100 protein-coding genes (2 of these 100 cut by a window edge) are annotated in these 115,343 nt (G+C 36.0%); 43 read left to right on the forward strand and 57 right to left on the reverse strand.

Annotated elements, in window-relative coordinates:
• The 4 genes from trmB to EHC72_RS09680 form a co-directional block, all read left to right on the forward strand.
• Window positions 1-131 carry the end of a tRNA (guanosine(46)-N7)-methyltransferase TrmB gene (trmB, locus tag EHC72_RS09665; RefSeq protein ID WP_131537481.1) on the forward strand. Its footprint begins 520 nt before the window's first position, so the window shows 131 of its 651 coding nt (coding positions 521-651); its start codon lies beyond the left edge, outside the window; the stop codon is at window positions 129-131.
• A 3-nt stretch (window positions 132-134) separates the two neighbouring features.
• On the forward strand, window positions 135-470 hold the full coding sequence (locus tag EHC72_RS09670; protein WP_131537482.1) for an MGMT family protein: 336 nt from the start codon (window positions 135-137) through the stop codon (window positions 468-470).
• Between the two features lie 60 nt (window positions 471-530).
• Complete coding sequence (locus tag EHC72_RS09675; RefSeq protein WP_131537483.1) at window positions 531-872, forward strand: carboxymuconolactone decarboxylase family protein; 342 nt, start codon at window positions 531-533, stop codon at window positions 870-872.
• A gap of 169 nt (window positions 873-1,041) precedes the next feature.
• A complete protein-coding gene (locus EHC72_RS09680) occupies window positions 1,042-1,611 on the forward strand; it encodes a DNA-3-methyladenine glycosylase I (RefSeq protein ID WP_131537484.1) in 570 nt (189 codons plus the stop codon).
• Here the strand turns inward: EHC72_RS09680 and EHC72_RS09685 are convergent.
• On the reverse strand, window positions 1,608-2,300 hold the full coding sequence (locus tag EHC72_RS09685; protein WP_131537485.1) for a hypothetical protein: 693 nt from the start codon (window positions 2,298-2,300) through the stop codon (window positions 1,608-1,610). The genes EHC72_RS09680 and EHC72_RS09685 overlap by 4 nt on opposite strands.
• 293 nt (window positions 2,301-2,593) lie before the next feature.
• On the opposite strand from EHC72_RS09685, the gene polA reads away from it, so the two are divergent.
• The 3 genes from polA (at window position 2,594) to EHC72_RS09700 (ending at window position 6,706) form a co-directional block, all read left to right on the forward strand.
• The gene (polA, locus tag EHC72_RS09690; RefSeq protein ID WP_131537486.1) at window positions 2,594-5,398 is read left to right on the forward strand and encodes a DNA polymerase I; all 2,805 of its coding nucleotides are present in this window, start codon (window positions 2,594-2,596) and stop codon (window positions 5,396-5,398) included.
• Window positions 5,398-6,273, forward strand: a complete 876-nt coding sequence (locus EHC72_RS09695) for an energy transducer TonB (RefSeq protein ID WP_131537487.1) — start codon at window positions 5,398-5,400, stop codon at window positions 6,271-6,273. The genes polA and EHC72_RS09695 overlap by 1 nt, the downstream gene beginning before the upstream one ends.
• Window positions 6,274-6,361: 88 nt before the next feature.
• The gene (locus EHC72_RS09700) at window positions 6,362-6,706 is read left to right on the forward strand and encodes a hypothetical protein (RefSeq protein WP_131537488.1); all 345 of its coding nucleotides are present in this window, start codon (window positions 6,362-6,364) and stop codon (window positions 6,704-6,706) included.
• Window positions 6,707-6,758: 52 nt separating this feature from the next.
• Here the strand turns inward: EHC72_RS09700 and EHC72_RS09705 are convergent, their stop codons facing one another.
• From EHC72_RS09705 to EHC72_RS09730, 6 genes are all read right to left on the reverse strand, one after another.
• Window positions 6,759-7,436: a metal-dependent hydrolase gene (locus tag EHC72_RS09705; RefSeq protein ID WP_131537489.1), complete on the reverse strand. Its 678-nt coding sequence runs from the start codon at window positions 7,434-7,436 to the stop codon at window positions 6,759-6,761.
• A 72-nt stretch (window positions 7,437-7,508) separates the two neighbouring features.
• Window positions 7,509-7,814 (reverse strand): YbaB/EbfC family nucleoid-associated protein, encoded by a 306-nt coding sequence (locus tag EHC72_RS09710; RefSeq protein ID WP_131537490.1) that lies wholly within the window; start codon window positions 7,812-7,814, stop codon window positions 7,509-7,511.
• A gap of 131 nt (window positions 7,815-7,945) precedes the next feature.
• Window positions 7,946-8,929: a hypothetical protein gene (locus tag EHC72_RS09715; RefSeq protein WP_131537491.1), complete on the reverse strand. Its 984-nt coding sequence runs from the start codon at window positions 8,927-8,929 to the stop codon at window positions 7,946-7,948.
• A 10-nt stretch (window positions 8,930-8,939) separates the two neighbouring features.
• Window positions 8,940-10,169 carry a serine hydrolase domain-containing protein gene (locus EHC72_RS09720; RefSeq protein WP_131537492.1) on the reverse strand — a complete coding sequence of 410 codons (1,230 nt, stop codon included), beginning with the start codon at window positions 10,167-10,169 and terminating at the stop codon, window positions 8,940-8,942.
• Window positions 10,170-10,236: 67 nt separating this feature from the next.
• Window positions 10,237-10,788 (reverse strand): cupin domain-containing protein, encoded by a 552-nt coding sequence (locus EHC72_RS09725; RefSeq protein WP_131537493.1) that lies wholly within the window; start codon window positions 10,786-10,788, stop codon window positions 10,237-10,239.
• A 48-nt stretch (window positions 10,789-10,836) separates the two neighbouring features.
• Window positions 10,837-11,286, reverse strand: coding sequence for a VOC family protein (locus tag EHC72_RS09730; RefSeq protein WP_131537494.1), 450 nt, complete (start codon window positions 11,284-11,286; stop codon window positions 10,837-10,839).
• A 71-nt stretch (window positions 11,287-11,357) separates the two neighbouring features.
• Here EHC72_RS09730 and EHC72_RS09735 point away from each other — a divergent pair, with 71 nt between their 5' ends.
• Window positions 11,358-11,693 (forward strand): winged helix-turn-helix transcriptional regulator, encoded by a 336-nt coding sequence (locus EHC72_RS09735; RefSeq protein ID WP_131537495.1) that lies wholly within the window; start codon window positions 11,358-11,360, stop codon window positions 11,691-11,693.
• Between the two features lie 72 nt (window positions 11,694-11,765).
• On the opposite strand, the gene EHC72_RS09740 is transcribed toward EHC72_RS09735, so the two are convergent.
• The 3 genes from EHC72_RS09740 to EHC72_RS23200 all read right to left on the reverse strand — a co-directional run bounded on the left by EHC72_RS09740 (window position 11,766) and on the right by EHC72_RS23200 (window position 15,049).
• The gene (locus tag EHC72_RS09740; protein ID WP_131537496.1) at window positions 11,766-13,421 is read right to left on the reverse strand and encodes a pyruvate dehydrogenase complex dihydrolipoamide acetyltransferase; all 1,656 of its coding nucleotides are present in this window, start codon (window positions 13,419-13,421) and stop codon (window positions 11,766-11,768) included.
• A 30-nt stretch (window positions 13,422-13,451) separates the two neighbouring features.
• Entirely contained in the window at window positions 13,452-14,447 is a 996-nt protein-coding gene (gene pdhA / locus EHC72_RS09745) for a pyruvate dehydrogenase (acetyl-transferring) E1 component subunit alpha (RefSeq protein WP_131537497.1), read from the reverse strand.
• Window positions 14,448-14,926: 479 nt separating this feature from the next.
• On the reverse strand, window positions 14,927-15,049 hold the full coding sequence (locus EHC72_RS23200; protein ID WP_255535847.1) for a hypothetical protein: 123 nt from the start codon (window positions 15,047-15,049) through the stop codon (window positions 14,927-14,929).
• Between EHC72_RS23200 and EHC72_RS09750 the strand changes: the two genes are divergently transcribed.
• The 3 genes from EHC72_RS09750 to EHC72_RS09760 all read left to right on the forward strand — a co-directional run bounded on the left by EHC72_RS09750 (window position 15,048) and on the right by EHC72_RS09760 (window position 16,965).
• Window positions 15,048-15,605, forward strand: coding sequence for a C40 family peptidase (locus EHC72_RS09750; RefSeq protein ID WP_131537498.1), 558 nt, complete (start codon window positions 15,048-15,050; stop codon window positions 15,603-15,605). The genes EHC72_RS23200 and EHC72_RS09750 overlap by 2 nt on opposite strands.
• Before the next feature lie 77 nt (window positions 15,606-15,682).
• Window positions 15,683-16,780 (forward strand): CapA family protein, encoded by a 1,098-nt coding sequence (locus EHC72_RS09755; protein ID WP_131537499.1) that lies wholly within the window; start codon window positions 15,683-15,685, stop codon window positions 16,778-16,780.
• Between the two features lie 2 nt (window positions 16,781-16,782).
• Window positions 16,783-16,965 (forward strand): hypothetical protein, encoded by a 183-nt coding sequence (locus EHC72_RS09760; RefSeq protein WP_131537500.1) that lies wholly within the window; start codon window positions 16,783-16,785, stop codon window positions 16,963-16,965.
• 15 nt (window positions 16,966-16,980) lie between these two features.
• On the opposite strand, the gene EHC72_RS09765 is transcribed toward EHC72_RS09760, so the two are convergent.
• Together EHC72_RS09765 and EHC72_RS09770 are read right to left on the reverse strand one after the other, a co-directional pair.
• The gene (locus EHC72_RS09765) at window positions 16,981-17,166 is read right to left on the reverse strand and encodes a hypothetical protein (protein ID WP_131537501.1); all 186 of its coding nucleotides are present in this window, start codon (window positions 17,164-17,166) and stop codon (window positions 16,981-16,983) included.
• Window positions 17,167-17,328: 162 nt separating this feature from the next.
• Window positions 17,329-19,374 carry a M13 family metallopeptidase gene (locus EHC72_RS09770; protein ID WP_170311722.1) on the reverse strand — a complete coding sequence of 682 codons (2,046 nt, stop codon included), beginning with the start codon at window positions 19,372-19,374 and terminating at the stop codon, window positions 17,329-17,331.
• A gap of 91 nt (window positions 19,375-19,465) precedes the next feature.
• Between EHC72_RS09770 and EHC72_RS09775 the strand changes: the two genes are divergently transcribed.
• Window positions 19,466-20,398, forward strand: coding sequence for an SPFH domain-containing protein (locus tag EHC72_RS09775; RefSeq protein WP_131537503.1), 933 nt, complete (start codon window positions 19,466-19,468; stop codon window positions 20,396-20,398).
• A 128-nt stretch (window positions 20,399-20,526) separates the two neighbouring features.
• Here the strand turns inward: EHC72_RS09775 and EHC72_RS09780 are convergent, their stop codons facing one another.
• The 4 genes from EHC72_RS09780 to EHC72_RS09795 form a co-directional block, all read right to left on the reverse strand.
• Window positions 20,527-22,674: a carboxy terminal-processing peptidase gene (locus EHC72_RS09780; RefSeq protein ID WP_233167032.1), complete on the reverse strand. Its 2,148-nt coding sequence runs from the start codon at window positions 22,672-22,674 to the stop codon at window positions 20,527-20,529.
• A 279-nt stretch (window positions 22,675-22,953) separates the two neighbouring features.
• On the reverse strand, window positions 22,954-23,637 hold the full coding sequence (locus EHC72_RS09785) for a hypothetical protein (protein WP_131537505.1): 684 nt from the start codon (window positions 23,635-23,637) through the stop codon (window positions 22,954-22,956).
• 29 nt (window positions 23,638-23,666) lie between these two features.
• Window positions 23,667-24,509 carry an isoaspartyl peptidase/L-asparaginase gene (locus EHC72_RS09790; RefSeq protein ID WP_131537506.1) on the reverse strand — a complete coding sequence of 281 codons (843 nt, stop codon included), beginning with the start codon at window positions 24,507-24,509 and terminating at the stop codon, window positions 23,667-23,669.
• Window positions 24,510-24,634: 125 nt separating this feature from the next.
• Entirely contained in the window at window positions 24,635-25,510 is an 876-nt protein-coding gene (locus EHC72_RS09795; RefSeq protein ID WP_131537507.1) for a cyanophycinase, read from the reverse strand.
• 293 nt (window positions 25,511-25,803) lie between these two features.
• Between EHC72_RS09795 and cphA the strand changes: the two genes are divergently transcribed.
• Entirely contained in the window at window positions 25,804-28,419 is a 2,616-nt protein-coding gene (gene cphA / locus EHC72_RS09800; RefSeq protein ID WP_131537508.1) for a cyanophycin synthetase, read from the forward strand.
• Window positions 28,420-28,481: 62 nt separating this feature from the next.
• On the opposite strand, the gene EHC72_RS09805 is transcribed toward cphA, so the two are convergent.
• The 4 genes from EHC72_RS09805 to EHC72_RS09820 form a co-directional block, all read right to left on the reverse strand.
• Complete coding sequence (locus EHC72_RS09805; protein WP_131537509.1) at window positions 28,482-28,934, reverse strand: ferritin-like domain-containing protein; 453 nt, start codon at window positions 28,932-28,934, stop codon at window positions 28,482-28,484.
• Between the two features lie 95 nt (window positions 28,935-29,029).
• Window positions 29,030-29,590: a DUF1543 domain-containing protein gene (locus EHC72_RS09810; protein ID WP_131537510.1), complete on the reverse strand. Its 561-nt coding sequence runs from the start codon at window positions 29,588-29,590 to the stop codon at window positions 29,030-29,032.
• Window positions 29,591-29,611: 21 nt separating this feature from the next.
• A complete protein-coding gene (locus EHC72_RS09815; protein WP_131537511.1) occupies window positions 29,612-30,343 on the reverse strand; it encodes a ThuA domain-containing protein in 732 nt (243 codons plus the stop codon).
• Window positions 30,344-30,376: 33 nt separating this feature from the next.
• Entirely contained in the window at window positions 30,377-30,811 is a 435-nt protein-coding gene (locus EHC72_RS09820; protein ID WP_131537512.1) for a low molecular weight protein-tyrosine-phosphatase, read from the reverse strand.
• A 114-nt stretch (window positions 30,812-30,925) separates the two neighbouring features.
• On the opposite strand from EHC72_RS09820, the gene EHC72_RS09825 reads away from it, so the two are divergent.
• The gene (locus EHC72_RS09825) at window positions 30,926-32,143 is read left to right on the forward strand and encodes a hypothetical protein (protein ID WP_131537513.1); all 1,218 of its coding nucleotides are present in this window, start codon (window positions 30,926-30,928) and stop codon (window positions 32,141-32,143) included.
• Window positions 32,144-32,225: 82 nt separating this feature from the next.
• On the opposite strand, the gene EHC72_RS09830 is transcribed toward EHC72_RS09825, so the two are convergent.
• The 5 genes from EHC72_RS09830 to fumC form a co-directional block, all read right to left on the reverse strand.
• Entirely contained in the window at window positions 32,226-33,068 is an 843-nt protein-coding gene (locus EHC72_RS09830; RefSeq protein WP_131537514.1) for a DUF4249 family protein, read from the reverse strand.
• Entirely contained in the window at window positions 33,065-35,311 is a 2,247-nt protein-coding gene (locus tag EHC72_RS09835) for a TonB-dependent receptor (RefSeq protein WP_165585801.1), read from the reverse strand. The genes EHC72_RS09830 and EHC72_RS09835 overlap by 4 nt, the downstream gene beginning before the upstream one ends.
• Before the next feature lie 120 nt (window positions 35,312-35,431).
• Entirely contained in the window at window positions 35,432-36,238 is an 807-nt protein-coding gene (locus EHC72_RS09840; RefSeq protein WP_131537516.1) for a S1/P1 nuclease, read from the reverse strand.
• Window position 36,239: 1 nt separating this feature from the next.
• Window positions 36,240-36,791 carry a fumarate hydratase gene (locus EHC72_RS09845; RefSeq protein ID WP_246029412.1) on the reverse strand — a complete coding sequence of 184 codons (552 nt, stop codon included), beginning with the start codon at window positions 36,789-36,791 and terminating at the stop codon, window positions 36,240-36,242.
• Between the two features lie 73 nt (window positions 36,792-36,864).
• Window positions 36,865-38,262, reverse strand: coding sequence for a class II fumarate hydratase (gene fumC / locus EHC72_RS09850; RefSeq protein ID WP_131537517.1), 1,398 nt, complete (start codon window positions 38,260-38,262; stop codon window positions 36,865-36,867).
• A 218-nt stretch (window positions 38,263-38,480) separates the two neighbouring features.
• Here fumC and hisS point away from each other — a divergent pair, with 218 nt between their 5' ends.
• A complete protein-coding gene (gene hisS / locus EHC72_RS09855) occupies window positions 38,481-39,872 on the forward strand; it encodes a histidine--tRNA ligase (RefSeq protein ID WP_131537518.1) in 1,392 nt (463 codons plus the stop codon).
• A gap of 82 nt (window positions 39,873-39,954) precedes the next feature.
• Here the strand turns inward: hisS and EHC72_RS09860 are convergent, their stop codons facing one another.
• Complete coding sequence (locus tag EHC72_RS09860; protein WP_131537519.1) at window positions 39,955-40,686, reverse strand: class I SAM-dependent methyltransferase; 732 nt, start codon at window positions 40,684-40,686, stop codon at window positions 39,955-39,957.
• A gap of 119 nt (window positions 40,687-40,805) precedes the next feature.
• Here EHC72_RS09860 and EHC72_RS09865 point away from each other — a divergent pair, with 119 nt between their 5' ends.
• On the forward strand, window positions 40,806-42,113 hold the full coding sequence (locus EHC72_RS09865; RefSeq protein ID WP_131537520.1) for an MFS transporter: 1,308 nt from the start codon (window positions 40,806-40,808) through the stop codon (window positions 42,111-42,113).
• Here the strand turns inward: EHC72_RS09865 and EHC72_RS09870 are convergent.
• Window positions 42,110-43,000, reverse strand: coding sequence for a bestrophin family protein (locus EHC72_RS09870; RefSeq protein WP_131537521.1), 891 nt, complete (start codon window positions 42,998-43,000; stop codon window positions 42,110-42,112). The two genes, EHC72_RS09865 and EHC72_RS09870, sit on opposite strands and share 4 nt — an antisense overlap.
• A 136-nt stretch (window positions 43,001-43,136) precedes the next feature.
• Here EHC72_RS09870 and EHC72_RS09875 point away from each other — a divergent pair, with 136 nt between their 5' ends.
• Complete coding sequence (locus tag EHC72_RS09875) at window positions 43,137-44,660, forward strand: MFS transporter (RefSeq protein WP_131537522.1); 1,524 nt, start codon at window positions 43,137-43,139, stop codon at window positions 44,658-44,660.
• A 3-nt stretch (window positions 44,661-44,663) separates the two neighbouring features.
• Complete coding sequence (locus tag EHC72_RS09880) at window positions 44,664-44,915, forward strand: DUF6814 family protein (RefSeq protein ID WP_131537523.1); 252 nt, start codon at window positions 44,664-44,666, stop codon at window positions 44,913-44,915.
• A 322-nt stretch (window positions 44,916-45,237) separates the two neighbouring features.
• Here the strand turns inward: EHC72_RS09880 and EHC72_RS09885 are convergent, their stop codons facing one another.
• Both EHC72_RS09885 and EHC72_RS09890 read right to left on the reverse strand, forming a co-directional pair.
• Window positions 45,238-46,422 carry a class I SAM-dependent rRNA methyltransferase gene (locus tag EHC72_RS09885; protein ID WP_131537524.1) on the reverse strand — a complete coding sequence of 395 codons (1,185 nt, stop codon included), beginning with the start codon at window positions 46,420-46,422 and terminating at the stop codon, window positions 45,238-45,240.
• Window positions 46,423-46,467: 45 nt separating this feature from the next.
• On the reverse strand, window positions 46,468-47,502 hold the full coding sequence (locus tag EHC72_RS09890) for a LacI family DNA-binding transcriptional regulator (protein ID WP_131537525.1): 1,035 nt from the start codon (window positions 47,500-47,502) through the stop codon (window positions 46,468-46,470).
• Between the two features lie 271 nt (window positions 47,503-47,773).
• On the opposite strand from EHC72_RS09890, the gene EHC72_RS09895 reads away from it, so the two are divergent.
• The 5 genes from EHC72_RS09895 (at window position 47,774) to EHC72_RS09915 (ending at window position 56,396) form a co-directional block, all read left to right on the forward strand.
• A complete protein-coding gene (locus EHC72_RS09895; protein WP_131537526.1) occupies window positions 47,774-51,010 on the forward strand; it encodes a SusC/RagA family TonB-linked outer membrane protein in 3,237 nt (1,078 codons plus the stop codon).
• Window positions 51,011-51,027: 17 nt separating this feature from the next.
• Window positions 51,028-52,875, forward strand: coding sequence for a RagB/SusD family nutrient uptake outer membrane protein (locus EHC72_RS09900; protein ID WP_131537527.1), 1,848 nt, complete (start codon window positions 51,028-51,030; stop codon window positions 52,873-52,875).
• Between the two features lie 16 nt (window positions 52,876-52,891).
• Window positions 52,892-54,487, forward strand: a complete 1,596-nt coding sequence (locus EHC72_RS09905) for a DUF4957 domain-containing protein (RefSeq protein ID WP_131537528.1) — start codon at window positions 52,892-52,894, stop codon at window positions 54,485-54,487.
• 114 nt (window positions 54,488-54,601) lie between these two features.
• Window positions 54,602-55,612, forward strand: a complete 1,011-nt coding sequence (locus tag EHC72_RS09910) for a pectinesterase family protein (protein WP_131537529.1) — start codon at window positions 54,602-54,604, stop codon at window positions 55,610-55,612.
• Between the two features lie 16 nt (window positions 55,613-55,628).
• A complete protein-coding gene (locus EHC72_RS09915; protein ID WP_131537530.1) occupies window positions 55,629-56,396 on the forward strand; it encodes a rhamnogalacturonan acetylesterase in 768 nt (255 codons plus the stop codon).
• 71 nt (window positions 56,397-56,467) lie between these two features.
• On the opposite strand, the gene EHC72_RS09920 is transcribed toward EHC72_RS09915, so the two are convergent.
• The 11 genes from EHC72_RS09920 to EHC72_RS09970 form a co-directional block, all read right to left on the reverse strand.
• A complete protein-coding gene (locus EHC72_RS09920; RefSeq protein ID WP_131537531.1) occupies window positions 56,468-58,093 on the reverse strand; it encodes an NADP-dependent glyceraldehyde-3-phosphate dehydrogenase in 1,626 nt (541 codons plus the stop codon).
• A gap of 97 nt (window positions 58,094-58,190) precedes the next feature.
• A complete protein-coding gene (locus EHC72_RS09925; RefSeq protein WP_131537532.1) occupies window positions 58,191-59,561 on the reverse strand; it encodes an MFS transporter in 1,371 nt (456 codons plus the stop codon).
• A gap of 26 nt (window positions 59,562-59,587) precedes the next feature.
• Entirely contained in the window at window positions 59,588-60,250 is a 663-nt protein-coding gene (locus tag EHC72_RS09930; RefSeq protein ID WP_170311724.1) for a bifunctional 4-hydroxy-2-oxoglutarate aldolase/2-dehydro-3-deoxy-phosphogluconate aldolase, read from the reverse strand.
• On the reverse strand, window positions 60,240-61,298 hold the full coding sequence (locus EHC72_RS09935) for a sugar kinase (RefSeq protein WP_131537533.1): 1,059 nt from the start codon (window positions 61,296-61,298) through the stop codon (window positions 60,240-60,242). Before EHC72_RS09935 ends, EHC72_RS09930 begins: the two co-directional genes overlap by 11 nt.
• Before the next feature lie 113 nt (window positions 61,299-61,411).
• Window positions 61,412-62,812 carry a glucuronate isomerase gene (gene uxaC / locus EHC72_RS09940; protein WP_131537534.1) on the reverse strand — a complete coding sequence of 467 codons (1,401 nt, stop codon included), beginning with the start codon at window positions 62,810-62,812 and terminating at the stop codon, window positions 61,412-61,414.
• Between the two features lie 101 nt (window positions 62,813-62,913).
• Window positions 62,914-64,560, reverse strand: coding sequence for a UxaA family hydrolase (locus EHC72_RS09945; protein WP_131537535.1), 1,647 nt, complete (start codon window positions 64,558-64,560; stop codon window positions 62,914-62,916).
• On the reverse strand, window positions 64,561-66,072 hold the full coding sequence (locus EHC72_RS09950; RefSeq protein ID WP_131537536.1) for a tagaturonate reductase: 1,512 nt from the start codon (window positions 66,070-66,072) through the stop codon (window positions 64,561-64,563). It lies immediately after the preceding gene.
• A gap of 51 nt (window positions 66,073-66,123) precedes the next feature.
• Window positions 66,124-67,158, reverse strand: coding sequence for a pectate lyase (gene pelA, locus EHC72_RS09955; RefSeq protein WP_131537537.1), 1,035 nt, complete (start codon window positions 67,156-67,158; stop codon window positions 66,124-66,126).
• A gap of 5 nt (window positions 67,159-67,163) precedes the next feature.
• The gene (locus tag EHC72_RS09960; RefSeq protein WP_131537538.1) at window positions 67,164-69,086 is read right to left on the reverse strand and encodes a glycoside hydrolase family 88 protein; all 1,923 of its coding nucleotides are present in this window, start codon (window positions 69,084-69,086) and stop codon (window positions 67,164-67,166) included.
• Between the two features lie 4 nt (window positions 69,087-69,090).
• Window positions 69,091-70,761, reverse strand: coding sequence for a glycoside hydrolase family 28 protein (locus tag EHC72_RS09965; protein WP_131537539.1), 1,671 nt, complete (start codon window positions 70,759-70,761; stop codon window positions 69,091-69,093).
• A gap of 161 nt (window positions 70,762-70,922) precedes the next feature.
• Window positions 70,923-71,879 carry a pectinesterase family protein gene (locus EHC72_RS09970; RefSeq protein ID WP_131537540.1) on the reverse strand — a complete coding sequence of 319 codons (957 nt, stop codon included), beginning with the start codon at window positions 71,877-71,879 and terminating at the stop codon, window positions 70,923-70,925.
• A 259-nt stretch (window positions 71,880-72,138) separates the two neighbouring features.
• Here EHC72_RS09970 and EHC72_RS09975 point away from each other — a divergent pair, with 259 nt between their 5' ends.
• Complete coding sequence (locus tag EHC72_RS09975; RefSeq protein ID WP_131537541.1) at window positions 72,139-73,812, forward strand: glycoside hydrolase family 43 protein; 1,674 nt, start codon at window positions 72,139-72,141, stop codon at window positions 73,810-73,812.
• Window positions 73,813-73,817: 5 nt separating this feature from the next.
• Entirely contained in the window at window positions 73,818-74,609 is a 792-nt protein-coding gene (locus EHC72_RS09980; protein ID WP_131537542.1) for a rhamnogalacturonan acetylesterase, read from the forward strand.
• Between the two features lie 38 nt (window positions 74,610-74,647).
• Here the strand turns inward: EHC72_RS09980 and EHC72_RS09985 are convergent, their stop codons facing one another.
• The 4 genes from EHC72_RS09985 to EHC72_RS10000 all read right to left on the reverse strand — a co-directional run bounded on the left by EHC72_RS09985 (window position 74,648) and on the right by EHC72_RS10000 (window position 79,419).
• Complete coding sequence (locus EHC72_RS09985) at window positions 74,648-75,082, reverse strand: carboxymuconolactone decarboxylase family protein (protein WP_131537543.1); 435 nt, start codon at window positions 75,080-75,082, stop codon at window positions 74,648-74,650.
• Between the two features lie 105 nt (window positions 75,083-75,187).
• Window positions 75,188-75,757 (reverse strand): Crp/Fnr family transcriptional regulator, encoded by a 570-nt coding sequence (locus tag EHC72_RS09990; RefSeq protein ID WP_131537544.1) that lies wholly within the window; start codon window positions 75,755-75,757, stop codon window positions 75,188-75,190.
• A 58-nt stretch (window positions 75,758-75,815) separates the two neighbouring features.
• Window positions 75,816-76,598: a GLPGLI family protein gene (locus tag EHC72_RS09995; protein ID WP_131537545.1), complete on the reverse strand. Its 783-nt coding sequence runs from the start codon at window positions 76,596-76,598 to the stop codon at window positions 75,816-75,818.
• Window positions 76,599-76,608: 10 nt separating this feature from the next.
• Window positions 76,609-79,419, reverse strand: a complete 2,811-nt coding sequence (locus tag EHC72_RS10000; RefSeq protein ID WP_131537546.1) for an outer membrane beta-barrel protein — start codon at window positions 79,417-79,419, stop codon at window positions 76,609-76,611.
• Window positions 79,420-79,769: 350 nt separating this feature from the next.
• Between EHC72_RS10000 and EHC72_RS10005 the strand changes: the two genes are divergently transcribed.
• Window positions 79,770-80,405, forward strand: coding sequence for a GIN domain-containing protein (locus tag EHC72_RS10005; RefSeq protein ID WP_131537547.1), 636 nt, complete (start codon window positions 79,770-79,772; stop codon window positions 80,403-80,405).
• 67 nt (window positions 80,406-80,472) lie between these two features.
• Here EHC72_RS10005 and EHC72_RS10010 read toward each other — a convergent pair whose 3' ends face one another.
• From EHC72_RS10010 to EHC72_RS10020, 3 genes are all read right to left on the reverse strand, one after another.
• A complete protein-coding gene (locus EHC72_RS10010) occupies window positions 80,473-81,189 on the reverse strand; it encodes a 3-ketoacyl-ACP reductase (RefSeq protein WP_131537548.1) in 717 nt (238 codons plus the stop codon).
• 136 nt (window positions 81,190-81,325) lie between these two features.
• Window positions 81,326-84,163, reverse strand: a complete 2,838-nt coding sequence (gene carB, locus EHC72_RS10015; protein ID WP_131537549.1) for a carbamoyl-phosphate synthase large subunit — start codon at window positions 84,161-84,163, stop codon at window positions 81,326-81,328.
• 212 nt (window positions 84,164-84,375) lie between these two features.
• Window positions 84,376-84,696 carry a carboxypeptidase-like regulatory domain-containing protein gene (locus EHC72_RS10020; RefSeq protein WP_131537550.1) on the reverse strand — a complete coding sequence of 107 codons (321 nt, stop codon included), beginning with the start codon at window positions 84,694-84,696 and terminating at the stop codon, window positions 84,376-84,378.
• A 469-nt stretch (window positions 84,697-85,165) separates the two neighbouring features.
• Here EHC72_RS10020 and pnuC point away from each other — a divergent pair, with 469 nt between their 5' ends.
• From pnuC to EHC72_RS10050, 6 genes are all read left to right on the forward strand, one after another.
• Window positions 85,166-85,783 (forward strand): nicotinamide riboside transporter PnuC, encoded by a 618-nt coding sequence (pnuC, locus tag EHC72_RS10025; RefSeq protein WP_131537551.1) that lies wholly within the window; start codon window positions 85,166-85,168, stop codon window positions 85,781-85,783.
• Entirely contained in the window at window positions 85,767-86,294 is a 528-nt protein-coding gene (locus tag EHC72_RS10030) for an AAA family ATPase (protein ID WP_246029413.1), read from the forward strand. Before pnuC ends, EHC72_RS10030 begins: the two co-directional genes overlap by 17 nt.
• A gap of 300 nt (window positions 86,295-86,594) precedes the next feature.
• Entirely contained in the window at window positions 86,595-88,970 is a 2,376-nt protein-coding gene (locus EHC72_RS10035; RefSeq protein WP_131537553.1) for a TonB-dependent receptor, read from the forward strand.
• 92 nt (window positions 88,971-89,062) lie between these two features.
• Window positions 89,063-89,698 carry a thiamine phosphate synthase gene (locus EHC72_RS10040; RefSeq protein WP_131537554.1) on the forward strand — a complete coding sequence of 212 codons (636 nt, stop codon included), beginning with the start codon at window positions 89,063-89,065 and terminating at the stop codon, window positions 89,696-89,698.
• Window positions 89,699-91,488: 1,790 nt separating this feature from the next.
• Window positions 91,489-92,049 carry a thiamine pyrophosphokinase gene (locus EHC72_RS10045; RefSeq protein WP_131537555.1) on the forward strand — a complete coding sequence of 187 codons (561 nt, stop codon included), beginning with the start codon at window positions 91,489-91,491 and terminating at the stop codon, window positions 92,047-92,049.
• A complete protein-coding gene (locus tag EHC72_RS10050) occupies window positions 92,046-92,543 on the forward strand; it encodes a GNAT family N-acetyltransferase (protein ID WP_131537556.1) in 498 nt (165 codons plus the stop codon). Before EHC72_RS10045 ends, EHC72_RS10050 begins: the two co-directional genes overlap by 4 nt.
• A 117-nt stretch (window positions 92,544-92,660) precedes the next feature.
• Here the strand turns inward: EHC72_RS10050 and EHC72_RS10055 are convergent, their stop codons facing one another.
• Both EHC72_RS10055 and EHC72_RS10060 read right to left on the reverse strand, forming a co-directional pair.
• Window positions 92,661-93,971, reverse strand: coding sequence for a M20/M25/M40 family metallo-hydrolase (locus EHC72_RS10055; protein ID WP_131537557.1), 1,311 nt, complete (start codon window positions 93,969-93,971; stop codon window positions 92,661-92,663).
• 76 nt (window positions 93,972-94,047) lie between these two features.
• On the reverse strand, window positions 94,048-95,181 hold the full coding sequence (locus EHC72_RS10060; RefSeq protein WP_131537558.1) for a DUF4407 domain-containing protein: 1,134 nt from the start codon (window positions 95,179-95,181) through the stop codon (window positions 94,048-94,050).
• A 125-nt stretch (window positions 95,182-95,306) separates the two neighbouring features.
• Between EHC72_RS10060 and EHC72_RS10065 the strand changes: the two genes are divergently transcribed.
• A complete protein-coding gene (locus EHC72_RS10065; RefSeq protein WP_131537559.1) occupies window positions 95,307-95,624 on the forward strand; it encodes a rhodanese-like domain-containing protein in 318 nt (105 codons plus the stop codon).
• Between the two features lie 134 nt (window positions 95,625-95,758).
• Window positions 95,759-95,956: a DUF6358 family protein gene (locus EHC72_RS10070; RefSeq protein WP_131537560.1), complete on the forward strand. Its 198-nt coding sequence runs from the start codon at window positions 95,759-95,761 to the stop codon at window positions 95,954-95,956.
• Here the strand turns inward: EHC72_RS10070 and EHC72_RS10075 are convergent.
• Entirely contained in the window at window positions 95,934-96,965 is a 1,032-nt protein-coding gene (locus tag EHC72_RS10075) for a dipeptide epimerase (RefSeq protein WP_131537561.1), read from the reverse strand. The genes EHC72_RS10070 and EHC72_RS10075 overlap by 23 nt on opposite strands.
• An 80-nt stretch (window positions 96,966-97,045) precedes the next feature.
• Here EHC72_RS10075 and EHC72_RS10080 point away from each other — a divergent pair, with 80 nt between their 5' ends.
• Entirely contained in the window at window positions 97,046-98,182 is a 1,137-nt protein-coding gene (locus tag EHC72_RS10080) for a hypothetical protein (RefSeq protein WP_131537562.1), read from the forward strand.
• Window positions 98,183-98,273: 91 nt separating this feature from the next.
• Window positions 98,274-99,257, forward strand: a complete 984-nt coding sequence (locus EHC72_RS10085; RefSeq protein ID WP_131537563.1) for a hypothetical protein — start codon at window positions 98,274-98,276, stop codon at window positions 99,255-99,257.
• A 9-nt stretch (window positions 99,258-99,266) separates the two neighbouring features.
• On the opposite strand, the gene EHC72_RS10090 is transcribed toward EHC72_RS10085, so the two are convergent.
• From EHC72_RS10090 to EHC72_RS10100, 3 genes are all read right to left on the reverse strand, one after another.
• Window positions 99,267-99,881, reverse strand: coding sequence for a rhomboid family intramembrane serine protease (locus tag EHC72_RS10090; RefSeq protein ID WP_131537564.1), 615 nt, complete (start codon window positions 99,879-99,881; stop codon window positions 99,267-99,269).
• 5 nt (window positions 99,882-99,886) lie between these two features.
• Window positions 99,887-101,626 carry a M14 family metallopeptidase gene (locus EHC72_RS10095; protein ID WP_246029414.1) on the reverse strand — a complete coding sequence of 580 codons (1,740 nt, stop codon included), beginning with the start codon at window positions 101,624-101,626 and terminating at the stop codon, window positions 99,887-99,889.
• Window positions 101,627-101,865: 239 nt separating this feature from the next.
• Complete coding sequence (locus EHC72_RS10100) at window positions 101,866-102,378, reverse strand: hypothetical protein (RefSeq protein ID WP_131537565.1); 513 nt, start codon at window positions 102,376-102,378, stop codon at window positions 101,866-101,868.
• A gap of 59 nt (window positions 102,379-102,437) precedes the next feature.
• Between EHC72_RS10100 and pepT the strand changes: the two genes are divergently transcribed.
• Window positions 102,438-103,691 carry a peptidase T gene (pepT, locus tag EHC72_RS10105; RefSeq protein WP_131537566.1) on the forward strand — a complete coding sequence of 418 codons (1,254 nt, stop codon included), beginning with the start codon at window positions 102,438-102,440 and terminating at the stop codon, window positions 103,689-103,691.
• Between the two features lie 54 nt (window positions 103,692-103,745).
• Here pepT and EHC72_RS10110 read toward each other — a convergent pair whose 3' ends face one another.
• A complete protein-coding gene (locus tag EHC72_RS10110) occupies window positions 103,746-104,075 on the reverse strand; it encodes a nuclear transport factor 2-like protein (protein WP_131537567.1) in 330 nt (109 codons plus the stop codon).
• Window positions 104,076-104,078: 3 nt separating this feature from the next.
• The gene (locus EHC72_RS10115; protein ID WP_131537568.1) at window positions 104,079-104,453 is read right to left on the reverse strand and encodes a DoxX family protein; all 375 of its coding nucleotides are present in this window, start codon (window positions 104,451-104,453) and stop codon (window positions 104,079-104,081) included.
• An 83-nt stretch (window positions 104,454-104,536) separates the two neighbouring features.
• On the opposite strand from EHC72_RS10115, the gene EHC72_RS10120 reads away from it, so the two are divergent.
• Together EHC72_RS10120 and EHC72_RS10125 are read left to right on the forward strand one after the other, a co-directional pair.
• Entirely contained in the window at window positions 104,537-105,403 is an 867-nt protein-coding gene (locus tag EHC72_RS10120; protein ID WP_131537569.1) for an aldose 1-epimerase family protein, read from the forward strand.
• 278 nt (window positions 105,404-105,681) lie between these two features.
• Window positions 105,682-106,056 (forward strand): hypothetical protein, encoded by a 375-nt coding sequence (locus EHC72_RS10125; protein WP_131537570.1) that lies wholly within the window; start codon window positions 105,682-105,684, stop codon window positions 106,054-106,056.
• A 52-nt stretch (window positions 106,057-106,108) separates the two neighbouring features.
• Here the strand turns inward: EHC72_RS10125 and EHC72_RS10130 are convergent, their stop codons facing one another.
• A complete protein-coding gene (locus EHC72_RS10130; RefSeq protein WP_131537571.1) occupies window positions 106,109-106,417 on the reverse strand; it encodes an RNA recognition motif domain-containing protein in 309 nt (102 codons plus the stop codon).
• A gap of 595 nt (window positions 106,418-107,012) precedes the next feature.
• Between EHC72_RS10130 and EHC72_RS10135 the strand changes: the two genes are divergently transcribed.
• The 3 genes from EHC72_RS10135 (at window position 107,013) to EHC72_RS10145 (ending at window position 114,395) form a co-directional block, all read left to right on the forward strand.
• Entirely contained in the window at window positions 107,013-111,776 is a 4,764-nt protein-coding gene (locus tag EHC72_RS10135; RefSeq protein WP_131537572.1) for a DUF3883 domain-containing protein, read from the forward strand.
• 89 nt (window positions 111,777-111,865) lie between these two features.
• Complete coding sequence (locus EHC72_RS10140) at window positions 111,866-112,894, forward strand: hypothetical protein (RefSeq protein ID WP_131537573.1); 1,029 nt, start codon at window positions 111,866-111,868, stop codon at window positions 112,892-112,894.
• Window positions 112,884-114,395 (forward strand): FRG domain-containing protein, encoded by a 1,512-nt coding sequence (locus EHC72_RS10145; protein ID WP_131537574.1) that lies wholly within the window; start codon window positions 112,884-112,886, stop codon window positions 114,393-114,395. The genes EHC72_RS10140 and EHC72_RS10145 overlap by 11 nt, the downstream gene beginning before the upstream one ends.
• On the opposite strand, the gene EHC72_RS10150 is transcribed toward EHC72_RS10145, so the two are convergent.
• Window positions 114,392-115,012 (reverse strand): HNH endonuclease, encoded by a 621-nt coding sequence (locus tag EHC72_RS10150; RefSeq protein WP_131537575.1) that lies wholly within the window; start codon window positions 115,010-115,012, stop codon window positions 114,392-114,394. The genes EHC72_RS10145 and EHC72_RS10150 overlap by 4 nt on opposite strands.
• Before the next feature lie 88 nt (window positions 115,013-115,100).
• Between EHC72_RS10150 and EHC72_RS10155 the strand changes: the two genes are divergently transcribed.
• Window positions 115,101-115,343, forward strand: partial view of a TRM11 family methyltransferase gene (locus EHC72_RS10155; protein ID WP_131537576.1) — the 5' end (the start) only. The gene runs 1,197 nt beyond the window's last position; 243 of the gene's 1,440 nt are visible here — the first part of the coding sequence; the start codon lies at window positions 115,101-115,103; its stop codon lies off the right edge, out of view.

A 115,343-nucleotide genomic window follows, 5' to 3' on the forward strand; every position in this document is an offset into this window, starting at 1 on the left:
TGCATAAAAATACAGATCATTTGTATACTTCAGATTTGGTTGATAACGTTTTATCCATAAAAACCTACTACGAAAAGAAATACTTGCTACACGATAAAAACATTAACTATATTCAATTCTCATTTGAATAAAATATGGATACAAACTTTTACGAACAGGTTTTTGAAATAGCCCGCTTAATCCCAAAGGGAAGGGTTACTTCTTACGGTGCAATCGCTAAAAGTTTGGGCGCAGCAAAATCTTCCAGAATGGTTGGTCATGCCATGAGGTATTCGGGCTTGGCACATCCAAAAGTTCCGGCACATAGAGTGGTTAACAGCAGTGGTTTGCTTACTGGTAAATTTCACTTTGAAGATCCTAATATGATGCAGGAACTATTAGAAAAGGAAGGCGTAGCGGTTAAAAACGACAAAGTGGTCAATTTCAAAAAGATATTTTGGGATCCTTTGGAAGAAGTTAACCTCGATTAATTTTAGTTAAAAATTAACACCATTCTCTCAATTTAAAAATCATTAACTCAATAATTAAACATGGGAAAGCTTGTAGAAGAATTTAATGGCTATCGTGAAAAAATGAACGATAGAATAATGGAAACGGCCAACACAAATATTAAAAGGTTTTTTGCGCTTGATACAACTTCATATGCCGATGGCGCTTTAAATGTTAAAACTAAAGAAATGCTAGGTTTAGTTGCTTCTATGGTTTTGCGTTGCGATGATTGTATTAAATATCACTTAGGTAAATGTTATGATGCTGGCGTAAATACCGATGAAATGAACGAGATATTTATGATTGCCAATTTAGTTGGTGGCAGCATTGTTATTCCGCATTACAGAAGAGCTGTAGAGTATTGGGATGAGCTTAATGCCTAATTTGTATCAGCAAAACTTGCGGTTTAAAGCAAAATAATTAAAAAAGTCTTCATTGCGAGGTACGAAGTGATCTTTTGGGTTTTTCTAATATCGTTTAAGGTTGATCCGTGCTTCGCAAAAATATTTTGAAAATACTTCAGTCTAATAAATTACCTAACAACACTTTTAAATGACAACTACAAGCTTAATAAGATGTTCTTGGGCTACATCAGATCCGCTTTACATAAAATATCATGATGAAGAATGGGGCAAACCAACTTACGATGATAAAACGCTATTTGAATTCTTGATTCTGGAAGGTGCACAAGCGGGTTTAAGCTGGATTACCATTTTACGGAGACGAGAAAATTACAGAAAAGCTTTTGCTGATTTTGATGTAGAAAATGTGGCGGCTTTTAATGAAAATGATTTAGAAAGATTAATGCAGGATACAGGAATTATTCGCAACAGGTTAAAGGTAAATAGCGCAATAACCAACGCAAAATTGTTTATTGAGGTTCAAAAAGAATTTGGTAGTTTTTCCAATTACATCTGGGCATATTTACCGGATGGAAAACCAATTGAAAATCAAGTTGAGAAAATGAGTGATGTGCCCCCAAGAACAGAATTATCTGACAAAATTAGTAATGACATGAAAAAACGTGGCTTTAAATTTTTTGGCACTACCATTTGTTATGCATATATGCAAGCTACCGGAATGGTAAACGATCACTTGATAAATTGCTGCGCTAGAAATTAATTCTTTTTTTCATTATAAGCTTTCACCAACTCTATAACATCTCTACTATTCAGCTCAGTATTTGCTTCAACTTTTTCTAATAATTCAGGTTGATCTCCTAACTTTTGCAATAAAATACTTTTTACTGCAGATTTTTTATCGGCCTCTGTTATGGCTTTAATTGGCAATTCCTGCATGGGTCCTGTACCTGGTTTTTCAATAAAATATCTAACTGCCGGGCTGCCTGCAAGTTTTTCAGATCGATCATTTCTTCCACCAATACCGCCCCCAATACTAATGCCACCGCCCAAACCCATGCCGCTATAACCGCCTGTGCCGGCGCCAATGCCAACTGATGGACTAAACCTTACTTTTCGTTGTTTTTGAGCAGGCACCAACGTACCACCGCCAAAAGCATATAAGTTTACCGCACCCATTTCTATTACCTTAACAAAACGATATTCGAAATTTTTGCCGTTTGCAAAACCCTTGCTTAAATAAGTATCGCCATTCCAAAAGAAACTTTTTACATTTCCTGCAGAAAGTACCACATCGGTTTCATCATTTTGACTAATAAACACGGCAAAATAATCAGTTCCTTTAATGGTACCGCGTATAACTTCATCATCACTTCTAACCACAAAATCCTGTGCTAAAACCACAGTTACGCTTAAGAAAAATAATACCGTAAATATTTTAAGAATCTTCATATGTTAGCTATCTAAACCAATAACGTCAGTTTTAAATAAAAGTATAAATAATGCACCAAACGCTTATCAATTTTTGAGAATTCCTCAAATTATTCCCATAAGCAAAGATAGAAAATCTCTTTATAGAGTAACTGACTAACGTATTTAATGTTACCTCATGCCAGTTTCAATTTAATTTATATTTCGCTCTAATTACTTTTCAGTTAAATTATCCTTTAATCTTTTTCTAAACCTTTAACTTTGGTTACTTTTAATCCAAATCTGTGAAATCACATTTTTGAAATCAATATTTTATGAAAAAACTCTTTCTTTTAGATGGAATGGCGCTGATGTATCGGGCGCATTTTGCGTTAAGTAAAAACCCTCGATTTACCTCTACAGGGATAAATACTTCGGCAGTTATGGGATTTACCAATACATTACTTGATGTACTAAAGAAAGAAAAACCAACACATATTGCCGTAGTTTTCGATACTGAAGCACCAACAGAAAGACATACTTCTTTTGAAGCATATAAAGCACACCGCCAGGCAATGCCTGAAGATCTGGCTGCTGCAATGCCATATGTGATCAAATTAATAACAGGTTTTAATATTCCTGTAATCACATCTGACGGTTACGAAGCGGATGACATTATTGGAACATTAGCCAAAAAGGCGGAGCAAAAAGGTTATCAGGTTTATTGTATGACGCCTGATAAGGATTTTGCGCAACTGGTTTCTGAAAATATTTTTATTTATAAACCTGCCCGCATGGGTAACGATATGGAAATACTTGGCGTTAAAGAGATTTTAGCCAAGTGGGAAATAGAAAATGTATTACAAGTTATTGATATTTTAGGTTTATGGGGAGATGCTGTTGATAATATTCCAGGTATACCAGGGATTGGCGAAAAAACCGCAAAACTATTAATTAAGCAATATGGCTCAATGGAAAATATTATCGCCAACAGCCACGAATTGAAAGGTAAACAACGCGAAAATATTGAAAATTTTGCCGAACAAGGGTTAATTTCAAAAAAGCTAGCGACTATTTTATTGGATGTTCCTGTTGAGCTTAATGAGCAAGAACTAGAATTGTGCGATCCTAGCCGCGATTTATTGGAGCCCCTTTTTACTGAGTTAGAATTTAGAACACTTGGAAAAAGAGTTTTTGGTGATGGATTTTCAGTAACCACTGCCAAATTTCAGGAAGGTACACAAACAGATCTTTTTGGAAACCAGCCAGGCGAAGCCATTCAGTATACCAATACTATTGAAGAAGAACCTGTAGAAAAACTGCCAGCTAAAACTATAGAAAATACTGAACACAACTATCAATTAGTTGATACGGCAGAGAAACGTGCCGATTTAATTAAACTTCTTTTAGCACAGAGCCGGATTTCCTTTGATACAGAAACCACTGGAACAGACGCTAATATGGCCGACTTAGTTGGTTTATCATTCTCTATAAAACCAGGAGAGGGTTATTACATTCCTGTTTCTGCAGTTAGAGAAGAAGCACAAGCCATTGTTGATGAATTTAGAGTGGTGCTTGAAAATGATAAGATTGAAAAGATTGGACAAAATACAAAATACGATATTTTAGTATTGAAATGGTACGGTGTACAGGTTGCAGGTAAACTTTTCGATACTATGCTTGCCCATTATTTAATTGATCCGGATACACGCCATGGAATGGATGTTTTATCGGAAAATTATCTTGGTTATTCGCCAATTTCAATTACCACTTTAATTGGTCCTAAAGGAAAAAACCAAGGCACCATGCGTGATGTTCCTGTAGAAAATGTGGTTGATTATGCCGCAGAAGATGCTGACGTAACCTTGCAACTGGCACATATTTTTGAGCCTAAACTTAAAGAACTTAATGCAGCAAAACTAGCAGAGGAAATTGAAAACCCTTTAGTTTACGTTTTAGCTGATATAGAAAAAGAAGGGGTAAGAATTGATATCGAAACTTTAAAAACATATTCTGCCGAGCTTGAAAAAGACATCATCAGGTTTGAGCAAAATGTATATGATAAGGCTGGCATCAAATTCAATTTAGCTTCACCAAAGCAATTGGGAGAGGTTTTATTCGATAAACTACAGCTTGATCCTAAAGCAAAAAAGACTAAAACTGGCCAATACCAAACAGGAGAAGATGTTTTAACGGCTTTGGCTAGTAAAAGCGATATTGTTCAGGATATTCTGGATTTCCGTCAGCTACAAAAGCTAAAATCTACTTATGTGGATGCTTTACCCCTAATGGTTAACTCAAAAACGGGCCGTGTACATACATCATATAACCAAGCTGTGGCTGCCACAGGAAGACTAAGTTCTAACAATCCAAATCTACAAAACATTCCAATTCGTACCGAAAGAGGAAGGGAAGTACGCAAGGCTTTTATCGCCAGAGATGAAAATCATATTCTATTATCTGCCGATTACTCGCAAATTGAGTTACGTATAATCGCCCACATCAGTCAGGAAGAAAATATGATTGATGCTTTTAATAAAGGAATTGATATCCACACCGCAACCGCTGCCAAAGTTTATGGTATTGGTATTGATGAGGTAGATGGCACACAACGCCGCAATGCTAAGGCGGTAAATTTTGGGATTATTTATGGTCAATCTGCTTTCGGATTATCTCAAAATCTAGGTATACCACGTAAAGAAGCGGCAGAAATTATTGAGCAATATTTTGCACAATACCCGGGTATTAAGCGTTACATGAGCGATACGATGAACTTTGCAAGAGAGAATGGCTTTGTAGAAACCATTATGGGTCGTAGGCGCTACTTGAGAGACATTAACTCGGCTAACCAGACTGTAAGAGGCTTTGCAGAGCGAAATGCGATTAACGCACCTATACAAGGCTCAGCCGCTGATATGATTAAAATAGCGATGATTAATATCCATAAAGATATGAAAGCGCAAAATTTACAATCTACCATGACCATGCAAGTTCATGATGAGTTGGTTTTTGATGTATTAAAATCAGAAAAGGAAATCATGAAAGCTATTATTCAGGATAGAATGAAAAATGCCATAAAAACAACCGTTCCAATTGTGGTAGAAATTGGTGAGGGAGATAACTGGTTAGCAGCACATTAATGAAAAAGCAGATTTTATTAATCGCCTTGCTTTATTGCGTTGGCAATTTTGCTTTTGCTCAACAAGATACGACTACAATTTACCAAAGCCCCAAAGGGTATTTTCTTGATCCTATCAGATCCAAATGGATAATGAAAAAGGATAAGGAAGATAACTTATGGGTAGTTAGGCTTTCTAATAAAAAAGGTGTATTGCAGGAAAAGGTCAGTTTTGCTGATGAAGAATTATCTATTAGAAAAGGCGCTTACGAACGTTATGAAAAAGGCGTGCTACTAGAAGAAGGTAATTATGAAATGGGTTATAAAACAGGAACCTGGTCTAGATTTTACATAAGTAAACAATTAAAAGAAAGAGTAGGCTACAAATGGGACAAGGCCGATGGCCCTATAATTTCTTATTGGGATAATAAACAGATAAAAACTGAGGGTGAGTTTAAACTTGGAAAAAAGGTTGGCCATTGGAAAATGTTTTTTAAAGATGGAAAGATAAATCTTGATGAAACTTATAATGGCAATGGCGAATTATTGAATGCTAGTTATTTTGACAACGATGGCGGTCGATTACCTTTTCCATTTATTATGGTAGCACCCAACCAACGTGGGGAAATACCTAGTCTTTATCAAACAATATCTAGAGAGACGAGATACCCACCTGAAGCACAAAAGAATAATACACAAGGCAAAGTTTTAATAGGGTTTACAATTATACCAACTGGTGGTATTGAAGATATTAGAGTTATAGCTAGCCCTTCTGATGAGCTGAGTACGGAAGCGATAAGGGTATTAAAACTCGTTAGAAATTGGAACCTTGGAGAAGAAAGCGGAAATCCTGTTAAAACCCGTTATACAATATCAGTTAACTTTTGGCTTAATTAAAAATCATTTTCTTATCTTCATAGAATCTTCATTCCTAATAACCAATTTTATATCAAACAAATAACGAGTAAAACAAAAATTAGAAATCATGAAAAAATTATTGAGTTTAATCGCAATCGCAGCATTTGGTTTAACTACAGCATTTGCTCAAACACCAGCAACGGCAACAAACGCTACTCAAGCTAAAAAAGCTGTAAAAAAAGAAGTTAAAACTACTGTAGCTCCAGCTAAAACAGCTGCTAAGGCAGAAGCTAAAAAAGTAGAAACTAAAACAACTACTACAGCGGCTAAAGTAAAAGCAGATGGTACTCCAGATATGCGCTTTAAAGAAAACAAAACTAAAGCAGTAGCTAAAGTTGCAGGTCCAACTAAAAAAGACGGCACAGCTGATATGCGTTATAAAGCAAACAAAGCAGCTGCTAAAAAGAACTAGGTTTAGGTTTATAATTTGAAAGGTCCTGGCGAAAGTCAGGACCTTTTTTTATTTACAGTGTTATGGTTTCGCCAATTGCAGGCAACAATAATACTTTGTTTTCTCTTTTAAATTTATCTACGGCAGCCTGCGTATCAATTTCTATAACAGGAAAAGTATTATAGTGCACTCCAATTACATTATTACATTCAAAGTATTTGGTGGCAATTAAAGCATCATCAACATCCATTGTATAATTACCACCGATTGGTAAAATAGCATAATCAAGATTGTAAATATCAGCTAATACCTTCATTTCTATAGTTAAGCCCGTATCGCCGGCAAAGTAAACTGTTTTGCCTTCAACTTCTAAAACAAAACCAGCTGGGTTACCGCCATAACTTCCATCAGGTAAACCCGAAGAATGTGTTGCAACAACCATTCGAACAGCACCCCAATCAAAAGTAAACTTACCAAAATTCATTGGATGTACTTTTTCAACGCCTTGTTTTTGTGCCCAATCCGTTATTTCAGGAATAGCAATTACCGTTGCGCTGGTTTGCTTGGCAAGCTCAACTAAATCAGCTACGTGATCTCCGTGCCCATGGCTAACCAAAATGTAATCTGCTTCAATAGCCTTAATATCTACATTTTTAGCTAATGGATTGTGCGTAATAAATGGATCGAATAATAATTTTTTCCCTGCTGCTTCTATTAAGAAACAAGATTGGCCATAATATGTGTATTTCATAATTGTAGTATCAACATTTAAGTATCAGGTATCATAATCTGAAACCCTTAATAATTTCAACAATTGGGTGATTTATTGCCCAAACATGCCGCCTAACCCACCAAGCATATCGTTAGTTGCCGATTGCATTTCGGTTGCGCTTACTTGCTCTGCGTTAGCCAATGCTTTATTAATTGCAGTTAACAATAGTTCTTCTAATTCTTCTTTATCAGCAGATTTTAAAAATTCATCATCAATAGCAATTCCAGTAATGGCTTTATTTGCTGTTGCAGTAATTTTTATTGCACCATTTTCAACCTCTCCAAATACTGAAATGGTATCCAGGCGCTTTTTAATTTCTTCGGCTTTTTGTTGTGCCGCAAATAATTTATCAAACATAAATATGTGTTTTTATAATAAAACGAAATTAAGGTGTTTTGTTTTCTTTCTGAGTATTTTTTAAATGGAGAAGCAATATTTAGCAAGAAAAACTACATTTAAATTACTGATCGTAAAAGAAGAACATAAATCTAGATCCGACCTAAAATAGTGTTGGCTTCATCTAAAAAGCGTTGAATCTTTTTGGTACTTCTAAAATTCCTTAATACTAATTCTAAGCTTTTATTTTTGGCTTTGGACTCTATCTGAGCTTTAACCTCAGTACCAGTATAAATAAAGTTTGTTGATTTTCTTACCACTTGAAACCTCACTAAATCATCAAATGAATACACTTTTTTAAACCTACCAGCAAAAGTAGAATGAATTATTTGTTGCTGGTTTTTATCAAAAGTAACGCTCGAGAAAAAAGAACTCACCAAAATAATACCTATAAGTAAAGGAAAATAGGTAGTTAAAAACCTTTTAAATTCATCTTCATTTGCCATAAAAGTAGGATTAAGTAAAATGGCAACAGTAATCCCAATTAGAATAACACCAAAAATTAAGGCGGCCACTTTATTATCTCTAACAGTATAGGTGCCACCATCTTCTTTAAAAAATTCGAAACTGTAGATGGTTTGCTTGGGTGTAACTGGTGCGTTGGCAAAAACTAATTCATCTATTTTAGGTAAAACTTCTTGCTCAAAGGCTTGTAAGTTTAAAATAGATGCTTTGCTGTAGCCAGCAGAAATAATTACCCCCTTGCCGTGTCTATTGCTTTTTTTAAAAACCCTATAATTAAAACCACTTCCTAGAATTTGATATGGTTCTACCGCAGCAATTTGATCAAATGGGATTGAACCAATCGTTATCCCTGCAATTTTGTTAAACATTGTCCTGCTACTCCCATCAAAAACAATATTATTTTCTCCAAGAAGTAAAATTATTATTGGAAATAGAATCATGAAGACTAAAAATCCTATCCCAAATTGCATTGCCAAACTTTTTTGCTGTGTATAAAGATAAATTGAAATACCAACAACTAAAACAAGAAGAATTAGCCCCATTAACCGTAAACCACGTTTAGGATAAATGGTTAATTTACTTGGTTCAATAATCCATTTTGTTTTAGCCATATTTAATCTTCTAGTCTTCGTCGCTTCCTGGCAAGCTTCCATTACCATGATATGCACCTTTTCTAATAACTGGCATATTAAAGTGCTTATACAGTTCGTCAAGATGCATTAAACTTCCATTTGTTAGGTTACCCAAAAATATTATTACGATGTTTTTATTTAAATCTCTTACGTAAATGTGGCGAAAACCATGCCACCAACCAGTGTGATAAACCACTTTATCCATACCTTCGCCATCAAACATGCGCCAGCCGTAACCGTAGTTAAAGTGACCATTAATTGGCTTATTACGCCCTACATAAGCAGAATCCAGGCTCTTTTTACTCAATAGCCTACCATTTTTAAGGTATTTATCAAATAAAACTAGATCGTGGATGGTACTATAAATTCCTTTATCTCCCACGGGGCCATCTAAAAAGTTTTGCGCTACAGAATATTTCCATGTTCTATCGTGCCCAACTACATCAACCGGAATTTTTTCATACTCAGTGGTGCTGTATACATGCGTATGCTTTAATCCTGCGGGTTTAAAAACATGCTCCATCATGTACTGAGAATAACGCTGACCGGTTACCTTTTCAATAATGGCACCCAACACCATAAAGTTTGAGTTATTGTAATGGAAGCGATTATCTGGCTTAGTATATGGATTAGGTTTTTTCTCAGCAATAACATCCATCACTTCTTGGTTGGTTACGCCCTTTTTCATATTGCGCTTTTCCTTCCGCCAAATATCATCGATAAAATAAACATAATTCATCATTCCACTTCGATGACTTAGCAATAGCTTTACCGTAATTCCATCATATGGGAAATTTGGGAAAAACTTTTTAACATTATCATCAAGCGAAAGTTTGCCAGCCTCAACCAATTGCATAATGGCAGTACCCGTAAACGTTTTGGTGATGGAAGCCAGTTCAAACTCCGAATTTATTTTAAGGCTATCGCGATGCAGATAATCCGCCCATCCAATTGCTTTTTCATAAAGGATTTTACCATCTTTTGCGACAAGCATATTACCGTTAAAACCAAATTTCTTATGTAGATTATCAACAAAATCAGCAATCCATTTATCTCCTTTAGCAGGATCATAAGCTATTAAAAGGCTATCAGCTTTATCATCTTCTTTGGTTCGAATTTTCTTTTCAGCAGCTTTTTTTTCTTCTGATTTTTTACTTGAGCAAGCGGTTAATATTGTTGAAGAGAGGGCAATAGCGGCAATTATATGTCGAAAATTCATTTATATCAGTAATACTTAGTTTAAAACCCGAAAAATAAAGAATTTTGGTCGTAATTCTTAAAGAGTTTTACACATTTTCGCATTTTTGCTTGTACCAACATTCAAATAAATGCCCTTTGCTACCGTACACTGGATCATTATCTGGGTTTTTCACTTTCGCAATATCCTCATTTGCTTCAATACGTTCATCTGCTTTACCATACTTAATATTGTACTCGATGCCATTTGGATAAGCACCAACAACGGTAAAATCTTCGCTTGAATCTAATTTTTTATGAGCTACTCCTGCTGGAATCACCACCACATCACCTTTATCTAATTCAATGCAAACACCATGTTCGCCACCAAACTGTACATCGGCTTTACCACAAAAAACGCCCATTACTTCGTGTGTATTGCTATGGTAATGGTGATAGTCAAAAATGGAATCAACCCAAGAGTTTGTATAGCCATTTTGAGCAAAAACCTTCTTTATTACCTCTTCAGAATCATCCGGATGAATTAAAAAGGCGCCCTTATAAATCATTAAAGGCAGGTTTTTATTATTGGGAAAACCCCCATTTTCTTCTATTTTATGCGAAACCAAATAGGCCTCTTGTATTAATTTCTCTTTGTCCATGATTAAGGTGTTTTAATACTAACAAACTAATCATTAAAGGGTTTAGATTTATAATTTATTGGGCTCAAGAAATTCAATAACTTCACCATTAGGACTATAAACTAAAGAGTTTTTAACCCCTACCGGCGGATTTCCTAACTCTAAAACCATAGGTTCCACGCATTCGGTTCCACCAGCTTTAATAGCCTCCTCAAAGGCTAGTTTTGCATCAACAACATTTAAGGCGAAGTGTAATAATGCGCCCGTTTTTATTTCTTCGTCATTATTTGCCTTTTCACCTTCAGTTGGCGCATTTGCTGTGTAATTGAAAACTTCAATATAAGAACGGCCATCAGCGGATTTTAACATACAGGCCTGTTTAATATTAAAAGCTGGCAATGCCCAGCCATGACTTATGGTAAAGCCAAGCCCCTGAGTATAAAACCTAATCGTTTCATCGAAATCTTTTGCCCGGATCGCTACATGATGTAACCCTAAAATATTGTGTTTTATTTTCATATTGATAATTTTGTTGAGCAAATTTAGTTAATTACCATAGGCTGCAGTGCGGCTTACAAAATTGTAAGTGAATGAGAAAAACAACTTCAACCAATTTCGAAAATCAAGAAGTATTACATGAATTTTGTGATGCCGCTGTTGCCTTAAATGCAATAAGCGGAAGATGGAAATTAAGCATTTTGGGACTTTTATCTAATCAGCCAAAAAGGTATAAAACAATTAAAGAATCTATTCCAAATATTACCGATCGGGTTTTGGCTTTACAATTAAAGGAACTGGAAACAGACGGACTGATTATAAGAAAAGAAACCGATGGTTTAGGTTATGAGCTAACGGAGATTGGGCAAAATATGCTTCCAATAATCGGCCAGCTTGGAAATTGGGGAAAAGCAAAAAAGGGAATATAAAAAAGGCTTCCAAATTGGAAGCCTTTAATTATTTGGATCAGTTTAAAACTGAAATTTGTAATGATAATTTGATTAAGCTAATAATCTAACAGGCTCTTCTAACAAAGCTTTAAGTGTTTGTAAAAATGCAGCGCCACTAGCTCCATCAACCGTACGGTGATCGCAACTTAAAGTTACTTTCATAACGTTTCCAGGTACAACAGCTCCGTTTTTAACAACAGGAACTTGAGAAATACCTCCAACAGCTAAAATACAGCTATCAGGTGAGTTAATAATTGCAGTAAACTCATCAATACCAAACATACCTAAGTTAGAGATGGTGAAAGTAGAACCTTCCCAATCTGCTGGTTGAAGTTTTTTAGCTTTAGCTTTTTGAGCAAAATCTTTTACTTCGGCAGAGATGTGTGTTAATGATTTTCCATCAGCAAAACGCACAACAGGAACCAATAAACCATCTTCTACAGCAACAGCAACACCAATATTTACGTGCTCATTGTAACGAATTTTATCGCCTAACCACGATGAGTTCACAATTGGATGTTGTTTTAAAGCAATAGCTGTAGCTTTTAAAACTAAATCGTTGAAAGAAACTTTTGATGGTGCATATTCGTTAATACGGGCTCTCGCTTCAATAGCTTTGTCCATATCAATAGCCATTGTTAAATAGAAGTGAGGAGCGGTAAATAAGCTTTCAGATAAACGCTTAGCAATTACTTTACGCATTTGCGAAACTGGTTTCTCTGTAAATTTCTCTTCACCGATAAACTGAGGAATTGCAGGAGCAGCTTTCTCAGCAGGTGCCGAAGCAGATTCAGCTTTAGCAGGAGCAGCAGCTGGTTTAAAGTTTTCGATATCTTTTTTGATGATACGACCACCTTCTGCACTTCCAGAAACCTGTGATAAATCGATTCCTTTATCCTTAGCAATTTTTTTAGCTAAAGGAGAAGCTTTAACACGGCTATCAGAAGTACTTTCTGCTACCGGAGCCGATGTACTTGCATCAGCAGTAGCTTTTGGAGCTTCTTCTTTTTTAACTTCAGTGCTTTCTGCTTTTTTAGCAGGTGCATCACCAGCACTTAAAATACCGCTAATGTCAGTTCCTTCAGGACCAACAATTGCAATAATTCCATTTACTTTAGCTGCAGCACCTTTTTCTACACCAATGTGTAATAAAGTTCCAGTTGCATAACCCATAACTTCCATAGTAGCCTTATCGGTTTCTACATCAGCTAAAACATCATCATCTTTTACTTTATCGCCAACTTTTTTATGCCATTCAGCAATTACGCCTTCAGTCATGGTATCACTTAACAAAGGCATACGGATTACGGTAACACCTTTTGCAGCTAATTCTTCTTCACTTAAGCCACCACCCTGAGCTGGTGCTTCTTCTTTTTTATCTTCGGCTTTTGGAGCTTCAGTTGCAGCAGGTTTTTCTTCTGTTTTACCTGCGCCACCGGCAGCATCAATTGCGGCTTGAAAATCTTCTCCTTCTTTTCCAATTACTGCAATAATTGCATCAATAGGAACGCCTTTGCCTTCTTCAACACCAATATGTAATAAAGTACCTTCTTCGTAAGATTCAAGATCCATTGTTGCTTTATCGGTTTCTACCTCAGCAAGCACATCACCACTCTTTACTTTATCGCCAACTTTAACATGCCATTTTGCTAATACCCCTTCAGTCATGGTATCGCTCATTTTGGGCATTCTAACTACTTCAGCCATTATATATCTTTAATTGAAATCTTAAAATAATTAATCCATTACGTAAGGATAGTCCTGTTGCATATATACATCTTTGTATAACTCTGATGCATCAGGCCAAGGAGATTCTTCAGCAAATTTCACTGCTTGATCTACAGTTGCTTTTACTTTAGCTTCTACTTCTTCAATCCATGCTTGATCTGCATACTTTTCATTTAGAATCGTTTCTCTTGCATGCTCAACAGGATCTTTTGCTTTATAATCTTCTAATTCTTCTTTAGTACGATATTTTGCAGGATCAGACATTGAATGACCACGGTAACGGTAAGTTCTCATTTCTAAGAAAGTTGGTCCTTCACCTTTACGTGCACGTTGAATAGCTTCGTCCATTGCATTGTGTACAGCAACAGGATCCATACCATCAACTGGCGCACATGGCATATCAAAACCTAAACCGATTTTATAAATATCAGTCATGTTTGTAGTACGTTGTACTGATGTACCCATTGCATAACCATTGTTTTCACAAACAAAAACTACTGGAAGTTTCCAAAGCATTGCCATGTTAAACGTTTCGTTTAATGCACCCTGGCGTACAGCGCCATCGCCCATATAACAAATGTTTACATTATCTGTGCCTTTATATTTTTCTGCAAAAGCAACACCAGCGCCTAATGGAATTTGACCACCAACGATTGCATGTCCACCATAAAAATTATGTTCTTTGCTAAACATGTGCATTGAACCACCTTTACCTTTAGAGCATCCTGTAGCTTTACCATACATTTCTGCCATGATACTATCAGCACTTACACCTAAAGCTAAAGCGTGAGCGTGATCACGATAAGTAGTAATCATCGAATCGCCTTTTTGCATTGCAGATATAGCACCTGCAACTACAGCTTCTTGTCCAATGTATAAATGACAAAAGCCACGTATTTTTTGTTGTCCGTATAACTGGCCAGTTTTTTCTTCGAATTTGCGCATAAGCAACATCGACTCAAACCACTTTAACCAGGTATCTTTATTTATTTCTACTGCACTCATTTTAGGGTATTTGTTTTTTGCGACAGCAAATCTAATTTTTTTATTGTAATTTTTGGCACTCTTGAATATAAAAACATCATAATATCAGCTATGAAATTACATTTAACAGTTGTTTTACAATTAAATAGTTAAGATCATGAATCTTTTAACTGAGGTACTGATTTTATGGTTTTTAAACTTTGCAAGTTATCGCATTCTCTATTTAATTTATTGTGAAATTTAATTTTGCAAAACTCGGATTATCCCTAATTATAAGTATTTCGTTAAAGTTTACTGTTTTGGCATTTTTGTTTAACAGTAATATTTGATTTTATTTGTTAGCCCATTAAATATAGCACGACACCTGGGCAAACATGATTAGGCTATAATTATTATAATGATGTAAGTTTTTATATGAACTGAAACCGTGTTAATATTCAAAATTTAATTGCGGAATAAGCGTTTTAAACAGGGCTAAAACATCAAAATGTTAATAACTTTTACTTTTTAACAATTAACATTTGGATAACATTTGTATAATTAATACTTTTGGCAACCAACAATAAGCCCATGTGGTGTACGTTAATGTGTAAGTGAATTACCCAAACATAACTGTATAACATGATTAGAAAATTTTTGTTTACCTCCTTAATCGCTATCTGCACGTTCTCAGCTGCATTTGCGCAAACAAAAACAAAAGAATCTGGTAAAGAATCAAACGATCCCGACAACTTAGCATCACAATATTTCTCGCAGGTTATGGGTGTTGCAGTTGATGCGACTTCAAACTTAAAGCTTTATAAGTTTGTTTATGAATGGATCGGAACCCCGTATAGCTACGGCGGAAATACCAAAAAAGGAATTGATTGTTCAGCTTTTACAAAAGCAATCTACGATAAAGTTTTCAACACAACCATAAGAAGAAATTCTCGCGATATTTTTAGCATGGTTGATCCTGTTTCTAAGGACGAATTAAAAGAAGGTGATCTAGTCTTCTTCAAAATCAAAAGCAAAAGCATTTCACATATTGGCATCTATTTAGGCGATAATCGCTTTGCGCACGCATCAAGTTCACGCGGTGTGGTAATTAGCAATTTAAACGAGCCTTATTACAGTCGCTTCTTTTATAAGGGCGGCCGAATATTAGAATCTTACAAGAAAGATTTTACGGTAGAATAAACCATTTAAACGTTAAAAACATATATAATCCTTCTAAAGTAATTTGGGAGGATTTTTTTTATCCCCCAAAATTAGTAATGAAATTTATAACAAGTCTATTTTTATCCATAGCAGCCATTTTAATTTTTATAAGTTGTACCGGAAATAATTCGCCAAAAGCCGCACAACCAATAAAAGTCGATACAGTTGTAAAAAAAATCAAGGATACTATTTCCATTGTTGCCGTTGGCGATATTATGTTGGGTTCTGCATTTCCATCTAAAACCAACCTTCCGCCAGATGATGCCGTAAATAGTTTTCAGGCGGTAGATAGCTTGCTAAAAGGAGATATTGTATTTGGAAATCTGGAAGGCTGCTTTCTAAATTCGGGCAGCTCTAATAAGTGCAATGGCATTAACCCAAATAATTGTTTCGCCTTTCGTATGCCCGAAAGATATGCTGGAATTTATAAAAAAGCTGGATTCAATTTGGTCAGTATTGCCAATAACCATGTCGGAGATTTTGATGCTAAAGGACGTAAAAACACCGCCAGAATTTTAGATTCTCTTCAAATTCATTATGCAGGCCAGGTAAATAAGCCTTTCGAAATATTTGAAAAAGACAGTGTAAAATATGCTTTTTGTGCTTTTGCACCTAATGAAAATACAGTATCTATTAACAAGGTTGATAGTGCAAAAGCCTTAGTTGCCAAACTTAAAAAACTGGCAGATATTGTAATCGTTTCCTTTCATGGAGGTGGTGAAGGGGCAAGATTTGAGCATGTAACCCGTAAAAATGAAATATTTTATAAAGAAAACCGAGGCAATGTTTATGCTTTTGCACATGCCGTTATTGATGCCGGTGCAGATGTAGTTTTAGGGCACGGCCCGCATGTAACAAGGGCTGTAGAGGTATATAAAAATAAATTTATTGCCTATAGTTTAGGCAATTTTTGCACCTATGGCATGTTTAGTCTAAAAGGATCAAATGGTTTTGCTCCTTTATTGGACCTTAAAATTAATAGCAAAGGCGATTTTCTATATGCTGATGTAGTTTCTGTTCAACAGGATAAGATCAGTCGCTTAACGCAGGATAGAAACCACAGGGCCTTTAAAAGAATACAGGAATTAACTGATGTTGATTTTCCTGGCCATACATTAAATTTTGAAAATAATAGAATTACCAAAAAAGATTAATTATGAAAAAAGGATTAATAATTCATTATATTATTGGTATAGCTGCAGCAATTTTAGTTTTAGTTGCAGCTTACTATATTAACCAAAACCCTCAGAATTTAATTTCTGCAGGTCTTATTATTATTGCAGGATCGTTGGTGGCATTTAGCCAGTATCAAATTATCAAATCAAAGAAAAAGAAGTAGCCGATAGTACAAGGGCTAAACTTCATCTTTGGTATTTTTGACCAAGCCAATGCCTGATACAAAAAATATAAGCCCTATAACTCCATACACCAATAATCCGCGTGTATTCTGACTATGGTTTACAAATCCATAACCAGCATAAATTAAACCTATAATACCCAGTACGGTTAAAATGGTTCCAAAAGTGCGCTTTACATTCATAGTTAGAAATTTAATAGAGTTAAGACAATGAAAATTCAATTTTGTTTTAAAAGCTATTTAAATGAATGCAGTTCTAAATTGGCTTAAAAACAAATTGAGCTTGCCGAAAACCTTAAAAGGTCTTCGACAAGCTCAATTTGAAAAAAAATTATAATCTACAATCTACCAAACACCCAATCTATTTTCTGGGGCAACATACATTTTTGCAGTTGTAGGAATATTAAATGCTTTATAGAAAGCTTCCATATTGTAAACAGGACCATTTACACGGAACATTTCTGGACTGTGTGGATCAGTTTTTAATCTTACACGCATAGTTTCATCACGATTTTTGATTCTCCATACTTGAGCAAAACCTAAAAAGAAACGTTGATCTGGTGTAAATCCATCAATCTTTTTATCATTCTTTTTACCTTCTTCCGTTAGTTTATAAGCATCATAAGCAATGTTTAAGCCACCAATATCAGCAAGGTTCTCTCCCAGAGTTAATGAACCATTTACATGTTGATTATCTAAAAGGGCAAAATTGTTGTAGAAGGCTACAACTTTATCTGCCTTGGTTTTAAATTTATCGGCATCAGCTTTTGTCCACCACTCTTTCAAGTTTCCAGCAGCATCATACTGTCTGCCCTGATCGTCAAAACCGTGTGTCATTTCGTGACCAATAACGGCACCAATTGCACCATAGTTGATGGCATCGTCTGCATTAAAATCAAAGAAAGGAAATTGCAAAATTCCAGCAGGGAAAACAATCTCATTAAATGAAGGATTGTAATAAGCATTAACCGTTGGTGGCGTCATTCCCCATTCTGTTTTATCAACGGGTTGACCAAGCTTATCGATCATTTCTTTGTAAGCGTGCTTATCTGCCGACTGAAGATTTGCATAATAAGTACCTTTATTAATTTCTACATCATCGTATTTTTTCCATTTATCAGGATAACCGATTTTTTTGATGAAGGCATTTAATTTTTCTAAAGCTTTCTTTTTGGTTTCTGGAGTCATCCAGTCTACTTTTTTAATTCTTTCTTCGTATACCTTTTGAAGATTATTTACCAGTTCAAGCATTCTTTTTTTAGCTTCTGGTTTAAAATATTGTTCGGTATACAATTGGCCTAAAAGCTCTCCCAAATTACGGTCGGCACTATTCACTATGGCTTTCCATCTTTCGGTTTGCGCTTGCTGACCATTTAAAGTTTTACCAAAAAATTCAAATTTAGCTGTTCTAAAACCTTTGCTTAACGCACTTGCAGAACTATTTAAAGCATCGAATTTTAGCTTTTCTTTCCAAACTTCAATTGGTTCAGATTTAATCAGCGTGTTTAATGTTTTGTAATATTTAGGCTGACTTACCAAAATGGTATCCGTTTTTAACAAAAGTTTATTTAAAACCAGTTTCCAATCAATATTTGGGGTTTCTTTTTGAAAATCGGCAACTAAAAACTTGTTATAATTTTTCTGTGGATCACGTAATTCAACAGGTGTTGAGTGCGAAAGGGCAATTTTAGTTTCTAGTTTTAAAATTTCATCAGCATATTTCTTAGCATTTACAGAATCGCCTGCAAGGCTAAAAAGTTTGGTGATGTAAGTTTGATAAGCTGTTCTAATTTTCTTTGCTTTATCATCTTGATCTAAATAATAGCTACGCTCTGGCAAGGTAATACCTGCTTGAGAGAAGTTAACAGCATTTTTCGAACTGATTTTATCATCCGGTTGAACGCCAAAACCCAATAAATCGCCTTCACCGTTTTTATAACCATCAGCAATAAAATTGATTAAATCCTTATCATTTTTAATCGCATCAATTTTCGCAAGTAAAGGTTTAACAGGGCTAACACCTAATTTTTCGATGGTAACCGTATCCATACCGCTGGCGTAAAAATCGCCGACCTTTTGCTCTATACTACCCTTAGATGCATTGCTTTTGGCAGCACTTTCTAATATTTTATTAAGGTTTTTTAAATTGTCGTTATATAAAACATAGAAAGATCCCCATCCAGTTTCCGTTTTAGGGATTTCGGTATTTTTAATCCATTTGCCATTTGCATAAAGAAAAAAGTTATCACCAGGCTTAACCGTGGTGTCCATTCCAGCTGTATCAAAAAATAAGGTACGCTGATTTGCTTCATCATTTTGATGCGTTTTGTTGTTCTGGCAGGCCGCTAAGAGCAATAGGGCAGCACCGGGCAGAAAAAGTTTACTTTTCATATGAATTGAGTTAGTGAGAAAAATATAAAGCTACAAAATGCCTGATGTACTTTGTATGAATTTTTTTATAACTTCATAAAAAAATCTAATTATGCAGTATACACTTTACATCCTAATTTTCCTGGCAGTTATCATTCTCTTCAGTTCTTTTGTAACCGTTAAACAGGGTACAATTGCTGTGGTAACGGTTTTTGGTAAATACCGAAGACAACTTAGACCAGGGCTTAATTTCAAAATCCCATTAATTGAGCAAATTTACTCACGCATCTCTATTCAGAATAGATCGGTAGAACTATCTTTTCAAGCGGTAACGCAAGATCAGGCTAATGTTTATTTCAAAGCCATGCTTTTATATTCGGTAGTAAACCAGGATGAAGAAACGATTAAAAATGTAGCTTTTAAGTTTGTTGATGCAACTAATTTAATGCAAGCTTTAATCCGTACCATCGAAGGTTCAATCCGTGCATATGTTGCTACGCAGAAACAAGCAAATGTTTTGGCTCAGCGTAATGAAATTGTTTTACACGTTAAGGAACAAATTGACCAGGTTTTAGATGGCTGGGGTTATCATTTACAAGATCTTCAACTAAACGATATTACTTTCGATGAAGAAATTATGCGCTCAATGAGCCGTGTAGTGGCATCAAACAATTTAAAAGCCGCTGCAGAAAATGAAGGTCAGGCTTTATTAATTACAAAAACTAAAGCTGCTGAGGCTGATGGTAACGCCATTAAAATTGCGGCAACAGCTGAGCGTGAAGCTGCCCAATTACGCGGACAGGGTATTGCTTTGTTTAGAGCTGAGGTTGCCCACGGTATGACGAAGGCTGCTCAGGAAATGGAAAGTGCTAATCTTGATATTTCTGTTATCTTATTTACCATGTGGACTGAATCTATCAAGCATTTTGCTGAGAACGGTGATGGTAACGTAATTTTCTTGGATGGAAGTAGCGAAGGAATGAATAAAACGCTTAAAGAAATGATGGCGATGCAGTTAAATAAAGATAAAGCAGATCGGAAATAATTGTTTCTAAGCTGATAAAAAACGTTGAAATAAATTCAGCCAAACGAAAGCAAATCTCATTTACTAATAAACAAAAAAAGGTCGTTCAAAATAACTGAACGACCTTTTTTTTACACTTATATTTCTATTTAGAATGCGCCTAAGTTCATTACGTAATTGCCTGATTGTTGCATAAAATCTGCCATTACATGCAACGATTCATCTTCAATAAAATCGAATGTATCTTGCTTGGTTGTTTTTTCACCTTTCTTAATGGCAGGTAAACCTCTTAAAGCTCTAAGTTCATTCTGTCTAACCAAGCTTTTAGCTTCTTTAGCATCACGCTCTTGTTTTAGTTTAGCTTCATTTAAAGTAACAGAAACCTCTTTATCGCGTACTTCAAGTTCTTTAATATCCTGAACCAAGAATTTAAAATCTAAAGAGTTGGCAACACGTTGTTCGCTATTTTTAATTAAGCCAGCCTTTACAGCGGTTAAATTAGCAACAGATTTAAAGTTTGAACTTGGAATAACATCCCAAGGTAAAGCAGAAGGCTCTGTATCTTCACCAATTTTATCCATTGGATAAACCGACGGGAAAACCACATCAGGAGTTACACCTTTATGTTGCGTGCTGCTACCTGCTACACGGTAAAATTTAGCCATAGTTAGGTTAATTTGTCCTAACTTAATATCAGAAGCACTTGGTGCAGTTCCTGTTGTTTTATCTTTAGAAACTAGAGCAGCAATTCTTTGTAAAACACTTGGGTTTACCAATTTATTTAAATCGATAGAAGATTGAACTGTTCCTTTACCATAAGTTTGGCTTCCCATAATAACACCACGACCATAATCCTGAATGGCACCGGCAAAAATTTCAGATGCTGAGGCACTTAAACGATCAACCATTACACCAAATGGTCCATCCCAAGCTACTCCTGGAGTTTCATCTTCATCAACTTCAATTTTACCTCTTAAATCTTTAACCTGTACTACCGGCCCTTTATCAATAAATAAACCTGTTAATGAAATGGCTTCCACCAAAGAACCACCACCATTACCTCGTAAATCCATAATAATTGCATCAACCTTATCTTTATTTTTTAAGGTATCAATTAATAACTTCACATCACGGGTTGTACTTTTATAGTTTTTATCGCCAGCGTTTGCGGCTTTAAAATCTGCGTAGAAAGCTGGTAAAGAAATAATACCTACTTTATATGTTTTTCCATTTGAGGTAACTTCTTTTACTTTTTTCTTAGCGGATTGATCCTCAAGAATAATTTTTTCACGAACCAACTCTACAATAACTGGTTTAGATGACATTTCTTTTCCGGCAGGAATAACTTTTAATCGTACTTTGGTTCCTTTCGGGCCTTTAATTTTAGTAATGGTTACATCTAATCTCCATCCTGTAATATCTACAAATTCGCCATCACCTTGTGCTACGGCAATAATTCTATCACCTGCATTTAGTTGTTTACTTTTAAATACTGGTCCACCAGGAATTACTTCTGCAATTTTAACAACTTCATTTTCCAATTGTAAGCGAGCACCAATTCCTTCGAATGAACGAGACATATCTTCGTTGAATGCTACTGCGTTTGATGGATTAAAATAATTGGTATGCGGATCAATACAAGCAGTAAATGCATCCATCAGGTACTGAAAAACATCCTGATTATTTACTTTACTAGTTTGCGATTGTAAATCTTTATAACGTTTGGTTAAGGTTTCAATATTTTTAGCCTGATCTGTAGTTCCTGCCAGATTTAAATTAACCAATTCATATTTTACACGTTTTTTCCAAGTATCGTTTAAAGTAGCTGAAGAATTAGCCCAAGGCAATTTCTCTCTGTCATATACATAGGTATCATTCTGATTAAAATCGAATTTGGTTTTAACTTGTGCCATAGAATAAGCAAAATATTCATTAAGGCGTTTTGAATAAACATTATAGATATAGAATGGAGCACTTAAATCGCCATTTTTAAAATCATCATCAAGCTGAAATCTGTATTTCTCAAAATCTTTAATATCCGACGCTAGGAAATAGTTTCTTCCTTTATCTAAAGTATTAATGTATTTGTCTAAAATAAGAGAGGAGATAGAATCGTTTATCTGTATTTTCTTATAGTTATAGCTTTCAATAAGGTTTACAACCTCTTTAATTACTAATTGTTGTTGTTCATCTGGTTTGATATTGGTAACGCCATCAACATGGGGCTGAACTTTTGGTGCGGCATGACAAGCAAGTACTGCGGCGGTAAAAATTATAAAAAATATTCTCTTTAACATCTCTTTAAACAATTTAAAATCCATTTCTAATTCTATATAGCCAATATGATACCATTTTAGCAAAAAAACAAAAAAGAGACAGCATTTATTACCGTCTCTAGTTAAAACTTACCAAATCTAACTAAAAGCTTTCTATAAATCAATCCTTTAAAGCCTAACGAATGCAGTTTATTTTTGTTTCGATTAGATGTTAAGTCGCATTAATATTACTGTAGACCAACATATTTAGCAATAAATAAACTTTAAGGTAATAAGAAAGCTAAAAATGTGACGTGAAAATTATTTTTTTGCGATGACTTTGGCTGCAATTACTTCACGAGCTTCTTTAATTTGCCCTTTATATTGGCTAGTTTTAATAGAATTTGCTAGCCACTCTGCCGTTTTTAAATCTCTAAGTGCTAGCGTAAAATCTCTCTTTTTAATTTTAACCTGTACAATACCCAAAACAGATTCTATATAAGACATATTGCTTTTTAGTTGTTTTGCCAAAATACCTTGTTGCGTATAAAACCACATGGATTGCGTGTATTTGCTATTAGCTAAATAAACTTTGCCGAGCAAATTGTATGTATTCATTAAACCTGTACGGCTTCCTATTTTGGAGTAATTTTTAAGGGCAACATTTAACAGAATCTGTTCTGCATCTGTAAAACGACCTAATTGATAGTGCATATTGCTCATTTTAATAATGGCTTGCCCGTATCTATTAAAGTTTTTTGCTGCATTATATTCGAAGGCAGCTTTACCAAACATGGTAAGCGCCTCATTAAAAGAACCTTTTCGCTCAAAGCCTTCTGCTTCTTCATAAAAGGTATCCCCGTCGGCAATGTCGAATTTAGAAACCGCTATATTAATTGAATTTCCGCCAGTAACAGGATCTTGTCCTTCTGATTTATCAATATTTTGAGCGTGAATTTGTAATGATGCAAACAGGCCAACAAGAGCCAATACAACTTTGGTCATGCAACAAAAATAATACTTTAAATCAAATTTTAGTTAAATACCTGTAAATTAACATCAAAAGATGCCCAAACCATGTATGGATGTGAATCGCAATGGTAAATTTCTCCAGTAGAAGATATTCCTATAACACCTGCAAAGCCATCGAAAGCCTTTAATTCTACAAAAGATTTATCGCAGGCATCCTTTAAAGAAAAACCATCAGTAACACGGGTTACAATTTTAGCGGCTAAGGCACCACTTACAATATCTTCGCCAACACCGGTACAAGAAATACCTGCATATTGGTTTACATAATTGCCTGCTACGGTTGCAGAATCACTCACTCTACAAGGAATTTCAAAACCTTTACCACCAGTAGAAGTTGCCGCAGCAAGATTTCCATCGGCATCTAAAGCTACACATCCTACAGTTCCTTTATTATTTTGTTGATTTAGTTTTGCCTCGTATTCTGCTTGTCTTTGCTCTATAATTGGATTAAAATATTCAAAACCATTATCTCGGGCAAAATTTTGTGCACCATCTCCACTCAGCACACGATCATCGTAAGCTAAAAGATCCTTTGCAATTTTAATTGGATTTTTAACATCTTCAACATTAATAACGCCACTAAATTTTTCCGTTTTACCATCCATCAAAGCGGCGCTTAGCCTCACTTTGCCATCACTCTGTATTTGTGAACCAATACCCGCATTAAATAATTGATTATCTTCCAAAAGGGAAACTGTATACACAACAGTTTCTAAAGCTGTATGTGTTTTTAAATATTCGTGCCCAAGCGTAACAATTTGAGATAATGCATCTTGCTTGGCTTTTTTGGTTTCCTGATTGGTGGATGATTCACTGAAAAAACCTCCGTGTATAATCAATTTCATTTTTTATGGGGATTTAGTTATTCAATTTTTAAGCACAAAGTGGGCCATCTCATTTAAAAGATGTACGTATGGGCTTTGGCAATTTAAATACTTACACTTTAAGCCCTAAACCTTTCTACTATATTTTATGCTACCGGAACAACTTTTGGGTGATGAATAATTAGACTGTGGTCTTTTAAATCATAAACATCGCCATCGCACATTACGTGTACAACCATATTTTTTATAGAAACTGGCTGCCCCATTTCCACATCAGTTAAATTGGTATCGGCCATTTGGCGGCCATCCACTAAAATAACCATTCCAGAGCCTATGGCTTCCATTACGTGTCCATCAGAAATAAACAAACCTGTATCTTCACCTAAACCTATCCCTAAAATACCTGGATTACTTGCTGCAGCATACAATAAACGGCCAATTCTACCTCGTTGTACAAAATGGGTATCTACAATTACATCATCAATAAAGCCTAAGCCACCTGTAATTTTAACTTCGCCTTTTAGCAAAGCATCTTTACTGCTACCTTGGTAAATCATGTTTTTAGAACTTGCTGCTGCCCCTGCAGATGTACCTGCAATTACAACGGGTTCATTATTATATTTCTCCATCAAAATTTGATGAATGGCTGTGCCGCCAAAAATAGAAGATAAACGAAGTTGATCGCCACCAGTAAAAATAATTACATCAGCTGCTTTTATACGTTCACAGTTCTCTGCCGAGTTGGCTTCTTCACGATTAGTAATATTTAAAACTCCTAAATTATGAACATCAAGCTGTGCATAAGCCTTAATATATTCTTCGCCAACCTTTTCGGGCATTAATGATGCTGTTGTAATAATTTCAAAACGCGATTCTGCATCTTTTACAGATTCTGTTGTGATTCTTTTTAAGATTCCACGTTCAAAAAAATTCATGTTTTCAGGCAGTCCAAATTGCGTTTCTGCAAAGCTGCCTGTGTTTATTGCGCCACCTATAATGATGAGTTTACCCTTCGGAACCATTCTTTATGTGTTATATTCTATCAAAAAACTCAAATATATCAGCTTAGGATAAAAAACACGACTTTTTTTGTCAATAAAATCAGGGTTATTAACAAACGTTGAAATAAATATGACAAAAAATAAAGCTCTTATGCCTGAAAACAAAACAAATATCCTCTAAAATTGATTTACATATTTGCCACGCTGATTTTCAAAATAAATGTATAATTTACAGACACCAATTTTATATCGTGGAATTAAGTTTACCAGGCGAAAAGTGGCTCGTTGATCAAAGCAAATCGTAGAGTTTAAAAATGAAAATATCAAACATACAAGTACTAAGAGGGCCTAATATCTGGTCAATAAATCGCAAAAAACTTATCCAAATGCGTCTGGATTTGGAAGAATTGGAACAAAGACCAACTAATGTAATCGATGGTTTTGGTGAACGACTAGAAAAGTTAATTCCAAGCATGTTTACCCACCGTTGCTCAAAAGGTGTTGAAGGAGGATTTTTTACCCGCGTAAAGGAAGGCACATGGATGGGGCATGTAATTGAACACATAGCCCTGGAAATTCAAACTCTTGCCGGAATGGATACCGGTTTCGGACGTACCCGCCAAACTAAAACTGAAGGTATTTATAATGTAGTTTTCAGTTACCTTGAAGAAAAAGTTGGCGTTTATGCTGCCGAAGCAGCAGTTAATATTGCACAGGCTTTAATTGATAATAAGGAGTACGACCTGGAACACGACATAAGACGGATGAAGGAAATTCGCGAACTGGAGCGCCTTGGGCCTAGCACCGGATCAATTGTTGAAGAAGCCGTAAGCAGAAGTATCCCATGGATTCGTTTAAATAAAAGCTCGCTTGTACAATTAGGCTATGGTAAAAATCAGGTTCGCTTTAGGGCAACCATGACAGAAAAGACGAGCAGTATTGCTGTTGACATTGCCAGCAACAAAGAAGAAACTAAACGCTTATTAACGGAGGCAGCCATTCCTGTGGCTTCTGGTGTTACCATATCAAACCCTGAAGAGTTAGAAGCTTCGGTTAAAAAAGTAGGCTTTCCATTGGTTTTTAAGCCACTTGATGGCAACCATGGCAAAGGCGCTACCATTAATGTAAAAACAATGGAAGCGGCCAAAGAGGCTTTTGAATACGCTAAAACATATTCACGAAGGGTTATTATAGAAAAATTTATTACCGGATTTGATTTTAGAGTTTTGGTAATCGATCATAAAGTAGTTGCTGCAGCGCAACGCGATCCTGCACATGTACGTGGAAACGGAATACACACTATTCAGCAATTAATTGATATTGAAAACGAAGATCCACGTCGTGGTTATGGGCATGAAAATGTTTTGACGGAAATTGCGGTTGATCGGGATACATTGGATTTACTTGCAAAAAAGGAATATACTTTAGAAACGATTCCAGAAAAGGGAGAAATTGTTTACCTAAAATCTACCGCTAATTTAAGCACTGGTGGAACATCAATTGATGTAACGGATATTGTTCACCCACAAAATATTTTTATTTGCGAGCGCATTTCAAGAGTAATCGGATTGGACATTTGCGGAATAGATATTATGGCGCAAAACCTTACCCAACCTTTAAATGAAAATGGTGGTGTGGTTTTGGAGGTAAATGCGGCTCCAGGTTTCAGAATGCACCTTGCACCGAGCGAAGGCTTACCAAGAAACGTAGCTGCATCTGTTCTCGATATGTTATATCCTCCTGGAAAACTATCGCAAATACCAATTATTGCCGTAACAGGAACTAATGGAAAAACCACTACAACTCGTTTAATTGCACATATTATTCGTAGTAATGGTAAACGCGTAGGCTTTACCACTAGTGATGGCATTTACGTGCACAACACCATGTTAATGCAGGGAGATACTACCGGACCTGTAAGTGCCGAATTTATTTTAAAGGACCCTACAGTTGAGTTTGCGGTTTTAGAAACTGCCAGAGGTGGTATTTTACGTTCGGGTTTGGGTTTTAATGCCTGTGATATTGGTGTGGTAACGAATATTCAGGAAGATCACTTAGGAATTTCTGACATTCATAATCTTGATGATTTAACGAGAGTAAAATCTGTTGTAATTGGCGCAGTACGCCGCAAAGGATGGGCTGTTTTAAATGCTGATAACGGTTATTGTGTTAAAATTGCAAGAGAAGCACGTTGTAATGTTGCCTATTTTAGTATGGATGAAAATAATCCGGTAATTAAAGAGCATTGCAAAAAGGGTGGAATTGCAGCCATTTATGAAAATGGTTACATTACCATTAAAACTGGAGATTGGAAATTAAGGGTTGATAAGGCTACACACATTCCACTAACTTTTGGAGGCGCAGTTAACTTTATGATTCAGAATGTATTGGCTGCAACATTGGCTACTTACTTATGGGGCTATAAACCTGAAGATATTCGCTTATCACTTGAAACTTTTATTCCTTCGGCAGCGCATACGCCAGGTAGAATGAATGTATTTAGATTTAAAGAATTTAAAATCCTGGTAGATTTTGCACATAATCCAGATGGTTTTAATGGCGTAAAAGCTTATTTACAAAGTGTAGAAGCAACAGAGCATGTTGGTATAATTTCTGGCACAGGCGATAGGCGAGATGAAGACATTATTGAAACAGCTCGTATTTCGGCACAAATGTTTGATAAAATTTATATTTGCCAGGAGAAATATTTACGCGGGCGCCAACAGCAGGAATTGGTAGATTTACTGGTAAAAGGAATTCGAGAAGTTGACCCTAACAAAGAAATAATTATCAATAATAAGAGTACCGAATGTTTGGAACAAGCCATTCAAGCAGCTAAAAAAGGTTCTTATATTACTATTTTAAGCAATACGATTGATAATACAATTCTTCGGGTTACCGAGCATTTAGATAGAGAACTGGAAGCTTAACCGCAACCAGAAAACATAAAAAAAGTCCCGATTTGCATCGGGACTTTTTTTATGATATTTAATTATGCTTGAGAATCACGTAATCTTTTAATTTCATCATGTGAACGTCTTAAAGATGCTTTTTGATCAGAAATTAATTCTCTAACGTTCGAAGGTAATTCTTCTTCCAATGCCATTTTGTAAGCATTTTGAGCTGCATCTTCTCCAAACTCACAATTATTTAAAACCGTTTTACGATCGTGACCTGTAAATAATGCTTTTACATCCATCCAGCCTCTATAAATTTTGCCTGATGTTGTGGTTCCGGTTTCAATATCTTCTCCAGATGCAGAAACCTCTGTAGCTAAAGCCATTTTATATTTTTGGCTTTCTTCAATCATATTTAAGAATAAAGATTTTAAATCGGCGTCTTCATCTTTTAATTCTTTTCGTGCTTTTTGATAACCTTCAATACGGTCGTTATTAATTTGTACTAGGTCATTCAATACTTCTGCTGTTGCTGTTGTTGTTTTCATGTCTTTTTATAGTTCTGATGTATAAAAGGAACACGAAGAATTAAATAAAGGTTTGTCATATTTTAAAATTGCTTACAACAAACAGCTATTTTAGTTTATTTAATATTTTTAATTGGAAGGTAACCGAGGTGAATTTCATCGGTTATGATGCTTTCCGCAGCGGTTAGCTTTAGTTTATATAGGCTTTTAATTTTGGCTGATAAAACATCATTTATTTCAAAAGCATCATCTACATCAACACCATATTTATCATCAATATGAGAAGTAGCACCATCAAACCATGTATGTTTATAAAAAGCGGTTTCTTTTGCCTGCTTAATTGCCGTTGCTTTATCAGGAGTTGCCAAAAGCATTTTATAATGTGGCTCATCAAACTCATTTGGCCGGTACCCACCTAAGTTAAGAAAAAACAAACTCAACTCATTATTTATAGTTTCACGGGCTTCAACTACTTCAACTTTACAACCATCAACATAGTTTACTTCCCGCCAGGCATCAACATGAATTTTATCTTTAGCTTCGGGCCAAAAGGCAAAAATATCAGGTATTAGTTCCTGTAGAGAAGAAGCAATACCGAAGAAGATATCGTGCTGCTCTGTTTGTCTGCCTTCGGGTTTACAGCCTAGCATCAGCATAAATAATTTTTGTTGTACCATAAAAATAAGGTTGAGTTTAAGCTATTTCTTACCAACTGAATATTGAATACCGCCTAATAAATGCTTTAGAAACATTTCATCGTTATAGGTTTCTTTGGTATGACCGAGGCAAGTGTAAAATGCGCGCCCTCCTTCGAAATTATGATACCAACTAAATGGATGAAAATCTCCGTTTTTACCGCCAGTATAAGAATGTTCATCAAGTGTAATTAACACCTTAATATTAGGGTTAATATCTTTAAAATTATACAATTCATCGGTATGCATCCAAATAGAATCTTTGAAAAAATTGGTTGAAAGATGGTTTTTGTCTTTTATAATAAATTTTGCTTCTTGCACTTTTGGGTGACTAGTGAAATAAGCGCCAGCTAACTTACCATACCAAGGCCAATCGTATTCTGTATCTGTTGCCGCATGAACGCCAACATAGCCACCACCATTATGAATGTAGTTTTCGAAAGCCACCTGCTGCTCATTATCCAAAACATCGCCTGTTGTGTTTAAAAAAATAACGGCAGCATACTTTTTTAAGTTGACCTTTGTAAATAGTGAAGCATTTTCTGTTGTATCTACTTCAAAGCTATTTTCTTTACCAAGTTTTTGAATAGCATAAATTCCTTCGGGAATAGAATTATGACGGAAGCCTTTGGTTTTTGAAAACACTAAAACTCTTGTTGCCTTTTTAACAGGAATGTACGCCTGCAATAAAATTACGACAGCAACTACAAGACAGGATGCCAGGATTTTTCTCATAATATGTGTTTGGAAAGATTAATAAGGCTAAATTTAAGAAAGCTCCTTGATAATTTCTTTACATCTTTTTTCCACTTGCTGGCAAACGGGTTTAAATAGGGAATTATCCCAATACGGATCTGTAACTTCGCCGTTATCTAAAAAGAGTTTCACCTTTTCTCTCTCCTGATTACTTTTCGCCAATTGCAAAACATCGTGCAGGTTGTTTCTATCCATAACCAAAATCAGATCATATTCTGCAAACATATTGGCGTTAAATTGTTGCGCTCTTTGTTTACTTATGTCGTAACCAAAAGATTTTGCTGCTGCAACACTTCTATGATCTGGCGCTTTACCTATGTGCCAGTTTCCTGTTCCGGCAGATGCAATTTCCCAGTTGAGGTTCTGTTTATTAACCAAGTGTTGCATAATACCTTCGGCCAGCGGCGAACGGCAGATATTACCGAGGCAAACCATTAAAATTTTCATAAACAAGTTTATGATTAATTTCCATAAATCCATTGTGTAACCAAACCTACATTTAACTTAATTTTTAGTTCTAGAATAGTATACCTACCTTTACAAAAAATCTAAATACTCAAAATGAAAAAAAAGCTCTTTATTATGGCTGCTTTCGTGGCTGTCTTTGCTTCTTCGTGCAAAAAATCTATTGACGATCCTGAAGTAGTACCACCTGTTAAACTTGCTTATTCTAACCTTTCTGTTGAGGAACACAAAAAAGCTTTGGATAAAAGCGGAACAGATTTCCTTGCCACTGTAAATACTTTACCTGATGAAAATTTTATTAAAGTGATTAAACACTTTATAGAAATTGATGGTGATGTACCAACTTACACATTACCTTTTAGCTCTTTATTCTCTATTTATAGCTCGGCTCAAAGTGGTAATCTTTATGGAATTTTTAATTCTACCATCACACCTAATGCAAAAAAGCTTAGTGAATATTATGCTGTTTATACTTGGGATTTCGTTCAGAAAAAATGGAATAAAACTGCTTCTGATAGTAAATTAGAAATTAAATTCCCTTCATCTAAAACTGCAACAACAAATAATGCGGTATTATCTTTTACAAGTACATTATCTGGTATTACTTCTACAATTGACGGACAGAAATACGAACTTCCTGCTTCTACCACTGCTACTTTAGTTGTAGATAATAAAGAGGAGATGAAGCTTACAACCAACCAGACTTATAAAACGGATGGCAACCCAACTGCTATAGATGTAAAGCTAATGATGGGTTCTTTTAACTTTAATGTTAATGTAAAAAGCGATGTTAAAAAAGTGAATGCAACGTTATCTTTTGCAAAAGGAACAACTTCTCTTCTAAATCTTACTAGCGAAGGAAATGGAAATGCCGACATTAATACGGTAATTAAGGCTACTGAGCTAAAGGGTATTCTTGATAATGCAAATGCTTCTTTCGAAATAATGAATATTAAACTTGTTGGCGTTATTGATTCTAAATCAATTTCTAACGAAGGCGCAAGCAATAATAACCTAAGTGAAGCAGAAAAGAACAAGAAAAAGGCTGATTTATATAATAAGTACACTTCAGTATATGCTGTATATAAAAACGAAAATGCAATTATTGCAAAAGTAACATTTGCTCCTGTTGAGGATGTTCATTCGTATGAATATTGGGATGGAACTAAAATGGTAAAATATAGCTATACTAATTATTCAATGGAACCTAGATTGGTTTTCAAAGATGATTCTAAACTTAGCTTAAAGGCATTTACTGAAACAGGCTTTAGTAAATTAACTACTGCTTTTGAAGATTACATAGATCGTTTTTAATAAAAGATCGAACAGTATAAAGCAAAATGCCAGTATCCTTAAAATACTTGCATTTTGCTTTCCAAGAATTTATAAAAATGGTTTATTGTTTGGCTGTTGCACTATATATTGAAACTCCGTAACCGCACCATATACCAACTGCCATCCCATTAATATTTGACTTTAAAGCATTGGTACTCCCCATTAATGGGTTTGAAGCATTTAATATTTCATTTTGAAATCCTTGCCAAAAATCATATCCACTTTTTGGAATGGAAGCAAATTTGACCATAACCTTATCTCCATCAACAAAATACGGATCATATTCTTCGTTAAGGTTATTTATTGAACCCCTATTTAGCGCCAAATTAATAGTTTTACCATTAAAGTATTGATCATCCTGATTAGACAAAAGTGTTCTGCTAAAATTCCTTTCTTCTTCTAATTTAGTGTAAATCTTGTAGTAATTTTTTTCGTTTACGTTATCAGTGAAACGAATATTAAGCTGCAAATCCTTTCCGCCTTTTGGCTCAAACCATAAACGATCTAATTGAGGTACAGGCGGGATTGTTGTTTCAGCATTAAGGGTATATCCTGCGTATTCTATTTTTAGGGAATAATTTTTTCCAACAACTCCCTTTAAGTCAGAGCCTTTATACACAAAATAAGGAAACTGGCCTTTTTCATAGCTTCCCGTTAAAACTTCTGATGTTTGACCGTCGCTTACAGTAACCTTTGCATATTTAATAATAATTTCTTCAAGCTGGGCAGAATTTATGGAGGTATAAAATGGTAAATTATGTGTTATGGTTACATTGGCATAGCCGTTTTGCTCAATGCTTCCCTCAACAACAAATTTTGGATTATAATCATCATCTACTTTTTCCTTCTTGCAAGAAAGAAGTATTATGCAAAGCATAATATGCCAAACTGACTTTTTTATCATCTCTTAAAAGTTATTTTATAGCTTAATGCTGGTAATATTGGAAGTAGATTTATAGATTTTTTCTCAATAGAAATTGATTTATTTAAATCTCCGTTAAACTGGAAGTAATTGTATATAGGATTTTTACGATTGTATACATTATATATGGATAAGGACAATTCGCTTTTAAAATTTCGTTTATTATTAATCACATAATTGGTTGCAATATCCAGCCTGTGATAAACAGGCATACGGGCACCGTTAAATGGTCCATATTCATTTATTATGCTTCCAGAAATTAAATAACGGCTGACAGGTAAGGTATATGCATTTCCGGTTGAATAGGTAAATAAGGCAGAAATTGTCCATTTATTATTTATGGTGTAGTTTGGTGCAATGTTAATCTCATGTGTTCTATCATATTTAAAAGGAAATGGCTGACCATTATTTAATAAATCAAATGTGCGTCTGTTTTTAGAGATTGTATAACCTAATGCACCTTGCAATTTACCGAAGCTCTTTTTGAAGAAAAATTCGGCACCAAATACTTTTCCTGTTCCAGAAAACACATTATTCTCAATTTTTAAGTTATCTAAAAAGTTTGTCATCCCACCATTAAACTCAATCAGGTTCGACATTCTTTTATGATATAAATCTACATAAGCCTCAAAACCTTTACCCCACGTTTTAAAATAGCCTAAACTAAATTGCACTCCTTTTTCTGGCGGAATTTCATTTGTGGCAGGCATCCAAAAGTCTGTAGGAAAATTTGATGCAGTTACAGGAAGGAGATGAACGGTTTGAATGTTTCTTGAAAAGGAGAATTTTATTGCTGTTTCATCATCAATTTTATACTTCAAACTTAAGGTTGGTTCAATAAAAAATTTATTATAAAAATTTTCATTAGTTTGGTTAATATCGTTATTAAAATCAGTTGGTTTTATATGCCTGTAATAGGTTAACCTTACACCAGCATAAGCTGATAATCGATTGAATATTTTCACATCATCACTAAAAAAAACTGAGCTTTCATCAGCATGATATATATTTTCCTTTCCAAAATCCAATTTAATATCACCTGTGGTCACATCAGGTGTGTTCGGTTTAAATCTATGCCTCACATAATTCAACCCTAATTTAATTAAGTGCTTGTCAAGGTATACTCTCAAAGTTGAATTTGCGTTATAATCCAATATTGATGATTTAATACAGGCATTACTACTTTGTTGAACTAGGTTAAAATTAAACTCATAACCAGTATATGAAATTATTGTATTCAGAACCCCTTTATTCCACAATATACTTTGCCAATTAACGGATGCGGCTTTATTTTGCCAGCTTATTTGGTTGCTAATATCAAACCTGTTCAGCGTAAAACCAAACTGATCTCCTCCTATATAGGCCGTTGCAAATAATTTGTTTTGTTTTGAAATTTTTAAACTAGTGGATAAATTAAAATCATACAAATCATATGTCAAATTATTTATCGATGACCTTTTCTTATTATTCAGGTGATTAACTATGGGCCATACAGAGTAATTCATAAAGGTTTTCCGTGCTGAACTACTAACTGACCAATTTTTAGTTAATGGGATTGCTATACTTGCATTAGCATCTAAAAAGCTTATCGATGCCTCGCCTGATAAAGTATCAATGATGCTGTCGTTACTGCTAACATCTATAACTGAAGATAACCTGCCTGTATATTCCGCAGGAATACCGGATTTAAAAACTTTGGCTTCTTTAACTGCTGAAGTATTAAATATTGAGTAGAAACCTAAGAGATGTGATGGATTATAAATTGTTGAATTATTAAATAATAACAAATTTTGACCTGAAGAACCGCCTCGAATATATAGCCCCGAGTTTCCTTCGCCACCATTCGCAAAACCAGGTAAAGTTTTAATGGCATTTAATAAATCAGGATTACCTAAAAAGCCAGGAAGTTTTTCGACATCACTTTTTTTTACTGCCTGATAATTGTTTAAATACCCGTTTAATGCCTCATTTTTCTTTTTGGATTTGACATCTACCTGAGCTAAATCTCTTTCAAAAGGCACTAAAAAAAAATCTTTTGATATATCCTGATCGGCAACATTTAAAATCACAGTTTGCTTAATGTACGCCGCATGACTAAAAGCAACGATTTGTTCTCCTTTCCTTAGTAAAATTTTGAAATATCCATTTTCATCAGTTTGAAAATTATTTTTATTCAAGGATATCGTAACCTCACTTATCGGTTTATTAGATAAATGATCAATCATATGACCCGTTAAGAAGTAATTCTGGGCATTAGAAAAAGAAGAAATCAGAACAAAGAGAAAAAAAAGAGCGTATTTAGGCATTAATATTTAGATGAGAGAGGCGATATTTACGGTTATAATCTAACCGTAAATATCGTTTAAAATTTTCGCTAAACGAACCCCACCTTTAAGCAATTGCTCGTTTACGGTAGCAATCCATTCAAAATTGTAGCGGTAGCTTAATTTTGCGTCTGGTTTAATATTATCATAAATTTTATTGCAAACATTGTATGATTCGTAAACAGCATCTTTTAGGCTACTGCTTTGCCAATTAGCCAATTGTATAGCCGAAGGATGGTTAATTGCTTTTGCATATTCTGTATAGCTTAATTGCTGATAATCGATTAAACCTTCATCCCATACTTTATGCAGGTTAGATTTTTCACCAAACCATAATAATGAAACCCGGTTACCACCCAAATCTTCTTTACGTGCCGTGTGCATTGGCTGATGTAAATCGCCAACCAGGTGAACCAACATACGTATAGCAAGTTTTTTCTCGTCTAATGTGCTTTTCGAATTTTTGAGTACAGCAATTAAATCAGGGATTTTATTGTACACATTAGGTCCTTTTTCAGTTTCCAGATAGTTAAAAACACCATCTTTTGTTAGTCCTGCAGCAAGGTTTACAAAATGCCAGTTGTACATATAATTGTAGGTAGAATCTGATTTTATAAAGTCGCCCCAATTAGCAGACATGCCCAACGATTCGCCGCCTAAAATGGCTTCTATTGATTTACGGGTTTTAGCTTTTAGATAACTATCAGCAACCTCGCCCACAATACGGTGACCAAGCATACCCCAAGCACTTGCTTTTATTGGCATGTAGGCTAATGCGACAAACATTAAGCCTGTAAATAATTTCTTTTGAATGGATGTAAATATCATTTTATAATTCTTTTTGTACGCAGGTAATTTTTTCTTTCAAAGTTAAAGTTGTTTCTCGTTGATCGCTTAAACTTTGTAGTAACAATGTGTTTGCAGATGATTTTTTAATCAGAAAGTTTTTATCATATCTGCCGATGCGGTAACAACCGGAAATTTTTTGCTTGTAATTGGCGTGTGTAAATGTTCCGCCTAAAAACAAAGTATCGCCCCTAACGGCATAAACGCCTTTTGCATATTCTTTCCAAACACCGTTGTTGTAGCAAGAATCTTCATAAAAATTAACCTTGCTGTGCGTGGTTAAGTCTACATAAAAAGAATCACAGGTAAATTTGAAATGATGTTGAGTATAGTTAGTTAATTTATTACTAAAAGCGACAGAATCTTCATTCCAAACACCCTGCATAAAAACCTCACCCTTGCCTTGTATATTAGGGCTAAAGGAGCAACTTGCAACAAGCAATGCGATAAAAGTAACGAGAGAAATATAAAAAAGCCTTAAACCTGAATTGTGCATTGTATTTTTAATAGAATTTGTTTTGTTTAATGCAGGCATTTTTAAAAGGGTAGTAAATTTATAACCCCAAAGTTATTACGCTTTGGGGTTTTATGTGTTAATTGAGTTAAGGTTATTTTAAGCTTCCAACCATATCTTCTGGTCTAACCCATTCATCAAACTGCTCATTGGTTAATAAACCAAGTTCAACTGCTGCTGCTTTTAAAGTTTTATTTTCTTTATGTGCCTTTTTAGCAATTTTAGCTGCATTTTCATAACCTACATGTGGATTTAATGCTGTAACCAACATTAACGAATTTTGCAAGTGTTTCTCAATTTCAGGCAAGTTTGCAGTAATACCTTCTGCACATTTATCATTAAAAGATACGCAGGCATCACCAATTAAGCGTGCCGATTGTAAAACATTAGCTGCAATTAAAGGTTTGAAAACATTTAGCTCAAAATGACCAGTTGCACCACCAATAGAAACGGCAACATCATTACCCATTACCTGTGCGCAAACCATAGTTAAAGCTTCTGGCTGTGTTGGGTTTACTTTACCGGGCATAATTGATGATCCTGGTTCATTATCAGGAATTACAATTTCGCCAATACCACAACGTGGGCCTGAGCTTAACATACGTACATCATTAGCCACCTTCATTAAAGAAACAGCTGTACGCTTTAATGCGCCAGATAATTCAACCATAGCATCATGTGCCGCTAAAGCTTCGAATTTATTTGGAGCAGTTATGAAAGGCAAACCTGTTAAATCGGCAATTTTTTTAGCCACTAAAACATCATAGCCTTTTGGTGTATTTAATCCTGTACCAACAGCCGTACCACCTAAAGCAAGCTCAGCAACCATTACTAAAGCATTTTTAATGGCTCTAATGCTGTTATCAATTTGTTGTACGTAACCAGAAAACTCTTGGCCTAAAGTAAGTGGTGTTGCATCCATAAAGTGGGTACGACCAGTTTTAACAATTGTACTAAACTCTTCAACCTTTTTAGCTAAAGTATTACGCAATTTCTCTAAACCAGGAATTGTATTTTCAACTGTAAGCTTATATGCAGCAATGTGCATAGCAGTTGGGTAGGTATCATTAGATGATTGCGATTTGTTCACATCATCATTTGGATGTAGTACTTTTTTATCATCAGAAAGCTGACCACCATTAATTACGTGTGCACGGTTGGCAATAACTTCGTTCCCATTCATATTGCTTTGGGTACCCGAACCTGTTTGCCATATTACCAGTGGAAACTGATCATCCAGTTTACCTGCAATAATTTCATCACAAGCTTTAGCAATTAATTCTGCTTTATCGGCAGTTAAAACGCCTAATTCGGTATTGGCTAAGGCAGCGGCTTTTTTAAGGTATCCAAAAGCATGTACAATTTCTTTTGGCATTGAACCTTCTGGCCCAATTTTAAAGTTGTTGCGTGAGCGTTCGGTTTGTGCACCCCAGTATTTATCGGCAGGTACCTGTACCTCGCCCATGGTATCGTGTTCTATTCTGAAACTCATTATATTTTTGATTTTGTTATCGCAAATTTAGTTTTTTTGCCATTAAACCAAGGTATTATATTGGATATTTAGATAGATATGATAAAAGTATTCGGTAAGCCTAATGCCTAGGTTTCGCTCTGCCCAATTGCCTTATTCCTTTTAATTGTTTTTATGGTACAATAAAAGAAGCATTTGAGCTGTATTAATAAACATTACATTTTTGTACTTTTGCGGCTATGTCAGTTATTAAACCCTCATTAGCAAAAGGTACCCGCGATTTTTCTCCGGTAGAAATGGTTAAACGCAATTTTATTTATGATACCATTAAAACGGTTTTCAAAAAATATGGTTATGCAGAAATCCAGACACCAAGTATGGAAAACCTTTCAACGTTAACAGGAAAGTATGGTGATGAAGGTGATAAATTGATCTTTAAAATTTTAAATTCTGGAGAGTTTTTAAACGATCCTAAAAAGAAATCTTTTGATTTTTCCGAAGAAAACAACAGTAATAAATTAGTTTCGCTAATTTCTGAAAAGGCCTTACGTTACGATTTAACTGTGCCCTTTGCACGCTATGTAGTGATGCACCAAAATGACATTACACTACCGTTTAAACGTTTTCAAGTACAACCAGTTTGGCGTGCAGATAGACCACAAAAGGGTAGATACCGCGAATTTTATCAATGCGACGTGGATGTTGTTGGTTCAGAAAGTTTATTAAACGAAGCCGAATTTATTCTGATTTATGATGAAGCTTTAGGTAAATTAGGCCTTAAAGATTTCGTTATTAAAATTAATAATAGAAAAATTCTATCAGGCATTGCCGAGATTATAGGTAAACCTGATTTAATAATTGATATGACTGTTGCCATTGATAAACTTGATAAAATTGGTTTAGATGGTGTAAGTAAAGAGTTATTAGAACGTGGTTTTACAGAAGAGGATTTAGAAAAACTTCGCCCGGTAATTTTGCTCGAAGGAACAAATGAAGAAAAGCTTGCAAGCTTAAAATCTGTTTTAGCAACTTCTGAAACGGGCTTAAAAGGTATTACAGAAATTGAGCAGGTTTTTGAATATGTTGATAGTTTAATTGCTTATGCATTGCCACTTACAGCAAAATTAGAGCTTGATATTACTTTGGCTCGTGGCTTAAATTATTATACGGGCTGTATTTTCGAAGTTAAAACCAATGAGGTTGCAATGGGAAGTATTGGTGGTGGCGGTCGTTATGATGACTTAACTGGTATGTTTGGCCTTAAAGATTTAACCGGGGTTGGTGTTTCTTTTGGTGCCGATCGTATTTATGATGTTTTGGAAGAATTAAATCTTTTTCCTTTATCGGCAGAAATAGGCACAAAGGTTTTGATTAGCAATTTCGATGCAGAAGCAGAAAAATACGCTTTACCCATTCTTCAACAGTTTAGAAATGCAGGAATTGCTGCCGAGCTTTATCCCTCATCAGCAAAGCTTAAAAAGCAAATGGCCTATGCTGATGCTAAGAAAATTCCTTATGTAATTTTAATCGGTGGCGATGAAATTGCAAGTGGAGAACTTACCTTAAAAGATATGCAAAGTGGTGAACAGAAAAAGTTAACTACACTTGCCATTCTTGATTTACTAAAATAAAACTTACACAAGTATATTTCGTTTTTTAAAGAAAAAGAACAGTCACTCAAAATTGTTCTTTTTCTTTAATTAGGCAAAACAATTAACGACCAACTCTTAGTAAGATCGGGAAAGTGATGTCTTTCTCTGCATCATCTCCCCAAGCTTCTTTTAAAGCTGTAAACACAAATTCGATGGGGTTTTTATCATTCGCTTTTTTATAGTGTTGTAATGATGACCAAGTATTTAGGTAACCAATCAACTGATCGAATTTCCATGTTGTTTTAATAGAAAAATGCGGTGGAGCAATCTCTTCAAAAGGAAAAGGAATTGTTTTATATCCTTCCTCAATATAGCGACGCTCTTCATCCCAATATTTACCTAAAATTTCTTCATAAAGCTTATTAATTACAACATCTAATTTTTTATCTATCTGCATTATACCATAACCAATAGCGGCAAAAATACCTCCAGGCTTTAAAGTTCTTTTAACTTCCAGGTAAAAAGCATCAAAGTGAAACCAATGGATGGCTTGCGCTACAGTAACCAAATCAAAAATATGATCGGCAAAAGAACTGCGCTCGGATGGTTCAACCAGGTAAGAAATATTATCAGCCTTTGCTGCATTTTTCAATTGATTCTCACTAATATCTGTTCCAAAAACTTGCTTAAAATGCTTCGCAAGTTCGCGGGCAACTTGTCCGTTACCTGTTGCACAATCCCATGCAATATTTCGTCCATTGGTTAGCGAAAGCAAGAAATCATATAATTCGGCAGGATAAGTAGGTCGGAACTGCGCATATTCTGCTGCCTGGGTTGAAAAATTATCTTTCATATTCTATTGTTTAAAACCTCATGGTTGGGAAAAACTAAAACACAAATAAGTTATATTTGTTCTGCATCTAACCGTTCAATAATTCTAATTTAAGCCATTCGTGCTAAAACCTTCGTTGTATGAATAAAACTTCTGATACTTTACAAAAAGATGAGATTAAGGATGTGGAATACAGGCTTAAATCTATATTTGGAGGTTCTATTGGCAATTTAGTTGAGTGGTACGATTGGTACACTTATTCTGCCTTTGCCTTATATTTTTCTCCAATCTTTTTTCCTAATAGCAACCCCACGGCCCAGCTTTTAGATACCGCCGGTATTTTTGCCGTTGGCTTTTTAATGCGCCCAATTGGCGGATGGCTATTCGGAAGCATTGCTGATAAATATGGCAGAAAAAGATCAATGACGCTATCTGTTTTTATTATGGCAATTGGCTCTTTAATTATTGGTTTAGCACCAGGATATAATCAAATTGGCGTTGCAGCACCGCTTTTATTACTTTTTGCCAGGCTTATACAGGGTTTAAGTACTGGTGGTGAGTACGGAACTTCTGCTACTTACTTAAGTGAAATGGCAACAAAAAAGCACCGTGGTTTTTATTCAAGCTTTCAATATGTAACATTAATAGGCGGACAGCTTTTGGCTTTAGGTATTCAACTAATTTTACAAAACTGGTTATTAACATCGGCAGAATTACACGCATGGGGTTGGCGGATTCCCTTTTTTATTGGAGCAATCCTTTCATTTATTGCCTTGTATTTACGCAGGCATATTAACGAAACTTCGGCTTTTAAAGCAACTAGTGAAAAAGCAGAAAAAGGCGGAATTAGAGGTCTTTTAAAATACCCGAAAGAAGTTTTAACGGTGGTAGGTCTTACGCTCGGTGGCACAATAGCCTTTTATACTTTTAGTACTTACATGCAGAAGTTTTTGGTAAATACGGTTCATTTAACTAAAGAAAAATCGACTCTTTTATCTTTCGCTTCGCTCTTAGTTTTTGCCATTTTACAGCCTTTATTTGGTTTACTATCTGATAAAATAGGCAGAAAACCCTTGCTAATTGGCTTTGGTATATTGGGTACGCTTTGTACCTATCCAATTTTAACTACTTTAACTTTTGCGACAAGTACAACCGTAATATTTTTATTAATGATTGGTGCCTTAATTATTGTAAGTGGCTATACGAGTATAAATGCGGTGGTAAAAGCAGAACTATTTCCGGCACACATTAGGGCATTAGGTGTGGGCCTTCCTTACGCACTAACTGTTGCCATTTTTGGCGGTACCGCAGAATATTTAGCGCTTTGGTTTAAAAATATCGGGCATGAAAATTACTTCTATATCTACGTGAGTTTTTGTGTGTTAATTTCGTTGGTTTTGTACAGCACAATGAAAGACACTAAACATCATTCTAAAATAGAAGATTAAAGCACATACTCTTCATTAATGGGTTTTACCGGTTCAGGAATATCTTCTTCTTTAAGCATTTGAAGCAGATTAATTTCTATTGTTCTTGTAATCTGATTAAGTGGTACACCTGCAGAATTATTTTCGAAGGGATTAACTAAACTCATTCCATTAATTTGAGTTGATACAAATACAAAGCCTATCATCCAACCTAAAAAGATAGAGAAAACACCTGCCGATTGGCTGATAACCAAGGTAAAGGTTACTACAAAAAGCCAGATAAAAACCTTAGTTAAATAGGTATAAGTAGTAGGAAAAATTGTGTTTTTAATCCGCTCACTCATTCCCATTGAGTCAGAAAAACGTGTAAGCATTTCATTAATCTCAATAAACCTAAAACCATCTATAGCATTTGCCTTAGATAATTTCTGCAGATCTCTGGATTGAATATTCAAAATAGCATTGTGTGTATTATTGTGCTTGTCAATTTCCTTTAAATCATCGGGAGTTAAATATTTAATATAAATCTCATCAACGGTCCCCCTTAAATTGGCTTTTAGGGCGTATAAAAAAGCAATGTGCCTAAAAACCATTCTTTTTACAGCCTCATCATCATTATCTACATAATTAATTAAGCAACGGGCAAATGAGCGGGAATCATTAACTAAAGCGCCCCAAATTTTTCTACCTTCCCACCATCTATCGTAGGCCTGATTATTATTAAAACCAATAAAAAAAGCAATTGCCGTACCTAATACTGCTGGAATAATAGAAGAAACCTCGAAATGATGAGAAATTAAATATTCACGAATCAAATAAGCTCCGGTACAGGAAACGATCATAATAAGATCAACCTGCCATGTATTTCTTAAAATTCTACTTAAGCGAATGTTTTGTACTAATAACATATAAAATTATTTACGAGTGAAAATACAATTCTAAAAGCGAAATGTTTGCGCATGTAACAATTTTAGTTACAATCTTTTGTTAAAAACCTTATCCTCTTAAAATTAATCTATATTAGAAAAACCAAATATTCCTTTCATGAGTGAAATCATCCCTAAAAACAACATTTTTAAAGTTATTGGTGCGTCATCCCTCGGCACTTTAATTGAGTGGTACGATTTTTATATTTTCGGCAGTTTAGCGGTAATTATCGGTCATCAGTTATTTCCTGAAGATGCTGGAGCATCAGCACTAATTAATACACTTGCCATTTTTGCAGCGGGTTTTATTGTACGTCCTTTCGGAGCTTTGGTTTTCGGTAGATTAGGTGATTTAATTGGTCGCAAATATACCTTCCTTTTAACATTGGTGTTAATGGGCGGCTCTACCTTCTTAATTGGATTAATTCCTTCATATAAAAGCATTGGATATGCTGCGCCTATATTAGTTTTAATTTTAAGGCTGATCCAAGGTTTAGCCTTAGGTGGCGAATACGGTGGCGCCGCAACCTATGTAGCCGAGCATGCACCCAAAAACCGACGAGGATTTTTTACAAGTTGGATTCAAACCACCGCAACGCTTGGTCTTTTTCTTTCATTGGGCGTAATTGTAATTACCAAGAATATTTTAGGTGCCGAAACCTTTGGTAACTGGGGTTGGCGGATTCCTTTTTTATTATCAATTGTGCTTGTAGTAGTTTCGATTTACATCCGCATGAAAATGCACGAATCGCCCATGTTTTCAAAGCTAAAATCTGAAGGCAAGGTTTCTAAAAACCCACTTAAAGAAAGTTTTAACAACCGTGCGAATTTCAAAATGGTTTTGCTTGCCTTATTTGGCGCAACTATGGGCCAGGGCGTAATTTGGTATACAGGCCAATTTTATGCGCAATCATTTTTAGAGAATACCTGTAAACTCGATTTCAATGATTCCAGGTATATTTTACTCTGGGGTATTGCCTTTGCAACACCCTTCTTTGTGGTTTTTGGTGCCTGGAGTGATAAAGTTGGCCGCAAATGGATTATGCTTGCAGGTATGCTTCTCGGTATTATTTTTTACCGTCCAATTTATCAAACCTTTTTAAATGATACCGATTACAGCAAAATTGAGCAAGTAGACATTTCTTATTCTACCGTTAATCCTTCATCATCAATACTTATTGCAAACACGAGCGATAGCCTAAGATCAACAGCAACTACAGTAATTTTAAAAAATGGAGCTTCATTTACAAAGCTCCGCACAGATACCATTTCTGCATCAGGAAAGATTCTTCCAGCTAAAACAGCATTAAAAGATAAGGTTTTGCCTACAGCTACCTTTTGGAAATTTGTGGGTTTAATTTTCTTTCAAATTTTATTGGTAACCATGGTTTATGGCCCAATTGCTGCCTTTTTGGTCGAGCTTTTCCCTACAAAAATCAGGTACACCTCCATGTCGTTGCCTTACCACATTGGCAATGGTGTTTTTGGAGGTTTAGTTCCTTTTATTGCCACACTGATTGCCAGTTTTTCAGGCTCAACACCCTTATCTGGCCTTTGGTACCCAATTGGAATAGCCGCATTAAGTTTAATTATTGGAACTGTTTATTTATCAAATAAAAGAGACGAAAACATTAACGATTAAATAATGAAAGTATTAAAGAAATTTTTAGGATTAATTTGGATGGTTTTAGGTCCGCTAGCCATGACTTTTCTATTTATACAAGCCATTGAAAAAGTTGGTTTAACACATACCGATATTGAAAGAACAAATACCATTTTACAATGGGCAATTATTCTATTTATCTTTTTACCAATTAGTTTAGGCTTAATGATTTTTGGCTTTTACGCCTGGAAAGGAGAATACGACCAGCTACCTGAAAGTTCAGAAGAAATTTGATTTCTCGAAGACATAGTTACTTTAAATATAGGAAACTATTTGAAAATGAACGGTCAGGAATATTTGGGAAACAGTAGTCCCGCTAACGTTACTGCCCCGATAAAAATCGGTGGCATTCACTCATATCGGGTTTAAATACAAAAGTTTAGATTAAGCCAAAATTTCCTAATTCTTAAACCTGATTGAAGCGTCATCCCGACTTTTTAGTCGGATAAAGCGGAAAGCAGGAACAATCTTTCAAGAGAATTACAGTTCTTGCTTTCCAAAAAAAATATCGCATTCCATAACCGCTTGTTAACGGTTTGAAATAAATATGTAGCGCTTAAAGCACTCTAAGAAGCAATCCTTTTAAATATTCACCTTCTGGAAATGAAATACGAACAGGGTGATCTTCTGGCTGACTAAATTGCTTAATAATTTGAACTTCTTTGCCGGCATCAAGCGCAGCCCAGGCAATAATTTGTTTAAAGGTTTCTAAATCTACTGCTCCTGAGCAAGAAAAAGTAGCCAATAAACCACCTTTTTCCAGCAACAACATACCCAAACGATTTAAGTCTTTATAAGCCCTTGCAGCCCTATCTAAGGCCGAGCGTGATGGTGCATATTTTGGTGGATCAAGTACAATTACATCAAATAATTCCCCTGATTCTTTAAAGGCTCTGAGTTGTTTATTCACGTCAGATTGTATTGCGGTAACTTTAGCCTCATCGAAATGATTTAGTGCAACATTTTGTTTTAAAGTTTCAACAGCAAGGCCAGAACTATCCACACTGGTAATACTTGCGGCACCATTTGCTAAACTGTTTAAACTAAAACCACCGCTATAGCTAAAGCAATCCAACACTTTTTTACCTTTTGTATAACTAGCCAAAATGTGCCTGTTATCACGCTGATCGCAATAAAAGCCAGATTTTTGCCCTTCAGCAATATTGATATTATAACGGATTCCGTTTTCTTTTACTTCTAAAAATTCAGGTGGATTTTCGCCCCAAAGCAAACCATTTTCAATAGGTAAACCTTCATGACCGCGAGCAGTGGCATCACTTTTATCAAAAATACCTTTAGGTTTTAATTCTGTTCTTAAAATTTCAACTAGGTCAGTTTTTACTTTTTCTATGCCTGAAGATAAAATCTGAAGGGAAAGGAAATCGCCATATTGATCTACAATTAAGCCCGGTAAAAAATCTGCTTCGCTAAATACCAGGCGGCATGTATTTGTTTCATCACTTAAAATAAACTGGCGTGATGCTATGGCTTGTTTCAATCGGTTTTGGTACCACTCTTTATTTATCAATTGGGTTTCATCCCACTCTAAAAGGCGCACAGCCACTCTGGAGTTTGCGTTGTAATACCCGTAGGCTAAAAACTCATTATCAAAAGCAAATACTTTAACTACATCACCATTTTCGGGTTTTCCTTTAACTTTATCTAGTGCGCCAGAAAATACCCATGGATGTCTTTGTAATGCAGCTTTCTCTTTGCCCTTTTTTAATATGATTTCTACCATGCCGCAAAGGTAAGTAAAAGAGCGGTAGGATGGAAAAAGAGAAGATTAAAGGAAGCGATTTCCTGATTGCTTGTGCATTTTAACCAGTTCTGTATCTAAAACACGGGTTTCAAATTCAGTTACAGGTCGTTTAGCTTCAATCATTTTAATAAGTAATTCTGTAGCCACTTGTCCCATTTCAAATGCTGGTTGCTTTACTGATGTTAATGATGGCGAAAACAAATTAACCAAATTAGAATTAGTAAAGCCTGCAATTGCAATTTTGTGGGCTACCTCCGGGTTGGTGTTTTTTAAGGCCATAATACAACCTGTGGTTAGGCGATCGCTTGATATAAAAATGCCATCGGGCTTAAGTTTCAGTAATTCCTTTACAGCCACTTCTAATTCTTCGCTATGCATACCGCCATGCTGACAATATTTTACAAGCTCAGGTTTAAATTCTATATGGTATTTAGCAAGTGCTGCTTTATACCCTTCGAGTCTTTCTTTAGTGTTAGATAAAGTTTCTGAATTGGTTAAATGGGCAATTACTCTTTTACCTGATAAAATAAGATGCTCGGTTGCATCAAAAGCACCTTTAAAATTATTGGCAATTACTTTATGGGTTTCAAAATTTTCGGGTACACGATCAAAGAAAACGATGGGTAAACCGCGTGCATAAAGATCTCTCAGGTAGTCTATATCCTCAGTTTCTGAAGATAGGGCAATCAATAAACCATCAATAGAGCGGGATGCCAAATGCTCTACGTTGAGCTTTTCTTGTTTGTGAGATTCGTGACTTTGAGAAATTATAACATGATAATCTTTATCATAAGCGATGGATTCCATGCCGTTTATAACCTGAGAAAAGAAATTATTCGCAATTTCACTAACTATAATTCCGATAGAATAGCTACGACGTTCCTTTAAGCTACGTGCAATTGGATTGGCTCTATAGTTTACCTTTTCGGCGTATGCAAGCACTACTTTCTTAGTTTCTTCACTAATTTCGTAACGATCTCTCAAAGCCCTGGAAACGGTGGATGTAGAGAGTCCTAAAGCTTTGGCAATATCTTTTATTGTGGATGTTTCAAGTCTCATATTAAGTACCAGTTCCGAATTTACAAAAAATATCCGTTAAGCTTGGCTAAAGTTAAAATTAACAGCATTACCTGACAACGTTAACGGGAACGATTGCACAGTTTTTTGGTTAAATCTGAGTTCAATTAATATTTAGTTTGTAAAATTGTTAAGCTAAAATAAACCAAATATTAACCATCCCTTAAAGTAAAAACCAAGAATAATATTCTTTGTGTTGTAACAGGCACATTCTAACCGGAAACCAAATTAATTTCAAAATAAATAAACGATTATGAGAAGAGTTTTACTCGTATTAACATTTCTCTCTTTTTCTGTTGGCCTGGCACTTGCGCAAAACAAGCAGGTAACGGGTATAGTAAAAGATAAATCAGACGGGCAACCGCTGGTTGGAGTAAGTGTTAGCATTAAAGATTCAAAAATTGGCGCCAGTACCGATGGCAATGGTGCTTACAAAATAAGTATCCCCGCAAAAGGTGCTATTTTAACGTTTACCTACGTGGGGTATAAATCACGCAGTATTGCTGTTAGCGATCAATCTAAGCTTGATGTAAGTTTAGAAGAGGATGCAAACACCCTGCAGGAAGTTACTGTAAACATCGGTTACGGATCTGTAAGAAAAGAAGCTTTAACTGGTTCAGTTTCATCTATCGGAGGTAAAGATATAGAGCAATTTCCGGTAAGTACAGCGGCACAGGCCCTTGCAGGTAAATTAGCAGGCGTTTCGGTTACCACAACAGAAGGTAGCCCGGGTGCAGAAATTGTAATTAAAGTGCGTGGTGGAAGTTCTTTAACGGGCGATAACTCTCCGCTTTATATCGTTGATGGGATTCAGGTAGAAAATGCACTTTCTATTTTATCCCCTAACGAAATTCAATCTATTGATGTTTTAAAAGATGTGGCGTCAACATCTATTTATGGTAGCCGTGGCGCAAATGGTGTAGTTATTATTACCACAAAAGGTGGGAAAAATGGCCGTACCATTGTTTCATTTGATGCTTATGGTGGTGCCAGACAGATTGTGAACAAATTGGATGTAATGAACCCTTATGAGTTTGTAAAATACCAATACGAGTTGTACAACAACAATACGGCGCAAACGGTAAAAGACGATTTTACTAAAAGATACGGCACTTTTGAGGATTTAGATATTTATAAAAATATTCCAAAAATTGATTGGCAAGATAAAGTTTTCGGTCGCCAGGCCTGGAGCAATACACAGGTATTAAGTGTTGCTGGTGGTACAGATAAAACAACTTTTAATTTCTCTGTAAATAATACCGGCGAAGACGGAATTATGCTTAACTCGGGCTATAAAAGAACTTTTGCTTCTTTCCGCTTTGACCATAAAATTTCAGATAAGTTTCGTATGGGTGTAAACGTTCGTTACAGCCGCCAGCGCATTGATGGTGTAGGTACATCATCTACAGGATCTCAAGGTACAAACCGTTTAAGAAATGCAGTTCGTTATCAACCATATTCTGGTGGTGGAGATTCGGGCGATTTATTTGATTCTGATTATTTAACAACCTTTTTAACTAATCCAATTACACTTGCTGGTCAGGAATTAAAATACGATTACAGAAACGACTTAATCAGCAGTGGCTATGTTTCGTATCAAATATTAAAAAACTTATCATTTAAAAGTACCATCGGTATGAACTTTACCGATAGAAAAGTGAATACTTTTAATGGTGCAGTGAGTAATGTTGGGCGCAATAACGGGGGGTTACCTGCCATTCAGTTAGATAATTCGAATCAACAATCTATTATCAATACCAATACTTTAAACTATAGACCAAATTTAGGAAAGAATCATAGTTTAGATCTTTTGGTAGGGCAAGAAATTAACATGTTGGATCTTAAATCTAACAGCAGTACCATTAAGTGGTTTCCGGCTGGAATATCTGCTGATGAAGCATTTGGAAGTATCCAGAAAGCTGAGCCACCAACTGGCTCTGTACAGGATAAACCAACATCTCTTATCTCGGGTACAAGACAGTTTTCTTTATTCGGAAGAGCATCTTATGGCTTCCAAAACAAATACTTGGCTACAATAAACTTTAGAACTGATGCTTCTTCTTTATTTGCGCCAGGGAAACAATGGGGTTATTTCCCATCGGCACAAATTGCATGGAGAGCAACCGAAGAGGAATTTGTTAAAAAGATGCAGTTAGATTGGCTTAATAACTTTAAAGTTAGAGTAAGTTACGGTGCAGCAGGAAATAATAGAATCGGACAAGATTTATTCAGAACTTTATTTTATTCTAACTCAACTCTTGGTGGCTACGCGGCAACTGATGCTTCAGTTTCAACTGGCCTAATTTCAGGATCATCTAATGGAACAGTTCTTTCAAATCCAAATATTACGTGGGAAACCAATATTTCAAAAGGTGCAGGTATCGATATAGATTTATTTAAAAATAAATTGTCGTTAAACTTGGATTACTATGATAACAGAACTAAAAACCTACTTCTAAACGCGAATATAGCTTCAACAACTGGTTACAACACGCAGCAACAGAACGTAGGTAAAACACAAAATAAAGGTTTTGAGCTTCAGATAAACTACAACGCCATTAAAACTAAAAACTTTACTTACAATACCAGTTTCAACATTTCATTTAACAAAAATAAAATTGTTGAGTTGCAAAATGGTGTAAATTCTTACATTACCCAATCGGGCTGGGTAAATAGTTTAGGCGATTTTAAAGTTGAAGTGGGGCAACCTGTTGGTCAGTTTTATGGCTTTATATCTGATGGTCGCTATACTGTTGATGATTTTACTTATGTACAAAACACCAATGGCAGTTACACGTATACTTTAAAACCTAATGTACCAAACAGCTCGGTATTGTTAGGTAACAGAGCACCACAACCAGGCGATATGAAAGTTAAAAAACTTTCTTCTTCTGCCAGTATGTTAATTGGTGATGATGATAGAACTGTTTTAGGTACTTCGCAACCAAAATTTACAGGTGGTTTTAACAATCAGTTTGCTTACAAAAACTTTGATTTAACTGTTTTCGTTAACTTCTCTGTAGGTAGCAAGGTTTATAACGCAAATAAGCTTGAGTTTACTTCGCAATACAATGTTAAGGATAACAATCTTTTATCGGTTATGACTGATCGCTGGCAAAATTTTGATGCCAATGGCATTAAAATTACCGATCCAGTTTTGTTAACGGCAATGAACGAAAACACCACGCTTTGGACGCCTACAACAGGTAACTACGCTTTAACTTCTTATGCGATAGAAAACGGTTCGTTTTTAAGAATCAGCAACGTAACGCTTGGTTATTCATTACCGGAAAAACTAATGAAAAGAACAGGCGTGATTTCAAAATTAAGAATTTACGGTACGGTGAATAATTTATATACCATAACAGGTTACAAAGGATATGATCCTGAGGCAAATACCCGCAGATCAAACCCACTTACTCCTGGAGTTGATTATGCGGCTTATCCACGCAGCAGGTACATTTTAGCTGGTATTAACCTGGTATTTTAATCATTAGCATAACAGAAATGAAAAATAAAACGATACAATCTGCTTTAATGGTAATGGCTATTGGAGCATTAAGTTTAACCTCTTCTTGTAAAAAATATTTAGATGTAGAATCCCCTTCAAGCACTACGCCAGAATTGGTTTTCGAAACCCCAAGTACAACAAACTCTGCCCTTATTGGTGTTTATAATAGGTTGTGTGGCGATAATGGTTATGGCAACAGGCTATCAACCATTTATCCGCAAACGGCTGATGACTTTAAAACATCGGGTAGTTACAGTTCATCTGATCGCCGTGGAATTAGCATGTACGGAGCAAGTTCTGACAATACGGAGCTTGCCAATCCTTTTGCACAATTATATTCAGGTATAGAGCGTGCCAATTTATGCATTAAAAACATTCCCTTATCTAAAGCCTATACAAGTGGATCTGCCTCAGATAAAGCACTTATGCAAAGATATTACGGTGAGGCATTGACTTTACGTGCACAGTTTTTTTATGAATTAATAAGAAACTGGGGTGATGTACCTGCTGCATTTGTTCCATCTGCAGAGCTTCCATCAACCAATATGCCTAATGTTAATCGCGATAATACCTACGATCAGATTATTGCCGACCTTAAAACTGCAGAAGATTTAGTGCCTTGGAGAAGCGCACTAACAGAATATGGTAGCTTCCGTTTTACAAAAGGTGCGATTAAAGGCTTAAGAGCACGAATTGCATTAGCAAGAGGTGGCTATTCTTTAAGAACAGAAACACATACCATGGAACGCAGAGCGGATTATTTGAAATTTTATCAAATTGCTTATGATGAGTGCTTGGATATTATGAATCACCGTGGCGACCATGATTTAAATCCGGTTTACGAAAACATTTTTAAATCTTTACATGGAGCTCGAGTGGATGATAAGCACGAATTAATATTTGAAGTAGCCGCTTTTGGAAGTAATGCCTCTACGGATAGTAAATTGGGTTATTACAATGGAATTCGATTTAATTCTGCGTCTACCTTCGGATCAGGCGGTGCAGGTATGAATGCAATACCTACTTATTTTTATGAGTTTGATGCATCTAAAGATTGCAGACGTGATGTAACGATTGGCGTTTTTGAAATTGTAGCTTCATCGAAAAAAATTATCAATACGCTTAACAATTTTACCGATGGCAAGTTTCGTAAATCATGGACAGCCTTTAATGGCTCATCTGCATCTCAAAATTTTGCTGTAAACTGGCCAATATTACGCTTTGCAGATATTTTATTAATGTACGCAGAAGCTGATAACGAAATTAATGGTGCTCCATCGGCTGCAGCCATAAAAGCTTTGCAAGATGTACAAAAAAGAGCTTATGCAGGTTTCGAAAGCCAAATTCCGGCAACACCAACTGATAAAAGTGGTTTCTTTAATGCACTTGTAAAAGAGCGTTTATTAGAGTTTGGTGGCGAAGGTGTACGTAAATACGATTTAATCCGCTGGAACTTAATGGCAAGTAAATTTGCCGAAACACGTACAAAACTAAGTGCATTAATTGCTGGTACAGGGCAGTATGCAGGTATTCCTGATTACATTTATGCTAAAGAAGGCACGTACTTACAAGGAACCAGCGTACAAGAAGTTGCTACATTGGATCTTTATGGTGGCACACCAAACAACGTATTCATTACGCCAGGCTTAGGTACGTCAAGTGCCCCAAGTGGCAGCGGTTACACAGTAAAAAACTGGAGAAAATCGCTTACAGAAGAAAATATGAATACCAGCACTTCAACTGGTTTTGCATACTATTTTGAGGCCAATAAAAAAGAACTCTTCCCATATCCTAAAACTGTTTTGATTGACAATACGGCTATGGTTCAAAATTATGGTTACTAATTTTTAAGCATTAGTTATGAAAAAATTTATATATCAATTTAGCCTTTCATTTGCTGTGGTTTGCTGCATGGCAGTTGCTATTACATCTTGCAAAAAAACTGAGGATGAACCCAGCGAAACCGCAAGGAGCTTTAAACCAAGAGATGTAAAAGTTACTACAGCAGAAACATCAGCTAAATTAACCTGGACGGCTCCGCTTTTAGCAAGTGGAAAACTTAGTTACAGCGTCGATTTCTCTGTAGATTCTTTATTCTCTACTATAAAATATTCGGCCAAATCAGATACCACCGGGTTAGTGGTTACAGAAGCAAATTTAAGTTTAAGAACTAAATATTATGCTCGTATTAAAGCATCAGCAGCAAATGTTCCTGAATCAAAATATTTGGTTAGTTCTGCCTTTTCAATTGTAGGTACACAATTATTTAGAGATGATTTAACAGATGCTGGAGAAACCAACGTTGCACTTTTTTACAAAACACTTCCGCAAGGCTCAACAATTGTATTAACTCCAGCAACAGGTTCAGCTACAACTATTACTTTAACGGCTGCTGATATTGCAGCAAAAACTTACATAGCGGCAGGATTAACACCAAATACAAAATATACAGCAGAAATTTTTGTTGGCACTAAAAGCTATGGCTATTTAACTTTTAGCACCCTGGAAACCGTTGTATACACCATACAAGTTGGTCCAGCAGATAATTTGACTACCATATTGGCAAACGCAGCTGATAAAGCTGTTATTGGCTTGGCAGATGGTACTTATAATTTACCAACGGCTGTTACATTATCTGGCAAAACAATTACACTACGTTCTATTAATAATAACCCTAATACAACAAAAATAAACTTTAAAGGGTTTACACTTTTAGGTACGGGTGCTGGGCTTAAAGTTGCAGGCATTGATTTTGATGGCACCACTTATTCTGCCACCTATTTTGCCGATTTAACTAGTGCTAGTAGTAATGCCACAGCAGCAACATTTACCAACATAGCTGCTGATAACTGCAAAATACATGGTATTGGAACTGGAATTGTAAGAGGTGATAGATCTACAGTGAACAACTATAGTATTGGCGATATTACATTTAATAAATGCTTAATTTACGATGTAACCGTTAATAATTATTACATGTTCCACCTGAATAAGCTTTTGTTTAAAACCTTATCGGTTACCAAAAGTACCTTGTATAATTTTTCTCCAGGTTTAGTAAATGCGACAACTGTAGTATCTGCTGCGCCAACAATTAGTTTTGCAAATTGTACCATTAATAATTTTGGTGCATCGAGCATGTATTTGTTTTTAACTTCAGGTTCAAATCCAGTTAGCTTTTCAATGAAAAATTCAATCATTGCAAATGCTCCAAGATCAGGAATAGTGCCTGGGTTAATTAGTGCAACGTCAGCAACAACGATTAACAACAATAATGCATTTAACCTAACGGATGGTTCAAATGGCACATTAGCGTTCCCGGCATCAGCAATTGCTACAACAAACATAAATTTAGGCTGGACAGCAGCTACAACAAACTTTAAGCTCCCAACAGATTCTCCATTGTTAACTGCTTCTTCTGGCGGCGGTGCAATTGGCGATCCTAGATGGACCTATTAAATAACGTGATCACATCCCGAGGGGCAGATAATTTTATCTGCCCTTTTTTTTGAAAAATTATTTATGCGTTAATGTTAAATTCTGTAACTATTTTGGTTAAATATTTCTTTATCAATGAAAACTAAAGCCCTGCAAACTATTCTGTTTTTATTCATCATTGCTTTTAATGTAGCCGCTCAAAAAGTTGCTTACCCCACTCAAATTACAGTTGCACAAAATGGAAGCGGAGATTATAAAACCATACAGGAAGCCATAAATTCTATTCGTGATTTAGGGGAAAAACAGATTAAAATCTATATTAAAAACGGCATCTACAATGAAAAGCTGATTGTTCCTTCGTGGAAAACCAATATTTATTTAATTGGTGAAAGCACAGAAAAAACCGTTATTACCTATAACGATTATTCTGGCAAAGGAAACGCGATGGAAAGGGATGTTTATGGCCAAAATAAAATAACAACTTACACATCTTACACTTTCCTTATTGCTGCTAACGATATTACATTAGAGAACTTAACCATTGCAAATACATCAGGAAAGGTTGGGCAAGCCGTTGCATTGCATGTTGAAGGCGATCGTTTTAAAGCTAAAAACTGCAAAATATTAGGCAATCAAGACACCTTATTTGCGGCTACAGAAAACAGCCGACAGTATTATCAGGATTGTTTTATAGAAGGCACAACCGATTTTATTTTCGGTAAAGCTACAGCCGTTTTTCAAAATTGCATTATTAAAAGCCTTGCCGATTCTTACATTACAGCCGCAGCAACTTCGCCACGCCAATTGTTCGGTTTTGTATTTTTCAATTGTAAATTAATAGCAGATTCATCCGTAAAAAAAGTGTTTCTAGGTCGCCCGTGGCGCCCCTACGCTAAAACGGTTTTTGCACAATGTACTTTAGAAAATCATATTGTTGCTGAAGGATGGAACCCCTGGAAAGGTGATAACATGTTTCCTGACAAAGAGAAAACTGCTTTTTATGCAGAATATAAAAACATAGGTGCAGGTGCAACACCCACATCAAGGGTAAACTGGTCGAAGCAATTAACGAGCAAAGAATTTAAAACTTACACATTAATAAACATTTTAGGCGGTTCAGATGGCTGGAATCCTCTTAAAAATTAAACTCAAAACCTTAAATATGAATATTAAACTTTTTCAGGCTTTAGTAGCCGTGGCGCTAATAACCTTAGCATCTTTTACTTTGCTGCAAAAGAAAACAACTTTATACATTATTGGCGATTCTACTGCGGCAAATAAAAAGCCCGAAGCCTTCCCTGAAACTGGTTGGGGTATGGAATTACAAGCTTTTTTTAATAATGAAGTAACGGTAGATAATCGTGCATTAAACGGTAGAAGTACAAAATCTTTTAAAACAGATGTAAACGAAAAAACAGGTAAAACAACCGATCACTGGAAACCTATTGCAGATCAATTATCGCCTGGCGATTACGTGTTTATTGAGTTTGGCCATAACGATGAGAAAACCGATAAACCCGCGGTTGGCACTTCGCTGGCAGAGTTTAAAGCTAATCTTATTTATTATGTGAATGAAAGCCGAAGTAAAAAGGCAATACCTGTTTTGCTAACTCCAATTGCAAGAAGAAGCTTTAAAAAAGGCGAACTTACGGATACACATGGTGAATATCCTACTGTAACTAAAAAGGTTGCTGACTCGTTAAAAGTGCCCTTAATTGATGTGCTTACCATGACTGAAGGCTTGTTGAAACAGTTAGGTGATAAGCCGTCAATCAAATTATTTAACTACGTTGATTCAGGAAATGTTAATTATCCAACTGGGAAAAAAGACAATACTCATTTAAGTCCTGAAGGGGCAAAAACTATAGCTGGCTTGGTTGTAAAGGGAATTAAGGATATTAAATTAGATATAGCGAAAAAACTTAAATAAAGCATTGAAACAAAAAAAGGTTACCCTGAATTATTTCGAGGTAACCTTTTTTATTGAAGCAGATTTACAATTTAAAAAATGTATTTCGTGCTTAAGAAATTGGAATCGTTATCGCTTACAATTTCATTTAGTAATTTTTTATTATTATCGGTAAGCTTAGTTGCCACCAAAGATCGGATAGAGAACGAACGTAAAGCATCAACTACCGAAAGTGTACCTTCAGCACTGTCTTTACGCCCGGTAAAAGGAAACACATCAGGACCACGCTGGCACTGGCAATTAATATTCACTCTACTAACCTGGTTAACCAAAGGATCAATAAGCGACGAAATTACTGCCGCATTATTACTAAAAATACTCACTTGCTGTCCGTGTGGCGAGCCAATTAAATATTCTATAGGTTCTTCTAAATCATCAAAAGGCACAACAGGAATAACTGGTCCAAACTGCTCTTCTCGATACAATTTCATGTTACTGTTAACCGGGTACATAATTGCAGGATAAACAAAAGATTCTAGCGTTTGACCACCGTTTTTATTTACCACTTTTGCGCCATGTGCAACAGCATCATCAATACATTCTTTTAAATATTCTGGTTTATTTAATTCCGGAAGCGGTGTAAGTGCTACTCCTTTTTCCCAAGGCATTCCGAATTTTAACTTCTCCACTTCTGCAGATAAACGCTTTAAAAATTCCTGAGCCAAACTGCGGTGCACATAAACAATTTTTATTGCTGTACAGCGCTGTCCGTTAAAGGAAAGCGAACCCAAAACGGTTTCAGAAACGGCAAGATCTAAATCAGCATCTTTTGTAATAATGGCTGCATTTTTAGCATCCAAGCCTAATATAGCACGTAAACGGTTTACCTTAGGGTGAAGTTTTTTAAGCTCATTGGCTACTTTACTTGAACCAATAAGCGTTAGTACATTTATTTTTCCCGATTTCATTAAGCCTGGCACAATGGTATTGCCGCGGCCATAAATTGTATTAACCACCCCTTTAGGAAAACTTGAACGGAAAGCTTCAAGCAAAGGATAATGCAATAAAGTACCGTGTTTAGGTGGTTTAAACAAAAGCGTATTGCCCATTATCAAAGCAGGAATAAGCGTAGTAAACGTTTCATTTAAAGGATAATTAAATGGCCCCATACACAATACTACTCCAAGCGGAGAACGACGAACCTGAGCAATAATGCCTTGCTCAATTTCAAAGCGAGAAGATTGTCTGTCGATATCTTTTAAAGCATCAATTGTTGCATAAATATATTCTACAGTACGATCAAATTCCTTAACGGAATCAGAGAAAGATTTACCAATCTCCCACATAATTAACTTTACAACAATATCCTTTTGCTCAAGCATTTTATGTGTAAAGTTTTCTACGCATGTAATTCGATCGGCAACACTCATGGTTGGCCATTGGCCCCTGCCATTATCGTAAGCTGCTACGGCTGCATCCAATGCTTCGGTTGATTCCTTTTCGGTACACACCGGAAAACTGCCAATACGTTTTCGCTTCAAACCTTCAGGAGTTTTTACGCAAACGGGTGAATAAACCTCGTTAAAGGGCCCGCTCCAGGTTTTCATTTCTCCATTGGAGAGAAACTCTTTCTGATTAATTTCTTCTGAAAGCCTAAATTCATCCGGAATCTGACTTTCTTCGACAAAGAGATTGTCGAGATTTAATGATGTACTCAATTTGGTTGTTATTAGTTTAATGGTTCGGTTAATCTATGGTTTTAGTATAGATTGATATTAAGAAATAGGGCATTGCATTAACAATGCCCTATCTATTTTAAAGTTCGATAATTTTCATTTTTGGCACTAATGTTTTCATTACTACCCAGGCAATAATATATGCCACGGCACAAAACGCAAACATAATGGTATAACCTGTTTGAATATGCCCTAATGTTTTATAGTGATCAAATAAAGCACCACCAACTTTTGATACAATTACGCCGCCAATACCGCCAGCCATACCGCCGATACCGATAATAGAGCCAACAGCTTTTTTAGGAAACATATCTGAAACGGTTGTAAAAATATTTGCCGACCATGCCTGATGCGCAGAAGCGCCAATCCCGATTAAAATTACTGGAACCCAGTAGGTGTAATGACCAAGTGGTTGTGCCAGTAAAATTACCAACGGAAAGAGCGCAATTACAAACATAGCTTTCATGCGACCTTCGTAAACATTATAGCCCTTTTTAAGAAAATATGCAGGGAACCAGCCACCGCCAATACTTCCAATCATCGTCATACTGTACAACACAAATAGTGGCAATGAAATTGACGTACCTTCCATGCCATATTGTGCCTTTAAATAAGAAGGCAACCAGAAAAGGAAGAACCACCAAACGCCATCTGTCATAAATTTACCAAATGTAAAAGCCCAGGTTTGTTTGTATCCCAATAGCTTAAACCATGAAACCTTTTTAGCTTCGGTTTCAGATTCTGTTGGTACAATAACTTTTTGATCGGTATCACATAAAATATATTCAAGCTCTGCTTTGTGTAAACGTTTTTGTTCCTCAGGTTTATCGTAAAATATAAACCAGAAAATTAACCATAAAAAGCCCGCTGCACCAATAATTAGAAAGGCGGTTTCCCATCCATAGGCTTCGGCAATGTAAGGAACGGTTGCTGGTGCTAAAATTGCCCCAACGTTTGCCCCTGAGTTAAAAATACCTGTAGCTAATGATCGTTCTTTTTTAGGGAAATATTCTGCCGTAGCTTTAATGGCTGCTGGAAAGTTTCCTGATTCTCCAAACCCTAAAACGGCTCTGGAAACAATAAAACCCAATACAGAAATTGAAATTCCTGTTACCCCAACTAAAGCCAAAAGCGAAGAAATGGCACCTCCAACAGGAATTGCTTTTGCGTGCAAAATTGCACCTAATGACCATACAATAATGGCAACAGCATAACCCCATTTTGTACCTAATTTATCTATAATCCGGCCTGCAAAAAGCATGGATATGGCATAAACAAATTGAAATGCTGCGGTAATGTTTGCGTAATCGCTATTGGTCCAGTTAAATTCTGTTTCAAGCTTGCCCGAAAGCAAACTCAGTACCTGTCTGTCTAAATAATTTACGGTTGTGGCAAAAAACAAAAGGGCACAAATGGTCCATCTGTATTTACCAATCTTTTCCTGGTTCATTTGGTTAGTTTGGTGTTTAGGTTTTTTTATTTACTCTGCTGAATTAATTCCAGCGCAAGTTTTGTATTGTCGAATAATTCCTCGTAAAGGCCTTTGCTCATAACCTCTTTACTGATTAATTTACTGCCCATACCTACGGCACAAACACCAGATTTAAACCAGGTTTTTAAATTATCAGCATCAATTTCTACTCCTCCGGTTGGCATAAATAATTGTCCGGCAAATAAATCTTTAATGGATGATACGAATTCTGGGCCTAAAATATTTGCAGGGAAAATTTTAATTAGCATTGCCTTGTGTTCCTGTGCAACGCTAATTTCAGTAGGCGTCATACAACCAGGAATCCATAGCATATTTAATTTATTTGCAATTTCTGCAACAGCTGGGTTTACAATTGGTGCTACAATAAAATCCGTTCCGGCATCAATAAAGGCATGTGCATCGGCCGGGGTTTTTATGGTTCCAATCCCCAAATAAAGATCAGGCATTTCTGCATCTCTAATTTCCTTTAACTTTTTAAAGTTTGGCAATGCGGATTTACCTCGGTTGGTATATTCAAAAACACGAACGCCTGCTTTATATAAAGTGCGCAATATTTCTACACTTCCTTCTTCACTATCCTGGTAAAAAAGAGGAAGCATGCCTTGTTCTAAAATGGCATCTAAAATTTTATGCTTGTTACTTATCATCACGTATAATTCTTTTTTCTATATCGGTTACGGTGCTTGTTGTGGCATCGCTTGGTATATACAATTTATCGTAGGCTGCTGCAGTTGCAAAATCAATTACCTGTTGTACGGGTAGCTGGTTATAGAAACCATAAATTAACCCCGCCATATAACAATCTCCACTACCTACCTTATCCAAAATTTCATCTGAAATATATTCTGCTGAAAGTGTTAATTGGTTATCAGTATAAATTGCTGTTGAGTATCTTATTCCCTTACCATGATCGAAACGGAAGGTATTTGCGACCGCCTTACATGCCGGAAACAAACTTATAATTTCTTTTGAGGTATTGGTTGCCTGTTGCAGTAACGTTTCCTTTGCATAAGCACCATCGGTTGTTAAATCGGTATGCAAATCAATCCCCAACATTTTATTGGCGGCCCAAACATTACCCATAATCAGCGTGCAATACTTTGCCAGCTCGGGTAAAATATCAATCGGTTCTTTACCGTATTTCCAAAGCTTGGCTCTGTAATTTAAATCTAAAGAAATGGTTATTCCTTTTGCGTTTGCAGCTTTTACAGCTTCTAAACAAACATCGGCTACAGATTGACTAATTGCCGGACAGATAGCACTGAAATGAAACCAGCTTACACCTTCAAAAACTTCATCCCAATTAATTTGGTTCACTTGTAAATCTGCATATGAAGAATTTGCACGATCATAAATTACACCTGCATTTTTAAGGTCTTTCCCCTTGGGCAAATAATATAAACCAAGCCTGTTACCTGCAAAAATCATTTTAGAAACATCAACGTTTTTAGTCGCTAAATCATCTACAATTTCATGTGCAATTGAATGATCTGGCACAGCCGATAAGTAAGCAGAAGGTACATTCCAAAGGGCAAGTGCGGTGGCTACATTAAGCTCGGCACCGCCAACATAAAAGGGTAATTTATTTTCTTTAAGCCATTGTCCATCCATATCCGGACAGATGCGTAAAAGTAATTCTCCAAAGCTTAAAACTTTTTCTCTTTTTTTTGACAGGGATGATATTTGGTCAGTCATTTTTATCTTTAATCGGCGTATTTCGACCCTTTCTCATAGTTAGGTTGAAAATTAAAGGAAAACGATTGAAATGATTTCTTTCGAATCATTTTCCTTCAAAAAGCACGTTTTTATTAAAATTTGAAGTAATTTTTTGCGTTAAAATACGAAATATCCTGCACAATTTTGCCAATCCACTCCATGTCGTTAGGCAATTCTCCATTCTCTACATCCTCTCCAAAAAGGTTACAAACGATCCTTCTAAAATATTCGTGGCGAGGAAAAGAAAGGAAACTACGTGAATCTGTAAGCATACCAACCAGGCGACTTAAAAGCCCCATGTTTGATAGTGCATTTAACTGTTTTATCATTCCATCTTTTTGATCAAGGAACCACCAGGCAGAGCCAAACTGAACTTTGCCTGCAACAGATCCATCATTAAAATTACCAATCATGGTGGCAATTAATTCGTTATCGGCAGGGTTTAGGTTGTAGATAATGGTTTTAGCCAATTTATCTTGAGTATCTAATCGATTTAAAAATTTAGATAACATTCTGGCCTGACTAAAATCGCCGATTGAATCCCAACCTGTATCTGGCCCCAACTTACTTAGCATACGTGTATTATTGTTGCGCAACGCACCTAAATGATATTGTTGTACCCAACCTTTTTCATGATCCCATTCTGCAAAGTAAACCAGCATTGCTGATTTGAATTTCAGGTTTTCCTGATAAGAAATATCTTGTTTGCTACGGATTTTATCAAAGATGGCCGAGATTTCTGCTTCGGTATAATCTTCAGCATAAATTTGCTCCAAACCATGATCGGAAACCGAACAACCGTTAGCTGCAAAGTAATCGTGGCGGCTTTTTAATGCATCAATATAATCTTGAAAATTACTGATGCTTTTACCAACAACACTTTCAAGTTTATCAATATATTCGTTTAAACCTGCAACATCATCGCTATTCATTGCTTTATCTGGGCGGAAAGCTGGAAGCATTTTCAAATTTGCACCTTCTCTTGCCAGTTGCTGATGAAAGTTTAAGCTATCAAGTGGATCATCTGTAGTACAAACCGCTTCTACATTCATTTTTGCCAATAAGCCGCGTACTGAATATTCTGGGGTTTGCAATTTAGCAGAGCAATCATCATATATTTTTTGTGCAGTTTTACCAGAAAGTAATTCGTTTACACCAAAATATCGTTGCAACTCCAAATGTGTCCAATGGTACAAAGGATTACGTAAAGTATAAGGAACGGTTTCTGCCCACTTTTCAAATTTCTCATAATCAGAACCTGCGCCAGTAATGTATTTTTCATCAACACCGTTGGCACGCATGGCCCTCCATTTATAGTGGTCGCCATAAAGCCATACCTGACTAATGTTGGCAAATTGCACATTATTGGCAATTTGTTCTGGAATTAAGTGATTGTGATAGTCGATAATTGGTAATGACTTTGCAAAGTTATGGTAAAGCGTTTGCGCTGTTTTACTTTGCAAAAGAAAGTTTTCGTCTAAAAAAGGTTTCATTTGAAGTGGATGTTATGTAGAGTGCACACACAAATTTAATGCTTGCGTGTGCCTTAAATATCAATTTGGTTATTTAACAATAGGATTTAGAGCGAATTAAACTAGAGGCTTACTCCGCGCTTCCAAGGTATAAAATCATCTTGATTTAACAAAACGGCTTTTGGAATTACCTCTCCACTTGCTGCTTTGATACAATATTCTAATATATCTTCTCCCATTTGCTCAATAGTTTTTTCACCTTCGATAACCGGACCTGTATTGATATCAATAATATCGCTCATTCGTTTAGCCAGCGCATTATTTGTGGCTACTTTAATGGTTGGGCAAACCGGGTTTCCTGTTGGAGTACCCAAGCCGGTTGTAAACAAAATTAAGGTAGCACCAGATGCGGCCTTACCTGTTGTAGCTTCAACATCATTACCTGGTGTGCAAACTAAATTTAATCCTGGTTTTGTAGCGGCTTCGGTATAATCAAGTACATCTTCAACAGGTGATGTACCACCTTTTTTTGCCGCTCCGGTACTTTTTATCGCATCGGTTATTAAGCCATCTTTAATATTTCCTGGCGAAGGATTCATGTGAAAACCTGAGCCTGCATTTTCTGCTGCCTGACTGTAAGCTTTCATTAACTGAATAAATTTACGTGCGGCAGTTTCATCTTTTGTACGATCAATTAATTGTTGTTCTGCCCCGCAAAGTTCAGGAAATTCGGCTAACAAAACTGTACCGCCCAAGGCTACCAAAAGATCTGAAGTGTAGCCCACAGCAGGGTTGGCACTAATGCCGCTAAAACCATCGCTGCCACCACACTTCACACCTAAAACCAGTTTACTTAATGGAGCTGGCTGACGTTCTATTTTATTAATTTCGGTTAGCCCGATAAAAGTTTTTCTAATGGCTTCTTTAACCAGTTGTTCTTCGCTTTGCGATTGCTGTTGTTCAAAAATGAATAAAGGTTTATCGAAATTTGGATTGCGTTGTTTTAAATCTTCCATTAAATCATGAACCTGCAAATTTTGACAGCCCAAGCTTAGCACCGTTACGCCTGCAACATTTGGATGATCTGCATAGGCGACCAAAAGTTTACTTAAAACTGCAGCATCCTGCCGGGTACCACCACAACCGCCTTGATGATTTAAAAACTTAATACCATCAACATTTTTAAAAATCCTGTTTGCTACTGGGTTGGCCTGAGAAATTGAAGCCGAATCAGCTTCTGTTAAACTTTCGCCGTTCTTCCAGGCATCAACTAAATGATGTGTATAAGATTTATATTTATCAGTTACTGCGTAGCCCAATTCGTTATGTAGGGCTTCTCGAATTACATCGAGATTACGGTTTTCGCAAAACACAGTTGGAATAAACAACCAATAATTCGCAGTACCCACACGGCCATCAGAACGGATGTAGCCATTAAAAGTTCTATCCTTAAATTTAGAAACATCAGGCGCATGCCACTCGTAATGGTAAGGTCTAAATTCATACGGATCTGATGCATGCTTGGTATTTTCGGTGTTCATTAAGCCACCTTTTGGTATAAAGTTCTGTGCCTTTCCAACCAAAACACCGTACATCATAATTGGATCGCCGGGATGCATATCCTGCATAAAAAATTTATGCTTTGCATGAATGTCATCCTGCAAAATATATTCTTGTCCATCGTAAATAATGGTTTCTCCCTTTGCTAAATTTTGCAAGGCAACCAACACGTTGTCATTAGGATGGATTTTTAAAATTCTCGTAACCATTTAAACTGTCCTTTCTTCACGCAAGCCATTCATTACAGCTTTTGTACCTTCTTCTTTTAATAAATTTACGTTCTTTTTTACAGCATCTTTAAAGCCTGGATATCTTGTTAAATCAATAGACCATAGCCTTTCATCTGCTAATATATTTTCTACAACCGTAGCCGGACTTTTCCAGTAATTGCATAAAATCTCTGCATATTCATCCTGCACCTGAAAAGTCTTTCCATTTACTGTTGTTATATAATTATCTCCTTTTTTTACGCACTTATTAAACAAAATATAAGCCGCAAAACCCAAGGCAATATGTGCTGGAACTTCGGTATTTCGGCTGTATAATTTTCTAATTAGTGGAATGTTGCGCATTTGCATTTTAGAGGTAAAATTTAATGCAATTGCCTGCCATTGGTGCTCTAAAAATGGATTGCTAAAACGATCGTTCACATTAGCGGCAAAATCTAAAGTATCGTTATGGGTTATTTCTTCATTTATCAATGCTTCAGAAATTTCTTGTTGCATTAGGCCTTTAACATAAGCTGCAAAATCAGCATCAACCATAGCCTCTTTAACGGTATTAAAACCAGATAAAATTGCTAATCCGCAGCTTAAAGTATGGGTACCATTTAATAGGCGCAACTTAAGTTCTTTAAATTTATTGATTGACGGAACAATAAAAATGCCTTTATCTGCCTGTGAGAACGATAAAATTTCTTCTACCTTTTTGTTTGATGATTCAATTGCCCAAAGCCTAAAAGGTTCTGCCATAATCATTAAATCATCGTTATAACCTAAAACTGCTTCAATTTCCTTTTGTTCATCTTCAGGAAGTTTGCCCGGTACAATCCGATCAACCAAAGTATTGCAAAAATAATTTGCTGTTTTTAACCATTGAAGAAAATCCCAGTTGAGTTTATTTTGAATGGCAAGTTCTAAAAGAATTTCTTTTAGTTTACTGGCATTATCACTAATTAATTCTGCTGGGATAATCACCATTCCGCTTTCTTCGGAACCATTAAAAGCAGTAAAACGTTGATGCAAAAAAGCCAATAGTTTACCTGGGTAAGACTTTGGTGGGTTATCGGTTATTTTATCTTCGCTCATCACAATTCCCACCTCTGTTGTATTAGAAATTACAACTTTCATTTCTGGGGAGTGTGCGGCTTTTAAAATTTCTGTCCAATCCTGTGCAGCAGAAAGCACACGGCTAATAGATGAATTTATCGTGTTTTCTTCTACACATACACCACCTTCAACACCTTTTACACAAAGCGTATATAAATTATCCTGTTTTGAAAACTCATCAGCTCCACCATTTGCTGTAGATTTTACCACCAGAATACGTCCGTTAAAAATGCCTTTTCTGTTGGCTTTATCAATAAAATAATCGGGTAGGCCGCGCAACAAAACACCTGTACCAAACTGAATTACTTTTTCGGGCAATTCAAAAATTTTGGCATCGGGTTTAACTACGCTTGCTGAATTTATATTGATTAAATTTTCTTTATTGAGTATCATTTGTTATTCATTTTCATTGTTGCAAACGGGCCGCAACAACGAGGTTATTTTTTATTTTGTTCCGTTTGTATTTAACCACTTCGGGTAATCTTTTTCGATTAATTTCCTCGCCCAGTTGCCATACCAGGCATAGCCTTTTCTGCGCTCGTAACTCAGTTCCATAACATCTGTTTTTATAGAATTATCACGATCTCCAAATATGGGTGTGTTTAAGTCTAAACTGTAAAAACGTGCCCATATAATTGAAGATGCATCGGCTACCAATAACCGATCAACACCGTTTGCTTTGGTACTATCTTTAATATCATCAAAGCGGTATCCAACAATTTTATTTGCATCAAACCATTTCACGGCAGCATCAATTGCTGTTTTAATTTCTGTTGAAGGATTTTTAATTCTCATCAAAAAACGAACTACGCCAACCGATTCGCTGGTACTTAAGGATGCCGGCTCAAAATTTCTGGCCTTTGCAGGTAGCATAGAATCTTTATCGTACTGCGCCGCCCAAATGCTTAAATTTCCTTTTTGTTTAACTTGAGTTTTTAAAATGCAACTCAGTCCTTTGACTACTGCTTTTTCTGCTTTTGGTATGTAAGCTGGATTTACCACTTCAAAATCATTGCTTTTTGTTGAAATGTCTTCCAAAATATTGAGCACATTAATCATTGCATCATCATTGTAGGTAATTTCCGAACGATATAGGGCCTTATCTGGATAATACTGAGGCCAACCACCATTTGCATATTGTGCTTCAAGAATGTAATCAATACCTTTTTCAGCTGCTTTTAAATAAGCTTTATTATGAGTTTTTTTATAGGCTTTAACCAAATAAACAACCTCTCTACTGGTGGCTTTATTATCAAAAGTAGCATGCAAATCTTTAGTTGATTTTATTAAATCCCTTAACTCGGGTGTAAGTGGGTTTTCATATTTAACCACGCTTTTATCTTGTAGTTGTTTGGGCCAACCGCCATTACCCAACTGATAAATAAGCATTTTATCTGCAATAGAATCTGTTGGCAATTGTGCATAACAAGAAGCCAGCAGGCAGGAGAGCGCCAGTGATAATCTTATTTTTATCTTCATAACTTTTATTTTTGAGTTGGCACTTGCTTAATTAGCCAATTTACCAGATCGTTGGTTGCTTTAAAGTTTTCAAAATCCTTGGGTAGTTTACGTCCATCAATATATTCGTTGTAAAACCATGGATCGCCAACGGCAAACACCGTTCCTTTGCCATATTTTGCTGTAGCTACAATTACGTCTCCATTATCCGTTAATGCAGAAATTGCAGGGCTTTTTACTTTAATTGTTGAAATTTCTTTGATATAAACCTGCTTAGCCGTTTTAAAAATGCTGTTGTTTTGAGGGATTTTTATTGCGCCTTGTTCAAAATTGTTGCCTTGCACTTTATTGCGACTATCTTCATTAAAGTGAATGCCAAATATTTCTGGAAGCACATTAAACTTTGTGATTTCGCAATTGCCCACATCATTTAAAAGCATCACTAAAACACCGCCATCTTTAACCCATTCGGCAATTTGTTTGGTATGCTCTGCATTCATATAATTTGGTGTAGCCGTTTCCTTTTCGGTATCAGGATCAACAAGAATATAAATGTTGGTACTTTTTAAGTTTTTTGATGTTGGCGCATCTGCAAGTGTTGCTATTTTTACTCCAGCCTGGTTAAAAACATTTCCGAATAGTGAAAAGCCGTTATTATCATCTTCATCCCATAAATAGTGGAATGGGATTTTCGTTCCTGCAGGTCCATCTTTAAATTCATTATTAAAGTAATTATCTACCGTTACCGTTAGTCCTTTTCCGGGTTTTGGCAATGCAGCAGTTTCCATTTCGGCAGCAGCCAAAATAAATGCGCCAACACCTTTTGGATCATTTGTAATTACTTTTTCACTGATGTAATATTCAAAACTACCATCGCGATATGGGTTTTTGCCACCCAAGCCAGAAACCGCAACCGTTCCATTTAAATTAATCCGCTCGTTACCAGCGGTGGAAACAAATTCTTTTTGTAAACCTTTATACCCCTTTTCTGCTGCGGAGAAATAAGATTTAGGTAAATTTCCTTGCCGGGTGGCTTTTGCTAAACCATATACAAACATGCTCGATGCTGAAGATTCAAGATAATTCCCTTTTCTGTTGGGCATATCCATAACATCGTACCAAACACCTGTTTTAGCATCCTGGTATTTAACAATTGTATTCGCTGTACGTTTCAAAATGGCAAGTAATTCTGGTCTTTTTGGGTGGTTTGTTGGAAAATTATCAAGCACATCAACCAAAGCCATAATATACCAGCCCATTGCCCGCCCCCAAAAGTTTGGCGAAGTTCCCGTGGTTTTATTCGCCCATTTTTCTTCCTTTGATTCGTCCCAGCCATGATAAAGTAAACCTGTTTTTTTATCAAGCGCATTTTGCTCCATATAAATAAACTGGTTGGCGATATCCGTAAAAGCATCATCCTTTTTCATTAAAGCGGCGTATTCGGCATAAAAAGGTTCGCCCATGTATAAACCATCTAACCACATCTGATTTGGGTAAACTTTCTTATGCCAGAAACCGCCTTGCTTAGTTCTTGGCTGCTTTTCTAACTGATTATATAATTGTGTTGCAGCGGTTAAATATTTTTGTTGCCCAGTAACTTTGTATAAAAGCAATAAAGATCTTCCATTCTTAACATTATCGATATTGTAATCCTCTTGTTTGTAGTTTTTAATGTTCCCGGTCTTATCAACATAGGCATCCATCGAAGTTTGGATGTATTTAAAGTAATCGCCATTGCCAGTATTTCTCCAAACTACAGCAGCACCTTCAAGCACCACACCCATATCATAAGTCCATTTGGGGCCTTTTGGATTATTAGTGTAAATGCTGTCTCTAAACATCGTTTCCATTGCGGTTAACGTTAGTTGTTCAGAGAGTTTTTTCTGTGCAAATCCACTTTGTGATAGGCAGATAATAAATCCAAAAACAAGTAGAATATATCTTTTCATAACCTTATTTTTTAATTGATAAAGCCGATTTATTTACTTCATCGCTTAAAACGGAAACCTTTTTAGCTTTTGAAACATCAGTTGCTGAAACTTTAATCTCCTTCGATTTTTCGCCCGTTATATTGAATAATAATTCGCTTCCGTTTTTAAATTGTAAACCATCAATATTAATGTTGCTACTATTTTGCACATGTACAATTGGGTTCGTATCGGCTGTAATTACATTTACATTTTTAAGGAAAATCCCTGTTCCCTCAATAATTTCGATCCCTTTTTTAGATTGAATGGTTACATTTTCCAGATGAATATCCTTAATATTCATTTCTGGTAATCCTCTAAAAAATATGGCCTTATCAGCACCGTTAGCTACAACATTTTTGATGTAGAATTTTTTAAACTGTGGTGTCGCCTCCGTTACCGGAAGTAAAACCGTTTTAACTGCTTCACGTTTTTCGCCAGCCAAAGGAACCGGATCAACCGCAGCATAATACATATCAAATAAAATTGCTTCGCCCGGAATGTCGATCATATTAATATGATCAACAAAAATGTTTTCTACCACACCGCCACGGCCGCGTGTTGTTTTAAAGCGTAAACCAATATCAGTACCAATAAAAGAGCAATCATAAACCCAAATGTTTTTGGCACCGCCGCTCATTTCGCTACCGATTACAAAACCACCATGTGCGTGATAAACAATGTTATTTCTAATGATTACATTTTCTGTAGGAACGCCACGTTTTCTTCCTGCTTCATCACGACCGGATTTAATGCAAATTCCATCATCGCCAACATCAAAAGTACTACCTTCTATCAATACGTTTTTGCATGATTCCACATCTACACCATCACCATTTTGCGCATACCAAGGATTTTTAACCTGCAAGTTTCTCAAAGTTAAATCCTCACAAAGTAATGGATGTAAGTTCCAGGCTGGTGAGTTTTGAAAAGTAACACCTTCTAAAAGAATTTTTTTGCAATTGGTAAGAACCAATAAATTCGGGCGAAGAAAATCTTTAATATCATCATAATCAGCAGCTGTTTTTCCAGCTTCTACCGCACCAGCACCTTTTATTTTAGAACCTTTTATTACTTTTTGAGATGGGTACCAAGTTTTATTATCATCACTTACCACACCGCCAGATGCAATTAGTTTTTTCCATTGAGATTCGGTTAACTTATCTTTTTTAACCATTCTCCATGCACCACCATTTCCATCAATTATCCCCGTTCCGGTGATCGCTATATTTTCTAAATTATTACCTGAAATAGGGCTTTGATTACGCCAGGCAGGTGCGCCTTCCCAATTTCCTTCCACCAATTTATATTGGTTAAAATCATCGGTAAATTGCAAAATAGCATCGCGTTTTAAATGTAGATTTACATTGCTTTTTAATTCAATTGGACCAGTAAGCCACAAACCAGATGGAACTAAAACAACGCCACCACCTTTTCTACTCACGCTGGCAATGGTTTTATTAATGCTTTCAGTATTCATGAAAACGCCATCGCCTTTAGCACCAAAGCTGATGATATTGGTGGTATCTTTTTTAATGCTTACTTGCTTTATAATTGGTAGAGCTGGCTTTTGTGCGGATACCTGAACCGCTGAAAATAAAATTAAGCAAGCCAAAGCGGTTTGGATACGGCATAAATTACGTGGAAAAAAGTTCATTGTTTTGCGCTGTTAAATTTATACTTGGTTATTCTTAAAACAAGTGTACGGTGTTTGATGGTAAATCAGAAGAGAAATCTATGCAATCGTTGCCGAGAAATAGGGCAAAAAAGCACCTCTTTTGAGGTGCTTCTAATCTATAAATCAATTAATTAAACCTTTTATTTCAGTTCTGGAATCCACCCTCGGAAAACGTTTTCTAAAGTATAGAGCTTATATTCTTCCTTGGTTAATTGGTGTGACCAGCTTACTCTTTTATCAATTTTACTTCCTTTACCAGTGCTTTTATATTCTGCATAAAAGGCTGTTTTTTCGTTACTTTCTTTACTCCAATTGTGCCAGCCCTCGGGTTTTATAAGTTCAGGAAGCTCGCAATTTAAATAGGCAACTTTAGCATAAGGTCTCCACGGGCGACCAAGATAAAAGCTGTTTTCTGGTGCATTACCAATTACTTTACATTGATTAAAAACATAGCCATATTTTGTTGTATCAGCAGTAGATGCAGCTGTAATATATCCAGCTTTTTTGCAAAAAATGGTGCAGGTTTCAAACCATGCCGTAGATGCTCCAAAAATAAAATCGACAGTGCCTTCTATATAGCAATTTTTATAATATTGGCGGTTATTGCCTCCATAAGTATAAAGGGTATCCTGAAAGCCTAAGAAACGGCAATTATTAAAAATCATTTTATCTCCACCAGCCCAAACAGCAACTGCCTGTCCAACGGGCCCAGAAGAGTTTTCAAAGGTGATATTCTCTGCTGTAAAATTCTCTCCATAAATATAAAAACTGGAAGAGCCTGAAGTTCCTTTTTCCTCTCCAAAAGCATTTTTCTTTTGCGCAAAATCATCGTAGGTTAAAATGGTTTCATCTCTACTTTCTCCAACAAATTTTACATTTTGCTTGGATGCAGCCAAAACAAGCTTCTCTTTATACGTACCTTTTTTAATGAATATAACCGTAATGGTTTTTCTAAAATCTGGTACAGCATGAATTGCTTCCTGTACCGTTTTAAAATTACCGCTACCATCAGCAGCCACAATAAAATCCGGTTTAACATCAATCGCATTTGCGTATAAGCATACCGAAGTAAATAGGAGAAATAAAAATGTTTTCATATAAATATTTTGGTTAGGCTAATATTAAAATCGGCTGCGTGATTTCTAACCCTTCAACGCAGCCGAATTTTAATAAAATATATGATGAACAATTTTAAAGAATTAAATTGTGCCGAACGAATAAAAACCCACAATAAAGATCGCAAACGATGTCGGGAACGATTGCATATTATCGGGTTGGATTAAACAAAAAAATCGCCTAATCTTGTTAATAACCAAGTATTCAATAGCCATTCTTCATTCAAAATCGCCCTTTCAGATGGATAACACCAATTTCGTTGCTTTTAAAAACTGTTTAAAATTCTGTTTGCCTCTTGCATCACTGTTTTTTTACAATGCTGCTTTTGCGCAACAACCAGGTAAAGCTAATGATGTTTCTAAAGTTTGGGTAGCCGACTTGGGTAATGGAACTTATAAAAATCCAGTAATTAATGCTGATTATTCTGATCCAGATGCCATTCGCGTTGGCGATGATTTTTATATGATAGCTTCTAGTTTCGATGCCATTCCTGGTTTACCCATTCTGCATTCGAAGGATTTAGTTAACTGGAAAATTATTGGTCATGCTTTAAAAAGGCAATCACCTTTTGAACATTTTGAAAAAACACAACACGGAAACGGTGTGTGGGCGCCAGCAATACGGTATAGAAATGGTGAATTTTATATTTATTATCCTGATCCTGACTTCGGAATTTATTTAACGAAAGCCAAAACAATAACAGGTGAATGGAGTGCGCCAGAATTGGTTGTCGAGGGGAAAGGCTTAATAGATCCATGTCCACTTTGGGATGAAGATGGAAAAACTTATTTGGCTTACGCTTATGCGGGTAGCAGAGCAGGCATAAAAAGTATAATCGCCGTAATGCCCTTAAATGCCGAAGGAACCAAGGCCACAGGTGTAGGAACAATTGTGTATGATGGGCATGAGCTTGATCCAACCATCGAAGGACCAAAATTTTATAAACGTAACGGATATTACTACATTTTTGCTCCAGCTGGAGGTGTTTCTACAGGCTGGCAACTAATATTAAGAAGTAAAAATATTTATGGCCCATATGAGCGTAAGGTTGCTATGGACCAGGGAAAATCTAATGTAAATGGCCCACATCAAGGTGCGTGGGTAAATACTCAAACTGGAGAAGACTGGTTTCTCCATTTTCAGGATAAAGATGCTTATGGTAGAGTAGTACATTTACAACCAATGAAATGGATTAATAACTGGCCAGTAATCGGTGCAGATAAAAACAATTCAGGCATTGGCGAACCAGTTTTAACCTATAAAAAACCTAACGTAGGCAAAGTTTATCCTATACAAACCCCTGCAGAAAGTGATGAATTTAACAGCCAATCTTTGGGTTTGCAATGGCAATGGCAGGCTAATCCGAAAGCAGTTTGGGTTTTTACAGATGCTGCCAAAGGTGTATTAAAACTCTATACTTCTAAAATTCCTGATGATGCTAAAAATCTTTGGGATGTACCAAATTTGTTGATGCAAAAGTTCCCTGCAGAAGGGTTTATGGCGACAACTAAACTTACTTTTAGACCAAATCCTAAATTGGAAAATGAAAAGACCGGGTTGGTGGTTATGGGTAGAAGTTATGCAAACATTGCTATTAAGCATAAAAAAGATGGTTTTTATTTGGTTTATGGTACCTGCCAAAATGCAGATAAAGGTAAAACCGAGAATGAAACTGAAATTACTAAACTTAAATCGGGTACGGTTTATTTTCGCGTAAAAGTAACCACCGGTGCGCAATGCCAGTTTAGCTATAGCGAGAACGGAGTAAATTTTGATAATGCTGGAATTGCATTTCAAGCTACTGCCGGACAGTGGATTGGTGCTAAAATGGGGTTATTTGCGGTTAGAGATAACCAAACTAATGATTCGGGAATCGCAGAATATGATTGGTTCAGAGTAGAAAATATTAAATAATTAACATGAAAAAGAAAGATCAATATTTAATCCTTTTAAGCATCAGTATACTATTAATGTCTTTTATACTGAAACCAAAACCTGTTAAAGTTTATTTAATTGGCGATTCAACTGTTGCTGATTATAGTTTGGAAAAAGATTATATGCAGAAAAAATACCCAATTACAGGCTGGGGACAGGTTTTTCAGCAGTTTTTACGTGGTGATAGCTTAAAAAATTTAAGCAGCATAATAAAAAGTGATAGTGCTTTGGTGGTAGATAAAGCTAAAGGCGGAAGAAGCACAAGAACTTTTTTTGAGGAGGGAAGATGGAAAGAAATTTTAGAAACTTTAACTAAAAACGATTTGGTGCTGATCCAGTTTGGACATAACGATGCCGCTAAAAACAAACCTGAACGTTATGTTGATATTCCCGGATATAAAGACTTTTTAAGAATGTATGTAAATCAAAGTCGCGAAAAAGGTGCTTTACCCATTCTAATTACACCAGTAACTAGAAATTACCCTTGGAAGGATAATAAATTGGGTAGTGCGCATGGCGATTATCCGCAAGCGGTAAAAGATGTTGCTCAAGAATTAAACGTTCCACTGATTGATTTAACAACAATTTCTGCAGATTTTTTTACTCAAAAAGGTAAGGCTTTTGTAAGCGAAAAATATTTTATGCATTTAGATTCTGGCAAGTATGAGGCTTATCCGAAAGGACAAAAAGACGATACGCATTTTCAACCTGAAGGTGCCACTGAAGTTGCCCGATTGGTTTACACTGAACTGAAAAAAATTAACAAGAAAAAATAAGTTCGTCCGGTTTAGTTTACGGGCGAACTCTTTTAAAATTACCCAACCACTACTTTGGAAGTAATGGCGATTCTGTTCCATGCATTAATGGTCACAATCGCCATTATAATTTGTGCTATTTCCTCTTCATTAAAGAAATTTGCTACCCTTTGGTAAGTGGCATCAGAAACGTGATTGCTAATCAGCGTTACCTCTTCAGTTAAAGCCAAAACGGCCTGCTCTTGTTCGGTAAACAAAGTGGTTTCTCTCCATGCGCTTAAAAGATAAATGCGTTGCTCAGTTTCGCCATATTTACGGGCATCAGTGGTGTGCATATTAATGCAAAATGCGCAACCATTAATTTGCGATGCACGCATTTTTATTAACTCCTTAAGGATTGGGCTAAGGCTACTTGTACCTAAGTACTTTTCAAGCGCATACATTGCCTGGTAAGCCGCAGGCTGTACTTTTTGGATATCTATTCTACTTTCCATTGTATTTGTTTTTATTTAATGTAAAGGTCGATATACTGCCTATTAAAAAACTTAATGTAGTTTAAGAAATGAATACTATCCAAATAGTAATGACGGAAACGAGGTTTATTTTTTTGCTCTTATTTTACTTAAAAATTCGGGGGTAAAACCTAAATAAGACGCCAACATATATTGTGGTACCCGCTGTACAAATTCAGGAAATAAACCGTTAAATTGCCTATATCTTTCTTCAGCTGTTTGGCTGTAAAGGTATCTAATTCGCATTTGCGAGGCCTGATGATTTTTTTGCAACACTAACCTGAAATATCTTTCCAGACTTGGTATTTTATTAAACATTTCATCATAATGGTGGTGTTCAATTGCAATAACTTCTGTGGCTTCTGCCGCCTGAATATAAAATTCGGAATGTTTTTGAAATAGGAAACTGGTAAGGTCGGTAATCCACCAATTTTCAATAGCAAATTGAGTGGTTTGCTCTGCTCCTTTAATATCAATAAAATACAAACGTAAGCATCCTTTCTTTACAAAATAATTTGCTCTGCAAATCTGTCCCTCTTCAAGCAGAAATTGTTTCTTTTTAACAAAAATAGATTCTACAAAAGTGGAGAGTTTTTTCTCTTCCTCCTCTGTAAAATCTATAAATCTTTTTATATGGGTAAATAAATCGGTATACATTTCATCTGGCTAAGAATGCTAAATTAATATAATTAGCGCAGGTAAACCAGTATTTAATTTACAACGAAAACGCCTTGAGCATGGGATGCGCATATTCTCCCCAATCTTTCATCGCTGATTTCAATACCGCTTTTAATCCTTCATTATCTACAGGCTTACCTTTTGTTGGCGGCAATAAATCTTTTTCAGGTACTGCAACTTCTGTCACCTTAGTTGCAAACCAGGTGATGTTTTCATGTGGCAAGGCCAATCCCAAAATCATTCCAGGCAATCCTGTAAAAGATTCTGGTCCTCCAGAAACTGCTATTTGATTAGAATAATAAGCAACTACATATACCGAATCCATGATTATTGCATTTGCTCTTCTACATTCGTAGCCTGCAATTTCACGTGTTTCATCTGTAATTTTCCAGTTTATTTTCCTCACACTGTCTTTAACCAAATAAGTAGCTTCATAAATACTCTTTTGCGTAGAACTTATGCCCGTTTTAAAATCTGTAGCTATTGTATTCTTCAAATCAGCTAGCGGATCAGAACTTACCCAGTTTGTATTGGTAGGCTCATTTGTTTCTGCCCATTTATAAAGGCTTTTGTCCTTTGTAAAGCTTAGCGTACTTTTTACAGATTTAAACTGCGGATTATTCTTTTTGTATGCATCAAAAGCTTGTTGTAGATAAGACTCGTTGCTTTTACTTATCTTCTTTTTAATTAACGCATATATATTTGATCTCTTTTCAAACTCAATAACTCCGTTTTGAACAAAGTGCACATTTTGAGCAAAAAGGTTGCTGCTGATAAACATAACAGCGAATATGATTGTATATTTTAGAGTAGCTTTCATAATTTTTGATTTATTTCTTTGCGCTTCCACCCATTTTATTAAAATCCCATGATACGTTGAACATGAAATATCTTTGTATTGTGGTATAACTGTTTTGTGAAATATTTCCGTTATACGCAGAACGGCTAAAACCAACATTCTGATTTAAAAGGTCATTTCCTGAAATAGAAACCTTTAAATTTTCTGCTTTAAAGAATTTTTTAGCCAGGGATGCATTCCAGATAAAACGCTCAAAATTTTCATCGAATGTTTGCGTTTTACCATTAAACTGGTATGCTCCATCTGTTGTAATTTCAAATTTACCTGGCAATTGCACCGTTGTAGATGCATTTCCATTTAAGCCCCAACCACTACTGTTCCCTGTTTTTTGTACAGATGCCTTACTTACATTATAACTCGGACCAAAACTTACCCAAAAATTGTACTTCTTCTCTTTGTATTTAGAGATGTTTAACCCACCTGAATAATTATAATTTTCAGTTTTATTTAACTCTCTAATATTTAATGGTGGCGTAGTAATATAATTGTAAGAGTTACTACCACTAACATTTGCATATATACCTGCATTCAAATCAAGCCCTTTAATTTTCTGACCGTAATTAGCATACATATTAAAGTTTGTAGTCATTTTATCTGTTAAGTTTACAAAGCGAGATTTACTTGCGCCACCTAAATTTGTAGCAACATCGCTAATAATAGGATTAACAGTAAAACCATAGTTAGCACTTATCCAGATAGATTCGTTCGTTAAAACTTTGTAAGAATTATAACTTGCGTTCAAATTACTTCTAAATGAAGGTCTCAAATCAGCGTTACCCAAAATTTCATTTAAAGGATTAGTATTTACCCTAATTGGTTGCAGCTGATCCAACGATGGCTGGTTTGTATTTCCGTTATAGTTTAATCTGAATGATTTTTGCTGAGAAAAACGATACTGATAAGATGCCTGAGGCATATAATTTACAAAACTACGGTTGTAGGTTTTATTGTGATATAAATCTGCCTGCTTAAAGTTAACGCCACTAATTTTAGAACCAAAATTGATAATCGTTTTACCTTTTTTATAGTTGAAAATTGCTCCCCCTTGGTTAATAGTCTGATCTAGTTCATAGTTATTACTAAAATCAGTGTCTAAAATATCATAATTACCAGCACCAGATTTATTAAAAGATTTACGGTCTGATTTTCCTCCCATAATGTTTAAACCATAATTTACAATTACAGTTAATGTTGGAGATAGTGGCTCCGTATAAGCTAAATTAGATTTAAAAGCATTGTTGGTAATATCGTTAACCTTATACTGATCTACCACTCTAGTACTATCAATAGCCGTTCCGGTAAGGTTATAATATTCGTTGGATGTGTTAAGATAACCATTGGTTTTATTCTTACTTGCCGATTGACTTAGATTAAGCGAAAGTGTACGCCCTTTTTTCTTTAATCTTTTTGTAAATAAAGCGTTAAAATTAAATATTTGGTCGTCGGCATCATTATTTATGCCTTGACGAGATCTGTTTAGCATCGTATTATCGCCACGCGTACTTGTGGTTAAATTATTGGTATTAGTGGTACTATTTTTCAACGTTCCATCCACATTTACTTTTAGAGTTAGGGTAGAATCTAGTTTAACCTCATAAGTTGCATCAAGTTTCTGACGGAACATATCATTATCAAAATTTTGATCAGAATTACTGTTAATGATGCCAGAAGAAAGGTTATTTTGATTTATAGTATTTGAGGTTCCTCTTACAGACATTGATCCAACTTTGTAATTGGTATTTAAAAATTCCTTATCACTATTCCATTTACTATCAAAGTGCATACCACCAGATCTTGTTAACGGAATACCTCTACCATTATATTGGCCGCTATAAGAATCCAGATCATCTCCGCCACCACTATAGAAATAAACCCCACCATCATCACTCACCTGCATATTACTGGAGCCGTACTTCTCACTATCTTGCCAGCCTAAGCCAACCTGGCCGGTATTACCTACAATGCCATAAGCGGAGAACTTTTTCTTGCCCCAAAATTTATTAAACATACCCTGTCCCTGATAAAAATCATCCGTTCCATAACTACCAGTTACTTTACCGAAATAACCATTCTTTTTATCCTCCTTAAGTTTAATATTAAGTGTTTTTGTTTTCTCACCATCATCTATACCTGTAAACGTTGCCTGATCGCTTTTTTTATCATACAATTGCACTTTGTCAACCATATCTGCCCTGATATTTTTGGTCACCAACGTTGGATCATCACCAAAAAACTCCTCGCCATCAACCAGTACCTTTACATTTTTTTGTCCTTGAGCGGTTATCTTTCCATCCTTATCAATTTCAATACCTGGAAACTGCCTAATTAAATCTTCAACTTTGGAGTTAGGCTCTATATTATATGCTTTCGGATCAAACTCAGTTGTATCTCCTTTAATTTTTATAGCAGCACGGTTTCCTTTAATGATAACATCTGCAAGAATTTTAGCCATTCCCGTGAGGTTAATTCTGCCGTAATCAATGCTTGGTTTTATAGAATCTAAAGTAAAGTGATCTACAAAATCTGCATACTTTGGATATGAAACCAACAAAATGTATTTCCCTTTAGGAATGTTGTTAATTTCAAAAGTGCCATTATCTAAAGCACGGGTAAATTTTACGAGGGTAGAATCTTTTGCTCTTAAAACAGATACGGATGTACCACTTAGAAGAGACGTAGAAGCAGTATCAATCACTCTTCCTTTTATAAACTGCTGACCTTGAGCACTTGAATAAATAAATAAGGAGAGCAAGAAACACCACAATAGTAAGTTTTTTCTCATTTGTTAATTTTGATTAGCTCCACGAATATAAACTATATAATTAGTTTAAGAAGCGCTTTAACTTTTTTTAACAGAATAATAACTGTGTTAAATATCTGCAGGTAATTAGGGTAAATTTCCTATCGTTTTGTTCCGCTTATTGGTGGTAACTATTAAAATATAGAATAGAATTACAAAATACGTACAGTTTTTCGTATACATAAAATTGGCGTTCGTCTATAATTACATGGCTCTGGTATAATATGCTAAAACTTGCTGAAACGTTTTCCAATTGTTGTGGTCTTATATACAAAACCACCTAGTTATTAGGGATTTAAAAAAAAGATATATAAACATAAAATATTAAGATCATGAAAACTTTTATCAAAACTTTATTCGCAGCAGCTTTAACAACAGTTGTATTAAGCAGCGCAACTTTAGCAGCAAATGCTTCAGAAATTAACTCAAGTTATACAGCTTTAACTCAGGTTAAAAATATTAACAAAATTGTAGTAAGTGGTAACGTAAAATTAATCCTGGTTCAGGATAGCAAAGAAAGTTTGGAAGTTTACGACCAATATTATTCTAAAAATGCATTGGTTCAACAACAAGGAGCAGAACTTCGCATCAGCTCATTTACTAAAGATGTTTTAACAGTTATTGCACACGTAAACAATTTATCATCTATTGAGGCTTCAAACACTTCAAAAGTAATTACATCGGGCTCATTTAACTTGTTAAACCTTAAAGTTGTATTAAAAGATCAGGCTAGCGCAGATATTAATGCCAATACAGTAAACCTATCTACAACAGTAAAAGATGGAGCAACGTTAAAACTAGAAGGATCAACAGAAAACCATGAAGCTGCTTTAGGTAGCGAAGCTAAAATGAAAATGGATGATTTTGTTGCTCAAAACACCAGCATTAGTGTAATGGCAAAACCAGTATTAGCGAGCAACAATCGTTACGCAGATTTGCAACCAGACTTATTAGAAAAATTGTTCTAATAATCCATCATATATAAATTGAAACAGCGATCAGTAATTCTGATCGCTGTTTTTTGTTATGGCATTTTTATGGGTTTGTAGACCATAAACCAGCATCTTTTACAAAAACTCTTCGGTTTAATTTTAATTGTGAAACAACCAATTCAGCTAAATCTTCAGGCTGCATTACTTTATCAGGATTACCATCTGTAAGTTTTAAATCAATGGCCATATCTGTAGCTGTTGTACTGGGGCTAAGCGAAGTAACTCTTATATTGTGTTTACGCATTTCTTGCATTAAAGAAGTGGATAATGCAATTAAACCCGCTTTAGATGCAGAATAAGCACTGGTTACCGCAGCTGGGCTATGCGCCGCAGAGCTGGAAATGTTAACAATATCTCCAGTTGCTTTTTCTATCATTTGAGGCACAATTGCTCTGGTAACGTAGTACGTACCTAAAAGATTAACTTTTATAATTTCCTCCCAAGCGTTTGGCTCAAGTTCTAAAAATTTACCAAACTTTCCAATACCTGCATTATTGATCAAAATTTCTAAAAAGCCTAGTTCATTCTGAAGGCTTTTTACAGCTTCGTTAACAGAATTAATATCGCTTACATCTGCCACTGCTGTAGCTACTTTAACGTTGTATGTTTTTAACTCTTCTGCTAGTTTATCTAAATCGCTTTGCGTTCTGGCTATTAAACCAACATTTACGCCTTCTTTAGCCAAAGCTATTGTAATTGCCTTGCCAATGCCTTTACCGGCACCCGTAATTAGTGCACTTTTTCCTGATAGGTTCTCCATACTTGTAAAAATAGAGAAGTTGAAATTGGATTTTAAAGATTATAACAATTTTGATATAGGAATTACAAATAGCATGATTTCCATTTAGCAACTGCTATAAAACAAAAATGGGCAGTGATTAAACTGCCCATTGAAATTATTTGCTTAAATACATTGATTTATCTTTGTAAAGCTTGCGGAAATAAGGATCTTCTAAATCTTTAATAAAGCGAATGGCTTCACCTGTTGATTTCATCTCCGGACCTAATTCTTTAGCCACTTCAGGGAATTTCTCGTAAGAGAATACTGGCTCTTTAATGGCGTAACCTTTAAGCTTACGTTCTATGGTAAAATCTTTAAGTTTTGCAACACCTAACATAATTTTAGCCGCAATGTTAATGTAAGGTACATCGTAAGCCTTAGCTATAAATGGAACCGTACGTGATGCCCTAGGATTGGCTTCGATTACATAAACCTTTTCATCTTTAATGGCAAACTGGATATTTAACAAGCCACTAATGTTTAATGCTTTTGCAAGTTTTATTGAGTATTCTTCCATTGATTTAGTAACCGTTTCTGGCAAGCTAAATGTTGGCAATACTGCAAATGAATCTCCTGAGTGGATACCTGCAGGCTCAATGTGCTCCATCATACCAATAATGTGTACATCTTCGCCATCGCAAATAGAATCAGATTCTGCTTCTTCAGCTCTATCTAAAAAGTGATCGATTAATACTCGGTTGCCCGGTAAATCGCCCAACAATTTAACAACTGCTTTCTCTAAATCCTCATCGTTGATTACAATGCTCATGCCTTGTCCGCCTAATACATAACTTGGACGAACCAATACCGGATAACCAACTTCATTGGCAACGATGATGGCTTCTTCAGCATTTTCTGCAACACCATATTTAGGATAAGGAATATCTAAATCTTTTAATAAGTCTGAGAAACGACCACGGTCTTCGGCAATATCCATGTTCTCGAAAGAAGTACCGATAATTTTAACACCAAGTTTGGTTAATTTATCAGCCATTTTTAAAGCCGTTTGCCCACCCAACTGAACAATAACACCTATAGGTTTTTCAAGTTCGATAATTTCGCGAACATGCTCCCAAAAAACTGGCTCAAAGTATAACTTATCAGCCATGTTAAAATCTGTAGAAACCGTTTCAGGGTTACAGTTAACCATAATTGCTTCAAAACCGCTTTCTTTTGCAGCAAGCAAACCGTGTACACAAGAGTAATCAAACTCAATACCTTGTCCAATACGATTAGGCCCTGATCCTAAAACTATTATTTTCTTTCTATCAGAAGGAATAGATTCATTCTCTTCCTCAAAAGTAGAGTAGTAATATGGTGTTTGCGCCGGAAACTCCGCAGCACAAGTATCAACCATTTTGTAAACGCGGTTAATGCCTAAAGCCTTTCTTCTGTCGTAAACCTCATCCTCGGTTACATTACCCAATAACCAGGCAATTTGCTCATCAGAGAAGCCTTTTTGTTTAAGGGTAAAGAAGAAATCCTGAGGGATGTTATTTAAAGAATATCTTTTTAATTCAACTTCCAGAGAAACTAATTCCTGAATTTGATTTAAGAACCATTTATCAATTTTAGTTACCTTACGGATAGATTCCAAAGGCACACCCATCGTCATCGCATCTTTAATTAAGAATAAACGGTTCCATGAAGCATGCTCCAATCCATCCATAATTTCGTTAATGTTGCGGTTTTGTTTACCATCAGCACCTAAGCCCGCACGGTTTATTTCTAAACTTTGACAAGCTTTTTGTAATGCTTCAATAAAGGTACGACCAATAGCCATTACCTCGCCAACAGATTTCATCTGCAAGCCAAGTTCTTTATTTGCGCCTTTAAATTTATCGAAATTCCAGCGAGGGATTTTAACGATAACATAATCTAAAGTAGGCTCAAAATATGCTGAAGTTGTTTTTGTAATTTGATTTTCAATCTCATCAAGGTTGTAACCGATTGCAAGTTTTGCTGCAATTTTAGCAATTGGATATCCGGTTGCTTTACTTGCCAATGCCGATGAGCGAGAAACACGTGGGTTAATTTCGATGGCAATGATTTCGTCATCGGCAGGGTTTACCGAAAACTGAACGTTACAACCACCTGCGAAGTTACCAATGGCTCTCATCATTTTAATCGCTTGGTTACGCATTTCCTGGTAACAACGATCAGATAATGTCATGGCAGGAGCAACCGTAATTGAATCTCCTGTGTGGATACCCATTGGATCGAAGTTTTCGATAGAACAGATGATGATTACGTTATCGTTGCTATCTCTTAAAAGTTCAAGCTCGTACTCTTTCCAACCTAAAACTGCTTTTTCTACTAATACTTCATGGGTAGGAGATGCCTCTAAACCACGTTTTAATGCAGCATCAAACTCTTCCTTTTTATGTACGAAACCACCACCAGAACCACCTAGGGTATACGAAGGACGAATTACCAACGGATAACCGATTTCTTGTGCAGCTTCCTTACCTTCTAAAAATGAATTTGCAATTCGAGATTCAGCTACACCTACACCTATATCCACCATTAACTGACGGAAAGCTTCGCGGTTTTCTGTTTTCTCGATTGCGGCTACATCAACACCTATTACCTTAACGCCATATTTTTCCCAAACACCACGTTCTTCGGCTTCTTTACATAAGTTTAATGCTGTTTGACCACCCATTGTAGGCAATACGGCATCAATCCGAGGCAAATCTGCAGAAGCGATGTGTTCCTGTAAAATTTCTTCAATTGAATCAACAGTTAAAGGACGCAGATAAACATGGTCTCCAATAACTTTATCCGTCATAATCGTTGCCGGATTAGAGTTGATAATTGAAACGGTAATTCCTTCTTCTTTCAAAGATAAGGCCGATTGAGAACCCGAGTAATCAAATTCGCAGGCTTGTCCAATAATAATTGGTCCTGATCCGATAATCAATACTGAGCGAATGGAAGTGTCTTTAGGCATTGGTAAAGCTTAATACTATAATTAAAATTCTAAAGTTTTGACTCTTATTAGAGCCTTGAAGCAACGAGATTTGTGCTTTGTAAGAAGAAAAATCCCAACTGTTCTGTCGGGATGCAAAGATACACGTTTAGAATATAATTTAAGCTGTTTTTTTAAAATAAAAAAGAGGGCTTAAATACCCTCCTTTTTATACTATTGTTTTGTTGTTGTAATTATTGTTGCAATTTAATTTCGCCTAAATCCGTTGTAGCACTATCCTTTACTGCAACATTATCAATCACAGTTTCTTTATACGGTGCATTTGCCTTAATCCAAACCGTATAAACGCCTTGTTTAAGGTTGGTAAAAGTAAAGGCACCATCATTAACCTGGGCTTTTAAAGTATCGGTGCCTGCCGCAACCAATGAAACTGAAATTACCGCATTAGTTGGGGTTACTCTTCCTGTTATGCCACCTAGCTTAATTCCTGTAAAGGCAATAAAACATACTGATGAAACAATTAAAGCAAATAAAAAAATACCTAGCTTTTTCATTTTATTAGGGTTTGTTAAAAAATCAATCCTTTTTAAATCAGGATCATGGTTAATAACATATCGTGTTAATTATTGTTTTTTGTATTGCCTAAAACGATATGCATTGCTGTACTATAATTAATGCGCTCTTTTTTATACAGCGGTGCAAATTCATAAAAACATTTGAGTTTTTTATGTTAATTTTTTTAACATAATGCGTGCATCCGTAACATTTTTATGGCAGCCACAGGCTGGAAGTCATGTTTAAGTCACGAAAACAACTTAAATAAGATATTGGCAATAATGTTGTAATAAGCAGAACATATTTGCGTTTTGTAAATACTTTAGTTAGTTCTAAAGCTTCCTCGTGGCTTAGTTACCCACTGAGGATTTTCTTCATAAATAGTTTGTTTGGTTTATTATCCGGTTTGGGGAGCCCTCCCCAACCGGATTTTTTCTTTTAAAGCCATTTTCTTTTACATTTGATTATATGACTTTACTGGCAATACCTTTTTTTCAGTTTCTGGTTGATCAATTTAAGCACACTTCAATATTGGAATGGGTTGCCGTAATAACTGGCTTTATTTGCATTTACCTGGCGGCTAAAGAAAGCATATTGAACTGGCCAATATCCATTATTAGTGTTTGCGCCTACGGTTTTCTTTTTTATAAAGAAGCCATGTATGGCGATATGAGTTTGCAGGTTTATTTTTTATTTACCGCTTTTTATGGCTGGTACTTTTGGATTACTAAAAGAATTGAAGAGCCTAAACAAATTACAAATCTAACTACAAAAGGTTGGCTCTTGGTTATTACAGTTATTCCGTTGCTTACCATTTTATTGGGATGGTTTATGGCTACCTACACCAATAGTACTGTGCCCTGGGCTGATGGCTTTTGCACATCAGTAAGTTTTGTTGCACAATTATTATTAACTAGAAAAATTTTACAAAACTGGCTTTTATGGGTGTTTGCTAATATTTGCTATGTACCTTTGTTTATTTACAAGCACCTTAATTTAAGTGCCATTTTATATTTTGTATTGATTCTGATTGCCTTTAATGGTTATTTGGATTGGAGAAAGACCTATCGTGAACAAAGTAATTAAAAAAATAGCCATTGTAGGCCCCGAAAGTACAGGCAAATCGACCATGTCTCAGTTTTTAGCCAAGCATTATAATGTAGCATGGGTACCAGAATATGCCCGTTACTATTGCGAAGCTTTGGTTGGGCCATACACTTTACAGGATGAAGTAAATATGTACTACGGTCAAGTTGCCCTTGAGGATGCCGTGCTAGCTACCAATACCAAAGATTTTATTATTTGCGATACCACCTTTATTACCGTTAAAATATGGAGTGATGAGGTATTAGGAGAAACCCCACAAATTGTTTTGGATGCTTTGCCAAAGCGGCCCTATGATTTATACCTTTTAATGGATATTGATTTACCGTGGCAGGATGATCCTTTAAGAGATTTCCCTAACCAGCGAGAATATTTTATGGAAGTTTGGCACAAAGAGCTTACTCAACTTAATGCTAACTACAAGGTAATAGGAGGAGCGGGTGATGAAAGATTTCAAAATGCCATTAAAGCTGTTGATGCATTTTTAAAATGAGCCCTCAAATAATAAAAACCAATTCTTTAAATATTTTTCTACATTTGCCAAATCAAAAGGGGTGCCTTGTTTTTTTATAAAACACAAAAACAGGCTGAGAACATACCCATTTTACGGTAAAAGGTAAAAGGCGAAAGGTAAAAGGTTATGCAACATGCAAACCCTAAACCCTAAACCTTAAATCCCTAAACCTTAAATGCACCTGATCCGGGTAATGCCGGCGTAGGGATTGGAGTTATGGAGTTTAACTAAAGTCGGGAGTACCCCTACTTACGACAGGTTTTACTAAAAAGCAAAAAGTTGAAAAAATTAAGTTTATTGGCAGTTCTTGCCACATTGCTGCCATGTTTTGTAATGGCACAAATTTCCATTAGCGGAAAAATTACCGATAATAACCAAAAGCCTCTTCCGGGGGCAACCATTAAATTAAAAAATAAAAAAACGGCAGTACTGAGTGATGCGAATGGAGATTACACCATCAGCAACTTACCTGCTGGCAAAATTGTAGTTGTTGCCAGTTATGTAGGTTATCAAACAGGAGAAAAAACAATTGATCTTACCGCCAATACTATCGCCAACTTTAGCTTAAACACTTTAACTTTTCTTACTGATGAAGTGGTGGTTAGCGCAACACGAGCATCCAAAAATTCGGCAACAACGTATCGCAATCTTGATAAAGCAGAACTTGCAAAAAACAATCTCGGTCAGGATTTACCTTATCTATTAAATCAAACGCCTTCTGTTGTGGTAAGTTCTGATGGTGGTACAGGGATAGGCTATACTGGTATGCGTATTCGTGGTAGCGATGCTACAAGAATTAACGTTACAGTAAATGGCATTCCCCTTAATGATGCCGAAAGTCAGGGTAGCTTTTTTGTTAACCTACCAGATTTAGCTTCTTCAGTAGATAATATACAAATCCAGCGAGGCGTTGGTACTTCCACCAACGGAGCAGGCTCTTTTGGGGGTAGCTTAAATATTCAAACCACCACACGCAGAGATTCTGCTTATGCTGAACTAAACAATACGGCAGGCTCTTATAATACCTGGAAAAACACCATTAATTTAGGTACTGGCTTAATTAATAATAAATTTAGCTTCGATGGTCGTTTATCTAGAATTAAATCTGATGGATACGTTGACCGTGCCTCTTCAAATTTAAAATCTTTCTTTGTATCGGGCGCCTATTATGGCAAAAAGGATATTTTACGAGCAAATGTATTTAGTGGTACAGAGAAAACGTATCAAGCTTGGAATGGAATTTCGCAAGAGATGCTTGCAATTGATCGCAGACACAATGATTTTACCTACGATAACCAAACTGACAATTATCAACAGGATCATTACCAGTTATTTTATACCAGAACCTTAAGTGATAAATTGGTAGCAAATGCGGCTTTACATTACACTTATGGCAGAGGCTATTATGAAGAATATCAGGAGGACCAGCTACTAACGGATTACGGGATTGAGCCTTTAGTTATTGGTGGCGTTACCAAAGATGTTTCTAACTTGGTTAGACGTTTATGGCTTGATAACGATTTTTACGGCGCAACTTATTCTTTAAATTATAAGCCTAAAAACAACCTTGATTTTACACTTGGTGGGGCTTATAATGAGTACAAAGGAAGGCATTTTGATGAAGTAATTTGGGCGCAATTTGCAAACTATGATGGTAGCGGCTCTATTCGCCATAGGTATAATGATAACGATGCCTTAAAAACGGATTTCAATACCTTTTTGAGAGGAAATTATCAGATAGACAAGTTTAATCTCTTTGCCGATTTGCAATATCGCCGTGTATATTATTCTTATTTTGGTGTTGATGTATCAGGAGCTCCTGCGCAGCAACAAGCAACACTTAATTTCTTTAATCCTAAAGCTGGTGTTACTTACAATTTTAGCGATAAAAGCAATATTTATGCATCTGTTGCGGTTGGAAATAAAGAACCGAACCGGGATGACTTTAAATATTCGAGCATAAATAGTAGACCGAAATCTGAACATTTAACGGATTTTGAGGCTGGTTATCGTACTCAAATCTCTGATTTTAACTTTGGAATTAATGGTTATGCCATGATTTACAAAAACCAGTTAGTTAATACTGGTAAATTAAATGATGTTGGCGGTAAAACCAGACAAAATGTTGCAGATAGTTATAGATTAGGACTTGAATTTGATGGGCGATGGAAAATTTCAAAAGATCTTTACTGGGCTGCAACCGCGGCTTTAAGCAGAAATAAGATTAAAGATTTTACAGAGTATATTTATGACAAGAAGGACAACACACTTTTGACCAACAATTATAAAAATACAAATATTTCCTTTTCGCCATCGGTAATTGCTTCAAGCGAAATTAATTACACAATATTAAAAAACGCTGATGTAGCTTTATTAAGTAAGTATGTAGGAAAGCAAAATCTCGATAATACTTCGGCCAGCACACGCACTTTATCCAGCTTTTTTGTAAACGATATTAGGTTAAGGTACAACACTTCTTTTGCTGCTATTAAAAATATCGGCATCAGCTTATTAGTTAACAATGTTTTCAGCACTTTATATGAAAGCAATGGTGCAACCTATCCATATTTATATGATGGCGAATTAAGCAGATCGAATTACTATTACCCTCAGGCAACACGAAATTTCTTAGTAAGTTTAAACCTTAAGTTTTAAAAATAAAAAGCTTTAAATCTTAAATCCGGCGGATATGAGCACATTGCCTATATTCACCGGATTTTCTTTTTAATTTAGAAAAAGCAATAATCATGAGTAAATACATAGAAAAATTTCAATACATCACGCACGATATTCCTCATTTAACCCATATTGAGCAAGTGCAAAAAGCTTGCGAAGCTGGAGCAAAGTGGATTCAATATCGTTGCTTAACTAAAACCGACGAAGCGCTTTTAGCTGATATTAATGCTATTGCTGAAATTTGTGATGATTGGGGCACAACTTTAATCGTAACCAACCACGTGCATTTAAATGGCAAAGCCGATATTCAAGGTTTTCATATAGAAGATATGAATGCAGATTTTATATCGATCAGAAAAATAGTAGGCAACGATATAACTTTAGGCGGCTCTGCCAACACGGTAGAAAATTTAATCCGTTTAGCCAATGAGGGCGTAGATTATGCTGGTTTCGGTCCTTTTGCAATTACACAAACTAAACCAAATAACTTCCCCGTTTTAGGTATAAGTGGATATGCAGAAGCAATTTCTACGCTAAAAACTAACAATATTCAAATGCCAGTTTTAGCAGTTGGCGGTATAACCATTAATGATGTTGAGGCTTTAATGCATACTGGAATTTATGGCATCGCAGCATCGGGAGCGATAAATTTTGCCAGTGATTTTGAAGAAACTTTTCAAGATTTCTATAACGCAATAAAAGGTTAAAAAAAATGTATAATACCGCTTCCACAGCAAATTGACCTGCTCCGTAATAATCACCGCCCACAGGTATAATTTGGGGTTATACAACCACTCGGTTCACGTTCTATATATATCGGTTGACGTTCTTTACATATCGGTTGACGTTCCCGACATATAATTATACGTGATATAACCCCAATGTTGGGGTGTGGAAGCGAATGCTTGGCGTTCTGAACCTATAATTTGACGTTCTGGACGTATAATTATACGTTGCACAACGTAAACGGAGCACTAAAGTACATATCCAGACTATTAATTTACTAGTCTACACCTGTACGGCAGGCCTTAGCATAAGTAAAACACTGCTTCAGATGGTTGCTGTACTCCTAAAATCTTTATTAATGCACAGGTTTTTGGTATTTAAACCCGATAGGATGAATGCCGATCTTTCTTTGGCAGCAAGGATAGCGGGGCTTCACCGCGTTAGATGCTTCTTTCCGCTCATTTCCAAATATTTATTTTAAGGTTTTTGGAAAGCGAAGTCTGTAGCTCCTTTCAAAATTGCTTCCTGCTTTCTGCTCTATCCCGATAAAAAAAATCGGGGATACCGCTGTCAATCAGGTTTAAGCTGATCGTTTCTGCAAGTGAAAACGATCCTACTATCTTGATACGAAAGATTGCTTCGTCGTTCCTCCTCGCAAAGACGTGCGGCTTTGTAATTCTTCTTTTATACGATCGTCATTGCGAACAGAAGGAAGGGTTGTGTTATGGCCTGAAGCAATCTACTTTATTAGGCATAACCTTTATTTTTAAACCCGATAGTATGAATGCCGATTTTTCTTCGGCAGAAAGTATAGCGGGGCTTCTCTGCGTTAAATGCTTCTGTCCGCTCATTTCCAAATATTTATTTTAAGGTTTTTGGAAAGCGAAGCCAATAGCTCTTTTGAAAACTGCTTCCTGCTTTCTGCTCTATCCCGATAAAAAAAATCGGGGATACCGCTATCAATCAGGTTTAAGCTGATCGTTTCAGCAAGTGAAACCGATCCTGCTGCCTTGATACGAAAGATTGCTTCGTCGTTCCTCCTCGCAAAGACGTGCGGTTTTGTAATTCTTCTTTTTATACGATCTTCATTGCGAACGGAACTAAGGATTGTGTTATGGCGTAAAGCAATCTCCTTTATTAGGCTTAACCCTTACATTCTAAACCCGATAGGATGAATGCCGATCTTTCTTCGGCAGTAAGGATAGCGGGACTTCTCTGTGTTAAATGCTTCTGTCCGTTCATTTCCAAATATTTATTTTAAGGTTTTTGGAAAGCGAAGTCTGTAGCTCCTTTCAAAATTGCTTCCTGCTTTCTGCTCTATCCCGATAGAAAAAATCGGGGATACCGCTGTCAATCAGGTTTAAGTCGATCGTTTCTGCAAGTGAAACCGATCCTACTATCTTGATACGAAAGATTGCTTCGTCGTTCCTCCTCGCAAAGACGTACGGTTTTGTAATTCTTTTTTTTATACGATCGTCATTGCGAACGGAAGTAAGGAGTCTGTTATGGCCTGAAGCAATCTCCTTTATTAGGCTTAACCCTTATTTCTAAACCCGATAGGATGAATGCCGATTTTTCTTCGGCAGTAAGGATAGCGGGACTTCTCTGTGTTAAATGCTTCTGTCCGTTCATTTCCATATATTTATTTTAAGGTTTTTGGAAAGCGAAATCCACTTAGATTATAAAACTTATTTCATAATACCCTGTCCCATTTTACTTTGTTCTGATTCTCCTTATTCGCTACTTAGTTCTATTTTTTTATCTTCGCTATATGTCTTCACACCATATTGTAAAAGAAAAACAAGAGCCAGCATTATACATTGATGAACTTGGCGATTTTAACGAAGAAAACTTAGGTCAGCTTTTAGAATGGAGCCCAACATTATTGGTTAATTATAGCAATTACGATAAAATTCTTTCTTTAGGCTTAAAGGTTGATGTTGTGGTTAATCCACCAGAAATTGAAACGCAAGAAAATACTAAGATCATTCAAGGGCCTGTTGATGCGTTGATGGTTGCGGTAAATTATCTTGTTGAAGAAAAATATCCGGCTGTAAATGTAATTACCGATAAATTTGATTTAGAAAGATTTGCTGGCTTCAACAACGTTATAAACTTGGTGGTATTTACTGCTACAGAAAAATTTTATACTGTAAAAAGCGGTTTTTCGGTTTGGAAACCTGCAGGCAGCTTATTCAATATTCATGGCAATTCTTATATAGAAGTTAGCAATCTTTTACAGGATGAAACAGGTTTATTTACTGTAGTTAAAGATGGTTTTATAGATTTTAGTTTCTCAGGAGAACCTATTTTTATTAGCGAACAAATATGATTACACTAAGAAAAGCCAAGGAAGAAGATATCGAATTGATTAGAGATATTGCTGATGCAACCTGGCCAAACACCTATTTGGATATTATTGGGCAGGCACAAATTGACTATATGCTGGATAAAATGTACAGCCGTGGCGAACTGCTTAAACAGTTAATGGAAGGACATATTTTTTTAATTGCCGAAGAAAACGAAAATCAATACGGCTTTGCTGGATATTCCATATCAGATCACGAAAAGCGAATTTATAAACTCCATAAACTTTATGTTTTGCCTAGTGCACATGGAAAAGGCGTTGGCAAAATTTTGATGAATGAAGTGGTAAATCAGGTTAAAGATGCAGGAGGAAGCGCTTTGCAACTTAACGTAAATAAGTATAACAAGGCAAAAGATTTTTATATAAAAGCTGGTTTCAGTGTTAAAGATTCCGTTACCATTGATATTGGAAATGGCTTTGTGATGGATGATTTTGTGATGGAATACAAAATTGGCTAAAATATAATTCCTTCTAATAATGCATTGAAGTTTTTTAAATGCTTTTATCATAAAAAAACCGCAAATTCTTGGATTTAATCTTCGAATTTGCGGTTTTTTTATTTGGCTTTATCAAGCCTAATTTTCTTTTAGTTTCGGGATTCTCGTTGGGGTATCGGTTCCATTAACAATGGTAATTGCACTTTTGGCAATAGCCTTAATGGTTGATAAAATATTTTCTACATCTAAAGTACTGTACTCATCCTTAACGGTATGGTAAAACTTATCTACATCTATTTGATCGGTACTAATGGTATGTGCAGGTACACCAAGGGCTGCAAGGGTTGCATTATCACTGCGATAAAATAAATTTTGCTGAGGATAAGGATCAGGGTGAAAAGTAAATTCAGTTCCTGCTAAGTTCTTTTGTAAAATCTTCCCAAAATCAGATTTATCATACCCTGTGATGAAGGCACTATTTTTACCAAACTTAGAATCTTTACCAATCATTTCTATATTAAACATGGCTACAACTTCATCAGGATTTAATTTCTGAGAGAAATATCTTGCACCAAAACCACCAATTTCTTCAGCTGTAAATGCGACAAAAATTAAAGTACGCTCGTTATTGTTTAGGGTTTTATAATATTTAGCAAGGGCAATCATAGCTGTTGTACCCGATGCATCATCATCAGCACCGTTTGCAATACTATCTCCCTCTACAGCTTTCATAACACCCAAATGATCGTAATGACCTGAGAAAACAACCAATTCTTTTGCTTTTGATTTACCAGGGATCATACCAGCAACATTAAAAAGAGGCATTTTATCTACCTTACTTTTTACATCAGCACTAAAATCTGTAGCGGCATCAACACCTAAAACAAAAACCTGTATGGTAGCTTGGCCCGGGGTAATATCCTTTTCATCTAAAGTTGTTGGCCTATCAATAAAGCTCTTATATCTTTTAAAGTTTTCGGCAAATTTAGCATCTACCAAAACCAATTGATTTTTCTTTGAGTTAAGTGATGCTCTAAATTGATCTACAAAAGGTTTATTAACATCAAGCTTAACAATTTCCGTATTGCCTTTGTTAATGCTGTTACTTTCGGCATTTACGCCAGAAACCATTACCGAAGCAGGATCAATTTCCTTACCGTCTATTTTTACCGATGAACTTACCTTTTTAATCTGATATTTATAAAAAGTCTGACGGAATCCTGTAGCACCAGTTAAAGGTTTTAAACCTATTTTTTTAAATTCAGACTCAATGAAAGTTGCTGCTTTATCAATTCCTGGAGAAAAAGTTGCCCGTCCCTGCATTTCATCACTACTTAAAGTTTTAATCAGGTGATCAGCGTATTCTCTGGTTATAATTTTATCAATGTTTTGAGCGCTCAGTTGCAAAGTAAAAAAACTTGCAACGGCAAAAGAAAAAATTTTCTTCATGTGGTTATTTAATAAGATGAATATTAATGTAAAAGTAATTTAAAAATTAAAAATCTTCAGTAAGTTTTAAGATATCTTAAGCGTCTTTATCCTCGTCCCAATTATATTTTTCGAGATCACGGTAGGCTTTACCTTTTAAAATTTCTTTCCTTTTTGATGTTTCAGAATCTACACGGGTTTCATGAATATTATCTGCAACTTCCATATGGAAATCCTTATCTTTTTTAGATTGATAAATCGCTACTTCATCACCATCAGAAGTTGCAAAATCATAAGGGCCGCGATGGCTCATCAGTTTTACAAATACGGGTAAACATTCAAAAAAGATAAACAACAAGCCAATAAAAGTAACAGCCAGCGCTGTGTTATTATCGCGAGTACCATCGGCATTAAACTTTAACTGGCCTAATGCCCAATTTCTATCGGCAAAGCCTGCAATATTTGCCAAGCTATCTTGCTGTTTTGCTGTAAATAATTTTTCGGTAAAGAGGCCGTCAAACTGTTTTCTTTTATCAATAAAAGCTTCTGATTTGTTAATATTTACTTTCAAGCTATCCAAATCAGTCTCTCTCTGTTTTATTTCAGCCTCTTTACGTTTAGCATAAGGCCCATAACCCATTACACCTGATGTTTCGGTTGTTTTATTTCCGAAAATTTCAAAGTTCAGTTTTTGACGGTCAGATTTTATTCCCTTTTCCAAAGAATCTCTGGTGGCCTTTTGTTGGTTAAGGCGGCCAAATTCTACCTGATACTTATTTTCAAAAGCCTTATTTAAAGTATCAATTTTTGAACGTTGGCCATTTAAATAGCTCACCTTTAAACGTTCCTTAATTTCCTTATCAAAAATTTTAAGTTCAATTGGTCTCGAAATTACAATACCAATCATAATGGCTAATAAAATACGAGGAGTAGCCTGCAAAAGCTGTTTATTGGTTGTTGCGCTTTTATTGATGCTGGATACAATGTAACGATCCATATTAAAAATTGCAGCTCCCCATAAAAAACCAAAAACAATGGCAAAAACCACGGCTAAATCATCTCCTTTAAATACAAAGTACATGGCATAACCACCAGATAAAGCTGCAAAAAGACCAGTAAAGAAGATTGTAGCCCCTATGCCAGTATATTTATTTTGTTCAGAAGGATATTTTTCGAGTGTTGGTATATGAGCGCCAGAGCAAAACCAGAAAAAGCGGTTCAGTTTGTCCATGATAATATTTTATAATTAAACGCCTGAGGTTTAAACATGTTACAAAAAATCTGAATATTGTAAGAAGTTTTTTAAATAGACTGGCTAATTGAGTTTTTTATATCTTTGTACATACACAAAATAACATGAAAGAAATATCAGTACAAGAACTAAAACAGAAAATCGACGCTAAAGAAGATTTTCAATTGATTGATGTTCGTGAAACATTTGAATATGAAGTTTCTAACCTTGAAGGTGAAAACATTCCTTTGGGCGGAATTTTAATTGAAGCAGATAAAGTTGCTAAAGATAAACCAGTTATTATCCAGTGCCGTAGCGGTAAAAGAAGTGCTGCCGCTGTAATGCAGTTAGAGCAACAGTACGGTTTTGATAACCTATACAACTTAAAAGGCGGAATTTTAGCTTGGCAAGAAGCTTTTGATCCTAATATGCCTGTTTACTAAGGATAAAATGATTGAATTTTGAATGAGAGATTGAGTGAATGTTATATACTCAATTCATTCAAAATTCAATCACTCAATAATTCAAAATCAATCACTCCCTCAATCTCTAACTTCGTCATTCAATCATTTCTACTGTGGGTAAAAAATTCGCATTAAACATTTTCTATAACCTAGCCATTATCCTTTCTATTTTTGGATTGGTTTGGTGTTATAATAACGGAAAGTACATTCCAGCTGCATTTTTGGTTGGTACGGCAGCTTGCTTAATTTATTTTAAAATTCAGCTTACAAAAGAAATCAGAAGATCTTTTAAGGAAAAAGATCCGGAGTAATTCCTTCTAAACCCAATCCAGGTAAATCTTTTAAAATATAACGGCCATTTTCAAAATCTGGATCTTTAAAAGGGTTATTTTTAGTAAGCCAGGGGCCATCCAAATCAGCCCAATTACATAATGGAGCCAAAGCCGCCGCAGCTAATGTGGCGCAACTGGTTTCGCTCATGCAGCCAATTAAAACCTTCATTCCAAAACTTCTGGCTTTTAAAATCATCTGGTGTCCTTCATACATCCCGCAACTTTTCATCAGCTTTACGTTAATACCATGATATACGCCACGCAAATTATCCATATCGGTTAAACGCTGTACAGCTTCATCTGCGAGTAAAGGAATAGGGCTTCTTTCGGTTAACCAGGCGTTTCCATCAGGATTATTCTTATCCATTGGCTGCTCAATTAAAACAACACCTTTTGCGTGCAGCCAGTAAATTAAATCTATAGCTTTAATCTTATCAGCCCAACCTTGATTTGCATCTACATATAAAGGCACATCAGTTAAACTCCTTATGGTTTCAATAATTTCCTGATCGTTATCTCTCCCCAATTTTACCTTAATCACTTTAAAAGCCTCGGCATCCTTTAATTTCTCACGAATTACTTCGGGTGTATCAATGCCAACGGTGTAAGATGTAACTGGCATTTTAGATAAATCGGCACCATAAATTTCATAACATGGCTTATTTAATATTTTTCCCTGAATATCGTTCAGCGCAATATCAATAGCGGCTTTAATAGCGGGTTGCCCTGGCGCTAAACTATCCAAATAGGCTATAATTTCATGAAAGTTAAATGGATATTGAATTTTATTCCAATCTACCTGTTTAATAAAAGCATTGGCACTTTCATAGCTTTCGCCCATATAAGGCACCATAGAGGCTTCTCCATAGCCAATAACATTTTCATACTGGATTTTTAAAAGCATCAACGGTGTGCTGGTGCGTGTAAATTTAGAAATAGAAAAAGGATGTTTTAATTCCAGCTCAAATGGCTTGCAACTTATTTTCATTATCAATCGTCTATAAAATAAATAGGGTAAAATTCCCTAACAGAAGTATCTTTGTTTATTAACGCAAATCGACCCCTGCCATGAAAAACATTTCAAGATTACGGTATTTTATTTATTTATCCTTAATAATTATTGGAGGATGTACCACTGGAAAAAATGCCTTGCAAAAGGGAGATTATGATGCATCTGTATTGAAAGCCGTAGGAAGGCTGCAAAATTCGCCAAAAAATGCTGAGGCAATTCAGGTGTTATCAACCGCTTATAATCTTTCTTTACAAGATCATTTAAGAAGAATTGAAGAGGCGAAAGCATCTATCGATCCTTTTAAATGGGAAAATGTAATATATGATTATCAAAAAATTAACCAGCTTGCAGATGAAATTAACAGCTGCCCAGCCTGTTTAAATGTGGTACCAAACCCTATTAAATATATTAAGGAACTTGCTGATGGCAAATATAATGCAGCAGTTGCGCGATATAATTCTGGTGTTTCATTGCTGCAATCCAACGATCGTTTAAATGCAAAAAAAGCATACTACGAATTCGAAAAAGCACAAAATTATTACCCGAATTACAATGATGTTAAAGCAAAAATGGAAGATGCTTATTGGGCTGCTGTTGTTAGAGTAGTTGTTCAGCCAATTTTAATAAATAGCAGAACTTACAAATTGAGTGCAGATTATTTTCAGCAGCAAATTGATAATTTTATCAGCAATTATCAAAGAAATAAGTTTGTTTTATTTTACTCTGAACAACAAGCTACTAACCAAAAAATAAGAGCAGATCAAGTTTTAAGCTTAAATTTTGATGATTTTGTGGTTGGTGAAACTTATGTAAAGGAACGGGTAGAAAAACTAAAGCGCGATAGCGTGGTTATTGGTGAAACAAGAGATAAAAAAGCAGTTTATGGAACTGTTAAAGCTACTTTGAGCATTTTTGACAAAAGGGTTTCTTCATCTGGCTTATTAGATTTAACGATTACCGACTGGCAGAGCAGAAAAATAATCAGACAGCAGAAATTCCCTGGAACTTATGTTTGGCAAGATAGCTGGGCAAGTTTTAATGGCGATGAAAGAGCCTTAAACAGACAACAATTGGCGATGTGCAAAAGGAGAGAAACCATTCCGCCGCCACCAGGGGCATTATTTCTGGAGTTTACAAAACCTATTTACAACCAATTGGTAAACGACATTACTTACTTTTATAATAATTATTAAAGGATGGGAATAACCATAAATCCGCTAGATTCTGGTGCTTTTATAATCCAAACGTTAAAATAATTCACGGTAGTAAAGCCATAAAAATATAATGGCTAATATTGCAACAATGAATACTGGCTTATACAATCCTTTCCAAAAATTTGATTTTTTATATAAAACCTGCTTTTTAAGTGGCGAAACTTTCAACTCGCCTGTTATTCAGGTTCCATTAATTCCTAAATGGCTTTTAGAGCAAGCTGGTTTAACAGGAGAGGAGCAAATTCAGTTTTTGGATGAAAGTATCCGCTCGTATAATACCTTGGTAATTCCGGTAAATAGCGAAATTAATGAGCAATTTTTAAATCCATTGGAAGCAAAGATTGAAAATGCTTTTGCAAAAGGTTATGATGCCGTTTCTACATTACCACAATTGGATTTATTTAACTGGATTGGTAAATTTTTATACGGCTTTGTTTATATAGAAATGCACTCTGCTTTACGAAAGGAGATGACTGCGGATGGTTTAAACATGTCTCAATCTTTAATGATGAAGTTCGGAAACTTGAATTTCATGATGCAAAATTTATATACCAGTTTAGTATTTGAAGATTTTACGCCATGGTCTATAACCGTTGTAAAGTTGGAAAATGAAAATACGCCGTTTAGTTTTCGCGATGAAATTAACACCTTAACTTTCTCTTTAAAGATGAAAGATTTTGGAATAATTGCTTGTTTGCAGGATAATGGCACCAACAAACGTTACCATCAGGATATTATTAATGAGGTTGAGGGGAAAACTTTAAGCGCTGAGCAATTTGAAGAATTGAGTGCTCGCTTTTATTACTCTGCTTATTTATTTAATCGCCTACCAGAATACACTTATATGCCTGTTGAGGGCACAACCTATATTGAGGCAATGCCTTTACGCGGCAACATGACAAAGCCACTTTTTGATGTTTGGCAACATAAAATTTACGCTCAGGTGCTTGAAAATTTCTGGAAACCATGGGGTTATGTAGTTTTCGAAATCATAAAAAACCCGGAGCAACCGATGAGTTTCTTCGAAAAGCCATATTTACCTACAGCTGGATAGAAACATAATTTATCTCGATCCTAAGAGAGCTGAAAAGAAATTTTGCAAGATACCGGGTACAAAAATAATGGTGAAAATTAAACCTGTTAATGCGCCAAAAAAATGGGCATCGTGGTTTATACTATCTCTTGAGTTTCTGGATGCGTAAGCACAATAGACTAAATAAATAATGCCAAAAATTACAGCTGGAATCCCGATTGGGATAAACATGATATAAATTTTAGACATTGGATTAAACAATATATAGCTGAATAAAACTGCACTAATTGCACCTGATGCACCTAAACTATTGTAATGAAAATCATCTTTATGTTTAAAAATTGTTGGCAAATCACTTAAAATTAAGCCCAAGAAATAAAGCAAACCAAATTGCCAACTTCCCATTAATTGCTCCAAAGTAAAAGCAAATGCCGCGAAGGTAAACATGTTAAAAAACAGGTGCATCCAATCTTTATGAATTAAACCGCTTGTTATAATAGAGTATACTTTATGCCCTTTTGCTACGCTGTACGGATGTAGCATAAATTTTCCATAAAGCCCGTTATCATAAAAAGCATAAAGACTGGTTACAACGGTAAAAACAAAAATTATAGTGGCAACCGGGGCTGCGTGTAGGTATTCCATTTGGTTTATTTTAAATCGAGTTTTACGTTGCTTATTAAACGTGCTACTGGATATCTATTGTGTGTTTTCTCGTAATAATCAGAATTTTTATAGACAAAATCAAGTTGTGCTGCCCCATTCTTTGCAAAGGCATCATCTGCTGTTTTCTTTTCTTCGAGTTTAGCTTTTAATGATGGATTGTTTTTAAGAATTTCTGTTGCAGTATCTTCAAAAACATAAGCAGAATAATGCTCTTTCATATCCAATATGGAATCGAAAAAGTTCCAGTTAAAGAAAGAATCTGTTGCCTGTGGCTCTAAAGTTTCAACAATATAGCGATTAACGGCTTGGTTTGCATAAACCACGTAATCACCAGCGTAATACTGTAAAGTTTGTGCAACCGGGGTTAATTTAACTGCAGAGTGCAAATAATGACCTTCGTATGGGCGTGTTGCAGTTTTAAAATCTCCGATATAATAACTTTCCACAGCAATTTTCTCATCGGCTTTTAACTCTTCTAATTTAACACCATTAAGCTTTAGCAACGCAATCACTTTATCCCAAGCTTTTGGAATAATGTAAGCTATTGGCTTTTTAACGGTTGTAGCTGGCTCAAATTTATTCCACTCTTTAATTATTTTAGTATAAGGCTTGGTTCTATCATAAAATAATCGATCAGCCCCACTCACCGTGCTTGGTTTTTGACCAGATTCAAATCCTTTAAAAGTTAAATCATTTACCACGCTTTTATTCAGTTTCCATTCTAAAGGAAATTCCTCTTGCGAAGCTACAAAATCATCAGCCTTTTTCTTATTTTCTCCTATTAGCTTTGCATCACGCTCAACTATATCTACATAGGTTTGCAACAATTTATAAGTGGCATCAACACGCAAATAATACGATTTTAGCATATGCGTTTCGGGCATAAAACCAATGGTATTGTGCAAAGTTGTGTATCCGGTAGAATAGCGTGGCGATTCTATAAAACCAGTTATTCCAGTTTCAGGCGTTTCGCCAATTGAGTTTACATACGGAATCATCGGATAGCCAACTTTCTCCATCCCTTTGTACAAATCAGGCACCAAAGTTTCTGTTAAATAAGCAGAAAGTATTGAATTTAGTTTATCCTTTTGTGTTGGAATTAAAGTCATTACATATTGGTAATCGGCACCGTTACTGGTATGCGTATCTACAAATATTTCAGGTTTCCAGGTATTAAATATCAGTTGAAAAGCTGCTGAGTTTTTAGAGTCTGTTTTTATAAAATCTCTGTTTAAATCCAGGTTTTTACTATTCCCTCTGAAACCGTATGCAACAGGGCCGTTTTGATTGGCTCTTGATGTGCCTGTTCGGTTAAAGCTACCATCAATATTATAAAGAGGAATAATACAAATTACTACATCTTTAGGCAGTTTATCAGTTTTAAGCAAATCGCGGGCAAGCATCATAGAAGCATCAACACCTTCGGGCTCTCCCGGATGGATTCCATTATTTATTAGCAGAATCCGCTTATTGCTTTTTCTAATCGCTACAGGATCAAATATTTTATCTTTTGATAAAACAAGCAAATGCAGGGGTTTACCAAAATCGGTGCTGCCATAAGTTAATAATTTTGCCTGGGGGTAGGTTTTAGCAAGAACTTCATAATAACTAATGGCCTCATTATAGGTTGTAGTTTCCGTTTTACTACTGCGTTCGTAAGGGGTTTGTTGTGCCATTGTATTTAGCGATAAAGAAAGTAGCCAAAGCACGAAGATTTTTCTCATGCAATAATTATTGAATGGTTTTATAGAGTTTTACGATAAACCTTAATGTTACCGAAGAAATACTTAACGCCAATACTGTAAACATTATAAGTATCAGGGTCGTAATTTTTAAATTTAGTTGTTGGGTCATCGTAGCCATCCAAGCCTTCGCCAAAGGTGTAATTACTTTGTGCGTTTACATTGATTATATAACGCGGATACCCATAACCATCATTAATAAAAAAGTTGATTCCTAAATTTTAAGGCACCCAAAGATTTACACTTTTATCTTTCCCAGGAAAAGGACCATAATTAGGATCAATTTTTGCCCATGATGGCTTATAACGCACAACCTGGGTTAAATTGTTATTAATTACACCAACACCCAGGCCTACATATAAGCCTTTTATATAATTTAAAAAGTCGTTTCTTTCGTAATTGATAAATTCGCCAATCATCGCCTTTCCACTCAAAGCAACAGAACTATATTCATTTACAAATTGCCTGTTGTGTGGATCGTTAACAATATCGCCCCCTTGTACTAAACCATATTGAGCTTCAATACCACCAGTTAAAAAAGGGGTGAAATGATGATCTATTACGCCATAAAAAGTATGGCCCCAGCTACCTTTATAAACATCGGTACTGGAATGATTTATGCCCGCACCTATACCACCAGACCATTTAAAATAGTTAGATTGCGCTGAAGAATATTGAAGAGAACACAAAAATGTAATCGCTAGAAATGTTATTTTCAGGTGTTTACCAATCATATCTTTTTTTCACAAAAATAATATGTTTATTCAATATCTATAACTTTTACCTTTGATTTATGAGCACATATAAAAATTTTAACAATTCGATAGAGACCAGATTTATTAAATACGCTAAAATAGATACTCAGTCTGATCCCAATTCTCCAAGCTGCCCTTCTACCTTAAAGCAAAAAAACCTTGGAGCAGAGCTTGCAAAAGAGCTTTTAGAAATGGGTATTACCGATGCCCATATGGATGAAAACGGTTATGTGTATGCCACAATTCCTGCCACTTCAGAAAAAAACATCCCGGTAATTTGTTTTTGTTCACACATGGATACTTCTCCTGATTGTAGCGGCGAAAATGTAAAACCTATTATCCACACTAATTATCAGGGCGAGGATTTAGTTTTACCTGATGATAATAGCATAGTAATTAAACTTGCAGACCATAAAGATTTAAAACACCAATTAGGAAACGACATTATAACGGCAAGCGGCACTACTTTGTTGGGTGCTGATAATAAGGCTGGCGTAGCCGAAATTATGGAAGCAGCTAATTTCCTCGTAAAAAATCCTGAAGTAAAACACGGCACTATAAAAATTCTTTTTACGCCTGATGAAGAAATAGGTCGTGGCGTAGATAAAGCTGATTTGAAAAAACTTGCAGCAGATTTTGCTTATACAATTGATGGCGAAACTCTGGGTTCTATAGAAGATGAGACCTTTTCTGCAGATGGTGCAAACCTGATAATCCACGGAGTTAGCACACACCCAGGCTTTGCCAAAGGAAAGATGGAAAGTGCTATTAAAATTCTTGCCGAAATTTTAGATGATTTACCAAAAGATCGTTTAACGCCAGAGGCAACCCACCAAAAAGAGGGCTTTATTCATCCCGTAGCTATAAAAGGACAAGTTGAACAGGCAGAGGCGCAATTTATAATTCGTGATTTTACCGATGAAAAATTAGCAGAACACGGCCGGTTTTTAGAGGAAACGGTTAAAACTGTTATGCAAAAATATCCTAATTCTACATACCAATTGAATATTAAGGCGCAGTATAGAAATATGAAGCAAGTTTTGGATCAACATCCTAAAATTGTTGAGTACGGTATTGAAGCTATTGAAAGAGCTGGTGTTGTAGCAAAACAGCAAAGTATTAGAGGTGGTACCGATGGTTCAAGACTTTCGTTTATGGGTTTACCTTGCCCCAACATTTTTGCTGGAGAACATGCTTTTCACAGTAAGCAAGAGTGGGTAAGTGTACAGGATATGGAAAAGGCCATTCAAACAATTATTAATATTGCCATAATTTGGGAAGAAAATTCTTAGTTTTCAACGGGGTTTGAAGTTCTACACCGAGTAACTTCAAACCCTTTTTACAAATTAATAAGAAGCTTGACCAATATCCAATCGACTTATTTTTCCTGCTTTATTAATTTGAAACTTAAAATAGGTTTTAAAATCTCCCCATTGGTCTGAATGGAAATTCCCATAAACATCAAGGCCATTATTTTCCACCTTATCAATACTGGTAAAACGTTCGTGCCCAATTGCCTTCTTAAAGAAATTATTAAACTGCAATTGGTTTCCATCATCATATAAAATCGCATCATCTGCGCATAGGGCAAACCAACTTTTAATATCGCCTTTTTGCAAGGCATTAATAGCTGCTTTTACCTTTAAATTGGATAGTTTACTTAAATCTAAACTCATTAATTAACCGATATTTTTTGAAAATGGATGTTGCAAATAAATTATTATTAAAGAGAGTAGCAAAAAAGGTAATTCTATAGCAACACCTTTTAAACGTTCAGCAGTTGATATAGATGTTTCATTCAGGTGAAAACAAATAATTAGTAAAATTACAGCTGCGGAAATAAAGTTTCCCCATAAAAAAGTTTGCGGAAATAAAATCAATACTGCTCCAATAATTGTAACGGCACCAACAATGGATAAAGCCAGCTTGCCTACACTCCATTTATTAAACATATCAACCATTTCGGGCTTTCCAGATAGCATTGCCCAGCCTTGTTTTATGCCCATATAAAGCGCCAAAAGAATTAATACAGAACTTAAGATTTTTATAATCATAATATATTTACAAGGACAGCTTCCTTTCAAATTTAATAAAAAAGTTTTTTAAAGCTCGTCTTATTTACTACTTTTAAAATACAATGATAACCTTAGAAAACAACTATTTAAAGGTACGCCTATCCGCAAAAGGTGCCGAATTGCAAAGCTTATTTAGTAAAGAAACCAAAATAGAATATTTATGGAGCGCTGATCCAAAATATTGGGCAAAGCATAGCCCGGTTTTATTTCCTATCGTTGGCGCTTTAAAGGATGATAGCTACATCTACAAGGGCAAAAGCTACAACTTACCTCGCCACGGTTTTGCAAGAGATCAGGTTTTTAGTGTAGAGAAACAAACTGAAACGGAAGTTATATTTACTTTATCTCAAAGCGAGGAAACATTGAAAATTTATCCGTTTTATTTTGAGTTGAAGCTTAAATATCAAGTTATAGATAAAAAAATTAACGTTACTTACGAAGTAAAAAATACTGGAGCAGATGAGTTATTATTTTCTTTAGGTGCACATCCTGCCTTTGCCGTTCCGAATACCCCTAATACAGTTTATGAGGATTATTTTCTCGCTTTTAATAGTGATGACAAACTAACTTATTGGAAATTGGATGGTGGTTTGGTTGCAACAGAAACGGATAATATTGAGCTTAGCGGACACAAACTAAATTTAAAGCATAATTTATTTTATAACGATGCGCTGGTATTTAAAACCATGCAAAGTAATTGTATAAGTTTATTAAATACTAAAAATGAATTTGGTCTACATTTTCACTTTGAAGATTTTCCTTTTTTTGGAATATGGGCTGCGCCCGATGCTCCATTTGTATGTTTAGAACCTTGGTGTGGTGTTGCAGACTCGATAAATCATAACCAGAGACTAGAGCGAAAGGAAGGTATTAATAGACTTGATAAAGGCAAAACATGGACCAGATTTTGGGAAGCAGAGTGCTTTTAAAATGGTTAAACCGACCTAACAAATGATCAGATTATCAAGAAAATTTTTAGGTGAAAGATATTTGATAATTTTTTTCAATTAATTTATCTTCAACTAAAACACAATCATTAAATCTCATAAAAAACCTCAGCTAAAACCCTAATAGTCTGCAGCTTTAACACAAATCAATAACTTAAGACAAATACTTTGTTTTATCGGTGAAGTAGCTATTTATAAATTTGAAAAATCTTCTTTGGCATAGGCTTTGAATATGGGTGCATACATCAAAAACATCCCCTATGAAAAAGACGATTCAATATTTAGGCTTATTTTTAATCGTATTAACGGTTATGGCATCATGCAAAAAGGATACTGATCCTGCAGACACAGACTTCTTTGTTGGCACATACAAAGGTTCTGTATCTTACAACAAAAGTGGTCAAAGCATTACTAGTTCAGACGGTAAAGTAACGGTAAGCAAAGTTGGCGAAACCTATAACTTTTACTTCGGAAGTAATATCCCTGATATTACTGGTGTTAAGTTTGAAAAATCAGGCGACAATACTTATGTAAGTGTTGGATCAGGTTTAACTGGTATTACTGTTAATGCAAGTTCGTTAAAGATGCTGGTTAGCAAAGATGGTGCAGTTTGGACTGCAGATTGTAGTAGATAACCAATAAATAAGGCTTACCGAATGGTAAGCCTTATTTATTTTCAATTCAATGTTATAGTCTTGCTCTTTTTTTCTTCGAAGGATCACTCACTTTATTATAGATAGGTTTTTTGGGAGGCAACTCTTCACAGATTTTAACTGTTATTACATTTCCTTTAAAAGTTTCGCCATTTAAATTATCTATAATATTATTTGCTGCAGCAAGATTAATAATCTCTAAAAACGCAAATCCCTTGCATTTTCCTGTTGCTCTATCTCGTACAACTTTTATGGTATCTATTTGACCATGAATACTAACATGAATTGCTAAATCCATTTCTTGTATATTATCTGGAAGGCCCCCAATAAAGAGTTTGGTCATAAATAAATGTTTTGAGTGTTAATATCAGCCAATTTTCTAAATGTTTTTTAACGCGAAATCTAGCTTTTTATTATCCTAATTAGAAAGTCGATTAGAAAGAATAATACTTTCCTATCAAAAATTTCTTTTCGAGAGCAAGATACTTTGTTTTTTTAAAAAAATAGAATGAATGTCTTATTTCTTTATAAGCTCAAAACACAGGTTCTTAGATTATATTTTTAGAAATATCTTTTTCTATATGGGGTATCTTGAATTAATGGGAAGGGTATAAGATTATTAATATTCTCTTATACCTGATCTATTTTTCACTAACAAGCTAGTAGCTATACGTAACTACTGACAAAAGGGGTGGTCCCGACGAAACCAGAACAAATTTTATTTAAATAACTTTCTGACTATCAAATACTTGTAAAATACAATTTGGACTCACCAACTGTCAAAATGACGGTTTTTCGACTCAAATGTTTAGGATTCAAATTTAACAAAATGGATGAAATAATACAAAAACAAATAAACTAAAGATTTTCACAATTTCAGATTGCTTACCTTGCTTTTTCATTTATTTTATCATATTGCAGTCTAAACATAACGTCTCATGTCCACAATTCGAAGCTTTATTAACAATGAGCTAAAAGCCAGATTCGAACTTTACAAAACTTCTCCCGATTATATTTTAGAACATTATGAAGCCGAGCAGCAAAACATCGCCTCCTATAACGGACGGCAGTTGCTGGAGATGCTTCAGAATGCAGATGATGCGGCAAAAAATGCCAAGAATAAAAAAGCATTCATCGAACTCAGAGGCGAAGTGCTCCATATATCCAATAATGGAGACAAATTCGACGAAAGTGGATTTAAGTCACTGATGTATATTCATCGCAGCGGGAAAAAGATGAAACCCGATACCATAGGCCAGAAAGGGCTCGGTTTCCGATCAATATTAAGCTGGGCAGAACACATTATCGTTGAAAGTGGCGGTGAACAGGTCACTTTTTCCGAGAATCAGGCACAAAACTTCCTGCAGCGTGTTTACGATCAGCAGCCTGATTTAAAAGCCTACCTCAAACAAGAATCTGGAATGGATTTTCCGATCGCCACCCTAAGAATTCCAGAAGTAGTGGAAGAACCCTTGGTGTCAAAGATTTATGATACCAGCATCGTCGTAAAACTCAAAAAAAATATCCAGACCCAGGTTAAAAAGCAGATGAAAGAGCGGGTTTCGATGCAGACTATGCTTTTTTTAAATAATCTGGATGTGATTGAGCTCAAATGCGAAGGTTACCACCGGATCTATAAGCGCATAAAAACAAAAGGTAAAATTACCGTTTTCCAGACCAACCTAATCAGCGGCACAAGTAGCTCGCAATCCTGGAACATACTCCACGACAAGGGAAAACATAATGGGAAAGTGTTCGAACTCAGCATCGCCTGGAAAGATGACCTTAAACTCGGGGAGGGAAATATATATACCTATTTTGAGACTCAGTCAAAGTTTAACTTCCCGGGCATTCTCCACGGTACCTTCGAACTCAGTCCGGACCGGAACCACATCATTGATGATCCAGCAAAGAACAATGCTTTCTTAAGTGGGAAAGTAGCCGAGCTGATGATTAAAGTAGCCAGGTATATTGCTTTAAAGAATGAAGCGGTAGACTATGCCCCGCTGAGCTTTCTGAATGCGGATTACCAGCACATGTGCGATGTGCTAAAAGATGCCGGACTTGAAGAAATGGTCCTAAGAAATGCAAAACAATCACCAATATTTCCGACGGTAAACAATAACTATATCTGCGCCAAAAATGGCGTATTTTACTATCCACATCTGAACGAGCGGCTTTTTTATGGGGATGATGTAGAAGACTTACTTCTCTACTCTGAATACCCAGAAATCGATGATTTACTCGAAAATCTAGGCGTTATACAATACGCTCCGGAAAAACTCTACCAAATGGTTTGTAGCCGTTTGGGGAAAACTGAAAAGCGCATCTATGCCCGCATGCTCCGTTTTCTGATGCGATCCCACCTCAAGGATATTGCAGCAATTCATCAGAATAAACTATCCTTTTTACCACTTTTTATTGATAATCAGGGACAAGGGGTATCTTTTACAAAGCAGCTCTTTGTGCAGGATGAAAATCGGGATTCTTTTATTTTGCCCGAAAACCTTCCCTTCAGTATTTTGGATAAAGCACTCCATAAATTGCTTATCCAGGTATATCAGGAAAATGATTTATCCAGCTTAAATTCGGATCTTGCTGCTATGGGATTGAAAGAATACAGTTTTACCGAAATCGTTTCCGCCCTTGCGAGCCACTATCTCAAAGCGGATTCCCCTGTGCAGGTCAAAGAACTTCACCATTATCTTTTCCTACTCTTTCTAGAAGAAAAACGTCTTTCAAACGAACAGCTCCCCTCAAAGGTTAGCCTTCCGGTTCTGGGCAAAAAGAAAAACATCATTAGTGCCCACCATTGCTACTTCGGCAGATCACATGGTGAGCTATTGAGCGAGCGGCTGTACCGCTTCGATCAGAAGCGGATATTATCCTCCTTTGAAGATTTTGAACTCAATGCTCCGGCTGAGCAGCTTCGTGAATATTTTGAATGGCTGGGTGTAGCCAATCTGCCTAGACTTTTGGTTAAGACCTTAAGTCCGGATACCAAAGCATTTAATGATTTTGCCGATCACGTTTTAAGAAGTCTTGATTTCAAGAAATCCATCACCAACTATTCCATTAAATACAGGGATTATCATGACTTCATGAAAACAATGATCAAGGTAACAGGTATAAAGATATCGGCTTTTGATGATATGGACCAGATACTTTTAAAAAGCAGTCCGGAGGACATCTTGTTATGGATTAAAAATTCACCCAATTTGAGAACCGTTCTTGAAGAAAATAAAGAGCTTTACAATGATGCCCGTGTTTGGGTAAAACTTCAAGATAAGTTATACGACCGGGAACTTCATCAAAAAGAACTCCCATCCTTCGTTAAATGGCAATTTTCAAATACCCCGTGGCTACCGGCCGGAAGATCGGGAACGCGAACCAGCCCGGAGAAATGCTGTTTATCCAAAACCATCACTTCAGAGTTCTCACCCTTTTTAGAGCGGCCAAGCGAGTCACTGAAAAAAAATGCAATCAAAGCGGAGATCAATCCAGACCAGTTCGAAAATTATTTGGTCAATTGCGGCGTTCACCGTGAGATTGCCACCTTTTCATTGCACACCTTATATGGGATGCTGCTGAGCCTGCCTGAGTCCGATATCAGTAAAAAAGCCGGGCCGAGCATCTATCGAGAAATCATCAGTAATTTTCCTGAATCGGGTCTGGATAATGCCCATCCGGCCTACAAACGTTTTTTAGAGGAGGGGCGGGTCGTCTGTGAACTGGCCGGTAAAAGGGATTACTATCCCGTAGACCGAGCTTATTATCTGCAGACCAAAAAATACGCAAACAACCTTTTAAAGAAGTTTCCACTCGTGCAAATTGATCGCAAGCGAGGACCAAAAAAAGTGAACCGAATTTTTGGAGTGGAACCTTTGGCTGGTATTAGTTTTGAGCTGACCGGGGAGCCTAAAATGCATGAATTTAACAGTGTATTTATTAGTAATCTTAACCGCTTCAAAGCGCTCGTTTATGCTTTAAGAATGGATTTGGATACCAGAGGTATCATCAAGGCCGCACTTAAAAAACTCCGAATTAATCTAGTGAGTGAAATCAATGCCGACTACATCCACAACGGTGTTAGAAATAGCCTTGATTTAGAAGAATTCGAATTTATAAATAAAAAAAGTACCTTTTACATACTTTTCTCAGACCAGACGAATCCTGAAGAAAGCGATCTCGGAATTGCCGACGCAGTCGCCGAAATCCTGACCGATATTATCGGCACTGAAGAGTACCGATCTTTCATACGTGAACTCTACAACACCCATCCTCTTGCTCAGGAAAACCTACTAATACGGGAATTGCAACTTGAAGATAATAGCCGAATTGCTTTGGCAAAAGCCGAACTAAATGTCGTCGACGATATCCGTTTGTCCTTCTGGCGTGCATTTTTGCACGCCACGGGCCAAAAATTCGAACTCACCGATGAGTTAAGCCTGCGCAAGATGCTTTTTGGGAAATTAAAAGTCAGCTCTGAAGTTGCTGAAGTTTTTATGGACCCTGAAACCTATGCCCAATTAACTGAGCAAAACATACAGAAACAGTTTTTTGACCTTTTCGAAATTTACAAAGTTAAGTTTTCTGTCTTCAAAAAACAGTTTCCTGAGCTCGACTTCAAGACCCTGCTGCGCAATGATTTTCAGGACATCAAATCAGCATATCGTCAAAGCTTCGGGTCGTTGATGTTCAATCAGCTTTCCGCTCAGTCAATTGAAGAAAAAATCAAGATTTTTCAAATACTGGCCCGTTATGACCGGATGGAATACCAGAATGCCTATGGCTTTATAACTGATATGCAGCATTTCTTCATCAAACTGATTAAAACCGAATTCAATATCAGACTCGCTAGTCAAATGGCGCTGTTCAGTATCGATGATCGCATCAAAGAAAATATGCTATCTCTAAACGCATTGAACCTACAAATCCCTGCACAGGCCAGCGAAAATTATGAAGGGCAAGCTTTAATTCTCTTTCATGAGACTGAGGCCCTTAAAGCCTATATTGCCACCCTCACCGATCACTTAACCCTGAATTCAGGCCTAAAAATCAATCAGTCCGAAATAAGCTTTGGTGGCGAGAAAATTATCTTTACCGACTATAAATCTCTTGCTGAACAGATCCTCGCCAAATCAAATTTTGGGAGGAGCAGAATTAAAAGTGCCACTACAGGTTCAGTAGAAAGCAAAACTTCAACCCGCTCAGGCGCTTCGGGTAAAGGTAAAAGGCCTGTAAAATTTAGCTCCGGCATAGAGGAACAGGTTGGCTTTATCGGAGAGCTCCTCGCTTATTACCAACTTAAAGAAAGGTATTCCGGAAGGGAAAACGTTCAGATAAATTGGATTTCTGAAAATGCCTACCGCGCTGACGTGTCAGCCACTAGCGAGGCAGGTAAGGGATGCGATATTGAACTCATCGAAGATGGGAAAGTCAGGTACATCGAAGTCAAAGCCGTGGCGAGCGTCAGGGATGGCTTTAAGATCACACCAAGCGAAATCACCCTGGCGCAGAACTACCCTGATAAATATGATCTTCTGATTGTGGAAAATCCGTTGTCAGGCGATGCCCAATTCCGGTATATCCGCTCAGCTTTTAAATTCAGTAAAGGCGAATCCTTTATGTTCAATACAAAAATGAAAGTGCTAAATGATAGTTATCGCATCAGATTCAAATGGGTTGAAGATAACAAGTAAATCATTATGGGAACCAATAAACAGAGAGATCGGAGTAAAATAGTACCGTATATCATGACATTAAATAATCAAAATTAATAAGTTAACCTATGCAAACGCTTTTCCAAGTCATTAATGCTTTACCTCGGGAACAATGGGATTACTATTTTGGAATAGATGAATATAACCAAATTAACAACCCTTTTTCCCAGGCCAGTCCCAATCATTCTGGATTCATTGAGAGCTACTTCAAGCGCGGTGGTAAGGTTAATCTCTTTGAGAAATCAGGTATTGATGTGAATGATCTGCGTTTACCTAACCATATTAACAGCGTATTTTTCCTTGGCATCTTGTTTTTTTACCAAACCAACATTCACACCAAATACGATAGGGGTACCAATCACTTGGGCTACCAGAACTTTCCGTTCATTTGGTTCCTAATTGCATTGTTTCATGACAATGCCTACGCCATGGAGGCTAAGGATAAGTTAACAAATATCAATACTCTGGAGGATTTGAAGGCACACTTCGATATTGAATATGACTTATTTGCTAAAAAAATCGGTTCAAAGTGCGGTCATTTACTGCAGAGCCGAAAAAACTATTTCAACTACCGCAAAAAGCATTTTAAAGTGATTGATCATGGCCTTCTCGGGGGAATGTTGCTTTATGATAAATTGATTAAGGTTAGAAGGGCAAAGAAGAAGGAAAATGAGCACACACTCTTCTGGGGGCGCAGGTTAGAACACCATTATAAACAAGCCGCTGATGCAATATCCCTCCACAATATTTATATCGCCCAAAAAAGATACGAAGCCTTATATGAAAAGTATGAGTTGCAAGAGTTGATTTCTTGTCCAGAAGTTAAACTTTCCGATTTTCCACTTTTTTACCTGTTAGGCATTATTGATACACTTGACCCATTAAAGACTTTTAACTATAGTGAATATAGCGATGCATACATATTAGACAGTTTACTGATCCAATTTGAACCCTGGTCCGTTCAAATTTCGCTCAAACCTGGATCAGATTTAGATTTCCAAAAGCTGATAAAACAAACCACTAATTTCCCAGGTTGGCTCGAAGTCAGAATTGAACTCGCACCAAACAGCTTAAAAATTGCATTCAATGGAAAATGATAATTTCGATTTCGAACCTATAGAAACCAGAGTGGGCTCCCTAAATGAAGCACTCGCTTTAGCAGAAAAATGGCAAGCGGAAGGCAAATATGATCTCTTTCGCGGCCAAGCCAAGAATTGGGAAGTGGTATCCTCATTACACCGAATACCTGAAAAAGACTTTCAGCTGGCCCAGGACAGTATTATGCAGTTTTATTACTTTGTCAGCGAAAATAAAATATTGCAAAAACACCTTGATCAAGTAGATGAACTTTTTGCCATTGCGCAGCACTACGGCATGCCGACTAATTACATTGACTTTACCAGCGAACCGCGTATCGCCGGGTATTTTGCCACCCATTCCAAATCCAACGAGCCTGGCCAAGATGCCTGCATCATTTGCGTGGATACCCAAGATTTTTCAAGGCTGATGAAATTTGCTGAACCGATTTTGAAACGGTACCTAAAGCCTAAAGATCTACGCCCATGCATGCTTCAAGTAACCGTCCCGAACCTCTGGCGATTGGAAGCTCAACATGGCCGGTTTTTATATACCCCCTTTAAAGGCATTGAACATTTTTACCAGTTTAATCGAATTCTGTTCCCCTTCGATGAGCCATCGACTGAGCTGAATGAATCGGAAATTTATCCACTAAAGAAAAGCACGCTGGAAAGCAGCCTAGACCATTTTTTTGAGGCGGAACGCAGAAGCAAAAACATGGCGCAGATAAAAGCCATGCTAAGGCCAGATCAAATCACAACGATTCCAGAAAGCAGTATATTTGATTATGTACATCCCCATATCAGAAAACATAGCTCCTGGCAGAAAAAACAAATTCAGGCCTGGCTGGAAAGAAAAAAAGAAGATTGGCATGCATTTCAACCGGGGAAATCTGTGACCTTAGAGCTTAGGCTCCGCGACATCCGATCGCTGGATACTGATGCCTATATCCTGCAGTTGGAGACTGCACTTGATGAGGGATCTGATAGTCGGCAAAGCATATTTTTCATTCACATTCAAAGAGACAAAGGACGTTTCAATGAGAAATTACAACAGCGCATCGACAGAGGGTGCAACATCATTTGGGACGGCATGCGTATTCTGCCTTACAGCAATCATCAAATTGCCACTGCCATTATCCGTTTTGTTTTTATGGTCTGCAGGCACCATAAAAGTCCGATTGGGAAACATAATCCCTTATTACTTAGCAAGGTGTTAGTCGAAATGACCAATGGCGATGGCGCCCATAGCCGGGCGCAGGTTTGTGGCTACGGCGTTTTGGATGCAAAACGCAAAGCCGTTGGAAAATATATAAAAGAGGGCTTCAATAAAAATATTGATGATAATCCCATTGCCCTATTACAACTGATTTATAAGCCACAATATTTATTCAGATTTGAGGCATTATGCAACCTTTTTGCCAGCGACGTTATTCCAAGTCAAATGGTTTTAGAATCCGATTCAGAGTATCCTACAGTTTATTTCAACCCTGCCCATTTGAAAATATTTGGGCTGGCCTAAAACTGAACTAAAGCATTATGGTAAGCTAAAAAGTCAGCCGAGATTTCATGTTTTAGGAACTTGAACGAAGATTGTTCCAATCTAATAGCTTTCAAATCCAAAAGAACGTGGTCATTGGGACACACACAAATCATATTATCCAAAGCATCCGGCCCCATATGCTTTTTACCCAGCGGTTTAATGTGATGGACTTCAATATAATGACTTTCCTCACCAAGGGGAATGCGGATGCCACACAGCTGGCAGCGGTAACCATATATCGCCTTTAAGTGTTGAACCTTGCGCTGATCCCGGTTCCGAAGTTCCACGCTTCGCAGCTTCCATACCACCCGTTCAGCCCGGGCTTCCATTTCATTTAAGGGCGGTTTTTTTGGAAACAATCGGTAACCGCTTATTTTGCTGATCCCTGAAGGCACATGCAAATCTTTTCCAAACCGTAACTCTGGATGAGCATTGTAGTCTGCCTCGCTTTCGAAACATAAATAGCCATATGCATCAAACAGCAAACCTGGGAATTTTTTTAAATGATGGTACCATTTTCCATCCTCCCGGTAAAGGGCGTGGGCGGAGTTGATGCCGTATTTTTTTTGCAACTGCTTGCCTGAAGGTTTAATCATGGACTATACGAATAAATATGGAGAATATAGCTAAAATTAGGTATATTTCTTTAAGTTTGCTAAATTAGTAGTTTAACGAACTCCAGCAATGATAAGTGACATTTATGCACTGCATAACCCTAATAAATATGCACGTTTAACCAAGCGCGCTAAACTTTCCTTTCCAGAAATTGATGCCCGGATCAAACAAAAACTCATCAGTTTGGAAATTGGAGATATTAACCTCTGGACCAATCCCAGCTACAATAAAAACGAATTTGTCCATAGTATTTTTGCCTACCCGGCCATGATGGTGCCGGAGGTACAGCGCCAGATTATCGACGTTATCTTC

Source organism: Pedobacter nototheniae (genome assembly GCF_004335085.1).
GTDB lineage: Bacteria > Bacteroidota > Bacteroidia > Sphingobacteriales > Sphingobacteriaceae > Pedobacter > Pedobacter nototheniae.

Bases quoted from the DNA above. Each gene is read 5' to 3' on its own strand.
- EHC72_RS09670 (WP_131537482.1), top strand. From the start codon at position 135: ATGGATACAAACTTTTACGAACAGGTTTTTGAAATAGCCCGCTTAATC.
- EHC72_RS09675 (WP_131537483.1), top strand. From the start codon at position 531: ATGGGAAAGCTTGTAGAAGAATTTAATGGCTATCGTGAAAAAATGAAC.
- EHC72_RS09680 (WP_131537484.1), top strand. From the start codon at position 1,042: ATGACAACTACAAGCTTAATAAGATGTTCTTGGGCTACATCAGATCCG.
- EHC72_RS09685 (WP_131537485.1), bottom strand. From the start codon at position 2,300: ATGAAGATTCTTAAAATATTTACGGTATTATTTTTCTTAAGCGTAACT.
- polA (WP_131537486.1), top strand. From the start codon at position 2,594: ATGAAAAAACTCTTTCTTTTAGATGGAATGGCGCTGATGTATCGGGCG.
- EHC72_RS09695 (WP_131537487.1), top strand. From the start codon at position 5,398: ATGAAAAAGCAGATTTTATTAATCGCCTTGCTTTATTGCGTTGGCAAT.
- EHC72_RS09700 (WP_131537488.1), top strand. From the start codon at position 6,362: ATGAAAAAATTATTGAGTTTAATCGCAATCGCAGCATTTGGTTTAACT.
- EHC72_RS09705 (WP_131537489.1), bottom strand. From the start codon at position 7,436: ATGAAATACACATATTATGGCCAATCTTGTTTCTTAATAGAAGCAGCA.
- EHC72_RS09710 (WP_131537490.1), bottom strand. From the start codon at position 7,814: ATGTTTGATAAATTATTTGCGGCACAACAAAAAGCCGAAGAAATTAAA.
- EHC72_RS09715 (WP_131537491.1), bottom strand. From the start codon at position 8,929: ATGGCTAAAACAAAATGGATTATTGAACCAAGTAAATTAACCATTTAT.
- EHC72_RS09720 (WP_131537492.1), bottom strand. From the start codon at position 10,169: ATGAATTTTCGACATATAATTGCCGCTATTGCCCTCTCTTCAACAATA.
- EHC72_RS09725 (WP_131537493.1), bottom strand. From the start codon at position 10,788: ATGGACAAAGAGAAATTAATACAAGAGGCCTATTTGGTTTCGCATAAA.
- EHC72_RS09730 (WP_131537494.1), bottom strand. From the start codon at position 11,286: ATGAAAATAAAACACAATATTTTAGGGTTACATCATGTAGCGATCCGG.
- EHC72_RS09735 (WP_131537495.1), top strand. From the start codon at position 11,358: ATGAGAAAAACAACTTCAACCAATTTCGAAAATCAAGAAGTATTACAT.
- EHC72_RS09740 (WP_131537496.1), bottom strand. From the start codon at position 13,421: ATGGCTGAAGTAGTTAGAATGCCCAAAATGAGCGATACCATGACTGAA.
- pdhA (WP_131537497.1), bottom strand. From the start codon at position 14,447: ATGAGTGCAGTAGAAATAAATAAAGATACCTGGTTAAAGTGGTTTGAG.
- EHC72_RS09750 (WP_131537498.1), top strand. From the start codon at position 15,048: ATGATTAGAAAATTTTTGTTTACCTCCTTAATCGCTATCTGCACGTTC.
- EHC72_RS23200 (WP_255535847.1), bottom strand. From the start codon at position 15,049: ATGTTATACAGTTATGTTTGGGTAATTCACTTACACATTAACGTACAC.
- EHC72_RS09755 (WP_131537499.1), top strand. From the start codon at position 15,683: ATGAAATTTATAACAAGTCTATTTTTATCCATAGCAGCCATTTTAATT.
- EHC72_RS09760 (WP_131537500.1), top strand. From the start codon at position 16,783: ATGAAAAAAGGATTAATAATTCATTATATTATTGGTATAGCTGCAGCA.
- EHC72_RS09765 (WP_131537501.1), bottom strand. From the start codon at position 17,166: ATGAATGTAAAGCGCACTTTTGGAACCATTTTAACCGTACTGGGTATT.
- EHC72_RS09770 (WP_170311722.1), bottom strand. From the start codon at position 19,374: ATGAAAAGTAAACTTTTTCTGCCCGGTGCTGCCCTATTGCTCTTAGCG.
- EHC72_RS09775 (WP_131537503.1), top strand. From the start codon at position 19,466: ATGCAGTATACACTTTACATCCTAATTTTCCTGGCAGTTATCATTCTC.
- EHC72_RS09780 (WP_233167032.1), bottom strand. From the start codon at position 22,674: ATGTTAAAGAGAATATTTTTTATAATTTTTACCGCCGCAGTACTTGCT.
- EHC72_RS09785 (WP_131537505.1), bottom strand. From the start codon at position 23,637: ATGACCAAAGTTGTATTGGCTCTTGTTGGCCTGTTTGCATCATTACAA.
- EHC72_RS09790 (WP_131537506.1), bottom strand. From the start codon at position 24,509: ATGAAATTGATTATACACGGAGGTTTTTTCAGTGAATCATCCACCAAT.
- EHC72_RS09795 (WP_131537507.1), bottom strand. From the start codon at position 25,510: ATGGTTCCGAAGGGTAAACTCATCATTATAGGTGGCGCAATAAACACA.
- cphA (WP_131537508.1), top strand. From the start codon at position 25,804: ATGAAAATATCAAACATACAAGTACTAAGAGGGCCTAATATCTGGTCA.
- EHC72_RS09805 (WP_131537509.1), bottom strand. From the start codon at position 28,934: ATGAAAACAACAACAGCAACAGCAGAAGTATTGAATGACCTAGTACAA.
- EHC72_RS09810 (WP_131537510.1), bottom strand. From the start codon at position 29,590: ATGGTACAACAAAAATTATTTATGCTGATGCTAGGCTGTAAACCCGAA.
- EHC72_RS09815 (WP_131537511.1), bottom strand. From the start codon at position 30,343: ATGAGAAAAATCCTGGCATCCTGTCTTGTAGTTGCTGTCGTAATTTTA.
- EHC72_RS09820 (WP_131537512.1), bottom strand. From the start codon at position 30,811: ATGAAAATTTTAATGGTTTGCCTCGGTAATATCTGCCGTTCGCCGCTG.
- EHC72_RS09825 (WP_131537513.1), top strand. From the start codon at position 30,926: ATGAAAAAAAAGCTCTTTATTATGGCTGCTTTCGTGGCTGTCTTTGCT.
- EHC72_RS09830 (WP_131537514.1), bottom strand. From the start codon at position 33,068: ATGATAAAAAAGTCAGTTTGGCATATTATGCTTTGCATAATACTTCTT.
- EHC72_RS09835 (WP_165585801.1), bottom strand. From the start codon at position 35,311: ATGATTGATCATTTATCTAATAAACCGATAAGTGAGGTTACGATATCC.
- EHC72_RS09840 (WP_131537516.1), bottom strand. From the start codon at position 36,238: ATGATATTTACATCCATTCAAAAGAAATTATTTACAGGCTTAATGTTT.
- EHC72_RS09845 (WP_246029412.1), bottom strand. From the start codon at position 36,791: ATGCCTGCATTAAACAAAACAAATTCTATTAAAAATACAATGCACAAT.
- fumC (WP_131537517.1), bottom strand. From the start codon at position 38,262: ATGAGTTTCAGAATAGAACACGATACCATGGGCGAGGTACAGGTACCT.
- hisS (WP_131537518.1), top strand. From the start codon at position 38,481: ATGTCAGTTATTAAACCCTCATTAGCAAAAGGTACCCGCGATTTTTCT.
- EHC72_RS09860 (WP_131537519.1), bottom strand. From the start codon at position 40,686: ATGAAAGATAATTTTTCAACCCAGGCAGCAGAATATGCGCAGTTCCGA.
- EHC72_RS09865 (WP_131537520.1), top strand. From the start codon at position 40,806: ATGAATAAAACTTCTGATACTTTACAAAAAGATGAGATTAAGGATGTG.
- EHC72_RS09870 (WP_131537521.1), bottom strand. From the start codon at position 43,000: ATGTTATTAGTACAAAACATTCGCTTAAGTAGAATTTTAAGAAATACA.
- EHC72_RS09875 (WP_131537522.1), top strand. From the start codon at position 43,137: ATGAGTGAAATCATCCCTAAAAACAACATTTTTAAAGTTATTGGTGCG.
- EHC72_RS09880 (WP_131537523.1), top strand. From the start codon at position 44,664: ATGAAAGTATTAAAGAAATTTTTAGGATTAATTTGGATGGTTTTAGGT.
- EHC72_RS09885 (WP_131537524.1), bottom strand. From the start codon at position 46,422: ATGGTAGAAATCATATTAAAAAAGGGCAAAGAGAAAGCTGCATTACAA.
- EHC72_RS09890 (WP_131537525.1), bottom strand. From the start codon at position 47,502: ATGAGACTTGAAACATCCACAATAAAAGATATTGCCAAAGCTTTAGGA.
- EHC72_RS09895 (WP_131537526.1), top strand. From the start codon at position 47,774: ATGAGAAGAGTTTTACTCGTATTAACATTTCTCTCTTTTTCTGTTGGC.
- EHC72_RS09900 (WP_131537527.1), top strand. From the start codon at position 51,028: ATGAAAAATAAAACGATACAATCTGCTTTAATGGTAATGGCTATTGGA.
- EHC72_RS09905 (WP_131537528.1), top strand. From the start codon at position 52,892: ATGAAAAAATTTATATATCAATTTAGCCTTTCATTTGCTGTGGTTTGC.
- EHC72_RS09910 (WP_131537529.1), top strand. From the start codon at position 54,602: ATGAAAACTAAAGCCCTGCAAACTATTCTGTTTTTATTCATCATTGCT.
- EHC72_RS09915 (WP_131537530.1), top strand. From the start codon at position 55,629: ATGAATATTAAACTTTTTCAGGCTTTAGTAGCCGTGGCGCTAATAACC.
- EHC72_RS09925 (WP_131537532.1), bottom strand. From the start codon at position 59,561: ATGAACCAGGAAAAGATTGGTAAATACAGATGGACCATTTGTGCCCTT.
- EHC72_RS09930 (WP_170311724.1), bottom strand. From the start codon at position 60,250: ATGATAAGTAACAAGCATAAAATTTTAGATGCCATTTTAGAACAAGGC.
- EHC72_RS09935 (WP_131537533.1), bottom strand. From the start codon at position 61,298: ATGACTGACCAAATATCATCCCTGTCAAAAAAAAGAGAAAAAGTTTTA.
- uxaC (WP_131537534.1), bottom strand. From the start codon at position 62,812: ATGAAACCTTTTTTAGACGAAAACTTTCTTTTGCAAAGTAAAACAGCG.
- EHC72_RS09945 (WP_131537535.1), bottom strand. From the start codon at position 64,560: ATGGTTACGAGAATTTTAAAAATCCATCCTAATGACAACGTGTTGGTT.
- EHC72_RS09950 (WP_131537536.1), bottom strand. From the start codon at position 66,072: ATGATACTCAATAAAGAAAATTTAATCAATATAAATTCAGCAAGCGTA.
- pelA (WP_131537537.1), bottom strand. From the start codon at position 67,158: ATGAAGATAAAAATAAGATTATCACTGGCGCTCTCCTGCCTGCTGGCT.
- EHC72_RS09960 (WP_131537538.1), bottom strand. From the start codon at position 69,086: ATGAAAAGATATATTCTACTTGTTTTTGGATTTATTATCTGCCTATCA.
- EHC72_RS09965 (WP_131537539.1), bottom strand. From the start codon at position 70,761: ATGAACTTTTTTCCACGTAATTTATGCCGTATCCAAACCGCTTTGGCT.
- EHC72_RS09970 (WP_131537540.1), bottom strand. From the start codon at position 71,879: ATGAAAACATTTTTATTTCTCCTATTTACTTCGGTATGCTTATACGCA.
- EHC72_RS09975 (WP_131537541.1), top strand. From the start codon at position 72,139: ATGGATAACACCAATTTCGTTGCTTTTAAAAACTGTTTAAAATTCTGT.
- EHC72_RS09980 (WP_131537542.1), top strand. From the start codon at position 73,818: ATGAAAAAGAAAGATCAATATTTAATCCTTTTAAGCATCAGTATACTA.
- EHC72_RS09985 (WP_131537543.1), bottom strand. From the start codon at position 75,082: ATGGAAAGTAGAATAGATATCCAAAAAGTACAGCCTGCGGCTTACCAG.
- EHC72_RS09990 (WP_131537544.1), bottom strand. From the start codon at position 75,757: ATGTATACCGATTTATTTACCCATATAAAAAGATTTATAGATTTTACA.
- EHC72_RS09995 (WP_131537545.1), bottom strand. From the start codon at position 76,598: ATGAAAGCTACTCTAAAATATACAATCATATTCGCTGTTATGTTTATC.
- EHC72_RS10000 (WP_131537546.1), bottom strand. From the start codon at position 79,419: ATGAGAAAAAACTTACTATTGTGGTGTTTCTTGCTCTCCTTATTTATT.
- EHC72_RS10005 (WP_131537547.1), top strand. From the start codon at position 79,770: ATGAAAACTTTTATCAAAACTTTATTCGCAGCAGCTTTAACAACAGTT.
- EHC72_RS10010 (WP_131537548.1), bottom strand. From the start codon at position 81,189: ATGGAGAACCTATCAGGAAAAAGTGCACTAATTACGGGTGCCGGTAAA.
- carB (WP_131537549.1), bottom strand. From the start codon at position 84,163: ATGCCTAAAGACACTTCCATTCGCTCAGTATTGATTATCGGATCAGGA.
- EHC72_RS10020 (WP_131537550.1), bottom strand. From the start codon at position 84,696: ATGAAAAAGCTAGGTATTTTTTTATTTGCTTTAATTGTTTCATCAGTA.
- pnuC (WP_131537551.1), top strand. From the start codon at position 85,166: ATGACTTTACTGGCAATACCTTTTTTTCAGTTTCTGGTTGATCAATTT.
- EHC72_RS10040 (WP_131537554.1), top strand. From the start codon at position 89,063: ATGAGTAAATACATAGAAAAATTTCAATACATCACGCACGATATTCCT.
- EHC72_RS10045 (WP_131537555.1), top strand. From the start codon at position 91,489: ATGTCTTCACACCATATTGTAAAAGAAAAACAAGAGCCAGCATTATAC.
- EHC72_RS10050 (WP_131537556.1), top strand. From the start codon at position 92,046: ATGATTACACTAAGAAAAGCCAAGGAAGAAGATATCGAATTGATTAGA.
- EHC72_RS10055 (WP_131537557.1), bottom strand. From the start codon at position 93,971: ATGAAGAAAATTTTTTCTTTTGCCGTTGCAAGTTTTTTTACTTTGCAA.
- EHC72_RS10060 (WP_131537558.1), bottom strand. From the start codon at position 95,181: ATGGACAAACTGAACCGCTTTTTCTGGTTTTGCTCTGGCGCTCATATA.
- EHC72_RS10065 (WP_131537559.1), top strand. From the start codon at position 95,307: ATGAAAGAAATATCAGTACAAGAACTAAAACAGAAAATCGACGCTAAA.
- EHC72_RS10075 (WP_131537561.1), bottom strand. From the start codon at position 96,965: ATGAAAATAAGTTGCAAGCCATTTGAGCTGGAATTAAAACATCCTTTT.
- EHC72_RS10080 (WP_131537562.1), top strand. From the start codon at position 97,046: ATGAAAAACATTTCAAGATTACGGTATTTTATTTATTTATCCTTAATA.
- EHC72_RS10085 (WP_131537563.1), top strand. From the start codon at position 98,274: ATGGCTAATATTGCAACAATGAATACTGGCTTATACAATCCTTTCCAA.
- EHC72_RS10090 (WP_131537564.1), bottom strand. From the start codon at position 99,881: ATGGAATACCTACACGCAGCCCCGGTTGCCACTATAATTTTTGTTTTT.
- EHC72_RS10095 (WP_246029414.1), bottom strand. From the start codon at position 101,626: ATGAGAAAAATCTTCGTGCTTTGGCTACTTTCTTTATCGCTAAATACA.
- EHC72_RS10100 (WP_131537565.1), bottom strand. From the start codon at position 102,378: ATGATTGGTAAACACCTGAAAATAACATTTCTAGCGATTACATTTTTG.
- pepT (WP_131537566.1), top strand. From the start codon at position 102,438: ATGAGCACATATAAAAATTTTAACAATTCGATAGAGACCAGATTTATT.
- EHC72_RS10110 (WP_131537567.1), bottom strand. From the start codon at position 104,075: ATGAGTTTAGATTTAAGTAAACTATCCAATTTAAAGGTAAAAGCAGCT.
- EHC72_RS10115 (WP_131537568.1), bottom strand. From the start codon at position 104,453: ATGATTATAAAAATCTTAAGTTCTGTATTAATTCTTTTGGCGCTTTAT.
- EHC72_RS10120 (WP_131537569.1), top strand. From the start codon at position 104,537: ATGATAACCTTAGAAAACAACTATTTAAAGGTACGCCTATCCGCAAAA.
- EHC72_RS10125 (WP_131537570.1), top strand. From the start codon at position 105,682: ATGAAAAAGACGATTCAATATTTAGGCTTATTTTTAATCGTATTAACG.
- EHC72_RS10130 (WP_131537571.1), bottom strand. From the start codon at position 106,417: ATGACCAAACTCTTTATTGGGGGCCTTCCAGATAATATACAAGAAATG.
- EHC72_RS10135 (WP_131537572.1), top strand. From the start codon at position 107,013: ATGTCCACAATTCGAAGCTTTATTAACAATGAGCTAAAAGCCAGATTC.
- EHC72_RS10140 (WP_131537573.1), top strand. From the start codon at position 111,866: ATGCAAACGCTTTTCCAAGTCATTAATGCTTTACCTCGGGAACAATGG.
- EHC72_RS10145 (WP_131537574.1), top strand. From the start codon at position 112,884: ATGGAAAATGATAATTTCGATTTCGAACCTATAGAAACCAGAGTGGGC.
- EHC72_RS10150 (WP_131537575.1), bottom strand. From the start codon at position 115,012: ATGATTAAACCTTCAGGCAAGCAGTTGCAAAAAAAATACGGCATCAAC.